We start from the raw sequence: 108885 nt of genomic DNA, 5'->3' as shown, positions 1-108885 counted from the left end.
GAAGCGCGGCCGCGCGGTGACGGGCTGGGCGGAGATCGAGGTCCGCCCCCTCGCCCCGGACGGCACGGAGGTCCACTGGCGCGAGGAGCTGCGCGTGCGCGGCCTCCCCCACGCCCTCGACCCCCTGGTCCTTGCGGCGGGCCGGCTGCTCTTCCGGCGGGCCCTCGCCCGGCTGCTGGGTCGCTGAGGCCCGGGGCTATGGTGCCGTGATCACACTGCCGGTGATCACTACGCGACCGAGGAGATCTCCGTGGCCACTCCGCCACCCCCGCAGCAGCAGGGCGCCGGCCCCTACCCGTACGGCCCGCACAACCCGTACGCCCCGCAGGTTCCGCAGGTTCCGCAGCAGGCCCCCTACGGCGCGTACGGCATGCCGCCGCAGCCGGGCGCCCACGGCTGCCGCATGTGCGGGGCGTGGCCGGTCGCTGCCGAGACCGTGTACGGCCACCAGGGCTTCATCGTGCTGATGCGGTTCCTGAGCCGGAAGGGGCCGTTCTGCCGCGACTGCGGGCTCGCCACCTACCGCCGCATGTCCTCGGACACCATGTGGCAGGGCTGGTGGGGTCCCCTGTCCGCCTTCATCACGCCCGTGACCCTGCTGATGAACCTCGGGCCGCGGGCCGCCTTCCGCCGCCTCGCTCCCCCTGCGGGCGGCTTCCGCCCGCCGCTCGACCCCGGCAGGCCGCTCTGGCGCCGGGTCCCCTTCCTGCTCGTCCTCGTGCCGATGCTGCTCGTCGTCCTCGCCTTCCCCACGCTCCTCGTGATCGGCCTCGTGGTCGGTGACGACAAGCCGGTGACGCTGACCGTGGGGCAGTGCGTACGCAACGCGGGTGACTGGAGCGACCAGGAACTGATCGTCGAGTCCTGCGGCTCCCCGTCGGCGGAGTACCGCGTCACCCGACGGCTCGAGCAGCCCGGGACGACCTGCGCGGACGGCGAGTTCTACGCCGGCCTCGAGTACGGCCCCGGCGGCTCCACGCCGACCTGTCTCGCGCCCCTGCGCTGAGACGCGGCCGGGGTGCGGGGCGCGCCCCGCACCCCGGCCGGGGCGCGGCGCCTACCGGATCGGCATGTCGGAGATCGTCCGCGCGATCACCAGCCGCTGGATCTCGCTCGTCCCCTCGAAGATCGTGTAGATCGCGCTGTCGCGGTGCATCCGCTCCACCGGGTACTCCCTGGTGAACCCGTTCCCGCCGAGGATCTGGACCGCCTGCGCGGTCACCTTCTTCGCGACCTCGCTCGCGAACAGCTTGGACATCGAACCCTCCGCCGAGGTGAACGGCCGGCCCGCGACCGCCATCCAGGACGCCCGCCACACCAGCAGCCGCGCCGCGTCGATCTGGGTCCGCATGTCGGCCAGCTGGAAGGCCACGCCCTGGTTGTCGATGATCGGCCGGCCGAACTGCGTCCGCGTCTTCGCGTAGTCCAGGGCCACCTCGTACGCCGCGCGCGCGGTGCCCACCGCCATCGCCCCGACCGCCGGCCGCGAGGCCTCGAAGGTGGCCATGGCGGCGTTCTTCACGCGCTCGCCCGCACCGCCGCTGCGCGCCCGCTCCCGCGCCCGCGCCAGCCGCTCGTCCAGCTTCTCCTTGCCGCCCAGCAGGCAGGAGCCGGGCACCCGTACGTCCTCCAGCACCACCTCGGCGGTGTGGGAGGCGCGGATGCCGTGCTTCTTGAACTTCTGCCCCTGCGACAGGCCGGGGGTGTCCGGCGGGATGATGAAGGAGGCGTGGCCCTTCGTGCCCAGCTCCGGGTCGACGACGGCGACGACGATGTGGACGTTGGCGATACCGCCGTTGGTCGCCCAGGTCTTGGTGCCGTTCAGCACCCACTCGTCCTTGGCCTGGTCGTAGACGGCCCGTGTGCGCATGGAACCCACATCGGAGCCCGCGTCCGGCTCGGAGGAGCAGAAGGCGGCGACCTTCACGTCGTCCGGGGTGCCGTACATCTGGGGGATCCAGGTGCCGATCTGCTCCTCGGTTCCGTTCGCCACGACGCCGATGGCCGCCAGCCCGGTGCCGACGATGGACAGAGCGATGCCCGCGTCACCCCAGAAGAGCTCCTCCATCGCCATCGGGATGCCGAGGCCCGTGGGGTCGAAGAACTGCTGGGCGTAGAAGTCCAGCGAGTAGATGCCCACCTTCGCGGCTTCCTGGATGACGGGCCAGGGAGTCTCTTCGCGCTCGTCCCATTCCGCGGCCGCGGGCCGGATGACGTCGGCGGCGAAGCCGTGGATCCAGTCCCGTACCTGCTTCTGGTCGTCGTTGAGCTCCATGGTGAACTCCGCCATGTCCCCTCCACCTGTCTGTTCTCGTCCCAGCGGAGGTTACTAGCGGTAACCTGCGCGATGGCGACAGTCTGTTACCGGTCAGTAAGCACTGTCAAGCACCGACGGTCCCGATGGTCGGGGCGTGCGGGGTGTTACGTTGCGTGGGCGTCACGCACATCGCACGGGCGGGGAGAGAAACACATCATGGAGACCACGCAGCAGGCAGGCGAGCCGGGAACGGCCGAGCGCCGGCGCCGGGAGCTGCTCGAAGCGGCCGACCGCGTCGTGCTCAGGGACGGCCCCAAGGCTTCCATGAACGCCATCGCGGCCGAGGCCGGCATCACCAAGCCCATCCTCTACCGCCACTTCGGCGACAAGGCGGGCCTGTACCAGGCCCTGGCCGTCCGGCACACCGACGCCCTGCTCGACTCCCTGCGGGCGGCACTCGACGCCCCGGCCGAGCGGCGCCGCCGGGTGGAGTCCACGCTCGACACCTACCTCGCCGCCATCGAGGCCCGGCCCCAGGTCTACCGCTTCCTGATGCACCCGGCGGAGGACTCCCAGAGCACCGAGCGCGGGTTCGACGTCGGCCTGCACTCGGCCCCGCTGCTGCGGCGTCTGGGCGAGGAGCTGGCCAAGGTGATCGGCGAACGCGTGGACCTTGGCCCGGACGGCGAACGGCTGGCTCGCGTCTGGGGCCACGGCATCGTCGGCATGATGCACGCCGCCGGCGACTGGTGGCTCGGCGAACGCCCCTGCGAGCGCGCGGAACTCGTCGCCGGCCTCACCGACCTCCTGTGGGGCCGCCTGGCCACGGCCGGCAACCGCGAGGACGGCCCGGGCTTCTGACGTTCCGCCCCGCCGGGGGGCACTTCCAACCCCGCTGGGGGCACTTCCAGCCCCGCCGGCGTTTGAGGCGCGGGGTCTGGGGCAGAGCCCCAGGTCCCGGCGCAGCCGGGCTCCGCGCCGCCCGCCCGCCTCAGCCCTGCAACACCCCGGCCCCCCACGGCGCCTTGCGGATCGCCCGCCGCAGGCGACGGGCCCGCAAGCCCGTCACGCGGTCCGCGTACACCGTCCCGTCGAGGTGGTCGCACTCGTGCTGCAGGCACCGCGCGAAGAACCCGGTCCCCTCGATCCGCACCGGTGTGCCGTCCGAGGTGACCCCCTCCACCACGGCACGGTCGAAGCGAGCCGTACCCGCCTCAAGGCCCGGCAGGGACAGACAGCCCTCGGGCCCGGTGAACTCGTCCCCGTCGGCGGAGACCAGGCGCGGGTTGACGATGTGGCCGACATGCCTGACGTCCTCGTCGTCGGGGCAGTCATAGACGAACACCCGCTGCGCGACACCGATCTGGTTCGCCGCGAGACCCACGCCCTCGGCCGCGTACATCGTCGCGAACATGTCCTCGATGAGCCGGTCGAGGGCCGGCCCGAACTCGGTGACCTCCGCGCAGGCCGAGTGGAGCACCGGATCGCCCAGCAGGCTCATGGGGCGGACGAGGCCGGTCGTACCGGGAATGGGGCGCTGTCGCATGGCCGTAAGCGTACGACGGGCGACTATATGAGGAGATCTGCCGCGGCGTGGGGGCGCCGCGGTCAAGGCCCCGGCCGGTACTGGATAGGCTGGGGCCGACCGACGCAAGGAGGACAAGGGACGATGGCAGGCAACACGGAGCCGCTTTCGCCGCGGGCCAAGCTGGCCGTGACGGCGGGCAAGGCCGCGGCGGCGGTGTCGCGGGCCGCGGGACGCGGAAGCGGATCGGTGATCGGCGGCAAGGTCGCACTCAAACTCGACCCCGATCTTCTCGGCGCGCTGGCGCAGCACCTCGACGTCGTCCTCGTCTCCGCGACGAACGGCAAGACCACGACGACCCGGCTGATCGCCGAGGCCCTGCGCGCCAGCGGCCCCGTCGTCTCCAACGCGCTGGGCGCGAACATGCCGGCCGGCATCACCTCCGCCCTCGCCGGCGGCTCGGACGCCAAGTACGGCGTCATCGAGGTCGACGAGAAGTACCTGGCCGGGGTGGCCCGGGACGTCACCCCCAAGGTGATCGCCCTGCTGAACCTCTCCCGCGACCAGCTGGACCGCGCCGCCGAGACCCGCATGCTCGCGGAGAAGTGGCGCGAGGGCCTCCAGGGCTCCAAGGCCGTCATCGTGGCGAACTGCGACGACCCGCTGATCGTCTGGGCCGCCTCCTCCTCGCAGAACGTGGTGTGGGTCGCGGCCGGCCAGGAGTGGAAGGACGACGCCTGGTCGTGCCCCTCCTGCGGCGGTGTGATGCAGCGCCCCGGCGACGACTGGTTCTGCGGCGAGTGCGGCTTCCGCCGCCCGACGCCGACCTGGGTGCTCTCCGGCGACCACGTCCTGGACCCGCACGGCTCGGCCTGGCCGATCCACCTCCAGCTGCCCGGCCGCGCCAACAAGGCCAACGCCGCGACCTCGGCCGCCGTGGCCGCCGTCTTCGGCGTCCCGCCGCAGGTCGCGCTGGAGCGCATGTACCAGGTGCAGGCCGTCGCCGGCCGCTACGACGTGGTGACCTTCCAGGGCCGCGAGCTGCGGCTGCTGCTCGCGAAGAACCCGGCCGGCTGGCTCGAAACGTTTTCGCTGATCGACCCGCCGCCGGCCCCGGTGGTCCTCTCGGTGAACGCGCGCGGCGCCGACGGCACCGACACGTCCTGGCTGTGGGACGTGGACTACCCGCGCCTGTCCGGCCACCCGATCTTCGTGATCGGTGACCGAAAGCTGGACCTCGCGGTCCGCCTCGAGGTCGCCGGCCTGGACTTCCGCGTGTGCGAGACCCTCGACGAGGCCGTGCAGCTCGCGCCGCCCGGGCAGATCGAGCTGATCGCCAACTACACCGCCTTCCAGGACGTGCGCCGGCGCGTCGGCAACTAGTACCCATAAGGACAAGAGCATGAGCGACAACAGCCTGCGTCTGGTGTGGGTCTACCCGGACCTGCTGAGCACGTACGGAGACCAGGGCAACGCCCTCGTGGTGGAGCGCCGGGCGCGCCAGCGCGGCCTGGACGTGCAGCGCGTGGACGTGCGCAGCGACCAGCCGATCCCCACCTCGGGCGACATCTACCTGATCGGCGGCGGCGAGGACCGGCCGCAGCGGCTGGCCGCCGAGCGCCTGCTGCGCGACGGCGGCCTCGAGCGCGCCGTCTCGAACGGGGCGATCGTCTTCTCCGTCTGTGCCGGGTACCAGATCCTCGGCAAGGAGTTCGTCAACGACCAGGGACAGCGCCAGGAGGGCCTCGGCCTGCTGGACGTGGTCACCGTGCGCGGCGAGGGCGAGCGGTGCGTCGGCGACGTCCTCGCGGACATCGACCCGCGGCTCGGCCTGCCGCAGCTGACGGGTTTCGAGAACCACCAGGGCGTCACCCACCTCGGCCCGACGGCGAAGCCGTTCGCCCGGGTGACGATGGGCCGCGGCAACGGCACCGGTGACGGCACCGAAGGCGCGTACAACGACACGGTGTTCGGGACGTACATGCACGGCCCCGTGATGGCCCGCAACCCGCAGATCGCGGACCTGCTGCTGAAGCTGGCCCTCGACGTGAACGCGCTGCCGGCCATAGACGACCGGTGGTACGAGGCGCTGCGCGCCGAGCGCATCGCGGCGGCGGCGCAGCCCGCGTAGCACCGCGCGGGCCGCTCATCGGGGCGGCCCCGGCATCATCTGTTCGGCCCGGTTTTCCCTTGGGGGAACCGGGCCGACGTCGTTTCGTACGACGAGTGCGACCAGCTTGTGGAGGATGGTTCAGTCCACCGCTCCACCGCTTGTAGGGTGGCCGTAGTTCCAACCGGACGACGTGGTCCGGTCGTCGGCCCACGTTGCAAAGGTCTTCCTGCCATGCGCATAGGTGTGCTCACTTCCGGTGGCGACTGCCCCGGCCTCAATGCCGTCATCCGCTCCGTCGTGCACCGCGCCGTCGTCGACCACGGCGACGAGGTGATCGGCTTCCACGACGGCTGGAAGGGCCTGCTGGAGGCGGACTACCGCAAGCTCGACCTCGACGCCGTCGGCGGCATCCTCGCCCGCGGCGGCACCATCCTCGGCTCCTCCCGGGTCCAGCCCGCGCACCTGCGCGACGGGGTGGAGCGCGCCCGCGGCCACGTCGCCGACCTCGGCCTCGACGCCATCATCCCGATCGGCGGCGAGGGCACCCTGAAGGCCGCGAACCTGCTCTCGCAGGCCGGGCTGCCCATCGTCGGCGTCCCGAAGACCATCGACAACGACATCGCGTCCACCGACGTCACCTTCGGCTTCGACACCGCCGTCGGCGTGGCCACCGAGGCGCTGGACCGGCTCAAGACCACCGCCGAGTCCCACCAGCGCGTGATGGTCGTCGAGGTCATGGGCCGCCACACCGGGTGGATCGCCCTGCACTCGGGCATGGCGGCCGGCGCGCACGCGATCGTCGTACCGGAGCGCCCCTTCGACATCGAGGAGCTGACGGCGATCGTCGGCGAGCGCTTCTCGGCGGGCAAGCGGTTCGCGATCGTCGTCGTCGCAGAAGGCGCCAAGCCGCGCGCCGGCTCGATGGAGTTCGAGGACGGCGGCACCGACATGTACGGCCACGAGCGGTTCGCCGGCATCGGCAACCGGCTCGCCGTGGAGCTGGAGCACCGGCTGGGCAAGGAGGCCCGGCCGGTGATCCTGGGCCACGTCCAGCGCGGCGGCACGCCGACCGCCTACGACCGGGTGCTCGCCACCCGCTTCGGCTGGCACGCCGTGGAGGCGGCGCACCGGGGCGAGTTCGGCATGCTGACGGCTCTGCGCGGCACGGACATCGAGATGGTGCCGCTCGCCGAGGCGACCTCGACCCTCAAGACGGTCCCGGCCGCGCGGTACGACGAGGCCCAGACGGTTCTGTGACCGTATGCCCCTTACGGCCGCCCCCGCGCGCACGAGCGTACGGGGGCGGCACTACTGTGGTGGGGCGCCACAGTCAAGGGAGTGAAGTGATGGACCACAGCGGGCACGGCATGGACATGAACATGGACCTGCCGCCGTTCACTCTCGGACGCGGGCTGGAGTTCTCCTTCGACGCCTTCTTCCTCTTCGGCTCCCTGATCGGGCTCGCCCTGTACGGGTGGGGCGTGCTGCGGCTGCGCCGGCGCGGGGACTCCTGGTCCGCGGGGCGGACCATCGCGTTCACCCTGGGTGTGCTGACGGTGGTCGCGGTGATGTGCACCAAGCTGAACGACTACGGCATGGTCATGTTCAGCGTGCACATGGTCCAGCACATGGTGATCAGCATGGTCACCCCGATCCTGCTGCTCCTCGGCGCCCCGGTGACGCTGGCGCTGCGCGCACTGCCGCCCGCGGCGGTGCGCGGCCACAAGGGCCCCCGCGAGCTGCTGCTGGCCCTGCTGCACAGCCGCTACATGCGCGTGGTGACGCATCCGGCCTTCACGATCCCGATGTTCATCGCGAGCCTCTACGCCCTCTACTTCACCCCGCTCTTCGACTTCCTCATGGAGAGCCGGACCGGGCACATCGCGATGATGGTGCACTTCCTCGCCGTCGGCCTGATCTTCTTCTGGCCGATCATGGGCATCGACCCGGGCCCGCACCGCCCCGGCTACGTGATGCGGATGCTGGAGCTCTTCGCGGGCATGCCCTTCCACGCCTTCTTCGGCATCGCCCTGATGATGGCGAGCGAACCGATGATCAAGACGTACGCGAACCCGCCGGCCTCCCTGGACATCGACCCGCTGCTCGACCAGCAGTGGGGCGGCGGCATCGCCTGGGCCTTCAGCGAGGTCCCCTCGGTGCTGGTGCTGATCGCGCTGGTCTACCAGTGGTACCACTCCGAGCAGCGGGCGGCGAAGCGCTCCGACCGGGCCGCGGACCGCAACGGCGACCAGGAGCTGGAGGCGTACAACGCCTATCTCGCCTCACTGCAAGCGCGTGGCCAGTAGCGCGGGACCGCCTTCGCGCGCGACCATGAGGCATGACCGGATCCGTTAAGGCGATGGCTGTCATGACCTTCGCCGCTCTGGTGGCCGTCGCCGCGTACTCCGTGGCCCTCGGCAGCAATGGCTGGCTGTGGTTCGGCTGGGTGGTGCTGGGGCTGCTGACCGCCGGGATGGCCGCCTCCCGCGGCGCCTGAGCAGCACGCCCTCCCGATCGGGACGCGATCAAGGCCGTCCCCGAGCTGCCGCGACGGCACTGACTGTCCGTACGATGGCCGTGACAACGGGACAGCGACGGGAGCGGCCTGGTGTTCTACCACTTGCTCAAGCACGTCTTGCTCGGTCCGCTGCTGCGGCTGGTGTTCCGGCCGCGGATCGAGGGCCTGGAGAACATCCCGGCGGAGGGCGCCGCGATCGTCGCGGGCAACCACCTGTCGTTCTCCGACCACTTCCTGATGCCCGCGATCCTGAAGCGGCGGATCACCTTCCTCGCGAAGGCCGAGTACTTCACCGGCCCGGGGGTCAAGGGGCGGCTCACCGCGGCCTTCTTCCGCAGCGCCGGTCAGATCCCGGTGGACCGCTCCGGGAAGGAAGCCGGACAGGCGGCGCTGCGGGAGGGGCTGGGGGTGCTGGCCAAGGACGAGCTGCTGGGCATCTACCCGGAGGGCACCCGCTCGCACGACGGGCGGCTCTACAAGGGCAAGGTCGGGGTGGCCGCCATGGCGCTGGGCGCCGGTGTGCCGGTGATCCCCTGCGCGATGCTCGGCACCTTCGAGATCCAGCCGCCGGGGCAGAAGATCCCGAAGATCCGGCGGGTGACGATCCGCTTCGGCGAGCCGATGGACTTCTCGCGGTACGCGGGCATGGAGGGCGAGCGGGCCGTGCTGAGGGCCGTCACCGACGAGATCATGTACGCGATCCTCAACCTGTCCGGCCAGGAGTACGTCGACCGGTACGCCGCCGAGGTCAAGGCGGAGGAGGAGGAAGCGCGGAAGAAGGCCCGGCGCACAACGCGCTGAGCCTTCTCCCGTGCCGTGCTGTACTTCTGCACTTCTGTACTGCTGTGCTCCGTACTGCTTCATGCCGCCGCGGGACCTAGCGAACGGCGGGCAGTTCCTCCAGGGCCGGGAGGGCGGACGCCGGGGACTCGGCCAGCGCCTTCGCGGCGGCCGCGGCCGGCGGGACCGGGGTGGCGTGAGGACCGCACGTCACGTCCTTGGCGTCGACCTTGCCGGTGAGCAGGTAGGTGTCGACCCGGGTGTTGATGCAGGGGTTCACCAGGCTGGTGACACCGTGCGAGCCGGCGTTCTGCTCGGTGATCAGACGCGAACCGGCCAGCCGCTTGTGCAGGGAGACCCCGCCCTCGTACGGCGTGGCGGCGTCCCGCTCGGACTGCACGATCAGCACCGGCGGCAGACCGCGCTTGGCGCCGACCTCGATCGGGGTGCTCTGCTTGGACTTCCAGGTCGCGCAGGGCAGGTTCATCCAGGCGTTGGACCAGGTCAGGAACGGGTACTTCTCGTGCAGCTTGCTGTTGTCCCGGTCCCACTTGGCCCAGCTGGTCGGCCACTTGGCGTCGGCGCACTCGACGGCGGTGTAGACGGCGTTGCTGTTCTCGGACGCCGCGTTGCCCTTGGTGTCCGTCATGTCCGGGGCGATCGCGTCGACCAGCGCCTGCGTGTCACCGGCGAGGTACGCGGCCCAGGTCTGGGCGACGGGCACCCAGGAGGAGTCGTAGTACGGGGCGCCCTGGAAGAAGCCGATGAGCTCGGCCGGGCCGACGACCCCGCCGATCGGGTTGGCCTTGGCGGTGGCGCGCAGCTCCTGGTACTTGGCCTCGACCTTGGCGCGGGTGTCGCCGATGTGGAAGACCGCGTCGTTCTTGGCGACCCAGTCCTGCCAGTCGTTCCAGCGCATCTGGAAGGCGACGTCCTGACCGAGGTTGGCCTCGTACCAGATGTTGTCCCGGTCCGGGTCGACCACGCTGTCGACGATCATGCGGCGCACGTGGGTCGGGAAGAGGGTCGCGTAGACCCCGCCGAGGTAGGTGCCGTAGGAGACGCCGAGGTAGTTCAGCTTCTTCTCGCCGAGGGCGGCCCGGATCACGTCGAGGTCGCGCGCGGTGTTCGGCGTGGTCATGTGCGGCAGCATCTCGCCGCTGCGCTCCTTGCAGCCGTCCGCGTACTCGGCGGCGAGCTTGCGCTGGGCGAGCTTGTCGGCCTCGCTGGAGGGGACCGGGTCGGCCTTGGGCGCCTTGACGAACTCCTGCGGGTCGATGCAGGAGATGGGCGCGGAGTGGCCGACACCGCGCGGGTCGAAGCCCACAAAGTCGTACGCCTTGGAGGCGTTGACCCACAGCGGGTTCTTGGTGGTCACCCGGCGCGGGAAGCGCATGCCGGAACCGCCGGGGCCGCCGGGGTTGTAGACGAGCGCGCCCTGGCGCTCCTCCGGGGTGCCCGTGCTGCCGATCCGGTCGACGGCGAGGTCGATGGTCTTGCCGAAGGGCTTGGTGTAGTCGAGCGGAACCTTCACCCAGCCGCACTGAATGGGCTTTTCGAAGCCCCAGTCCGCGGGACAGTCCTTCCACTCGATTCCGGTGCGGGCGGCGCGGGCGGCGGCGATCTGGACGCCGACCGCCTCCGCGGACCCGTTGTCACGGCCGGCCGAGGCCGCCGAGGCGGACGGAGCGAGCATCAGGCCCGCCGCCAGCGTGCCGGTGATCAGTGTGGCGGCGCTCCCCAGCGCCGCGTTGCGTATCACGTGGTTGTTCCCCCTGCGTCAGGTGCCGCCGTCGGCGGCCGGTTGCGGTCGGTTTCGGTCGTCCGCGTGCAGGGGGATCCTTGCGCCTGAGCAGGACCCGGCAACAGACCGGGATCGAGTTCTTTGCCAACCCGATAACCGGAGAGGCGTGTACCGCTGAGCGGTGTCTGATTCGTCCCTAACTACGCCTGCTGCGGCGGCGCGTAGGTACGGGCGGCTCCGTCCAGGAGTTCGCGCAGCCGCAGGGCGTCCGGGGCCAGGGCCGTGACGAGCACCGCCGGCCCCGCCAGCGGGGTCACCGCCGCGAACTCCCCCAGCACCGCGGCGGCGGGCGGGGCCTGCTCGAAGGCGGGGTCCACGACCAGCAGTTGGCCCAGGGCCCGGTGGCCCGCGAGTCCGGCCGGGCCGTCCCAGCCGCCGGGCGCGCCGGGTCCGCAGGTGAGCTCCTGGTCCAGCAGCGGGCGGCCGCCGCGGGTGGCGGTGAGCCGGCTGCACAGCAGGCCGGCGGCCTCCCCACTGCGGCCCAGCACCTGTTCCTCGCGGAGCAGCAGCCGTGCGGTGGGCGCCAGTCGGACCTGCGTGCGCACGCGCAGGTCGCTGCCGCGCACGGAGACCAGCGGCTCCGGCAGCCACCGCACCGAGGCCCCGTCCTGCAGGGTCAGGTGTACGTCGTAGCGCGCGGGTTCGCCGGAGCGTCCGGGCAGCGCCAGGGTGGCCGCCGCCGAGGCGAGGGACAGGTGGGCCCCGGGCCCGGCGGTGGCCTCGACGGTCAGGTGGTCACCGCCCAGCGGGGCGGTCATCGCGCCGACCAGCATGACCGCGGCCTCGGCCCCCGAGCCCCGGGTGCGGCGCAGCGCGAGCGGCCCCTCGCCGGCCAGCAGGGGCAGGGAGGTGCCGCCCCGCCCGTCGGCGGCCGCGTGGATGCGGGCGGTGGCCCGCAGGCCCGCCGCCGGCGGGAGCGCGGGAGGCGCGCTGGTCACCGTACGGTCCATGCGGCGATCCGCTCGCGCACCCAGGCGGCCACCGGCGCCACCCCTTCGGGACCGCGCAGCGACTGGAAGGCGACGGGCAGTTCGCCGCGCTGCTCGGCGGCGTCGCGGGCCATCCGGTCCAGGTCGGAGCCGACGTGGGGGGCGAGGTCGGTCTTGTTGACGACGAGCAGGTCGGCGGTGGTGACGCCGGGGCCGCCCTTGCGCGGGATGTCGTCCCCGCCGGCCACGTCGATGACGAAGATCTGGGCGTCGACCAGGCCCCGGGAGAAGGTGGCGGTCAGGTTGTCGCCGCCGGACTCCACGAGGATCAGGTCGAGCGGGCCGACCGTCTCCTCCAGCTCCTCCACGGCCTCCAGGTTGGCGGAGATGTCGTCGCGGATGGCGGTGTGGGGGCAGGCTCCGGTCTCGACGGCGGTGATCCGCTCGGGCGGCAGCACGGCTTCACGGAGGAGGAACTCGGCGTCCTCCCGGGTGTAGATGTCGTTGGTGACGACCGCCATGGACAGTTCGGTGCGCAGGGCGCGGCACAGCGCGGCGACGGTGGCGGTCTTGCCGGAGCCGACGGGCCCGCCGAGGCCGATGCGCAGGGCGCGCCGGGTGCCGTCGCCGCGGAGCGGGGCGGCCCCGTGGGTGTGGCGAGGGGGGTAGGTCGCGCCGTGGTCGAGATGCATGGGGTTCTCCTTGGGGGTGGTTCTCGAAAGGCCGGTCGGGGCGCTCAGGAGGCGAAGAGGCGTACCGGCCAGTCGGCATGGGCCTCGGCCGCGATCTCCAGCAGGGGCGAGGAGGCGGCGGGCAGGCAGTCCGTGCCGTCGGAGCGGGCCCGGTCGGCGGCCCCGGCCGCCCGGGCCGCCACGGCGTCGAGCTCGGGGGCGAGGCGGGCCAGGACCCCGCTCGCCTCGAAGGGGTCCAGGCCGAGCAGCCGCACGGTGGCGGTCGCCGGGCCGCTGATGCTCTCGTACGCCGCCACGTGCGCGGCGTCGAGCGGCCCGAGCCCGGCCGCCCGGGCGGTGAGGCCGAGCACGACGGGCTGGTGGGCGCCCCGCGGGAACGCGGCGGCCAGTGCCTCCAGTTCGGCGTCGGGCCAGGTGGCCCGGGCGGCGCGCAGCAGCTGCCGGCCGAGCCGCCGGGCGGCCGCGCGCAGGGCGGGCGAGGGGGTGCGGGCGTCGGCGGCGGCGTCGAGCTCCGCCGGGTCGAGGCCGAGGGCGCCGGCCGCGGCCAGAGCGGCGGCGGTGAGTCCGGCGGTGTGCAGCCGGCCCCGGCAGAAATCCTCCAGGGTGGCGGCGTCGTGGATCCGGCCGGCCTTGCAGGCGGCTTCGGCCCCGCCGGAGTGCGCGTGGCCTCCGGCGGGGAACCGGCCGTCCGCGAGGACGAGCAGGGCGGCGAGGCTCATCGGAGCGTGTCCATCAGAAGAGGAAGTATCTCTGGGCCATGGGCAGTTCGGCGGCGGGCGCGGGCTCGACGGCCTCTCCGTCGATGGTGACGGTGAAGGTGTCGGCGTCGACCTCGACCCGCGGCATGGCGTCGTTGTTGCGCATGTCCGCCTTGCCCACCTTCCGGGTGCTTTCGATGGCGGTGAACTGCTTGCCGAGCCCGAGGCGCTCGGGCAGTCCGTCGTCGAGGGCGGCCTGTGCGGTGAAGTTGAGGGAGTTCAGGGCGGGTGCGCGCCCGTGACTGCCGAACATGGGGCGGGGCAGGACCGGCTGCGGGGTGGGGATGGAGGCGTTGGCGTCGCCCATCTGCGCGTAGGCGATCTGGCCGCCCTTGATGACCAGCTCGGGCTTGACCCCGAAGAAGGCGGGGTTCCACAGCACCAGGTCGGCGAGTTTGCCGGTCTCGACGGAGCCGATCTCGCGGGCGAGCCCCTGGGCCACGGCGGGGTTGATCGTGTACTTGGCGACGTAGCGGCGGGCGCGGTGGTTGTCGGCGGGTCCGTCACCGGGCAGGAAGCCGCGCCGCTTCTTCATGACGTGGGCGGTCTGCCAGGTGCGCAGGACGACCTCCCCGACGCGCCCCATGGCCTGGGAGTCGGAGGAGATGATCGAGATGGCCCCGAGGTCGTGCAGGATGTCCTCGGCGGCGATCGTCGAGGGCCGGATCCGGGATTCGGCGAAGGCGAGGTCCTCGGGGACGGCCGGGTTGAGGTGGTGGCACACCATCAGCATGTCGAGGTGTTCCTCGACGGTGTTGACCGTGTGCGGCCGGGTGGGGTTGGTGGAGCTGGGCAGGATGTTGGGCTCCGAGACCACGGTGATGATGTCGGGCGCGTGTCCGCCGCCCGCACCCTCGGTGTGGTACGAGTGGATCGTCCGTCCGGCGATCGCGGCGAGGGTGTCGCCGACGAATCCGGCCTCGTTGAGGGTGTCCGTGTGGATGGCGACCTGGGCTCCCGTCTCGTCACAGACGCTCAGGCAGGCGTCGATGACGGCGGGGGTGGAGCCCCAGTCCTCATGGATCTTGAACCCGAGGGCGCCGCCCCGCAGTTGGGAGTGCATGGCCTCGCGGGACATGGTGTTGCCCTTGCCGAGGAGGCCGATGTTGACCGGGTAGGCCTCCAGCGCCGCGAACATCCGGGCCAGGTGCCAGGGTCCGGGGGTGACGGTGGTGGCCTTGCTGCCCTCGGCCGGTCCGGTGCCGCCGCCGACGAGGGTGGTGATCCCGGAGGCGAGCGCCTCTTCGATGACGGTCGGGGAGATGAAGTGCACGTGGGCGTCGATGGCCCCGGCGGTGACGATCTTCCCGTTGCCCGCGATGATCTCGGTCTCGGGGCCGATGACGAGGGCCGGGTCGACGCCGTCCATGGTGTCGGGGTTGCCGGCTTTGCCGAGGCCGCAGATGCGGCCGTCGCGGATGCCGAGGTCGGCCTTGACGATGCCCCAGTGGTCGAGGACGACGACCCCGGTGATCACGGTGTCGGGGGCGCCTTCGGCGCGGGTGGTGCGGGCCTGCCCCATGGACTCGCGGATCACCTTGCCGCCGCCGAAGACGGCCTCGTCGCCGGCCCGGCCGGGGCCGCCGCTGAGGTCCTGTTCGATCTCGACGAAGAGGTCGGTGTCGGCCAGCCGGATCCGGTCGCCGCGGGTCGGCCCGAAGAGGTCGGCGTACACCCGGCGGGAGATCTCAGCCATCGAGCGGCCCTCCGGTCTCCCCGCGCAGTCCCGGTACGGTGCGCAGTCCGGCCAGCGGTACGAGCTCCACGGCGACCGGGATGCCCGGCTCGAAGCGCACGGCGGTGCCGGCCGCGATGTTGAGCCGCTGCCCGCGGGCCGCGGAACGGTCGAAGTCGAGGCCGGGGTTGGCCTCGGCGAAGTGGTAGTGGGAGCCGACCTGGACGGGCCGGTCGGCGGCGTTGAGCACGGTGATGCGGGTGACGGGGCGGCCCTCGTTGAGGAGCACCGGGCCGTCCCCGAAGGCGATTTCGCCGGGGATCATGCGGACGGCTCCTCTTTCAGACGATCGGGTCGTGGACGGTGACGAGCTTGGTGCCGTCCGGGAAGGTCGCCTCGACCTGGACGTCGTGGATCATCTCGGGGATCCCCTCCATGACCTCCTCGCGCCGCAGCACGGTGCGACCGGAGGCCATCAGCTCGGCCACGGTCCGTCCGTCGCGGGCCCCTTCGAGGATGTGACACGTGATGAGTGCGATCGCCTCGGGGTGGTTGAGGAGCACCCCGCGGGCCTTCCTCTTCTCGGCCACGTCCGCGGCCACGTGGATGAGCAGTCTTTCCTGCTCGTGCGGTGTCAGTTGCACACGTATCACCAAATTTCCGGGACAAGATCAACATCGCGCCGGGGCGACCCTATCGGCCGTCAACACTTTGTTGACCTGGGCTTATCCGAGCCAAGCGTCTCTTGCCCAACGCAGAGAAAGGCTTTCCGTCCCGACCACCGCCGCTTTACCGGATGATGGGCGATCATTGGCGGACGAGCGCGGTGCCACGCTAGACGCTGCGTTTTTCCGCCGAGTTAACCCACGTTTCGGGGAGGTTCCCGGTTCAACTCCGGGGAACCGGGACCCCGGTTCCGTATACGGCCCCGCGCGGCGTTCCGCCCGCGGACCCCACGAGGAGACCCATGTTCGTCAACCCCGTCCGGCACATCACCTTCGACGCCCTGGACCCCTGGCAGGTTGCGCGGTTCTGGTCGGAGGTGACCGGCTACCGGATTCACCCGGACGACGTGGAGGGCGACGAGGCGATCCTGCTCGAGTCGGGACAGCCCGGTGTGCCCGGCCTGCTCTTCGTCCAGGTGCCGGACGCCAAGTCCGTCAAGAACCGCGTCCACCTGGACATCCAGCCGCCCACCGGCACCCGCGACGAGACCGTCGAGCGCCTGGTCGGGCTCGGCGCGAAGATCGTGGACGACCGCCGCGCGCAGGACGGCGTCCTTGGGTGGGTCGTGCTCGCCGACCCCGAGGGCAACGAGCTGTGCATCGAGCGCAGCGCCGGGGAGCGCGCCGCCTCCTGACCCCGGCCCCGGCTGCTCAGCAGCCGGTGGGCGCCTTCGCCTCCGCCGCGACCGGCCAGGGCAGGGCGATCCAGACCGTTTTGCCGCCGTCCTCGGTGGGGCTGACCGACAGCCGACCGCCCGCCTCAGCGGTGAGCCAGCGGATGATGACCATCCCCCGGCCGTTGTCCTGCTGGACGGCGGCCGGCAGCCGCTTGGGCCAGCGCGGGTGGCTGTCGGTGACTCCGACGCGCAGCCACTCCTCGCGCTCGAGCCGGACGTCCACGGTGAAGGTCGGCGACTGGCCGAAAGTATGCTGTACGGCGTTGGTGGCGAGCTCCGAGACGATCAGCCGGACGCTGTCGGCGGTCTCGGCACCCGCTCCGTGATCGGGGAGTCCCCATTCGCCCAGCACCTCCGCGACGTAGCGGCGGGCGGCGGCGACCGACGCCGGATCGCTCGGCAGAGTGACGGATGCTTCCTGGTGATCTGCCATGGCGACGGTCCCTTTCCCACCGGGGCCAAGCCGCCCCGGATCTGTGCTGGACGCCAGAGTGCCACCCATCGTGCCGCCGCATCCGCCGTTCCCCCAAGATATGCATATATCTGTCGCTCGATGCGGTGAACTCTGCTACGGAAGAGCGTATTTGGACGGCAGACTGGTGCGAGCTGTGCCGGTGGAAGGAGGCGGGTGTGCAGCACGGTCCCGCGGTGCGCCGGCGCAAGCTCGGCGAGGAACTGCGTGCCCTGCGCGACCGGTCCGGACTCACCAGCGGTGAGGCGGCCCGGATCGTGGGATGGCACCAGTCGAAAATCAGCCGCATCGAGACGGGGCGCAGCGGGGTCAAACCGGAGGACATCCGCCTGCTGCTCGATGTCTACGGGCAGATCGTGAGCCCCGAGCAGCGCGCCCTGCTGGAGGCGCTGTCGGCCTCGGCCGCGGGCCCCGGCCCGGGCGGCGACACCGGGCGGGGCCGCCAGTGGTGGCACGACTACCGGGGGCTGCTGCCCCAGGAGTACCGGGACTTCATCAGCCTGGAGGCCGGGGCGAGGGCCGCGCGGACCGTGGAACTGTCCGTGGTTCCGGGGCTGTTGCAGACCGCCGAGTACGCCCGGGCCGTGACCCGGGCAGCGCTGGGCGGGCTGCCCGAACCGAAGGTGGACGCGCTGGTCGACGTACGGCTGGCCCGGCAGTCGGTGCTGCGGGCCGATCCGCCGCTGGAGCTGAGCGCCGTACTGGACGAGGCGGTGCTGCGCCGGCAGATCGGCGGTCCCGGGGTGATGGCGCAACAGCTGCGGCACCTGGTGGAGGTGGCGAGGCTGCCGCAAGTGCGGCTACAGGTACTGCCGTTCAGCGTGGGCGGTCATCTCGGCCTCACCGGACCGTTCGTCATTTTCTCATTTCCGGACATCGCCGATCTGGATGTGGTGGTACTCGACCATTTGACGAGTAGCCTCTATCTGGAGCGGAAGGAAGACCTAGAGGCCTACAGCGCCGCGTTCCGCACCATTCAGGAACACGCCCTCCCGCCCCAGGACTCGTCGGATCTCATCAGCGCACTCGCTGACGACGCGTAAGGAGGCACCCCCCGTGTCCGCAACCCCCTCATCGGTCTTATCGATCAGCGGACTTCTGAACAGCGCGCGGTGGCGGCGGAGCAGCCGCAGTACCGGAATGAACAACTGCGTGGAAGCGGCCGTCCTCGGCGGCGGCCTGCTGGCCGTCCGGGACTCCAAGCGGACGGACGGCCCGGCCGTGCTCTTCACCGGGCCGGCCTGGCAGGGCTTCCTCGCTTCCGTACGGGCGGACGTGCTCCGGTAGCCCCGGTGGCTCCGCCTACCGGTCCGTGGCTCCGGCCGGCGCGGTCCGCAGGATCGTCGCCACGGCCCGGGTGATCTCCTCCCCCGTGAGATCCCCCCGGGCGGTCAGCCGCAGCCGGGAAATGCCGTCCGGCACCGACGGCGGCCGGAAGCACCCCACGGACAGTCCTGCCTCGCGGCAGTCGGCGGCCCAGCGCAGTGCCGCCGAGGCCGACGGGGCCCGTACCGACACCACGGCCGCGTCCGGCCGGGCCGCGGTCAGGCCGGACGCGGTGAGCCGCCCGTACAGCTGGGCGGCCACCTCACGGGCGCGGCCCGCGCGCTCCGGTTCCCGCCGGAGCAGGCGCAGGCTCGCCAGCGCCGCGCCCGCGGCGGCCGGGGCCAGGCCGGTGTCGAAGATGAACGTGCGCGCGGTGTTGACCAGGTGGCGGATGACCTTGGCCGGACCGAGCACCGCCCCGCCCTGGCTGCCCAGGGACTTCGAGAGGGTCAGGGTGGCGACGACGCCGGGCGCGCCCGACAGCCCCGCGGCGTGCAGTGCGCCGCGGCCGCCCTCCCCCAGCACGCCCAGGCCGTGCGCGTCGTCCACGACCAGGGCCGCGCCCTCGTCCCGGCAGGCGGCGGCGTATCCGGCGAGCGGGGCGGCGTCCCCGTCGACGGAGAACACGGAGTCGCTGACCAGCAGCGCCCGTCCCCCGTGCGCGGCGAGCGTCTTGCGGGCGGCGTCCGGATCGGAGTGCGGGACGATGGCGGTCTCGGCGCGCGAGAGGCGGCAGCCGTCGACGATCGAGGCGTGGTTGCCGGCGTCGGAGACGACCAGGGTCCCCCGGTCGCTGAGCGCGGTGACGGCGGCCAGGTTGGCCGCGTATCCGGAGGACAGGACCAGCGCGGCCTCGAATCCGCAGAAGTCGGCGAGCTCTCGTTCGAGCTCCGCGTGCAGTTCGGTCGTGCCCGTCACCAGACGGGATCCGGTGGCTCCGGCCCCCCACCGTTCGGCCGCCTCCCGCGCTCCGCGGACGGTCTCGGGGTGCCGGGACAGACCGAGGTAGTCGTTGCTCGCGAGGTCCAGGAGCGGCGACTCGGCCGGCCTCGGGCGCAGGGTGCGGACGAGCCCGGCCCGTTCACGGGCGCTCTCCGCGTCGTCGATCCAGGAGAAGACGTCCGGGGCACCGCAAGGGGGCTCGGAAGCGGGCTCGGGAGCGGGCTGGGGCATCGGCACGTCCTCGTGATTTGTCGGCAGTCCACAGACCGGCCCGACCCTAGCCGCCGGGCGTCGGCTCGACCCTAGCCGCCGGGCCTCGACTGTCAGGTGTGGCGATACACACACTCGCAACCGGCCATGTTGTGCGATCTCTCCTTGGCCGGGAGCGGTGGTGTGGTCCAGGATCGGCGTCATGGACCTGCTGAACACCCTGGTGGACAAGGGGCTGCGGCGCGAGCTGCCGACCCGCGAAGAGGCGCTCGCCGTACTGGCGACTTCCGACGACGAACTGCTCGACGTGGTGGCCGCGGCCGGCAAGGTGCGCCGCCAGTGGTTCGGGCGTCGGGTCAAGCTGAACTACCTGGTCAACCTGAAGTCGGGCCTGTGCCCCGAGGACTGCTCCTACTGCTCCCAGCGTCTCGGTTCGAAGGCCGAGATCCTGAAGTACACGTGGCTGAAGCCCGAGGAGGCCTCCGAGGCCGCCGCGGCCGGTGTCGCGGGCGGCGCGAAGCGGGTGTGCCTGGTCGCGAGCGGCCGTGGGCCGACGGACCGGGACGTGGACCGCGTCGGCAAGACGATCGCGGCGATCAAGGAGCAGAACGAGGGCGTCGAGGTCTGTGCGTGCCTCGGCCTGCTCTCGGACGGCCAGGCGGAGCGGCTGCGCGAAGCGGGCGCCGACGCGTACAACCACAACCTCAACACCTCCGAGGCGACGTACGGGCAGATCACCCAGACCCACACCTACGCGGACCGGGTCGACACGGTGCAGAAGGCGCACGCGGCCGGCCTGTCCGCCTGCTCCGGTCTGATCGCGGGCATGGGCGAGAGCGACGAGGACCTGGTCGACGTGGTCTACGCGCTGCGTGAGCTGGACTCGGACTCGGTGCCGGTCAACTTCCTGATCCCGTTCGAGGGGACCCCGCTCGCCAAGGAGTGGAACCTCACCCCGCAGCGCTGCCTGCGGATCCTCGCGATGGTCCGCTTCGTCTGCCCCGACGTGGAGGTCCGGATCGCGGGCGGCCGCGAGGTGCACCTGCGCTCGATGCAGCCGCTCGCGCTGCACGTGGCGAACTCGATCTTCCTGGGCGACTACCTCACCAGTGAGGGCCAGGCCGGGCAGGCCGACCTCGACATGATCGCGGACGCCGGTTTCGAGGTGGAGGGTGCCGGTACGACGACGCTCCCGGCCCACCGCGCCGACGTGGCGGAGGCGGCCACGGCGGGCGGGTGCGGTTCGCACGGTGGCGGTGCGTCGCTGTGCGGTTCGGCGGGGGCGGGGGGCAACGCCGGGGAAGCCGGGTGCGGTTCGGCCTGCGGTGGTTGCTCCGGGCACGCGGAGGCGGCGCCCGTAGCGGCACAGCAGGCGGAGCCCGGGGAGGTGCGCTCCGATCTGGTGGCGGTCCGCCGGCGCGGCGCGGGGACGGATCTCGCCCCCAATGCCTGACCCGCTTCAGCCGGCGCCGGCCGGCGCGGAACTCCTCGCGCTGGACCGGCAGCACGTCTGGCACCCGTACGGTCCGATGCCCGGGCGGCAGGAGCCGCTGGTCATCGCCTCGGCCTCGGGGGTGCGGCTGCGGCTCGCCGATCCGTCCGGGCAGGGGCAGGGCCACGAGGAGCTGGTCGACGGCATGTCCTCCTGGTGGTCGGCGATCCACGGCTACAACCACCCGGTGCTGAACGAGGCGGCGACCGCGCAGCTGGGCCGTATGTCGCACGTGATGTTCGGCGGGCTCACCCATGAGCCCGCCGTCCGGCTGGCGGCCCGTCTGGTGGAGATCACCCCGCCGGGGCTGGAGCACGTCTTCCTGTCCGATTCGGGCTCGGTCTCGGTCGAGGTCGCGGTCAAGATGTGCCTCCAGTACTGGCGTTCGCTCGGCCGGACGGGCAAGACCCGCCTGCTCACCTGGCGCGGCGGCTACCACGGGGACACCTGGCAGCCGATGGCCGTCTGCGACCCCGAGGGCGGCATGCACGAGCTGTGGCAGGGTCACCTGCCGCGGCAGGTCTTCGCGGACGTGCCGCCCGGCGGTTTCGACGCCGCCGTGGACCCGGCGTACGTCGACCACCTGCGGTCCCTGATCGCCGCGCACGCGGACGAGCTGGCCGCGGTCATCGTGGAACCGGTGGTCCAGGGGGCGGGCGGCATGCGCTTCCACAGCCCCGGCTACCTCCGGGTGCTGCGCGACCTGTGCGACGAGTACGGCGTCCTCCTCGTCCTCGACGAGATCGCGACGGGATTCGGGCGTACGGGCGCGCTCTTCGCGGCGGACCACGCGGGGATCACCCCCGACGTGATGTGCCTGGGCAAATCGCTGACCGGCGGCTACCTCACGCTGGCGGCGACGCTGTGCACGCGGCGGGTGGCCGACGGGATCTCGCAGGGCGAGGTTCCGGTGCTCGCGCACGGCCCGACCTTCATGGGCAACCCGCTCGCGACGGCCGTCGCCCTCGCCTCGGTCGACCTCCTCCTGAGCCAGGACTGGCCCACCGAGGTCAAGCGCATCGAGGCCGGCCTGCGCGAAGGCCTGGCGGCCGCGGCGCAGTTGCCCGGCGTACGGGACGTGCGCGTCCTCGGCGCGATCGGCGTGGTGCAGCTGGACCACGACGTCGACATGGCGGCGGCCACCCGGGCGGCCGTGCGGGAGGGCGTCTGGCTGCGCCCGTTCCGCGATCTGATCTACACGATGCCCCCGTTCGTCACCGGCGACGACGATGTGGCCCGTATCTGCCGCGCGGTGGTCGCGGCAGCGCAGGAAGGCTGAGAGACGGACATGTCCGTAATAGTGGTGTCCGGGACGGGCACGGAGATCGGCAAGACGGTGGTCACGTCGGCGATCGCGGCCGCGGCGATGGCGGCCGGCCGCTCGGTGGCCGTGCTCAAGCCCGCCCAGACGGGGGTCGGCCCGGACGAGGCGGGGGACGCCGCCGAGGTGGCCCGCCTGGCCGGTTCCGCCGTCACGGCGGTGGAACTGGCCCGCTACCCGGAGCCGTTGGCCCCGGACACGGCGGCCCGCCGGGCGGGGCTGGCGACCGTCTCCCCGGCAGCCGTCGCGGAAGCGGCGGACCGGCTCGCCCTCTCCCACGACCTGGTCCTGGTGGAGGGCGCGGGCGGGCTGCTCGTCCGCTTCGACGAGGCCGGCCACACCCTGGCGGACGCGGCCCGGCTGCTCGGGGCCCCGGTGCTGGTCGTCGTCCCGGCGGGCCTCGGCACCCTGAACTCCGCGGCCCTGACGGCGGAGGCCCTACGCGCCCGTGACCTCACGCCGCTGGGTCTGGTGGTCGGCAGCTGGCCGTCCGCCCCGGACCTGGCCTCCCGCTGCAACCTGGCGGACCTTCCCGAGGTCTCCGGCGCCCCCCTCCTGGGCGCCGTCCCCGAGTCCGCGGGCACCCTGCCCCCGCCCGTGTTCCGCACCACGGCCCCCACCTGGCTCTCCCCGGCCCTCGACGGCACCTGGTCGGCCACCGGGTTCCTGACCGCCTGGCCGGCCGGACCGCTCAGCCCCGCCGGCGCCTGAGCCGGGGAGACCGTCGGTTCCCCCGTGTCGGGGAGGTGCCGGGGGGTGCCGGGGCGTGTCGGGGATTCGGTGTGCGGTGTATCGCGGGCGTATCGAAAACCGCATACGCGGCCGCAACGGCCCGGCGTCTCTTATGGGGGCATGAACCACAACGCCCCCCGGGCCGCACCGCCCCGCCGTACGCGCAGGACCGTTCTGCTCGGCCTGGCGGTCCTCGGGACGGCGAGCGCCGCGTACGCCGTGCGCAGACCCCTCATGATGTCCGCTCCCACGTGCATGGCCGGGCGGTGGCACGGCTGCTTCGACACGTTCAACGGGGTGGTGCTCATGACGTTGGCCGCGCTGCCGTTGGCGGTGCTGGTGGTGTGGCTCCTGGCGCGCCTGCGGCGTGCCGCCGGGGTCACATCGGCGTGGCGGATGTCGCTGGCCGAGGTGGGCATGGTCCACGGGACGGTGCCGTTCCTGTGGCTGACCATGATGCCGGGCGCCGCAGCGGGCGCCGTCCCCGGCCGGCTGAGCCTGGTGCCGCTGCGGGACCTGGTGACGATGGGGCCGCTCGGGGTCGCGGGCAACCTGCTGGTCTTCGCGGCGCTGGGGTTCTTCGCCCCGATGCGGTTCGCCGCGTTGGCATCCCTGCCGCGGATCCTGGCGCTCGGGGCGGGCTGCTCGGTCCTGGTCGAAACCGCCCAGTACGTCCTGCGGCTGGACCGGGTGTCGTCGGTGGACGACGTCCTGGTCAACGCCGCCGGCGCCCTGCTGGCCGGGCTGGCCTCGCGCCGCTGGTGGCGCGCTGCGGCGCATGCGCCGGCGGAGCGGCCCCGCCCCGCGCCCGTGCCGACTGCTTAGGCTTCGGACATGCGCGTACTGATCGTGGAGGACGAGCCCTACCTGGCGGAAGCCGTCCGTGACGGTCTGCGGCTGGAGGCGATCGCCGCCGACATCGCCGGCGACGGGGACTGCGCCCTGGAGCTGCTCAGCGTCCACTCCTACGACCTCGCGGTCCTCGACCGCGACATCCCGGGCCCCTCCGGCGACGAGGTCGCCCGGCGCATCGTCGCCTCCGGCAGCGGCATCCCGATCCTCATGCTCACCGCTGCCGACCGGATCGACGACAAGGCGTCCGGGTTCGGCCTCGGTGCCGACGACTACCTCACCAAACCGTTCGAGCTGCGGGAGCTCGTCCTGCGGCTGAGGGCGCTCGACCGCAGGCGCGCGTACGCCCGGCCCCCGGTCCGCGAGATCGCGGGCGTGCGCCTCGACCCCTTCCGCCGGGAGGTGTTCCGCGACGGACGCTACGTCGCGCTCACCCGTAAACAGTTCGCCGTGCTGGAGGTCCTCGTCGCCGCGGAGGGCGGGGTCGTCAGCGCCGAGGAGCTGCTGGAACGGGCCTGGGACGAGAACGCCGATCCCCTCACCAACGCCGTCCGCATCACCGTCTCGGCCCTGCGCAAGCGGCTCGGCGAACCATGGATCATCGCCACGGTGCCGGGTGTCGGCTACCGCATCGACACCGGCCCCGGCAGCGCGTGCGATGCATAGGCGCCCGGGGCTCAGCGCCCGGCTGAAGCTCGCCCTCAGCTACGCCGGGTTCCTCGCCGTCGCCGGCGCCCTCCTGCTGGCCGTGGTGTGGGTGTTCCTGCTGCGCTACGTGCCGGACAACTCCCAGGGGCTTCTCGGGATCTCGCCCAACCGCTACCTCCTCGTGCATACCTTCGCCCCGGCCGCGGCCGTGGCGATGGCCTTCCTGCTGGTGTTCGGCCTCGTCGGGGGATGGGTCCTCGCCGGCCGGATGCTCGCACCGCTCACGCAGATCACGGCCGCGGCGCGGACGGCAGGGAGCGGATCACTGTCCCACCGGATCGGCATGGAGGGCCGCCAGGACGAATTCCGTGAACTCGCCGACGCCTTCGACACCATGCTCGAACAACTCGAGTCGCACGTCGCCGAGCAGCAGCGGTTCGCCGCGAACGCCTCCCACGAACTGCGCACCCCGCTGGCCATCTCGCAGACGCTGCTCGACGTCGCCCGCAGGGACCCCACGCGGGACCGGGGTGAGCTCATCGAACGCCTGCAGGCCGTCAACACGCGCGCGATCGGCCTCACCGAGGCCCTTCTGCTGCTCAGCCGCAGCGACCGCGGGACCTTCACGCGCGGGAGCGTGGACCTGTCCCTCGTCGCCGAAGAGGCCGCCGAAACCCTGCTCCCCCTCGCCGAACAGCGCGGGATCACCCTCGACGTCACCGGCGGAACGGCCCCGACCAGCGGCTCCGCGGAACTCCTGCTGCGCATGGTGACGAACCTCGTCCAGAACGCCGTCGTCCACAACCTCCCCGCCGGGGGCACCGTGACGGTGCGGACCGCAGCGCGGCACGACGCGAGCGTGCTGCGGGTCGAGAACACGGGCCCTCCGGTGCCGGCGGAGCTGGTACCGACCCTCACCGAACCCTTCCGGCGCGCAACGGAGCGCGTACGCACCGACGAGCACGCCGGAGTCGGCCTCGGCCTGGCCCTCGTGCACAGCATCGTCCGCGCCCACGGCGGGACCCTCGAACTCGTCCCCCGCGCCGCCGGCGGCCTCGTCGTCACGGTGAGGCTTCCCGAGGCGGACGGATCCGGCCCCGACGGCGGTTGAGGCGCGGGGTCCGGGCGGAGCGCCGGGAAGCCGGGCGCGGCCGGGGCGCGCAGGCGCAGCCGCACCGCAGACGGTCCGTCAGGCGTGAGGCGCAGCCGACCGGGCACGCTGGAAGGTACCGGTACCCGCCCCCGCCCCGGAGGTCCGCCATGCCGCGCCGCCCCCGCGATCCCGTCCATCACCCCCTGTTCGCCCGGTTCTACGCCCGCGCCGGCGCAATCGCCGAGACCCGCGCCGGCTTCGGCGCCCTGCGCACCGAGCTCCTCCACGGAGTGTCCGGCCGGGTCATCGAGATCGGCGCCGGCAACGGCCTCAACTTCGCCCACTACCCCCGCGCCGTCTCCGAGGTCGTCGCCGTCGAACCGGAACGCACCCTGCGCCGCCGCGCGGCCTCCGCCGCGCTCCGCGCCGAGGTCCCCGTCGACATCGTGCCCGGCGCCGCCGAAGCCCTCCCGGTCAAGAGCGAGGCCTTCGACGCCGCCGTCGTCTCGCTGGTGCTGTGCACCGTACGGGACCTGCCCCGCTCCCTCGCCGAGCTGCACCGCGTGCTCCGCCCCGACGCCGAGCTCCGCTTCTTCGAGCACGGCCTCGCCCCCGGCCCGGGGATGGCCGCCGTCCAGCACGCCCTGGACCGGACCGTGTGGCCCCGTCTCTTCGGCGGCTGTCACACGGCCCGCGACCCGCTCGCCTCGATCGAGGCCGCCGGTTTCCGGATCGTCTCGCACCGCAGCTTCCGGGTGCCCGAGCGCGGACCGGTCCTCCCGACCTCGTACTGCGTCATGGGCGCGGCCCGCCGCATGGACTGAGCCGCTGCTCGGGCGGCTACGCGAACGGCTTCACCCACCGCCGCCAGTGGTCCTCGCGCCGGTACCCGGCGGCGGCCCAGGCCCGGTGCGCCCGCTCGTTGTCCTCCAGCACCATCGCGTCGCCGCGCCGGCCGCCCGCCGCCAGGAACCGCCGTTCGGCCGCCTCGAGCAGCGCGCCGGCGATGCCCCGGCGGCGCCGGGAGGGCAGCACGGCCAGCCGGTACAGGGAGCAGCGCCAGCCGTCGTAGCCGGCGATCACGGAGCCGACCAGGATCCCGTCCTCCTCGGCGAGGATCAGCGCCTCGGGATCGCGTGTGACGAGCCGGGTCACGCCGTCCACGTCGTCCGTGATCGACGTTCCTTCGGCGGCTTCCTTCCAGAAGGCGAGGACGGTCTCCGCGTCGGCCGGCACCGCCGTCCGGAGCTGGAGCCGGCCCTCGGGCCGGTGTGCGGACGGAAGGCGGGGCTCGGACTGGTTCATGATCGGAGCCAAGCACGTCCGGCCCCGGGGCCGCCACCGACTTCCGTCCTGCGAGACCGGCCGAAAGAACGACCCGCCCGCTTTGCCCGTCCTTTACCATGGAGCCCAAGTTCCTCTCGAGCGAAAGGTGTGTGAGCGTCCGCCCATGGGCGAGCCTCCCGGTCCACGACATCCCCGTACGCGACATCGCGCGATACCCCTCCTCCTGGCTGATCATGGGACGGAGGTGATCGACCGATGACCGAAGTGCTCCTGCTGATCGTGGCGCTGCTGCTCTGCCTTGCCTGCGGAGTCTTCGTCGCGGCCGAGTTCTCGCTGACCACCATCGAGCGCAGCGAGCTCGAGGAAGCCGCCGCGCGCGGCGAGCGCGGGGCCGACAGCGCGCTGGCCGCCGTCCGCACCCTGACGTTCCAGCTGTCCGGCGCCCAGCTCGGCATCACCGTGACCGGCCTGGTCATCGGCATGATCGCCAAGCCCTCGATCGCCGCCCTGCTCCAGGGCCCGTTCCGGGCCATGGGGCTGTCGGCGGGCGCGGCCTCCTCCACCGCCCTGGTCCTGGCCACCGTCCTGTCGACCGTCGTCCTGATGGTCATCGGCGAGCTGGTGCCCAAGAACTGGGCGATCTCCTCCCCGCTGGCCATCGCCAAGCGCGTCGCGACCTGGCAGCGGGTGTTCAGCCGGGCCTTCAGGCCCCTGATCAGCCACCTCAACACCACCGCGAACCACATGGTGCGCCGCTTCGGCATGGAGCCGGCCGAGGAGCTGGCCTCCGCCCGCACCCCGCAGGAGCTGGTCGCGCTGGCGCGGCACTCCGCGAAGGCGGGCGCCCTGGAGAAGGACACCGCCGAGCTGTTCGTGCGGACCCTGAACCTGGCCGACCTGACCGCGGAGAACGTGATGACCCCGCGCGTCCAGGTCACCGCCCTCGACGTGCAGACCACCGCCGAGGACGTGGCGAACGCGACGCTGGCCACCGGCCTGTCCCGCTTCCCGGTGTACCGGGGCAGCCTCGACACCGTCGTCGGCACCGTCCACATCAAGGACGTGCTGGCGCTGCCCGCCGAGGAGCGCCGCCGCCACCCGGTGTCGCAGCTGCTGCGCGAGCCCCTCCTCGTACCGGAGTCGCTGACCGTGGACCGGCTGCTGGACCGGCTGTCCGGGAAGCAGACGATGGCCGTGGTCATCGACGAGTACGGCGGCACGGCCGGGGTGGCCACGCTGGAGGACATCGTCGAGGAGGTCGTCGGCGAGGTCCGCGACGAGCACGACCCGCACGAGACCCCGGACCTGGCCCCGGCCGGACGGGACGCCTCCGGGCGCCTGCTCTACGCCGCCGACGGCGCCGCGCGCACCGACCAGCTCCGGCGGATCGGACTGCGCGTGCCGGAGGGCCCGTACGAGACGCTGGCCGGTCTGATAGCGACCGAGCTGGGCCGCATCCCGGCCGTCGGCGACAGCCTGGAGCTGGACGGCTGGCGGCTCGACGTCGTCGACGCGGGTGGGCGGCGGGCCGCCCGGGTACTGCTGCACATGCCGGCCGAGCCGGCCGGCGACCAGGACGGGGAGGCGCGCCGATGACGGCCGTCCAGCTGCTGATCGGCCTGGCGACCCTGGTCGTCAACGCCTTCTTCGTCGGCGCGGAGTTCGCGCTGATCTCGGTCCGGCGCAGCCAGATCGAGCCGTACGCCGAGCAGGACGACCGGCGGGGCCGCGCCGTCCTGTGGGGCCTGGAGCACGTGTCGGCGTTGATGGCGGCGGCGCAGCTCGGCATCACGCTGTGCACCCTGGTGCTGGGTGTCGTCGCCGAGCCGGCCATCGCGCACCTGCTGGCCCCGCTGTTCGATCTCGTCGGGGTGCCGGAGGGCCTGACCCACGCCATCTCCTTCGTGGTGGCCCTGGCGCTGGCGACGTACCTGCACATGCTCTTCGGCGAGATGGTCCCGAAGAACGTGGCACTGTCCGAGCCGGTGCGCACGGCGCTGCTGCTCGGGCCGCCGCTGGTGGCCCTGACACGGGCGCTTCGGCCGGTGATCTTCGCGATCAACGCCTTCGCCAACGCGCTGCTGCGGCTGCTGCGGGTGGACGCGAAGGACGAGGTCGCGGCGACCTTCTCCGACGACGAGCTGGCGCGGATGGTCAAGGACTCCAGCAACGCGGGGCTCCTGGACGACCGGGCGAGCGAACGCCTCCACGACGCCCTGGAACTGGGGCGGCGGCCGGTCACCGATGTGGTGCTGTCGGCGGAACGGGTGGTTTCGGCGCAGCAGGGCATCACGCCCACCGGACTGGAGCGGCTGGCGGCCCGGTCCGGGTACTCCCGGTTCCCGGTGATCGACGCGCAGCGCAGGATCCTCGGCTACCTGCACGTCAAGGACGCCTTGGACGCGGAGGCACGGGATGAGCCCTTCCCCGTTTCCGATCTGCGGCCGATCGCGCAGGTGCGCGCCGAGACCCCGCTGGACGACGTGCTGACCGCGATGCGGCGCAGCCGTACGCATCTGGCGGCGGTGCTCGGGGCGGACGGTGCCATGACGGGGCTGGTGACGATGGAGGACGTGTTGCGCCAGCTGTTCGGACGCCCCGCCTCCGCCTGACCCCGGCCGCCGATGCGGTCCCCGGCCCTGCGGGGTCGGGGTACCGCGCGGTAACATCGCTCCGCCATGGAGATGAATGCGTCTTACACCAGTTTCGTCGCGGTCGGCGACTCCTTCACCGAGGGCATGTCCGACCTGCTTCCGGACGGCTCCTACCGGGGCTGGGCCGACGTGCTGGCCGCCCGGCTCGCGGCGCGGCAGCCGGGCTTCCGCTACGCCAACCTCGCGGTCCGCGGCAAGCTCATCGGGCAGATCGCCGAGGACCAGGTGCCGGTGGCCGCGGCCATGGGCGCCGATGTGGTGACCCTCGTCGGCGGGCTGAACGACACGCTCCGCCCCAAGGTGGACATGGGCCGCGTCCGGGCGCATCTGGAGTCGGCCGTGGAACTCCTCGCCCCCTCCTGCAAGCAGCTCGTCCTGATGCGTTCGCCGGGGCGCAACGGGCCCGTGATGGAGCGCTTCCGGCCCCGGATGGAAGAGCTCTTCACCCTCATCGGGGAGCTCGCGGCACGGCACGGCGCGCTGGTCGTGGACCTGTACGGGGCCCCGGCACTCGGGGATCCGCGGATGTGGGACGTGGACCGGCTGCACCTGACGGCCGAGGGCCACCGGCGGGTGGCCGAGGCCGTCTGGCAGACGCTGGGCCTGCCCGCCGAGCAGGACTGGCGCGCGGAACTGCCCGCCGCGGCGCCGCCGGGCTGGGCCGTCCGCCGGGCCCAGGACCTCAGCTTCGCCCGGCAGCACCTGATCCCGTGGGTCGGCCGCCGCCTCACGGGCCGCTCCTCCGGGGACGGCCGCCCGGCCAAGCGCCCGGAGCTGCTGCCCTACGAGGGCTCGTACCTCTCGTAGCAAGGCACAATCGGCAGTGGTGCCCCTACCTGCGTAAACGCACAGCGGATGCCCAAGTAGAATCCCTCCACGTGACTGCCAAGCCCCGCATCCCCAATGTCCTGGCCGGCCGCTACGCCTCCGCGGAGCTCGCCGTCCTGTGGTCCCCCGAGTACAAGGTGACGCTGGAGCGGCGGCTGTGGCTCGCCGTGCTGCGCGCCCAGAAGGACCTCGGCATCGAGGTCCCCGACGCGGCCCTCGCCGATTACGAGCGCGTCCTGGAGACGGTCGACCTGGCCTCCATCGCCGAGCGCGAGAAGGTCACCCGGCACGACGTGAAGGCCCGCATCGAGGAGTTCAACGCCCTCGCCGGTCACGAGCACGTCCACAAGGGCATGACCTCCCGCGACCTCACCGAGAACGTCGAGCAGCTCCAGATCCGGCTGTCGCTGGAGCTGGCACGGGACCGCACGGTCGCCGTCCTCGCGCGCCTCGGCAAGCTGGCCGGCGAGCACGCCGAGCTGGTCATGGCCGGCCGCTCCCACAACGTGGCCGCGCAGGCCACCACCCTGGGCAAGCGCTTCGCCACCGCCGCCGACGAGCTGCTGGTCGCCTACGACCGCCTGGAGAACCTCCTCGAGCGCTACCCGCTGCGCGGCATCAAGGGCCCGGTCGGCACCGCCCAGGACATGCTCGACCTGCTCGGCGGCGACGCCGCGAAGCTGGCCGACCTGGAGCAGCGGATCGCCGCCCACCTCGGTTTCGCCCAGGCCTTCACCTCGGTCGGCCAGGTCTACCCGCGCTCGCTCGACTACGACGTGGTCACCGCCCTGGTGCAGCTGGCCGCGGCCCCGTCCTCGATCGCGAAGACGATCCGCCTGATGGCGGGCCACGAGCTGGTCACCGAGGGCTTCAAGCCCGGCCAGGTCGGCTCCTCGGCGATGCCGCACAAGATGAACACCCGCTCCTGCGAGCGTGTGAACGGCCTGATGGTCATCCTGCGCGGCTACGCCTCGATGACCGGCGAGCTGGCCGGCGACCAGTGGAACGAGGGCGACGTGTCCTGTTCCGTGGTCCGCCGCGTGGCCCTGCCGGACGCGTTCTTCGCCTTCGACGGCCTGCTGGAGACCTTCCTGACGGTCCTCGACGAGTTCGGCGCCTTCCCGGCGGTCGTGGCCCGCGAGCTGGACCGCTACCTGCCGTTCCTCGCGACCACCAAGGTCCTGATGGGCGCGGTGCGGGCCGGGGTCGGCCGCGAGGCCGCCCACGAGGTCATCAAGGAGCACGCGGTGGCCTCCGCGCTCGCCATGCGCGAGCAGGGCGCCGAGCGCAACGAGCTGCTGGACAAGCTGGCCGCCGACGAGCGGATGCCGCTGGACCGTGCCCAGCTCGACGCCCTGATGGCCGACAAGCTGTCCTTCACGGGCGCCGCGGGCGACCAGGTCGCGGCGGTGGTCTCGCGCGTCGAGGCGATCGCCAAGCAGCACCCGGAGGCCGCCGGGTACGCGCCGGGGTCGATCCTCTGACCCCCGAGGAGCTGAACGCCGCCCGCGACCGCGTCGTCCCCGACGTGGTCGCGGGCGGTCTGCGTGTGCTCTTCTGCGGAATCAATCCGGGTCTCCTGTCCGCCGCGACGGGTCACCACTTCGCCCGCCCCGGCAATCGTTTCTGGCCGGTCCTGCACCTGTCGGGCTTCACTCCGCGCCGGCTGGCCCCCTCGGAGCAGGAGGAGCTGCTGACCTACCGGCTCGGCATCACCAACGTCGTGGCCCGGGCCACGGCCCGCGCCGACGAGCTGAGCGCCGAGGAGTTCCGCGAGGGCGGCCGCATCCTGACGGCCAAGGTGGAACGGCTCCGCCCCCAGTGGCTGGCGGTCGTCGGCGTCACCGCCTACCGCACGGCCTTCGGGGAACGACGGGCGCAGATCGGCCCCCAGGAGCGGACGATCGGCTCCACCCGCATCTGGGCCCTGCCCAACCCCAGTGGCCTCAACGCCCATTGGACCGCCGAGTCCATGGCCCAGGAGTACGCCAGGCTCCGCGCCGCAGCCGAGTCCTAGAAGTGTCGTCGAAGTAGCGCCAGGCGGGACTTTGACGACACGACCCACTCCGGCTCTTTCGCTGTCCGAAGTGCGTCGCACGGTGCACCTGCCCACACTGGGAAGGTGAGACGTACACCCGCGGTCTTGCTCTGCCTCGCCGGCCTGATGGCCTCAGCCCTTCCGGCCGGAACCGCCGCGGTTGCGGCCCCGGCCGCCGCGGCGCCGGAGTCATGCGTCAGCTCGCCCGGCCCCGCCCGGGGCGACGCCGGCAAGATCCTCGCCATCGCCCGGAAGTCACAGCGTGACTTCGACCTGAACTCGGTGATCCTGCGGGTCTCCTCCGGCGACAAGCAGGTGCTCACCACGGCTCTGGGGCAGTCCATGACGGGAGTCCCGGCCGAGCCGTCCATGCACTTCCGTTCGGGTTCCGTGGGCATCGTCTACATGGCGACCGTCCTGCTCCAGCTCGTCGACGAGGGCAAGGTCTCCCTCGACGACCCGGTGTCCCGCTGGCTCCCGGACCTGCCGCACGGCTCGGAGATCACGCTGCGGATGCTGGGCAGTTCCACGTCAGGGCTGCACGACTACGTCACGGACCCCCAGTTCCTGGCCGATCTCAAGGCCGCGCCGTTCCGCGCGTGGACCTCGGCCGAGGCGGTCGGCATCGCCACGGGCAAGCCCCTGCTGTACAAACCGGGCACCAACTGGAGCTACTCGCACGCCAACTTCCAGCTCCTCGGCGCCGCCCTGGAGAAGATCACCGGCACCCCGCTCGACCGGCTCCTGACGGAGCGCGTCATGAAGCCGCTCGGGCTGACCCAGACCAGCAACCAGAACACCCCGCAGATCCCGGATCCGGTCCTGCACGCCTTCACCTCCGAACGCGGCACCTACGAGGAGTCGACCTTCTGGAACCCCTCGTGGACCACGGCGCCCGGCGCGGTCCTCGTCCAGAACATCTGCGATCTGGACCGCTCGGCCCGTGCGATCGGCACCGGTGAACTGGTGTCGGCGAAGTCCTTCCGGACCCAGCTGGATCCCGGGACCGTCGGCCTGGGCCGCGCGACGCCCGACTGCCCGGCCGACGTCTGCCCGACCAACACGACCGGCCGCCACTTCGGCTTCGGTGTCATCGTCGTCAACGGCTGGATCCTGTCGAACCCGTCCTTCTCCGGCTATGCGGCCATCCAGGCCTACCTGCCGCCGGAAAAGCTCTCCATCTCGGTCTCCGTCACGAAGGGCCCCAAGAGCCCCGAAGGCAACTCCGCCCAGGTCATCGCCGAACGCATCGCCGCCCTCCTGGCCCCCGCACACTCGCTCAAGATGCGCTGACCCGAAGCCGGCCCCCGCCTACGGCGGATCGATCACCGTGACCGCTGCCACCAGGAGGTAGGGATCACCTCTTCGCCCCTGGGCCACACAGGCGACCAGCCAGTGGTCACCGGCCCGCCACAGGTGGACGTGATCGCTGGTGCTGCTCAGTTCGTCCCACGGCGCCGGTATCTCCTCCCCCGCGAACCCCCGGTCCCTGAGCGATACCAGGGCAAAAACCTGGGCCTCTCCCCACCGGTCGGTCAGCGCCTGGGTCAGCGCCCCGTATTCGGCGTTGATCTGGTCGATCGCCTCGATGCGCCCCGAACCGTCGTCCTCCCAGAAGTCCGCGGTCCGGGCGACCTGGATCACGTGGTAACCCGGGCCGCTGCTCTGCCCGTTGGACCAGACCGGCTCGGCCGGGAACTCCCGCGCCCGGAGCCGATCGATCGTGTCGAGATGCTCTGCCGTGGTCATGACGTCAGTATTCCGACCCCCACTGACAACTGACCTGCCGTCACGCGTGCCGGCGCCGCACCGCCGCCCAGCCGGCGACCAGCGCCGCGAGCGACCACAGGGCGGCCGCGCTCATGGCAGGCCTCCGTTCGAGGTCGTTGGAAACGTGGTCAAGGACGGGCGGGAGTCAGGCGGCGGAGGCGGAGAACTGGCCGCGGCCGGCCGTGAGGTCGAGGTGGGCCTCCTCCAGCGAGGCCCGCTCGTCGGACAGCTCGGACAGCGGGACTCCCCGCCGGGTGGCGAGCGCTCCGGCCGCCTCGGCCCGTATGCCGACCACGGTCCACCGGGTCGCGCTTCGGCCGATGGGGGGCCCGTTCTCGCCGCCGTGACCAGGGCGCAGTACGATCCGGCTGACAGGCTCGCCGGCTGGGAGGACACACGTTGGGGCAGCTGACCGGCGGGGATCCCTCTCTGCTCCGGCGGATCAACTCCGCCGTGGTGCTCCGGGCACTGCGCGCGGCCGAAGCACCGACCCTCACCGACCTGACACGGGTGACCGGGCTCTCCCGGCCCACGGTCGAGGGGGTCGTGGAGGGGCTGATCGGCACGGGGCTCGTCGTCGAGGCCGAGGCGGAGGAGGGCGCGCGCCGGCAGGGTCGGCCGGCTCGGAGGTTCCGCTTCCGGGCCGAGGCGGGGCACCTGCTGGGCATCGAGATCGGCTCGCACCGGATCGCCGTCCTGCTGTCCGGGCTGGACGGGCGGGTCATCGGCGCCGGGACCAAGGACGTCGCCGAGTCGGCCTCCGCCGACGAGCGGCTGGAGCGGGTACGGGCGGCGGTCGCGGATCTGCTGCGCCGGGCCGGTGTGCCCCGGGACTCACTGCGCGCTGTGGGCGTCGGCAGCCCCGGGATCGTGGAGGCGGACGGGACGGTCCGCCTCGGTACGGCACTGCCCGGCTGGACCGGTCTGCCCCTCGGGGAACGGCTGCGGCGCTCGTTCCGCTGCCCGGTACGAGTCGAGAACGACGCCAACGCTGCGGCGGTCGCCGAGCACTGGAAGGGGGCCGCGCGGGACACCGACGACATCGTGTTCGTGATGGCGGGCCTCAGCCCGGGCGCGGGGTCCCTGATCGGCGGCCGCCTGCACCGCGGCTTCGGCGGCGCGGCCGGCGAGATCGGCGCGCTGCACCTGCTGGGGCGGGATGTCACCCCCGAGAAGTTGCTGTCGACGACCGGTGAACCGCTGCATCCGCTGGACGAACCCGCCGTCGCCGAGGTCTTCGCGAAGGCCAAACGGGGCGACGAGCGGGCGGTGGCCGCCGTGGAGCGGTTCCTGCAGCGGCTGGTGCACGACGTGGCCGCGCTGGTGCTGGCGATGGATCCGGAGCTGGTCGTCGTCGGCGGCTGGGCGGCCGGGCTCGACGGCGTGCTGGACCCCCTCCGCCGGGAGCTGGAGCGTTACTGCCTGCGCCCCCCGCGGGTGGCCCTGTCCCTGCTCGGCGAAGCCGCGGTGGCCACCGGCGCGCTGCGACTCGCGATGGACCACGTGGAGGAGGAACTCTTCGCGGTGGAGAAAACGGTCACGACCCGCCGCCGCTGACCGACGCCTCCCAGCAGGAGCCGTGCACTGCCCCGCCCGGCCGACGGCCCCGGGTGCGGCGATGCCCGACGGCGGCGCCGGCGGGCATCGGGAGAGGTCGGGAGGGGGTCGGGAGGGCGTCAGGAAGCCACGCGCGGTTCGTGGGTGATCTGGACGTCGCCCGAGTCGCCGAAGGTCAGGCGGCAGGTGTCGGCGCGGTAGGTGGCCACCGACACGGCGGCCGTGCCCGCGGCGGTGAAGTACCGGGTGGTGACGAGGAGGACCGGGGCGCCGGGCAGCCGGTCGAGTTCCTTGGCGTCGTCGGCGCGGGCCGAGCCGAGTTCCACCGAGCGGTCCTGGCCCTCGAGGACCAGCCGCTGGAGCTCGCGCAGGACGGCCCGGGCGCGGGCGGGGCCGGCCGGGGCCTCGATGGTGCTGAGCCCGGGCACGGAGGCGGCCGGTACGTAGAGCAGTTCGGCGGCGACGGCCTGGCCCTGGGCGACCCGGGTCCGGCGCACCGTGTGGACGGGCTGGTCGGCGGCGAAGGTGCCGGCGCCGCCCGTACCGAGGAGCGCGCGCACCGCGGCCGGCGGCAGGGTCTCGGCCGCGTCCACCGGCTCCCAGCCGTCGACGCCCTCGGCGGGCCAGCCGTGCTGCGTGCTGCCGACGGCGACACCCACCCGCGGCGGGGCGACGGTGGTGCCGACTCCGCGGCGGCGCTGGAGCCGCCCCTCGAGCTCCAACTGCTCCAGCGCCTGGCGCAGGGTCGCGCGGGCGACTCCGAAACGGGCCGCGAGCTCACGCTCGTTGGGCAGGACCTCACCGACGGCGAAGTCCTGGTCGAGCGCTTCGCTGAGGACGGTCTTGAGGTGCCAGTACTTCGGCTCCGGCACCGTTTCGAGCTGCGTGGTCCCCACCCTGACTCCTCCTGCCGTCGCCGCACCGGCCGCGCCGGCTGCACTCGCCGCACTGGCCGCAGTCGCCGTACTCGCCGCGTCTTCCAGCGGCAGTTCCGCGCCTTTGTTTATTAAAGGTTCCTGCACTATCCCTGCGACGATAGGACGGCCCACCCCCTTGGTCAAGACCAATGCTCGGCCCTTTGTCGGGCAGATCGGGCATACGTATCAAGGCGTTCACGGGATGTTCTCGTATGTCCCGAAGGCTTGTAGTCAAGGTCTACCGGACGGTAATCATGGCGGTGGCATTACTGACAGCCTGTCTCACACCGTCCACCGACGAGGAGCAGCATGACCGCCACCGTCTCCTTCCCGATCGATTCGCCGCTGGGCCCGCGCACCACCACCGTCGCCTACGAGCGCAAGGGCGCCGGCGAACCGCTTCTCCTGCTGCACGGCATCGGCCACCACCTCCAGGCCTGGGAGCCGGTGACCGACATCCTGGCCGCCGAGCACGACGTGATCGCGGTCGACCTCCCCGGTTTCGGCGCCTCCGAGCCGCTGCCCGAAGGGGTTCCGTACGGCCTGGGCACCGTCGCCCCCGCGCTCGGCGCGCTCTGCACGGCGCTCGGCGTCGAGCGCCCCCACGTCGCGGGCAATTCCCTCGGCGGCCTGCTCGCGCTCGAAATGGGCCGCGGCGGCCTGGTCCGGTCGGTCACCGCCCTCTCCCCCGCCGGGTTCTGGACCGAGGCCGAACGCCGCTACGCCTTCGCCACCCTCCTCGCGATGCGCGCCGGCGCCAAGGCGCTGCCCCGCCCCGCCGTGGACCGGCTCTCGCGCACCGCCGTCGGCCGTACGGCGCTCACCGGCACCATCTACGCACGTCCCGCCCGCCGTTCACCCGCAGCCGTCGTCGCCGAGACCCTCGCGCTGCGCGATGCCACCGGCTTCGAGCAGACCCTGGCCGCGGGCGGCTCCGTACGGTTCACCGACGACGTGCCCGGCCTGCCCGTCACGATCGCCTGGGGCACCCGCGACCGGCTGCTGCTGCGCCGCCAGGGCGTGCGCGCCAAGCACACCCTCCCCGGCGCCCGGCTGGTCCGGCTTCCGGGCTGCGGACACGTGCCGATGAACGACGATCCGGCGCTCGTCGCCCGGGTGATCCTGGACACGGCCCGCAGCGCCGCAACGCACCGCGCCGCCTGAGCTGCTGACGGCTGTTCATCCGGGGTTCGCGTGGCGGACGCGGCCGGGCCGGTGTGCGGCGGCACGCTGGTCCGGCCCCTGCCCGCCGGCCCCTGGAGACCCACCGATGGCATCGAACCCGCACACCCGACGGACCCTGATCGGCGGTTCCCTCGCCCTGTCGTCCGCGCTGCTCGCCGCTCCGGCGTTCGCGGCCCCCGCCTTCGCCCGCTCCGGCCGGCCGTGCGCACCCTGGGGCGTCCAGTCCGGCGAGATCAGCGCCCATGCGGCCACGGTCTGGACCCGCTCCGACCGCCCCGCGCGGATGTACGTCGAGACCTCCCCGAGCGAGGGGTTCCGCTACGCCGTACGCCGCCACCGCGGCCCGCTGCTCGGGCCGGCCACCGACTTCACCGGCACCACGGTCCTGCGCGACCTCCCGCCCGGACAGCAGATCCACTACCGGGTCGTCCTGGCCGACCCCGACGACCCGCGGCGCACGGGCGAGCCGGTCCGCGGCAGCTTCCGCACCACGCCCGTCTCCCGCCGCCGCGACGTGCGCTTCCTGTGGTCGGGCGACCTGGCGGGCCAGGGCTGGGGCATCAACCCGGACCTCGGCGGCTACCGCGTCTTCGACGAAATGCGGCTGCGCGACCCCGACTTCTTCCTCTTCAGCGGGGACACCGTCTACGCCGACGGCCCGATCCAGGCCTCCGTGCCCCTGCGCGACGGCAGTCTGTGGCGCAACGTCACCACCGAGGAGAAGTCGAAGGTCGCCGAGACCCTCGCCGAGTTCCGCGGGAACTTCCGCTACAACCTGCTCGATCGCAACCTGCGCGACTTCAACGCCCAGGTCCCGGTCCTGGCGCAGTGGGATGACCACGAGGTGCGCAACAACTGGTACCCGGGCCGGCTGATCGACGACCCCCGCTACACCGTCAGGGACGTCGACACGCTCGCCCGCCGCGCCCGTCAGGCCTTCGGCGAGTACTTCCCCGTCACCGACCTGCGCGGCGGCCGCACCGAGGGCCGGATGTACCGCGTGATGCGCTACGGTCCGCTGCTCGACGTCTTCGTGCTCGACATGCGCACGTACCGCGACGCCAACTCCCCCGGCACCCGGACCGAGGACCCCATCGGCATCCTCGGCCCCGAGCAGCTGGCGTGGCTGAAGCGCGAGCTCTCCCGCTCCCGCGCGACCTGGAAGGTGATCGCCGCGGACATGCCGCTGGGCATCGTCGTCCCCGACGGGGCGGTGAACTTCGAGGCCGTGGCCCAGGGCGACCCCGGCGCCCCGCTGGGCCGCGAGCTGCAGATCGCCGACCTCCTGCGCCACATCAAGCACCAGCGCATCACTGGCACCCTCTGGCTCACCGCCGACGTCCACTACACGGCCGCGAACCACTACGCGCCCGAGCGGGCGGCCTTCGGCGACTTCGCGCCGTTCTGGGAGTTCGTCTCCGGCCCGATCGGGGCGGGCGGCTTCCCGGCCGGGCGGCTCGACGCCACCTTCGGCCCGCAGACCGTCCACGTCCGGTCGGCGCCGGTCGCCAACATGTCGCCCTCGGAGAACCCCCCGTACTACGGCGAGGTCGACATCGACGGCGACAGCGGAGAGCTCACCGTCCGGCTGCGGCGCCAGGGAGGCGGCGTCCTCTTCACCCGGACCCTGCAACCCGGTCGGGTGGGCCAGTAGCCGCGGTACCTGCGGCGACCTGCGGATCCGCCCGCGCCTGCAGGGGAAACAGGCCGGAAAACCGGGTGAAATCGGCCAGATGGATACTTAACCCATCGGTCACAGACCGTTCGTGATCACGCAACACCCCTGCGCCACAGTGGTGTGCATGACTGACCGTATTCATGCCTCAGCCCAGCGTCCTCCGCGTCCCCACCGCCACCACTGGCGCCGCGACCTCGTCGAACTCGCCGCGCTCTTCTGCGCCGTCGCGGTCGCCGACGGCATCGCCAATCTCGTCGTGCACGGCCCGAAGGGCCCCGTCCTGCTGGTGGCCTCGGCCGTCGCGCTCCTGGTCACCGCCGCCTTCCACACCTGGTGGGCACGGCGGCACAGTCATGCTCCGCCGCCCGAGGGCACACCGCCCCCGACCACCACCGCCCCCACCACGACCACCCTGTGGCGGATGCGCACGACCGTCCGTGACGAGCCCGGCTCGCTGGCCGCGCTCTGCACCGCCCTCGCCCGGAGCCGGGTCGACATCCTCACCCTCCAGACCCACCCGCTCCCCGAGGGCGGCACGGTCGACGAGTTCCTGCTCCGCGCTCCGCAGGACCTGCCCTGCGCCGACCTCACCCGCGCCATCGCCGGGGCGGGCGGCCACAGCACCTGGATCGAGCGCGCCGACGCCCACGACCTGGTCGACACCCCGACGCGCGTCCTGGGCCTGGCGACCCGCACCGCGCTGGACGCCGCCGAACTCCCCCTCGCCCTGCGCCAGCTGCTCGGCCGCTGCACCATCCACTCCCTCCCGGCGACCACCCTCTCGGGCCGTCCCAACGCCGGAGCCGACGCCCCCGTCGAAGGGGTCCTGGAGTCCACCGTGATGCGCCTGCGCGACCCTTCGGGCGGCGCGATCACCGTCGAGCGGCCGTACCTCCCCTTCACCCCCACCGAGTTCGCGCGCGCCCGCGCCCTGGTCGAGCTCGACGCCCGGCTCGGCCCGCGCGTCCCGCGCAGCCAGGACGTGCTGACCCTGCCCGAGGGCAACGAGATCACCGTGCGCCGCGCCGACGGCTCCGACCAGGCCGCCGCCCGCGCGATGCACGACCGCTGCTCCGAGCGCACCCTGGGGCTGCGCTACCACGGCCCGGTCTCCGACGCCGACCGCTACCTCGGCCACCTGCTGAGCCCCCGCTTCGGCCGCACCCTCGCCGCCACCACCGCCTCCGGCAAGCTCGTCGCCCTCGGCCACCTGCTGTGGGACGGCGACGAGACCGAGGTCGCGCTGCTGATCGAGGACGACTGGCAGCGCCGCGGCATCGGCTCCGAACTGCTGCGCCGGCTGGTGTCGATGGCCGTCGAGGCCGGCTGCGACAGCGTGTACGCCGTCACCCAGGCCTCCAACACCGGCATGGTCGCCGCCATGCGCGGCCTGGGCCTCCCCCTCGACTACCAGATCGAGGAGGGCACCCTGGTGATCACGGCCCGCCTGGACGCCACCCCGGTCAGGTCCCGGCTGCCCTACGAGCTGCCCACCGGGCTCCCGTACGAGGGCCGGCACGGGAGCCCGTACGAGATCCCGTACGACCTCTCCCACGACCGGCAGGCGCCCCCGCGGGGCCGCCACTGAGCACCAGTCCCGCCTCGAACGCCGCCGATCCGCGGGCCCTTTCGCCCGCACCGCCCGCGGATCGGCGGCGCCCGGGGGCGCACCACCGCAGGACCGCTCGCCGCGCGTCAGCAGGTTGACGCTCCATGGTGATGACGCGACCCGGTCCCGCATACGAAGATGGCCGCATGTCAGAGATCCTCCACAACGGCAGCACCTCCCGGCTGCCCCGCCAGGTGGCCGACGCGTACGTCGACAACCTCATCGCCCTCGACCCGATCACGGGCACCTACCTGGGTGTCGCCGCGAGTTCCGGGAAGCTCCCCGACTTCTCACCGGCCGGCCGCGCGGCCCTCGCCGAGCTGTCCCGCACCACCCTCGCCCGCCTCGACGCAGCCGAGCGGCTGCCCGGCGCCGACAGCGACACCGAGCGCCGCTGCGCCCGTCTGCTCCGCGAACGCCTCACCGCCGAACTCGCGGTCCACGAGGCCGACGAGGACCTGTGCGCGGTCAGCAACATCCACAGCCCCGCCCACTCCGTCCGCGAGGTCTTCACCCTCACCCCCGCCGAAACCGACGAGGACTGGGCGGCGATCGCCGAGCGGCTGCGCGCCGTACCGGCCGCCTTCGAGGGTTACCGCGAGAGCCTCGCCCTCGGCCTGGAGCGCGGGCTGTACGGGGGCCCGCGCGCCACCGCCACCATGATCGGCCAGCTCACCACCTGGGCCGGTGAGGACGGCGACGAGCCCGCCTTCTTCCAGGACTTCGCCTCCGGCGGCCCCGACGCCCTGCGCGCCGAGCTGGACGAGGCGGCCGCGGGTGCCACCGCCGCCGTCACAGCGCTGCGCGACTGGATGAGCGCGGTGTACGCCCCGGCCGTCGAGGGCAAGCCGGACACCGTGGGCCGCGAGCGGTACGCCCGCTGGTCGCGCTACTTCAACGGGACGGACCTGGACCTGGACGAGGCGTACGCCTACGGCTGGTCGGAATACCACCGGCTGCTCGCCGAGATGAAGACCGAGGCGGACAAGATCCTCCCGGGCGCGGGACCGTGGGAGGCGCTGCGGTACCTGGACGACCACGGCACCCACATCGAGGGCGTGGACGAGGTGCAGGCCTGGCTGCAGGGCCTGATGGACGAGGCGATCGACAACCTCGACGGCACCCACTTCGAACTCGCCGAGCGGGTCCGGAAGGTGGAGTCGCGCATCGCCCCGCCGGGCGGGGCCGCGGCCCCCTACTACACCTCCCCCTCGGAGGACTTCTCCCGTCCGGGCCGCACCTGGCTGCCCACCATGGGCCAGACCCGCTTCCCCGTGTACGACCTGGTCTCCACCTGGTACCACGAGGGCGTCCCGGGACACCACCTCCAGCTCGCGCAGTGGACGCACGTGGCGGACCGGCTCTCGCGCTACCAGGCCACCGTCGGCATCGTCAGCGCCAACGCCGAGGGCTGGGCGCTGTACGCGGAACGGCTGATGGACGAACTGGGCTACCTCAAGGACGCGGAGCAGCGCCTGGGGTACCTGGACTGCCAGATGATGCGCGCGGCGCGGGTCATCGTGGACATCGGCATGCACCTGGGGCTGGAGATCCCGGCGGACTCGCCCTTCCACCCGGGCGAGACCTGGACCCCGGACCTCGCGCAGGAGTTCTTCGGCCTGCACAGCGGCCGGCCCGAGGACTTCGTGGTCAGCGAGCTGACCCGCTACCTGTCGATGCCGGGCCAGGCGATCGGGTACAAGCTGGGCGAACGCGCCTGGCTGCTGGGCCGGGACAACGCGCGGGCCGCGCACGGCGACGCCTTCGACCTGAAGGCCTGGCACATGGCGGCCCTGTCGCAGGGTTCGCTGGGGCTGGACGACCTGGTGGACGAGCTGTCGAAGCTCTGAGGCCCCCGCGGCGGCCGCACCTCACATGACGTACGGACGGGCCGCCCGCTTCCCCGGGGGGAGCGGGCGGCCCGTCCGTATGCCGCGTCCGTGGCTCAGCAGCCGCAGTCGTCCGAGTCGGTCGGCGCGGTCAGCGGGTCGGCCTCGGCGCGCTGCTGGTTGCCCTGCCAGGTCTCGACCTCGAAGCCCTCGCGGATCCAGTACTCGATGCCGCCGAGCATCTCCTTGACCTGGAAGCCCAGTTCGGCCAGGGCGAGGGCGGAGCGGGTGCCGCCGTTGCAGCCGGGGCCCCAGCAGTAGGTCACCACCGGGACGTTCTTGTCGAGGAGCCGCTCGGCCTGCTCGGGGATGAGGGCCGTGGGCAGGTGGATGGCACCGGGCACGTGGGCCTGGTCCCAGGACGGCGTGGAGCGGGAGTCGACCAGCTGGAAGCCGAGCTCGGCGCCCTGCTCGCGGTGGGCCTTGAAGGCACTGGCGACGTCCGACACGTCCGCGTGGAAGGCGAGGCTCGCCGCGAAGTAGGCGGCGGCCGCGGCCGGGGAGGCCGGCGGGACCCGCAGCACGGGGTTGGCGGTCGCGGGGGCGGTGGCGGTGGCGGTGTTCTGCGTCGTCGTCATGGCTCAAAATCTACGAACTGTTGATCACTCCGTGAAGTGATTTTCCCCGGCCTTTGTCTTGTTCACCCGGGGAATCCCCTGCTAGACCTGCGCCATGACCGGTTATTCCCCCGACGCCACCGACTGGCGGATCCTGGCGGCCCTCCAGCAGGACGGCCGCGCCAGCTTCACCGAACTCGCCCGCACCGTCTCCATGTCCGCGAGCGCCGTCACCGAGCGGGTGCGCCGGCTGGAGGAGGCCGGCGTCATCACCGGCTACACGGCCGTGGTCGACCACGAGAAGCTGGGCAAGACCATCCTGGCGCTGGTGCGACTGCGCTATCCGCACGGCAACTACAAGCCGTTCCACGACTTCCTGGACGCCACCTCCGAGATCCTGGAGGCCCATCACGTCACGGGCGACGACTGCTTCGTCCTCAAGGTGGCCGCCCGGTCGATGGCCCACCTGGAGGAGGTCACGGGCCGGATCGCCGGACTGGGTCCGGTGACCACCAGCATCGTCTACTCCTCCCCGCTCTCGCGGCGCCCGCTCAGTCCCTGAGCGCCGGCGTGCGGTGGCGCACCACCGAGCCGCCGCGCTGCTTGACGATCTCCAGCTGGGCCTGCACCCGGCTCCGCAGGTCGGCGACGTGGCTGACGATGCCGACGCTGCGGTCCCGCTCGCGCAGCGAGTCCAGTACGTCGAGCACCTCGTCCAGCGCCTGGTCGTCGAGGCTGCCGAAGCCCTCGTCGATGAAGAGGGTGTCCAGCCGCATGCCGCCCGCCTCGTCGGTGACCACGTCGGCGAGGCCCAGGGCGAGCGCGAGCGAGGCGAAGAAGGTCTCGCCGCCGGACAGGGTGGCGGTGTCCCGCTCGCTGCCGGTCCAGGCGTCGACGACGTGCAGCCCGAGCCCGGAGCGGCCCCGTCCACTCGCCCGTGCGTCGGAGTGGACCAGGGTGTAGCGGCCGCCGGACATGCGCAGCAGCCGTACGGTCGCGGCGGCGGCGACCTGCTCCAGGCGGGCTGCCAGCACGTAGGCCTCCAGCCGCATCTTGCGCTCGTTGTCGGCGGAGGTGCCCGCGGTCAGACCGGCCAGTCGGGCCACCCGTTCGTAGGCCTCGCGCAGCGGACCGAGTGCGCGCAGTTCCTGCTCGGCCTGCCGGGAGAGCCCGTCGAGCTCCTTGCACCGGACCCGGGCCGCGTCGACTGCCGATCCAGCCGTACGAAGCTTCGCCGCGGCCCGGGCTGCGCAGGCGTCGGCCTCCTCCGGCGCGGCCGGAGGCAGGGCTGCCGCCGCGGCGGTGTCGGTTTCGCCGAGGCGGTCCGCCAGCATGGCCTCCTCCGCCTGCCAGGCGTCCATGCGGCGTTGGAGCGCGGTGCGTTCGTACTCGGGGAGCACCGCGTCGGCCGCGGCCTCGACGGTGTCGAAACCGGCCTTGAAGGCGGCGTCGGCGAGCTGGTCGTCGGCCTCCTTCAGCCGGGCGGCGGTGGCCTCGGCCCGGCGCAGCGCGGCGGCGGCCGCGGTCACCATCCGGACCCGGTCCTCCAGGGTGCGGGCGCGGGCCGCGACGGTGGGCGCGCCGTCCCGTACCAGGGTGAGCTCGGCCTCCAGCGAGGCCTGCTCCCGGTCCAGGGCCTCGCGGCGGGAGACCCGGGCCGCGGCGCGCTCGGCGGCGGCGAGCCGGTCGGCGCTGCGCGCGGCGTGCTCCCGCTCGGCGCGGGCGAGGTGCTCGCGGGCGGCGTGCAGCCCGGCGGCCGCGGCATGGGCGGCGGCGTGCCGGGCGCTCAGGTCCGAGGTCAGCGCGAGGAGTTCGGCCGTGGTGGCGTCCCCGGCGGCGGAGGCGGCTTCGGTGCGGGCCTCCTCGACGGCGGCGAGCCGGCGCTCGACGGCGGCGCGGGCCGCCTCGGCCTGCTCGAAGAGGGCGTGCGCGGCGTCCTCGGCCGCCCGGTCCACATGTCCGGGCGCGGGCCGGGCCGGAGCGGGGTGCTCCGCCGAGCCGCAGACGGCGCAGGCCTCCCCGGCGACCAGCGCTTCGGCGAGCTCGGCGGCGATTCCACGCAGCCGGGCCTCCTTGAGCTCCAGCCAGCGCTCCCGGGCGGCGGCCGACTCCTCGCGCACGGAGAGCAGTTCGCCGGCGGTCCGCTCGGCGGTGGCGGCCAGCTCGTCCCGCCGCCGGGCGGCGTTCAGGTGCATCCGGGCGGGTTCCAGTCTGCCCGCGAGCTGCTCGGCCAGGGTCGCGGCCTGCTGTGCGGCGTCCACGCGCTCCGTCAGGGCGGCCCGGGTGGCCTCCCAGCGCTCCAGCCAGTCGGCGGATTCCCGGTACTGCTCCTCGGCGGCGCGGGCCTCGCGCTCCAGGTCGGCCCGCTCACGGCCGATCTCGGCGCTGCGCTGCTCGGAGCGGTGGGCGGCGCCCAGTGCTCCGAGGTCCTCGCGCAGCCGCTGCTCGACGGTGGCCAGCTGTTCGGCGCCCGCCTCCCGCAGCGGTGGCGGCAGCTCCGCCCGGGCGGCCGACTCCGCGTGCGCGGCGGCCAGGTGCGCGGCCGAGGCCGCCCCGCGCAGCTCCAGGGCCGGTGCCACGAGGGCGCCCCGCCGGGCCCGGTCCAGCAGTTCGCGGACCCGTTCGCGTTCGGGGGCGGCTTCGGCGAGCACGGCGGCCCGGCGGGCGGTCTCCGCGTGGCGGCGCTGGAGGCGGTCGAGCTCCCGCGCGTCCTCGGCGGCCCGCCGGGCCGCGGCGTACCGGCTCTCGACGGCGGCGAGCGCGTACTCGGCGACCGTCAGCCGCTCACGGGCGCTGCACCGGGCGACGGCCGCCCAGGCCCGGACGGCTTCGGCGAGCCCGGGGTCGCCGGGCTGGTGCCGGGGCAGCGGCCAGGCCCGCAGGTCGGCGCTGTCCCCGGCGGCCTGGGCGAGCCGCTGGGCGGTGTGGAGCACCTTCTCGTCACCGGCGCGCACCTTGGCCTCGGCGGCCCGGCGGCGTTCGGCGAGCAGGGCCTCGACGGCGGCGAAGCGGCGGGTGTCGAAGAGCCGCCCGAGCAGCCGGCCGCGCGCCGCTTCGTCGGCCCGCAGGAAGCGCGCGAACTCACCCTGGGGCAGCAGCACCACCTGGCAGAACTGCTCGCGGCTCATGCCGAGCAGCTGCTCGATCTCCTCGCCGATCTCCTGGTGGGAGCGGCTGAGCGCCTGCCAGCCGTCGGGGGTGTGCTCGCGCAGCCGGCTCTGCGCCTTGTCCTTGGTCGTCCCGGTGCCGCGCTTCTTGGGCCGGTCCTGTTCGGGGCGCCGGGTGATCTCCAGGCGGCGGCCGCCCACGGTGAGTTCGAGGGTGACCTCGGTGGGGGTGTCGGCGGCCGCGTGGTCGCTGCGCAGGCTCGTGCCGGGGGCCTGGCGGGGGCCCGGCACCGAGCCGTAGAGGGCGTAGCAGACGGCGTCCAGGACCGAGGTCTTCCCCGCGCCGGTGGGCCCGTGCAGGAGGAAGATCCCGGCGGCGGACAGGGCGTCGAAGTCGATCTCCTGGGGCTCGGCGAAGGGCCCGAAGGCCGTGACCTCGAGCCGGTGCAGCCTCATCGGTGGGTCTCCTGCCGGCTGTCCTCGGCCCGTACGGCGTCGAAGGCGCCCTGCAGCACGGCCCGCTCGGCCTCGTCGGCGTGGCCGCCGCCGCGTACGTGGGCGACGAAGTCCTCGGCGATCTCCTGGTCGCTGCGGCCCTTGAGCCGCTGCGCGTAGGAGGCGCCGGGCCCCTCCGTGCGGCCCTCGGGGTCGAAGGCGAGGCTGAGGGTGTGCGGGAAGCGTGCGGCGAGCCGGGCCATGGGGTCCTCGGGGCGTACGGGGTCGGTGAGGGTGGCCTCGACCCAGGCGTCCTCGTGCACCGCGTACGCCGGGTCCTCCAGCAGGTGCTCCAGCGGCCCGCGCAGCCGTGCGAGGGCCCGCGGGACGGGGGTGTCGATCCGCTCGGCGCTGACGAGCTCCCCTTCGGCGCCCAGTTCGATCAGCCACATGGTCTTGCGGTGGTGGACTTCCGAGAAGGAGTAGGCGAGCGGGGAACCGGAGTAGCGGACGCGTTCGTTGATCGTCTGGCAGCCGTGGAGGTGGCCGAGGGCGGCGTAGTCCACCCCGTCGAAGACGGAGGCGGGCACGGCCTCGACCCCGCCGACGGTGATGTCGCGCTCGCTGTCGCTGGCCTGCCCGCCGGTGACGAAGGCGTGCGCGAGGACGACCGAGCGGGTGCCGGGCGGGCGGGTGGCCAGGTCGGCCCGGATCCGGTCCATGGCCGCGCCCAGGACCGCCTCGTGGCTCACCTTCTCGGCTTCGAACTGCTCCTTGACCAGGGCCGGTTCCAGGTAGGGCAGCCCGTACAGCGCCACCTCGCCGTGTACGTCGGCCAGCACCACGGGGTCGGCGCAGCCGGCCGGGTCGGTCCTGAGGTGGATGCCGGCCCGGTCGATCAGCCGGGCCCCGACGCCGAGCCTGCGGGCGGAGTCGTGGTTGCCGGAGATCATCACGGTGGGAACGCCGAGCTCGGCGAGCCGGTGCAGGGCCCGGTCGTACAGCTCGACGGCGGGCAGCGGGGGCACGGCCCGGTCGTAGATGTCCCCGGCGACGAGGACGGCGTCGACCTCGTGCTCGCGGACGGTCTCGACGAGGTGGTCGACGAAGGCGGCCTGGGCCCCGAGCAGGTTCACGCGGTGGAACGCCCGGCCGAGGTGCCAGTCGGAGGTGTGCAGGAACTTCACTCGCCGGCCCCGCCCCGCATGCCGTCTCCCCCTGGTCGCCCCGCTCGATGGATTTCTGAACCCCACTACGCTAACGCGTTCCTCAGGGCGCGTACGTCTCTCCGCCGAGGGTGAGGCCGGCGCTGCCGGCGGTGGTGTCGGCGAGCCAGGCCTCGAAGGCGGGCAGATCCGCCTCGGGAAGGGCGACCTCGATCTCGACCTGCGCCCCGTAGCGCAGGTCGACCACGGTCCGGCCGGTGGAGCGCAGGTCGTTCTGGGTCTTGCCGGCCCGCTGGTGGTCCACGGTGACGGTGGCCAGCCGGTACCGGCGGCGGGTGACGGTGCCGAGCACGTCGAGGGCTTCCCCGACGACCCCGCCGTAGGCCCTGATCAGGCCGCCGGCGCCGAGCTTCACGCCACCGTAGTAGCGGGTGACGACGGCCACGGCGTAGCGGATGTCCCGGCGCATGAGCATCTGCAGCATGGGCACCCCGGCGGTCCCGCCGGGCTCGCCGTCGTCACTGGCCTTCTGGACCGAGGCGTCGGCGCCGACCACGTAGGCGAAGCAGTTGTGCGAGGCGGTGGGGTGCTCCTTGCGGACGCGCGCGACGAACTCCTGCGCCTCCTCCTCGGTCGCGGCGGGCGCCAGCGAACACAGGAAGCGCGAGCGGTTGATCTCGGACTCGTGCACGCCCTCGCGGGCCACCGTCACGTACTGGTCTGCCTTCACCGCTCCACCCTACGGGGAATCGGACATGCGTCCGTGCGGTTGAGAGGGCGGAGCAGCGGCCGGAGGGGCCGCTGGGAACGGCAGGAGGCGGCGCACGTGTACGGCGATCCGGCAACCATCCGCAAGATCCTCACCGAGCTGGGCGACACCTGGGCCGTGGTGGGGCTCTCGAACAACCAGGACCGGGCGGCCTACGGTGTGGCCCGCGTGCTCCAGCGGTTCGGAAAGCGCGTGGTGCCCGTGCACCCGAAGGCCGAGACGGTCCACGGGGAGCCGGGGTATGCGTCGCTGGCGGAGATTCCGTTCAAGGTGGACGTGGTGGACGTCTTCGTGAACAGCTCCCTGGCCGGGGCCGTGGCCGACGAGGCGGTCGCGGCGGGCGCCGGGGCCGTCTGGTTCCAGCTGGACGTCGTCGACGAGGCGGCCTTCGCGCGTACCCGTGCGGCGGGGCTGGACATGGTCATGGACCGTTGCCCGGCGATCGAGATCCCCGCTCTCGGTCTCCGCTGACGTCTCCTGATGCCAGGGGCCGTCTTCCGGATCAGGCCCGGGGCCTGTCTTCCGGATCAGGCCCCGGTCCGCCACGGCGGTGGGGCCGCGAGCTCGGCGCCACCGCCGTTTCCGTGCCCCGGCTCTCCCCGGGCGCCCGACGCGGCACCGTCGTTCAATGGACGTATGCGACGCAACAGCAAGCGCAGGGGGCTGACCGTGGCCGCAGGGCTCGCCCTGGCCGCCGGGACCGTCGCCGCCGCACCGTCGCCGAGCCCCGGCGGCGGCGGCTTCGACCTGGCGAGGGCCCTGGACACGCTGGACACGCAGGTGCAGGACGGCATGCGCCGCACCGGGGTGCCCGGCGTCTCCGTGGCCGTCGTCTACGACGACAAGGTCGTCTACCTCAAGGGCTTCGGGGTCCGCAGCACCGACGCCCCGGGCGACAAGGTCGGCCCGGACACCGTCTTCCAGCTCGCCTCGGTCTCCAAGCCGGTGGCCTCCACCGTCCTGGCCCAGGCCCTCGGCGCCGACGGCTTCGACGACCCGCTCAAGGGCGTCACCCTCAAGGACCCCTGGGTCAGCTCGCACGTCACCGCGGCCGACCTGCTCTCGCACCGCTCCGGCCTGCCCGACCACTCGGGCGACCTCCTGGAGGACCTGGGCTACGACCAGGCGTACATCCTGTCGCACCTGCGCTACGAGCCCCTCGGCCCGTTCCGCACCGGCTACGCGTACACCAACTTCGGCTTCACGGCGGCCGCCGAGGCCGTCGCGAAGGCCAAGGGCGTGCCCTGGGCCAAGCTCTCCGAGGACCTGCTGTACAAGCCCGCCGGAATGACGCACACCAGCTCCCGCTTCAGCGACTACGAGAAGGCGGCCGACCGCGCCCTGACACACGTCAAGACCGCCGACGGCACCTGGAAGCCGCGCCACGTCCGCAACGCCGACGCACAGACCGCGGCCGGCGGCGTCAGCTCCAACGCCCGGGACATGGCCCGCTGGCTGCGCCTCCAGCTGGGCGGCGGAAAGATCGACGGCCGGCAGGTCATCAACAGCGCGGGCCTGGCCGAGACCCACGTCCCGCACAGCATCAGCCAACCGCCCGCCGAACCGAACACCCAGCCCGGCTTCTACGGCCTGGGCTGGAACGTGCGCTACGACGACCACGGCCGGCTGCGCCTGGGCCACGCCGGCGGCTTCGCACTCGGCGCCAACACCAACGTCACGCTGGTACCCGCCGAGAAACTGGCCATCGTGGTGCTCACCAACGGCGCCCCCACGGGCCTCCCCGACACCGTCGCCCTCGACTTCTTCGACACCGCGGAGTTCGGCAAGCCCAGCCGGGACTGGCTGCCCGTGGTGGCCGAGGCCTACAAGGAGCAGCTCAGCGAGGGCCGCTCGAAGACGGACTTCGCCAAGCCGCCCGCGAACCCGAAGCCGGCCCGCGAGGACAGCGCGTACACCGGCACGTACACCAACCCGTTCTACGGGCGGGCCACCGTCACGGCCGGCCCGGGCGGCGGGCTGGTGCTGCACCTGGGCCCGAAGCCGATGGACTTTCCCCTCACCCACTACGACGGGGACACCTTCAGCTTCGAGACCGTCGGCGAGAACGCCATCGGCCGCACCGGAGTGACCTTCACTGGCGGCAGGATGCGGGTGGAGTACCTGGACGCCAACGGCCTCGGCACCTTCGAGAAGGGCAGCCAGGACGATTCCTCGGGGTCACCCCGCTGACCGGACGAAGAGGACGGCGGCCTCCGGTACTCCGCCGGGCCCCTGCCGTCAGTGCCGCGGATCGGCCGGGCGCACCGGCGGGATCGACACGGCCATGGTCATCTCCATCGGCCGGTCGCCCTCGTTGCGGTAGGCGTGCGGCAGGTTCGCCTCGAAGGAGACGGCTCCGCCCGCCGGGACGGCGTACGTCTCGCCGGCGACCTCCAGCGTCAGTTCCCCGGCCGTGACGTGCAGCATCTCGAAGGTTCCGGCCGGGTGCGGGTCCGAGGCCGTACCGTCGCCCGGCTCCAGCCGGTAGGTCCACATCTCGACCGGCCCGCGCCGGTCGTCCCCGAGGAGCATGCTCGCGCTGCTGCCGGCTCCGGTGGTCCACATCCGCACCCCCTGCCCCGGCTGCACCACGTGCACGGTCGGGGTGCGGTCGTGGTCGAGCAGGGTGGTGATGCTGACCCCGAGGGCGTCGGCCAGTTTGACCGTGGTGCCGACGCTGGGGTTCGTACGGGCCTGCTCGATCTGGATGATCATCCCGCGGCTGACCCCTGCCCGGGCCGCCAGCGAGTCCAGGGTGAAGCCGCGTTCGCCGCGCCAGCGCTTGAGGTTCCGGGCCAGCGCCTGCGTGAGCTGTTCGAGATCCGACACCATTCCGTCCAATATTCTGGATGACGCAGTTCACTGGAGTGAACTATCGTGCGGTACGGTGCGGGTGTATTCGATGCTGCACCCTTCCGTCCACTGCACTGCACTGTACGGCGACACTGTACTGCGACTCCGACAGCGAGGTCCTGCCCCATGACCGCCTTCTTCGCCCTGGCCACAGCCGTGCTGTGGGGCCTCGCTGATTTCGGCGGCGGGCTGCTCACGCGCCGGCTCCCGGCGCTGACGGTAGTGGTCGCCTCGCAGGTCGTCGCGGTCGCCGTGCTCGGCGCGGTCGTGCTCGGCACCGGCGCCTGGCGGGAGGCGGGGCCGCAGCTGTGGTTCGCGGTCGGCGCGGGCCTGGTGGGACCGGTCGCGATGCTCAGCTTCTACAAGGCCCTGGCCCTCGGCCCCATGGGCGTGGTCTCACCGCTGGGCTCCCTCGGGGTGGTGGTGCCCGTCGCGGCGGGGCTGATCCTGGGCGAGCGGCCGGGAGTCGGCCAGTTCGCCGGGATCGCGGTGGCCGTCGTCGGCATCGTCCTGGCCGGTGGTCCGGAACTGCGCGGGGCGCCCGTCCAGCGCCGGGCCGTCGTCCTGACCCTGGTCGCGGCCTTCGGCTTCGGCGCGGTGATGGCCCTGATCGCACAGGCGTCCACCACCGTCACCGGGCTGTTCCTCGCGCTGTTCGTACAGCGGGTCACCAATGTCGCCGTCGGCGGCGGCGCCCTGTGGGTCCAGACCCGGCGCGGCTCCGCGGCCCTCCCCGCAGGCGCGGGCCCGCGGATCCTGTGGGGGTTGCTGCCCGCGCTGGCCTTCGTCGGCCTCGCGGACGTCGCGGCCAACGGCACCTACTCCGTGGCCGCCCAGAACGGCCCGGTCACCCTGGCCGCCGTACTCTCCTCGCTCTACCCGGTGATCACCGCGCTCGCGGCCTTCGCCGTGCTCAAGGAGCGCCTGCGTCCCGTCCAGGCCGCGGGCGCCGGCCTGGCCCTGGCGGGGACGGTCCTGCTGGCGGCCGGCTGAGTCCCTCACCGAGCGCGCCGGCGCCGAAGCCACGGCCAGGGGGTCTAGGGGGTGTCTTACGGATCAGGCCGGGCTCGCGGTGTCCGGCACCGCTCCCTCATCCGGCCTGATCCGTAAGACACCCCCTAAGCCTGTTCGGGTTCCAGTTCCTCCAGCTCCGCGAGTTCCGCCAGCCCCCGCAGCTGCTCCGAGGTCATCCCGTCGGGGATCGGCACCGGCGCCGGAGTGCGCAGCGGCGGCTGCCAGCCCGTCTCCGGTTCCCAGCGCCGTACGATGCGCGCCGGCGCCCCCGCCACGACCGCGTGGTCCGGCACCTCGCCCCGTACGACGGCCCCCGCGGCCACGACGACATTGCGGCCCAGCCGTGCGCCGGGCAGGACGACCGCGCCGGTACCGAGCCAGCACCCGGGGCCGATCTCGACCGGCGCGCTGCGCGGCCACTGCTTGCCCACGGGCTGGTGCGGGTCGTCGTAGCTGTGGTTCGTGGAGGTGATGTACACGCCGGGGCCGCAGAAGGTGTCGTCCCCGATGGTGATGCGGGCGTCGGCGATGACGTGGCTGTCCCGGCCGATGACGACCCCGTTGCCGAGGACCAGCATCGGCTCCGTCCCGAGGTCGAGGTCCGGCATCATCCCGGCGGTGAGGGTGACCTGCTCGCCGATGATGCAGTAGTCGCCGAGCCGGATCCACCGCTCGCCGAAGACCGTGCCCTGCGGGAAGGCCAGCCGGGTGCCGTGCCCGATCGCGCCGAAGCGCAACCGCCCCGGCGTCCGGGCGGTGACCGCGCCGGCCTGCTGCATCCAGCGCCAGCCGGCGTGGACGGCGCGGTTCGCCAGCCGGCGGCGCAGGACCGCCAGAGCCGTCAGAGATGAGAACGTGTTCTGGTTTCTCGGCACCCGGCCACGGTAGTGCGCCCGGCGCCGCTCGTACGGACCCGGATCCTGTGATCTTCACCCCATCCGGAGCGGGGCGGGACGCGTGCCCTACCGTGCCGGTAGCGCGGCATCCGGAAACAGAGGAATGATCATGACGTCTCAGCAGGCGCCCCAGGGCCAGGCAGGCCAGGCACTCATCGCGGCCGTGGGCGGGAAGCAGCCGTCCGTCGACCCGACGGCCTTCGCGGCACCCACCTCCGTCGCGGTCGGCGACGTCACCCTGGCCGCCGGCGCGAGCATCTGGTACTCGGCGGTGCTGCGCGCCGACTGCGGTCCGATCACGCTCGGCGCGGACAGCAACGTGCAGGACAACTGCACGCTCCACGTGGATCCGGGTTTCCCGGTCTCGATCGGCGAACGCGTGTCCATCGGCCACAACGCCGTCGTGCACGGCTGCACCGTGGAGGACGACTGCCTGATCGGCATGGGCGCGACCGTACTGAACGGCGCGGTGATCGGCGCCGGGTCGCTCGTGGCCGCCCAGGCGCTGGTTCCGCAGGGCATGGTCGTCCCGCCGGGCTCGCTGGTGGCGGGCGTCCCGGCCAAGGTGCGGCGCGAGCTCACCGCGGAGGAGCGCGAGCACATCAGGATCAACGCCGCGATGTACGTGGAACTGGCCAAGCAGCACCGCGCGTCGGTGACCCCGGAGGCATAGGAGGTCTCCGGCGGCCGGTCAGGAAGTGCGCGGACCGGCCCCGTGGAGGAGGGTGTCGACGATCCTGGTCGCGAGGGCGTCGGGCCCGGCGGCGAGGTCGCGGCCGGTGGCGTTCTCGCCGTGCAGGGCCTCGCCGATGAGGGCGTAGAAGACGCGGCGCACCCACTCCAGCTCGGCATCCGGGGCGATCACCCCCTCGGCCTGGAGCCGGCCGAGCAGCTCGGTACAGCGGTGGGCGATCTCCTCGTGCGTCCGCGCGGCCCGCTCGCTCTGGGCCGCGCCCGGCCCGAGGGCGAAGCCCCAGGCCGCCTTGACCCGCAGCACGTTGGCGGTGGCGCGGTGCAGTGCGACCAGCGGTGGGGCGGTGTCGGGGTGGCCGTCCTCGATGGCCTCCGAGAGCTTCGACGCCGCTTCGGCCGCCAGGGCGTCGACCAGCGCCTGCCGGTTGGCGAACCGCCGGTGGACGGTGGTGCGGGTGACTCCGGCGGCTTCGGCGATCTGCTCCATCGACGCGCCCGGATGCTCCGCCAGGACGCGCTCCGCGGCCTCCAGGATCGCGCGGACGCTGCGCTCCGCGTCGGCCCGCAGCGGGCGGCCCGCCGTCTTGCTCATCTCATGCCTCCCACGCTCGGTTGCCCGAGACGTTACAGCGCGGCAGCGTCTTTTCCGTTAAGTGACACAAGGCTGTTGCAGATACTCGGAAATTGGATACGCTTGTGTCACAGATGACGGGACGTCGTCGGATCGATCCGCTCGTCCCGCGCTTCCCGACAGAGACAAGGAGCACCACCCTGTGCGTACCACTGCTCTGATCACCGGCGCGTCGTCCGGCCTCGGTGCGGAATTCGCCGCCCAGCTTGCGGCGCGCGGCCACGACCTCGTCCTCGTCGCCCGGTCGGCCGACCGCCTTGCCACCCTCGCCCGCCGGCTCGGCGAGGCCCACGGGGTGACCGCGCACGTCCTGGTCCAAGACCTCGCCGAGCCGGACGCCGCACGCCGCATCGGCGCCGAACTGGCCGACCGCGGCCTGACCGTGGACGTGCTGGTCAACAACGCGGGCTTCGGGACCTGCGGCCGCTTCGAGGAGATCGACGGGCAGCGCGATCACGACCAGCTGATGGTCAACGTCGTCTCGCTGGTGGATCTCACCCACGAGGTGCTGCCCGGCATGCTCGCGCGCGGCCGGGGCTCGGTGGTCAACGTGGCGTCCACCGCCGCCTTCCAGCCGACGCCGTACTTCGCCGTCTACGGCGCGTCCAAGACCTTCGTGCTCGACTTCAGCCTCGCGCTCCGCCAGGAGTACCGCCGGCGCGGCATCCGCGTGCTCGCGCTCTGTCCCGGGCCGGTGGAGACCGCGTTCTTCGACGTCATCGGGACTCGGAAGGCTGCCGTCACCGGATCGTTCACCACGCCGGAGCCGGTGGTCCGGGCCGCGCTGCGGGCCCTGGACGCCGACCGTGCCTATGTCACCCCCGGACTCTCCAACGCGGTGACGGCCCACCTGTCGCCCCGCCGCCCGCGCACCCTGGTCGCGGCGATCGCCGAGCGGATCTCGCGGGGTGTCCGCGACGCACCGAAGGACGCCCGGGACGCACAGGACTCACCCGCACGGAAGGATGCGCAGGCGGCCGCCTGACCGTCACGGGCCGGACGGCACCGTGGTCCGGTGCGCCGGGCGGCGCGGTGGACCGGTCCACCGTCGCCACGGGCCCTCGAGCGGCCGCGCTGTCGAGGCCGCTTGGTCGAGGGCGCGCCCTCAGTCGGCGACCGGAACGGGGGCCACCGGCTCAGCGGTGGCGGCTGCCGCGGCGGCCTTCTTCATCCGGCTGCGCACGACGAGCGTCACCACGAGCCCGAACAGCACGGCGAGCCCCAGCGCCAGCCAGGAGAACCGCTTCAGCCACGGCTCGGCCACGACCCCGACCGAGTAGATGACGGCCGTGGTGCCGCCCGCCCACAGGATCCCGCCGAGGACGTTCGCGATCAGGAACCGCCAGTACGGCATGTGCAGCCCGCCCGCCAGCGGCCCGGCGAAGATCCGCAGCAGGGCCACGAAGCGGCCGAAGAAGACGGCCCACATGCCCCAGCGCTCGAAGGAGCGTTCCGCCACGGCCACGTGCTCTGGCCCGAAGTGCTTGGGGAAGCGCCGCCCCAGCCGTTCCAGCAGCGGCTTGCCGCCCCTGCGTCCGATGGCGTAGCCGATCGAGTCGCCCACGATCGCCCCCGCGATCGCGCAGATCCCCAGCACCACCGGGTCGATCTCGCCGTGCTGCGACGCCAGCAGCGCCGAGCTGACGAGGATGATCTCTCCCGGCAGCGGGATGCCCAGGCTCTCCAGTCCGATGACCAGACCCACCAGGAGATAGATGCTGACCGCCGGAATCGTCTCCAGCCATTCCTGGATGTGCACCGGTACGTCCTCCCGTGTCGTCCCCGGCGCGCCCCCTGTGACACGCCGAACGGGCAGCCTATCCGCTCCTCACGACGCCCTTTCCCCTCAGTGGGAGTTCGCGCGAGGAACGGCCCGCGAACACCTCGCGATGACCGGAACCCACGACCCACGCGTGGCGCTGCGGATCCCATGAGGACAGCGCACGTGCGTCGACGGAGATGGCGACCCGCTGCGAGCGGCCCGGCGCGAGGGTGAGCCGCCGGTAGCCGGCCAGGGCGCGCACCGGCTGGTCCAGCTTCAGCTCCGGGGAGGGGCCGACGTACACCTGGGCCACCTCGGTGCCCTTGCGGCGGCCGGTGTTGCGGACGGTGAACTCCACGAGCAGGCCCCCGCGCTCCGGCCGCACCGTCAGGTCCTCGTACTGCCACGTCGTGTACGAGAGCCCGTGCCCGAAGGGGAACAGCGGGGTCACGCGCTGCGCGTCGTACCAGCGGTGGCCCGCGTGGATGCCCTCGGCGTACTCCTGCCTGCCTCCCACTCCCGGGTAGCGCAGCGGGTCCCCGCCGACCGGGGTCTCCCGCTCGTCGGCCGGGAAGGTCTGCGTGAGCCGGCCTCCCGGGTCCACGTCCCCGAAGAGGACGTCTGCGGTCGCAGCCGCGCCCTCCTGTCCCGGGTAGTACATCTGGAGCACCGCCCCGGTGCGCGCGAGCCAGGGCATCGTCGTACCGCCGGGGGTGTTGAGGACCACCGTGGTACGGGGATTGGCGGCGGCGACCGCCTCGATCAGCGCGGCCTGCCCGCCCGGCAGCGCCAGGGAGCTGCGGTCGCTGCCCTCGGTGGAGTCCTCGTAGGCGAACAGCACCACGCTGCGCGCCGCCTTGGCGGTCCGTACCGCCTCGGCGAGGTCGGCGGCCCGGGTGGCCCTGGTGATGTGCCGCAGCCGGAAGCGCTGCCCCCCGGCCCCTCCCTGGGCGTTCACGCTGAGCCGGTGGACGCCGGCCTTGAGGGTGAGCGTGCGGCGGCGCACGCTCATCCCGTCGGGCGCGGAGCCGAGCAGTCCGCCCGCGTAGTCCTCGGCCGCGCCCTCCCGGACAGGGAACAGCTCCTTGCCGTCCAGCCGTACGGCGGGCCGCACCCCGGTGTAATGGACGAGCAGGGTCCACTCGTCGTCGGTGGCGAGGCGGAACTCCCCCTCGTGGCTCCACCCGCGCCCGGCGTCCACGCTCCGGTCGTCCAGGGCGGCGGGCGGCGTCAGCAGGGCCGGCGGCAGGGGGCGGCCGTACAGGTCCTCGCCGAGGGCGTAGCGCACGGTGGAGCCGTTCCCCGCGCGCCGCCGGAGGGCGGTGAGCGGTGCCGTCGCCCCGTCGGGGACCACGTGGGCGCTGCCGCCACCGCCGACGAAGGGCACCTGGGCGGTGGGGCCGATGACCGCGATGGATCGGGCGGCGGCTCCGGTCAACGGCAGGGTGCCGTGCTCGTTGCGCAAGAGGACGGCCCCGGCGGTGGCCACCTTGCGGGCGACCCGGGCTCCGGCGGCCGGGTCGCGCGGGGGCCGCGCGGCGGGGCGGGCGGCCAGCAGCCCGAAGCGGTCCAGGGTGGTCAGGATCCGGCGTACGGCGAGGTCGACGGCGCTCTCGGGCACCGAGCCGCCGCCCACCGCCTCGCGCAGCGGGCGGCCGAAGTGGGTGCCGCCGGGCATCTCCATGTCGAGTCCCGCGCCGATGGCGGCGACGGTGCTGTGGGCGGCTTCCCAGTCGGACATCACCCAGCCGTCGAACCCCCAGCCGCCGCGCAGCACTTCGTCGAGGAGCGGCTTGCTCTCGCAGGCGTAGACCCCGTTGACCTTGTTGTACGCGCCCATCACGGCGCCCGCGCCGGCGGCCACGGCGCCCTCAAAGCCCCGTAGCTCGGTCTCGTGGAGGGTCTGTTCGGCCGCGATCGCGTCGATGGTGTCGCGGCCCCGCTCCTGGTTGTTGAGGGCGAAGTGCTTGACGGTGGCGATGAGCCCCTCGTCCTGGATCCCGCGGACCACCTCGCCGACGAGGTCGGCGGTCAGGCGCGGCTCCTCGGAGAAGGTCTCGAAGTTCCGGCCGGCGTACGGGGTGCGGATGAGGTTGGCCATGGGTGCCAGCAGGACGTCCTGGCCGAGCGCGCGGCCCTCGCGGCCGAGGACCCTGCCGTACTCGCGGGCCAGCGCCGGGTCGAAGGCGGAGGCGAGCATGACCGGCGCGGGAAGTGCGGTGGCCGGTTTCGCGACGCGCACGCCGGCGGGCCCGTCGGCGAGGCGCAGTGCGGGGATGCCCAGGCGCGGGACGCCGGGAAGGTAGCCGGCCTGGCCGAGGGGGGCCGGGTCGGGGGCGCCGTGGAGCAGGGCGGTCTTCTCGTCGAGGGTGAGCCGCTCCAGCAGGGCGTCGATCTTCGCGGCGCCGCCGGGGCCGGCGGCGGGGGCGCCGGGTGCTCCGTTGCGCAGCCCCGCGCCGGGCGGTACGGAGGCCACGCAGCCGCCCGCGCCCAGCACCGCGCCCACCGCGCCGGCCGCTCCGATCAGCCGCATCGCGGAACGTCTGGACACGGCCTCGCTCATGGGCGCTCCCTGCGGCGTGGTTCGGCGGGAGCGGCCCGCGCCGGACCGCTCCCGCGCCCCACTGTGCGCCGGGCGGCCGCGGGGCCCCGCCGGGACGCGCCACCGGCGGCGCCAGGTTCAGCCCTGCGGCGGCTGCGGCACGCCGTCGGGCTCCCGCCGGGGCTCGTCCTGGATCCGGACCCGCGCCTCGGTACGGTGCCCGCGCGCGATGTAGTCCCGTACGACGGCCTCGACCGCGTCCTGCGGCGAGCCGACCCCGGCGAGCACCATCACCTCCACCACGAGCTCGGCGTCGAGGCTGATGTTGACCTTGGCCATGGAAACCCCTCCGTCATCGTCCGAGGGACTCTAGCGGGGCGGCTCCGCGGTGGCGCGGTGTCGTGCGTAAGCGGCCGCCCCGGCCGGCGAGCGCGCCCACGGTCCACTCAACATGCGGATGGGGGACGTGCAACGCGGGGACTGGGCACCTGCAACCCACCTTGCGCATAAGCAGTTACGGCCCATGACTTCCTGTGTACGCTCTGCGGTTTCGAGCATCGCTCCAAGAGCAGGAGTCACGTGTACCCGCCACCGCACGCCTACCCGCCCCTGCCCACGCCCGCACGGCGCTGGTGGCACCATCCGGCCCTCGTCATCACCGCCCTGGTCCTCATACCTCCGCTCGGCATCGCCCTGGCCTGGACGGGCCGCTGGAGCAAGGGCAAGAAGATCGTCGCGACGGTTCTCGCCGGCCTGTGGTTCCTCACCCCCTTCCTCGGCGACCCGCCGAAGAAGACCGGCACCGAGGCGAAGCCGCAGGCGGCCGCCGCCGCACCGAGCTCCAGCCCGAGCCCGGGCCCGAGCCCGTCCGGACCTCCCGGCTTCGTCGGCCAGAACCTCAGGGCGGCGAAGAGCGGAGCCTCCTCCGCCGGCTACGACTCGATCTCGCACGACGCTTCGGACGGCAACGCCGGCCAGGCGGACGAGGACAACTGGAAGGTGTGCTTCCAGGCCCCGGCGGCCAAGCAGACCGGCAAGCTGCCGACGCTCGACTTCGCGGTCGTCCGCAACGAGGTCCCGTGCCCGGCCAAGAACGGCGACCCGATCCCGTACCCGAAGATGCCGAAGGTCGTCGGCCTGACGTTCGCGAGAGCATCCGGGACGCTCAAGCCGATCGGCCTGCGGAAGGTCGAGCCGCAGAGCGCGTACACCGACGTCAGCCTCCCGGCAGCCGTGGACGACTGGACCGTCTGCTTCCAGGAGCCCGCGGAGGGCACGGAGGTCCGGGACCCGAAGACCACGACCGCGTACGTGAAGCTCACCGCCCCCGGTACCCCCTGCCCGGTGCAGCAGAACACCGAGCTGCACCCGAAGCCCACCCCGACCCCCGATGACGACGACTCCGGCACCTCGTCCACCGGCGGCTCCGCCTCCGGGTCCGGGGGGTCGAGCACGGACGGCGGGAGCACGGGCGGCGGAGGGGCGGGCACCGTCACTCCCGGCGCCTTCTGTTCGCCGGCCGGAGCAATCGGCACCGGTAAGAACGGCAGCGCGTACACCTGCAAGGGCCCCACTCCGAACCGCTGGCGCCGCTGACCTGCCCGGTACTCAACGGCGAAGCCCCCGGCCCGATCGGGCGGGGGCGGAAGCGGCGGTGTCCGCCCGGCGGACGGCGAGGGGCGGCCTGCCGGCCATCCGGGGGCGAGGCACACCGGCAGACGCGCGCCGTATGTGGAGGAGCGTGACCGGACGGGTCCCGGGGGACCCGTCCCACGCTCCCCCCGCCGACAGGCCTTAGGAGTTCGGCCGCAGGGTCCAGACGACGGTCATCTCGCCGGTGACGGCCTCGTCCTCGCGCTGGATGGCGATGGTGACGGGGAACTCGGGGCGGCCGCCCGCGTCGAGTTCCGCGACGACCTCCGCCGCCGGGCGGCCGAGGGTGGCGGTGGCGGTGACGACGCCCTTGGCGAGCTTCTTGTAGCCGATCTCGGCCTTCACGGCGAGGGGAACGGCGCGCGAGAGCTGCTCGCCGAAGGCGGCCAGGACGATCGCGCCGCTCGCCGACTCGGCGAGGGTGAACATGGCGCCGGCGTGGGGGCCGCCGACATGGTTGTGGTAGTCGGGCTGGTCCGGGAGCCGGACGACCGCGCGCTCGGGCGTGGTCTCCAGGAACTGGAGGTTCAGGGTCCGGGCCATCGGCACCGTCGCGGCGAGCAGTTCGCCCACGTTCATCTGATCTGCGCTCATGGAACGGAATGTTACCCGCGAGTAGATGTGCTTGACCAGAGCCGGGGACGGGGGCGGCCGTGGCTCCCACACTGCGCGCCCACTATCGTTACCGGCCATGTGGCCAGGACAGCAGCAGCCGCCCGGGGGAGAACAGCACCCCCAGGACGCGCAACAGAACCCGTACCAGCAGCAGCCGGGGCAGCCGAACCCGTACCAGCAGCAGCCCGGTTACGGGTATCCGCAGCAGGGCTACCAGACGCCCCCGCCGGTCCAGCCCTGGGGCCAGCCCCAGCAGGCTCCCGCCCCTGCCCCGCAGGGCGGCGGCAGCCCCTACTCCACGAAGACCGTGGCCATCGTCGCGGCCTCCGCGGTCGTGGTGGCGGCCGCGGCGACCGGCGCCTTCGTCCTGACCCGGGACGACAAGAACACGCAGGCCAACGACAAGCCGCCCGCCACCTCCTCCTCGGCTCCGGTCTCCTCCGAACCCGCACCGGCCGGGAGCAGCCCGAACCCGCGCGCGGGCGGCGACGTGAAGCCCGTGATCCCGGGCTGGAAGGTCGTGGTGAACCCGAAGTACGACACCGCCTTCGACGTTCCGCCGGAGTGGAACGTCCTGGGCGCCACCATGGCCATCGGGTTCGAGGACGAGGTGAAGAACGACGGCTCCGCGGTCACCATGATGTCCGGGCCGGCCTACCTCAAGGAAGACTGGTGCAAGGTCGACTCCGACAAGGACGGCAGGGAGGAGACGACCTCCCTGGCCGGTACCGGCACCAAGGGCGGCCAGGGCGCCAAGGACACCGCCGAGGCCGTGCGCAACGAGGCCGGGAACTGGGCGTTCGCCGGCTACGCGCAGAAGGCGCCGAAGGGCACCACCAAGGTGTCGGATCCGAAGGAGTACACCACCTCCTCCGGCCTGAAGGGCCACACGGCGACGGCCAGCGTGACGGGCCTGCCGAAGGAGAACAAGTGCGCCACGGACGGTCAGTCCATCGCCTTCAGCTTCAAGAACGCCAAGGGTGACTTCGTCAGCTGGGTGCTCTACGGCGCCGCGGGCGTCCCCGACGCGGTCAGCAAGGAGACGCAGGAGAAGATCCTCAGCTCCGTCCGCCTGACGTCGAGCTGATTTTCTGCCCCCTCCGCCCCGGCCCGACAATCCGTTTGGATTCTCGGACCGGGGCGGAGATAGTCCCTGGGTGAGCTCACCCTCCCCCGCCTCGCCCCGCACGCCCGCACGCCGCCGCCGGCCCGCCTGGGCCGGCCGCAACTACACCCTGCTGACGGGTGCCGCGGTCGTCACCAACCTCGGCAGCCACGGAGCGCTCATCGCGGCCGCCTTCGCGGTCATGGAGGCGGGCGGTTCCGGCGGCGACGTCGGCCTGGTGGCGGCCGCCCGTACGCTGCCGCTCGTCCTCTTCCTCCTCATCGGCGGCGCCCTCGCCGACCGGCTGCCGCGCCACCGCGTGATGGTCGCGGCCAACGCCCTGAACTGCCTCTCCCAGGCCGCCTTCGCCGTGCTCGTCCTGGCCGGGGACCCACAGCTGTGGCAAATGATGCTGCTGACCGCCCTGTGCGGCACCGGTACGGCCTTCTTCAACCCGGCGGCCGAGGGCATGCTGCTGTCCACCGTTTCCGGCGAGCACGCCAACCGCGCCTTCGCGCTGTTCAGGATGGCGATGAACGGGGCCGGCATCGGCGGCGCGGCCCTCGGCGGCGCGATGATCGCCGCGATCGGCCCGGGCTGGGTACTGGCCGTGGACGCGGCCGCCTTCGCGATCGCGGGGGCGCTACGGGCCTTCCTCGACGTCGGCCACGTCCCCGACCGGGCGCCCGGCGGCGGCCTCCTGGCCGACCTGCGCGAAGGCTGGGTGGAGGTCCGCACCCGCCCCTGGCTGTGGAGCATCGTGCTCCAGTTCTCCGTCGTCGTGGCCGTCGTCGGCGCCGCGGAGGCGGTCTACGGTCCGCTGGTCGCCCGGGACCGCCTCGGCGGTCCCGCGCCCTGGGGCCTTGCCCTGGCCTGCTTCGGCGTCGGCACCATCGCCGGGGCGGTCCTGATGATGGCCTGGAAACCGCGCCGGCTGCTGCTGGTCGGCACCCTGTGCGTGTTCCCGCTGGCGCTGCCCTCGGCGGGGCTGGCGGTTCCGCTGCCCGTGTGGGGGCTGTGTCTGGTGATGTTCGTCAGCGGCGGCGCCATCGAGGTGTTCGGCGTGAACTGGATGACGACGATGCACCAGGAGATCCCGGAGGAGAAGTTCTCCCGGGTCTCGGCCTACGACTGGTTCGGCTCGGTGTCCATGCTCCCCCTGGCCACGGCCGTGGCCGGCCCGGCCGAAGCGGCCTTCGGCCGCACCGAGGCCCTGTGGGGCTGCGCGGCCCTGGTCGTCCTGGCCACGGCTGCGGTCCTCCTGATCCCGGACGTCCGCCACCTGACCCGGCGGGCCAAGGAGTCCGGGCCGCGCCCGGCCCCCTGGGGCTCCGCCCCAGACCCCGCGCCTCAAACGCCGGCGAGGCTGGATGCGCCCGCCTGAGCCCGCAAGCGCGGGCACAAAACCGGGGCTCCGCCCCGCACCCCGCGCCTCAGACCGCTGGATTGCCCGCAGGGCCATCTCAGCCCCGCCGGCGTTTGAGGCGCGGGGTCTGGGGCGGAGCCCCAGGACACGGCGCCGCGCCCGCCCCCTCACCCCAGGCTGAACGCCCCCTCCGGCGGCACCGGAGAAGCCACCGCATCCGCATCGACCACAGGCCGCGCCCCCCGCACGAACCTCGCCAGCGCATCCCCGTCCTCCACCCGCGCCGGAAAGGCGTCACCCGCGCACCTCCGAGCCAGCGCAGCCACCGGCAGCGCCCCGTCCGAAGCCAGCAGCACCGCATTGCCGAACCGTCGCCCCCGCAACACCCCGGGCTCCGCGATCAGCGCGAGTTCCCCGAACACGGCCCCGAAGTTGGCCAGTTGCGCCCGCAGGAAGTCGAACGGCGCCCCGTCGGCCAGGTTCGCCGCATACAGCCCGCCGGGCCTCAGCACCCGCGCCGCCTCCCGCGCGTACTCCACCGACGTCAGCTGCGCCGGCACCCGCGATCCGCCGAACACATCGGCCACGACCACGTCCGCGCTGCCCGTCGGCGCCGCCTCCAGCCAGGCCCGCGCATCGGCGGCGTGCACCGTGACCCCGGCCCCCTCCGGCAGCGGCAGGCACTCCGCGACCAGCTCCACCAGCCCCGCGTCGAACTCCACGACCGTCTGCCGGGACCCCGGGCGGGTCGCCGACGCGTACCGCGGCAGCGTCAGCGCGCCCCCGCCCAGGTGCAGGACGTCCAGCGGAAGCCCCGGCTCCGCCGCGCAGTCCAGGACGTGCGCGAGGCGGCGCACGTACTCGAACTCCAGGTGCTCGGGATCGTCGAGGTCCACGTACGACTGCGGCGCCCCGTCCACGGTCAGCAGCCAGGCCCGCTCCCGGTCCACGTCCGGCATCAGTTTGGCGGTGCCCTGGTCCACGTCCCGGATCACGGGAATCTGTTCGTCGCTCACCCCGCCATTGTCAGGCCCGCCGAGCCGGTGGGACCGCTCAGGCCGACCAGACCGCAGCCGCCTCCGCGGCGTGCTCCGCCGCCTGCGCGAGCCCGGCACGCGCCGCCGGGTCCCGCCGCGCCGGGTCCAGGACATTGCGTCCGAAGGCCTTGCGGGCCTGCGCGGAGGGGGTGATCAGCAGCACCTTCGCGCCCGCCTCCCGCAGCCGCGCCGCCTGGGCGGCGGGCGAGGGGAGCAGTCCGGACCCGAGTGAGATCGGCGCCAGGATCACCACCCGCGCGTAGCCGGCGGCGAGGTCCGCGTTGGTCGCCGAGCGGACCCCGCCGTCGATGAACCGGCGTCCGCCGACCGTCACCGGCGGCCACACCCCCGGAACCGCGCAGCTCGCCGAGACCGCGTCGAGCAGCCCGGCGCCGCTCTCCCGGTCGAAGTCGGCCGGCTCACCGCTGACCGCGTCGACGGCGGTGACGACGAACCTGCGCTCGGGCCACTCGGCGGAAACGAGCCGGGCCTCGAGCACCTTGCGCCGTTCCGCCTCCTCGCCCGTGTCCGCGGCCAGCGCGAGCGCCCCCACCCGCCTGCGGTAGGCGAGGGCGTCCCGCGACCGCACCATCGCGACGGCGTACCGGGCGACGAGCCCGGCGCCGAGCCGGGCGGGGCGCTCCCCGGCGGGGTCGCCGAGCTGGCGCTCGTACAGCTCCTGCGGGGTGAGCAGACCCGAGGTGAGCTGGGCGCCGACCACGGAGCCGGCGGAGGTGCCGACGACGAGGTCGGCGGTGGTGAGGTCCACGCCGGCGCGGGCGAGCCCGTACAGCATCCCGGCCTCCCAGCCCACGCCGGTGAGTCCTCCGCCGCCGAGCACCAGTGCCGTGTCGCCGCCCATCTCCGCCCGCCCCTCTTCACGCTCCGCTGGTGACGGCAGTCTGCCGCAGCGGTTCTGCCGTCACCAGGGCGGGGCCGGGATCAGCCCGCCGGCCGCCCGACCTGGTCCGGTCAGGCCGGTACGGCCGTCACCGTCCCCGCGCCGACGGTCCGCCCGCCCTCGCGGATGGCGAAGCCGAGCCCCGACTCCAGCGGCACGTCCCGCCCGAGCTCGACGGTCATCGTGACCGTCTCCCCCGGCCGGGCCACGCCGGCCTCCCCCAGGTCCACGTCCCCCACCACGTCGGCGGTGCGGATGTAGAACTGCGGCCGGTACCCCGACGCCACCGGTGTCGTCCGCCCTCCCTCGCGCGCCGACAGGACGTACACCTGCGCGGTGAAGCGCCGCTTGGGCGTCACACTGCCGGGAGCGGCCACCACGTGCCCGCGGCGCACCCCCTCGCGCGGCACGCCGCGCAGCAGCAGCGCGACGTTGTCCCCGGCCTCGGCGGACTCCATCGGCTTCCCGAAGGTCTCCAGTCCGGTGACGACCGTCTCGACGGCCCCGCCGTCGCCGAGCACGCTCACCCGGTCGCCGAGCCGTACGCTGCCGCGCTCGACGGCGCCGGTCACGACGGTCCCGCGCCCGGTGATGGTCAGCACGTTCTCCACTGGCAGCAGGAACGGCGCGTCGGTGTAGCGCACCGGCATCGGCACGTACGTGTCCACGGCGTCGAGCAGCGCCTCGATGGCCCCGGTCCACCGCGGGTCGCCCTCCAGCGCCCCGAGCCCGGAGACCCGTACCACCGGCGCTGCGTCGCCGCCGTAGCCGTGCGCGGTGAGCAGCTCGCGGACCTCCAGCTCGACCAGGTCGGTCAGCTCCGGGTCCCCGGCGTCGGCCTTGTTCAGGGCGACGACGATGTGGTCGACGCCGACCTGCCGGGCGAGGAGCACGTGCTCGGCGGTTTGCGGCATGACCCCGTCGAGCGCGGAGACGACGAGGATCGCCCCGTCGAGCTGCGCGGCTCCGGTGACCATGTTCTTGATGTAGTCGGCGTGGCCGGGCATGTCGACGTGGGCGTAGTGGCGGGTGTCCGTCTCGTACTCGACGTGCGTGAGGTTGATGGTGATCCCGCGCCGCGCCTCCTCGGGCGCCCGGTCGATCCGGTCGAAGGGCACGAAGGAGGCGCCCCCGCGCTCGGCGAGGACCTTGGTGATGGCGGCGGTGAGGGTGGTCTTGCCGTGGTCGACGTGACCCATGGTGCCGATGTTGAGGTGCGGCTTGGTGCGCACGAAAGCCGTCTTGGCCATGATGTTCTTCCCGTTGCTGGAAGCCGGAACGGGACCCCTGAACCGAACCGACCCTCCCCCTGCGGGGTCCGCCGGACGATCCGGGAAGGGTCAGCTTCGTGCGCCGTCGAATGCGGCGAAGGCGAATGCCTCGAAGGAGAGGACGGCAGCCTTCGGCGCGTCCGCGACTGCGGACGGCGCTGCGGGGAAGGCGTACCGGAACATGCCGCTGATCCTGCCGGAGCGGTCCCGGTCCGTCGAATGAATTTCCGCGCATCCGCGCCGCTGGAGCACGCGAAGCCCCGTGCCGTCAGAGGTTCTTGAGGGCCTCGCGCACGGACAGCGGGGAGAGGCAGCCGCGTTCGGCCTCGACGAAGGCGCGCACCGCACCCGGGTCCGTCTTGGCGTACTCGCGCAGGGACCAGCCGATCGCCTTGCGCAGGAAGAAGTCGGGATGCCCGGCCCGGCGGCGGCAGTACGCGAAGAGCCGGCCGGTGTCGGTGGCGTCCTTGTAGCGGAGCTGGTGCAGGAGGGCGGTGCGGGCGAGCCAGATGTCCTCGTCCTCGATCCACTCGTCCATCACGGACGCCAGTGCCGGGTCGGCGGCGACCAGCGGGCCCACCGTGTGCGCGGCCAGCAGGTCGACGGTGTCCCACCAGGGCACGGTGACGATCAGGTGGCGCACCACGGGCAGGAATCCGGAGGAGCAGCGCCGGACGTGGCGGCGCAGGTAGTCCACGGCGAAGTACCGGTACTCGCGCTCCGGGAGCCGCCAGCAGCGCAGCGCGAGCGCCGCGCAGTCGGACTCCGCCGGCGCGGGGGTGCCCGCGGTCACCACCTTGGACAGTTCCCGGCGCAGCGGGGTGGGGATGCCGAGGAAGGGGGCGACGTCCTTCATGTACGCGGTCATGGCCCGGGCCCGTACGGGGTCGGCGGCTGCCGCGTACGTGCCGGTCAGCCGCTCCACCAGGGTGTCCGCGAGAGCGCTGGCGGGAACCTCCGGGGGGCGTCGGGCGTTCGACAGCATGAGGCCCAGATTACGGCGGGCTGCCGCATACGTCGGTTAGTCTCCCGGGATGTCCCTCCTCCTGGCGCCGTGGACCCGGCTGACGCTGCTCGTCGTGCTGCTCGTGGGAGCCGGCGTGTGCGTGCTGCTGTACGAGCCGCAGCGCATCCTGTCGGAGGGCCGGCCCCCGGGTCTGCCGTTCGGCGCGGCGGTCCTGCTCTTCGCCGCCGGGTACGGCGTGTGCGCTGCGGCCTTCGTTCCGCGCCCGCTGCTCAATCTGGCCGCGGGAGCCGTCTTCGGCATACAGTCCGGCCTGGTCGCCGCGGTCGGGGGCACCGTGCTCGGCGCCGCGATCGCCTTCGGTCTGGGGCGCGTCATGGGCCAGCAGGCCTTGCGCCCCTACCTGCGCGGCCGCTGGCTCCAGGCGGCCGACGGCCAGCTCAGCCGGCACGGCTTCCGCTCGATGCTCGCCGTCCGGCTGTTTCCGGGGATGCCGTTCGTGGTGGCCAACTACTGCGCCTCCGTGTCCCGCTGCGGCTGGATCCCCTTCCTCTCGGCGACGGCGCTCGGCGTTGTCCCGAACACCGCGGCGTACGTGATCGCGGGGGCCAACGCCTCCTCCCCCGGATCGCCCGCCTTCCTCGTCTCGTTCGGCTTCATCGTCGTCTCCGTCGCGGCCGCCGGAGCGGTCGCCTGGCGCAAGCGGCACCGGCTGGCGCCGCCCCCGATCCACGAGGCGGCGTACGAACAGGCCCCCCAGCACCCCCCAGTGGTCACCGGCGCTCCACACGGGCCCTAGCATCGGACCCGAACTGCCCGACGATCACAAGGACGAGCGCACCCCGACATGAGCTGGTTCGAATCCCTAATCCTCGGTCTCGTCCAGGGGCTTACGGAGTTCCTCCCGATCTCCTCCAGCGCCCACTTGCGGCTGACCGCGGCGTTCGCCGGCTGGCAGGATCCCGGAGCGGCCTTCACCGCCATCACCCAGATCGGCACCGAGGCCGCCGTGCTGATCTACTTCCGCAAGGACATCGCGCGGATCGTCTCCACCTGGTTCCGCTCGCTGTTCAGCAAGGCGCTGCGCTCCGACCAGGACGCCAAGATGGGCTGGCTGGTGATCGTCGGCTCGATTCCGATCGGTGTCCTCGGCCTCGCCTTCAAGGACCAGATCGAGGGCCCCTTCCGCGACCTGCGGCTGACCGCCACCACCCTCGTCGTGATGGGCATCGTGCTGGGCATCGCCGACCGGCTGGCCGCACGCGACGAGGAGGGCGGCCGGCACCGCGCCATCCGCGTGCGCAAGACGCTCAGCGAGCTGGGCGTGAAGGACGGCCTGATCTTCGGTGTCTGCCAGGCGATGGCCCTGATCCCGGGTGTCTCCCGCTCGGGCGCGACGATCTCCGGCGGCCTGCTGCTCGGCTTCACGCGTGAGGCGGCGGCCCGCTACTCGTTCCTGCTCGCCATCCCGGCCGTGCTGGCCTCGGGCGCGTTCGAGATCAAGGACGTGGTGGAGAGCCCGGGCCACATCTCCTGGGGTCCGACGATCTTCGCGACCGTCATCGCCTTCTTCGTGGGATACGTCGTCATCGCGTGGTTCATGAAGTTCATCTCCAGCAAGAGCTTCATGCCCTTCGTGATCTACCGGATCGCGCTCGGCATCGCCCTGTTCGTGCTGGTCGGGATGGGCGTGCTGAGCCCGCACGCCGGCGAGTCGGGCGGATAGCCACAGCTCGCCGTCACCGCTTCGCGTGAACCGGAGGCCGCTCGGGAACGTTCCCGGGCGGCCTTCGCGTCGTTGTGCCTGAAGAGACCTGAAGGCGAGAAGCAGGGGGTGTCCCATGCGTCGAGTGGTTCTGGAGCGTTTTCCGGCCGGAAGTCCCCGGGGAAGCTGGCCCGCCGAGGAGTACGCCGCGCAGCGCTTGCGCGAGGGCGTGCCGGCCGAGGTGGTGATGGACTTGGACAGTGACGCGTTCCTCGTCGTCGTGCGGCAGCGGGAGGTGCATTCCGGTCACTGACCGGCCACGGGAAGATCCGGTCGGCGCACGCCCCTTGGCCTCGTGCCGCCGCAGCCCCACACTGTCCCGATGACGCAGCGTGTGGACCTGGCGACGGTGATGGACCGGCTGGCGATCGACGAGGTGGTCACGGGGTACGCGGTGGCCGTCGACGACGGCGACTGGGCGGCGTACCGCGCCCTGTTCACGGCGGCCGGGCGGGCCGACTACCGCTCGGCGGGCGGGATCGAGGGCCCGGTCGGGGAGGTCTCCGCGTGGCTCGCGGAGACCATGAAGCTGTTCCCGGTGCGTCAGCACCTCGTGGTCAACCGGCTGATCCGGCTGGAGGACCGGGGCGGTTCGCCCGGCGACAGCGCCGAGGTCCGGGCCGACTTCCTCAATCCGATGAGGCTGGCGGGGACGGAGTTCGACGGGACGGTCACCGCGCCCAACTTCGTCGCGGCCGGGCGCTACGTCTTCGCGCTGGCCCGCACCGGCGACGGCTGGCGGCTCACCCGTGTCACCGTGCACGAGAAGTGGCGGCACATGACCCCCTAGGAGTGTCCGTAAGGGGCGGCCACCGCGCGCGCTCGCCCGGCCGGGCCCGGTAGGCCCGGCACTGCCACACTGGAAGCGGAGGCGTGCCATGGTCTCGTCCCGGACCGGACGGTCCCCGCGGTGGCGTGCGCCGGCCGCGGTCGCCGCCGGCGCCCTGCCCGCGCTCGCCTTCCCCGCCCCCGCGCTCTGGTGGTTCGCGTACGCCGCCCTCGTGCCGTGGATGCTGCTGCTGAGGTCGGCCCCGGCCGGGCGCCGGGCGGCTCTGGAGGGCTGGCTCGGCGGCGCGGGCTTCATCGTGGCCGTCCACCACTGGCTGCTGCCCAGCCTCCACGTCTTCCTGCTGCCCCTGGCAGCGCTGCTGGGTCTGCTGTGGGTCCCCTGGGCGCTGCTGGTACGCGCACTGCTCGGCGGGCTCCCGTCCGGCCGCCGGGCGGGAGCGGCGCTGGTCCTCGTACCGGCGGGCTGGCTGCTGTCGGAGCTGGCCCGGTCCTGGCAGGGGCTGGGCGGCCCGTGGGGGCTGCTGGGGGCCAGCCAGTGGCAGGTCCCGCCGGCGCTGCGGCTGGCTTCGGTGGGCGGGGTGTGGCTGGTGAGCCTGCTGGTGGTGGCGGTGAACTGCGCCCTGGTGCTGCTGGTCGCGGTACCCGGGGCGCGGGTCCCGGCGCTGGCCGGGGTGACGGGCTGCGCGGTGCTGACGGGGGTGGTGTGGCTGTGGGTGCCGCGCCCCGAGGTGTCGGGCGCGCTGCGCGTGGCCGTCGTACAGCCGGGCGTGGTGGTGGAGGGCAGCGACGGGACCTCCGGCCCCGAACGGCGGTTCGCGACCGGGGAGCGGCTGACGCGGACGCTGGCGGGGCAGCGGGTAGATCTGGTGGTGTGGGGCGAGAGCAGTGTCGGCGAGGACCTGGCGGCCCGGCCGGACCTGGCGCGCCGGCTGGCCTCGCTGTCCGCGGAGGTCGGCGCTCCGCTGCTGGTGAACGTGGACGCGCGGCGGGCGGACGGCCCGGGGATCCGCAAGAGCGCCGTGCTCGTGGGCGCCGACGGGCCTACCGGGCCCCGGTACGACAAGATGCGGCTGGTCCCCTTCGGCGAGTACATACCGGCGCGGTCCCTGCTGGGCTGGGCCACCTCCGTCGGCAAGGCGGCCGGTGAGGACCGCGTGCCCGGCACCTCCCCGGTGGTCATGGACCTGCCTGCCCGGCCCGACGGCAGGCCCGGGATCCGGCTCGGGCCCCTGGTCTGCTTCGAGTCGGCGTTCCCCGACATGAGCCGGCACCTGACCCGCGACGGCGCCGGCCTGCTCGTCGCCCAGTCGGCGACCTCCACCTTCCAGGACAGCTGGGCCCCGGCGCAGCACGCGTCGCTGGCGGCGCTGCGCGCGGCCGAGGACGGCCGCCCGGTGGTGCACGCCACCCTCACCGGCATCAGCGTGGTGCACGGGCCGTCCGGGGAGCGGATCGGGGCCGCCCTGCCGACCTCGGCGAGCACGGCGGCGGTGTACGAGGTCCCGCTCTCCACCGGCACGACCCTCTACGTCCGGTACGGCGACTGGCCGGTGACCGCGGCCCTCGCGGCGCTGGCGGCCGCCTGCGCCGCCCTGGGCGTCCATACGCTCAGGAGGCCTGCTCCAGAGCCGAGTGCACCACCCGCTCGCACAGCTCGTGGGTGAGCAGCGCGTCCCGCGCGCTGAGCGTCTTGCCCGCCACGACGGCCTCCAGGAAGTGGTCCACGACCTGCTCGATGCCGCGCTGGCGGGCGACCGGCACCCAGTCCCCGCGGCGCCGCACGGTCGGCTGGCCCTTGTGGTCGATGACCTCGGCGAGGTTGACGACCTGCCGCTTGGTGTCCTGCCCGGACACCTCGAGGATCTCCTCGGTGGAGCCGGACAGCCGGTTCATGATGCCGAGAGCGGTGAAACCGGCCCCGGACAGCTGGAGCACGACCTGGTGCATCAGCCCGTCGCGCACCACGGCCCGGACGTCGACGTGATCGGCCTCGCCGGGCAGCAGGAAGCGCAGGGTGTCGACGACGTGGATGAAGTCGTCCAGGACCAGGGTGCGGGGGTCCTCGGGCAGCCCGACGCGGTTCTTCTGCATGATGATGAGGTCGCGGGGGTGATCGGCGCACTGCACGTAGCCGGGCGCGTGGCGCCGGTTGAAGCCGACGGCGAGGGAGACGCCGTGCTCCTCGGCCAGCTCCACCAGCCGCAGGGAGTCGGCGAATTCGTAGGCGAGCGGCTTGTCCACGTAGGTCGGCACGCCGGCCTCCAGCAGCCGCGTGACGATCTCGGGGTGGACGGCGGTCGGGGCGTGCACGAAGGCCGCGTCCAGGCCCTGGTCGAGGAGCGCGTCGAGACCGGTGTGCAGGCGCGCCGCCGGGATGTGGTGGAAGGCTCCGACCCGCTCCAGCGTGGCGGGCGTGCGCGTCTGCAGGTGGAGCTCGACTCCCGGGCGGGTGGTGAGGACGGGCAGGTACGCCTTCTGCGCGATGTCGCCGAGTCCGATGCAACCGACCTTCACCGGGGGGCCTCCTGGTTCGTTCCTTGTGGGATGCCCGCAGCTTAATCCCTGGTGACCCGGGCCCGGTTCGCCGAGGATGGCCCCATGACCACCACCTCCGGATCACATCGCCCCGAGCCCTCCACGACCGCCGCCGAACGCGACATGCTCGACGGCTGGCTCGACTACCACCGCGCCACCCTCCTCTGGAAGTGCGAGGGGCTTCAGGAGGAGCAGCTGCGCCGCACGCCGCTCGCGCCCTCCGAACTGAGCCTGCTGGGCCTCGTACGGCACATGGCCGAGGTGGAGCGGTACTGGTTCCGGGAGATCATGCTCGGCGAGGACCTCCCGGAGCTGTACTCCACGCGCGAGGACGTGGACGGCGACTTCCACTTCACCGACGGGGACACCTGGGCGCAGGCCGAGCAGGTGTGGCAGACCGAGGTCGGGCTGGCCAGGCAGGCCGCCGCGGGCCGCTCGCTGGACCTGGTGTCGAAGGCCGAGAGCCACCACCGCGGCGAGGTCTTCAGCCTGCGCTGGGTCTACACGCACATGATCGAGGAGTACGCGCGCCACAACGGCCACGCGGACCTCCTGCGCGAGCACCTCGACGGTGCCACCGGCGAATAGGGGGTGGCGCGTCACCCGTGCGGGGTGAATATGGGCCCAGGGTTTTCACAACGCGGTCCTCGCCCAGCAGAGTTGCGCGAGTGCATCCAACCCGAACCACGACAACGCTGCTGCTCGGAGTCGCCTGCGCCGTCTCGGCCGTCTCCGGCTGTGTGAATGTGAGCCCCGGCCCCGTGCAGCCGGCGGCGACCCCCGCCTCGGGGGTACCGCCGCACCACGAGCCGCGCGGCGGGCCGGGAGCCGCCCCGGTCGTCGTACGGGCGCCCGCGCTGGAGGCGCTGGAGTCGGTCCCGGACGGGCTCCCGCAGCCCAGGGCCGCCGCCTCCGCCTCCGCTCCGGCGGGCGCGTCCGCGCAGCCGGCCTCCCCGCGACCGTCCGGTGGGCCCCTGGAGGCGGCGCCGCCGGTTCCGGACATCCCCGAGCCCCGGAAGCCCGCGAAGGAGGCCTCCGGCCGTCCTGGCGGCCGCCAGGACCACACGCGGTCCGACGGGAAGGCCGGGCGCGAGCTGATGAAGGAGCTGCCGGTGCGGCCGGCCGATGTGTGCGCGCTGGGCCGACGGCACGGGCGATGGGACCCGGACAGCCCGGAGGCCCGCATCTGCGCGGGCGTCCAGGGGAGCTGACCGGCTCACGGGGACTGCTCCGGGAACGGCCGGGGCCCCCCGCCCGGTTCCACGGCCAGGCGCCGCTCCAGCCGGGCGATGGCGGCCCGTACGCCGTTCCCGTAGCCGTCGTCGGGCAGTGCGCCGGTGGCGGCGCGGGCCCGGGCCAGGTGGATCCGGGCCGCCTCCGGCCGCCGGAGTTTGGCGTAGTCGGCGGCCAGGCTCAGGTGCAGGGACGGGTAGAACGCCAGCATGGCGGGCCCCTGGCCGTCCTCCAGGCCTTCGGCGGCGGTCAGCGCCCTCAGGTCCCAGGCCAGTTCGTCGGCGGGGTCGTCCTGGGCATCGGCCATGTAGTGGGCCAGGGTGCACCGGTGCAGGGGGTCGCCGTCCTCGCCGATCTCGGACCAGATCGCGCCGAGCCGGTTGCGGGCCTCCTCGCGGTCCCCGGCGTGCAGCAGGATGACCGCCTGGCCGATCCTCGTCATGACGGCGTCCTCCGACGCCTCCTGCTGCTCCGTCACGGCGGCCTCCGGCTTTCTCCTGCCAGACCTGCTCCGGTCTGATCGTCAAGAAGCTAGCCGGAGGCACCGGCATTGCCGCCGAGGCGCGGGGCTTCGTCAGCCGAGGTCCGGGATCCGCCAGTCGATCGGCTCATGGCCCTGCGCGGCGATGGCCTCGTTGATCTGCGTGAAGGGCCGGGAGCCGAAGAACTTCTTGGCCGAGAGCGGCGAGGGGTGGGCGCCCTTGACGATCACGTGCCGCTCCTCGTCGATGAGCGGGATCTTCTTCTGGGCGTAGGCCCCCCAGAGCACGAAGACGGCCGGGTCGGAGCGCTCGGACACGGCGCGGATCACGGCGTCGGTGAACTTCTCCCAGCCCTTGCCCTTGTGCGAGTTGGGCTCGGCCTCGCGGACGGTGAGCACCGCGTTGAGCAACAGGACGCCCTGGCGCGCCCACGGCATCAGATATCCGTTGTCCGGTACCGGCAGGCCCAGCTCCTCCTTCATCTCCTTGTAGATGTTTCGCAGGGAGGGAGGGGTCTTGACCCCGGGCCGCACGGAGAAGCACAGGCCGTGGCCCTGACCGGCGCCGTGGTAGGGGTCCTGGCCGAGGACCAGCACCTTCACCTGGTCGAACGGCGTGGCCTCCAGGGCCGCGAAGACCTGGTCGTGGGGCGGGTAGACCGGCCCGTTCGCCCGCTCCTTCTCGACGAACTCGGCGAGTTCCCTGAAGTAGGGCTGGTCCAGCTCCCCGCCGAGGACGGGGAGCCAGGACTCGGGCAGCATCTGGGTCACGGCGAAAACCTCCGGTACAAGTTCGCAAGTTCGTTGACTGATCACGAACCTACCGGTGCCCACTGACAACGCCGCGGGCGCGGGCCCCGCTCGACGGCCGAGCGGGCCCCGCTCGACGGCTACCAGCTGGTCTTGCGGTACAGCTCCCACATCTGGAAGACGGTCTGCGGGTCCAGCGCCCGCTCGGCGCCGGCGATGTCCTCGCCCGCGGCGACGTACAGCTTGCCCTGCCACAGCGGCAGCAGCCGGACGTCCTCGGCGAAGATCTGCTGCGCCTGCTCGAACTCGTGGACACCGGCCGAGCGGTCGCCCTCGCGGCGGGACTTGGGCAGCAGCTCGTTCAGGATCTGGGCGGGCTCGTAGGGGGTGCCGACCGCGTTCTCCTTGCCGACGAACGGCGCGATGAAGTTGTCCGGGTCCGGGAAGTCGGGGAACCAGCCGCGGCCGAAGACCGGGTACTCCTGGCCCTTGTAGCCCTCCTGGAAGGTCTTCCAGGGCTGGCTGCGCAGGGTGACCTTGAAGAGCAGGCTCTCGTCCAGCTGCCGCTTGAGCTCGGTGAACTCCTCGGCGGTGGAGGATCCGTACCGGTCGGTGGTGTACCAGAAGGTCAGCTCGACCGGCTGGTTGATGCCGGCGTCCCGCAGGATCTTCTTGGCCTTGTTGACGTCCGCGGCCCCGTACTTGTCGTAGAAGGGCGTCTTGTGGCCGACGACCCCCTTCGGAACCATCGAGTACAGCGGCTCGGCGGTGCCCTGGTAGACCTTGGAGACGAGCGCGCCGCGGTCGACGAGCTGCGCGATGGCCTGGCGCACCGGGAGCTTGGCGACCATCGGGTCCTTGGGGTTGAAGACCAGGTAGCGGATCTCGGCGCCGACGTTCTCGACGACCTGGACGCCGAGCGTGTGCGCCTCGGGGTTCTGCAGGTCCCGGATCTCCGCGGCCGACAGGCCTCGGTAGGTGGCGTCGATCTCCTTCGCCTTGAGCGCGGAGACCATCTTCTGCGAGTCGGTGAAGTAGCGGATGGTGACCGAGTCGTTGCGGCGGTTGGCGAAGCCGCTGTAGCTCTCGTTGCCGCCCAGGACGGCCTCGGAGCCCTCCTTGTACGAGTCGAGCACGTACGGGCCGGAGCCGGTGACCTTGCCGTCCTGGCGCAGCTTGTCGGCCGGGTACTCCTTGGGCGCGACCAGCGAGGCGGCGGGCGAGCCGAGGACGAACGGGAAGGTGGCGTCCGAGGTGTTCAGGTGGAAGACGACCGTCAGCGGGTCCGGCGTCTCGATCCTCTCCAGGCTGTTGAAGAGGTCCTTCGGGCCGACCTTGGAGCCGATGGTCCTGATCCGGTCGAGGGAGTGCTTGACCGCCTTGGAGTCGAGCGCCTCGCCGTTGGAGAACTTCAGGCCCTTGCGCAGGGTGCACCGGTACGCCTGGCTTCCCGAGTCCGTGAACTCGCAGCTCTGGGCGGCGTCCGGCTGGGGCTTGCTGGAGCCCGAGGGGAAGGCGAGCAGCGTCTGGTAGACGTTCCGGTACAGCTCCCAGGAGCCGTCCCATGCCGCGGCGGGATCGAGGGTGCTCGGGGCGCTCGTCGTGCCGACGACGATCGGCTTCGCGTCGTCGGCGCTGTCGTCCGAAAGCAGGCCGCAACCGGCGAGCAGGGATATGGACGCAAGGGCCGCAGTGATCTGCAGGCATCTGGTCCGGTTGAACACGTGCACGCTCCTCGATCAGCCAGGGGTGCGGCAGACCCTACCGCAGTGCCCCACGAATCCAAGGGGGAGGTTTCGTGGGGCACTTGACCGGTTTCGCGCACATTCGGTATGCATTTGCCACCCCTACGGAGGCAAATGCGTCCGATTATCGGTCAGTGCACTCCGGCATTGAGGAACATTCCTCCATCAAGCACCAGGGTCTGCCCGGTGACCCATTCCGCTTGTGTGGATGTGAGGAACGCCGCTGCCCCTCCGACGTCCTCCGGGAGCCCGAGCCGGCCGAGCGGATAGGCGGCCGCGGCCTCCTGCTCGCGGCCCTCGTAGAGCGCCTGCGCGAACTTCGTCTTGACCACCGCGGGGGCGATCGCGTTGACCCGGACCGCGGGGGCCATCTCGTGGGCGAGCTGGAGGGTGAGGTTGACCATGGCGGCCTTGCTCATCCCGTACGCGCCGATGAAGGGCGAGGCGGAGACGCCGGCGATCGAGGCGATGTTCACGATCGCCCCGCCGTTCTCCTTCTGCCAGGCGTGCCAGGTGCGCTGGGCGAAGCCGAGCGCCGAGATCACATTGGTCTCGAAGACCTTGCGCGCGACCCCGAGGTCCAGGTCGGCGAGCGGGCCGAAGACCGGATTGGTGCCGGCGTTGTTGATCAGGAAGTCGACGCGGCCGAAGGCCTCCATGGTCCGCTCGACGGCGACGGCCTGGTGCTCCTCGTCGTGCGCCTTGCCGGCGACCCCGATCACCCGGTCCGCGCCCAGCCGCTCGACGGCCTCCTTGAGGGCCTCCTCGTTGCGCCCGGTGATGCAGAGCCGGTCGCCGCGCGCGACCAGCGCCTCGGCGATGCCGTAGCCGATGCCCCGGCTCGCACCGGTGATCAGTGCGACCTTGCCGCTGTCGGTGCTGCGTTCTGTGCTGCGTTCTGTGCTGTCCGTCATGGCCCTGCGCCTGCCTCTCGTGGACTCGTCAGTTGAGCGGGCCGCCGGCCACGTACATGACCTGGCCGGAGACGAAGCCTGCGGCCTCGCCGGTGAAGAAGGCGATGGCGTTGGCGATGTCCTCGGGCCGGCCCACCCGCTGGACGGGGATCTGGGTGGCGGCGGCCGCCTGGAAGTCCTCGAAGCCCATGCCGACGCGGGCGGCGGTCTGGGCGGTCATCTCGGTGACGATGAAGCCGGGGGCGACGGCGTTGGCGGTGACGCCGAACTTGCCGAGCTCGATGGCCAGGGTCTTGGTGAAGCCCTGGAGGCCGGCCTTGGCGGCGGAGTAGTTGACCTGGCCGCGGTTGCCGAGGGCGGAGCTGCTGGAGAGGTTCACGATGCGGCCGAACTTGGCCTCGACCATGTACTTCTGACAGGCCTTCGACATCAGGAAGGCACCGCGCAGGTGCACGTTCATGACCGTGTCCCAGTCGGTCTCGCTCATCTTGAAGAGGAGGTTGTCGCGCAGTACGCCCGCGTTGTTGACCAGGATGGTCGGAGCGCCGAGCTCGCTCGCCACGCGTGCGACGGCCGCCTCCACCTGCGCGCCGTCGGAGACGTCGCAGCCGACCGCCAGGGCCTTGCCGCCGGCCGCGGTGATCGCCTCCACGGTGTCCTTGCAGGCGGCCTCGTCGAGGTCGAGTACGGCGACGGCCCGGCCCTCGGCGGCCAGGCGCACGGCGGTGGCCGCGCCGATGCCCCGGGCCGCCCCGGTCACGATCGCGACGCGCTGCTCGGTGGTGGACATGCTGGATCTCCTCGCCCTTGAGAGGCGGCCGCCCGGAGGTGAGCAACCGCTTAGTAGCTTCAGCTGAGGAGACGCTAGGATCCCTGGCACCCGGTGTCAACGCCCGCCGGATCCAGGCCCTCCGGCGTGTGGCGCACGGGGAGCGCCGTCAGTGGACGAGCAGGTCCAGCAGCCGCTCCACCTCCGCCGCGGGATCGGCCGTCAGACCGGTGTGCACCGGCCCCGGCTGCACCACCGTGCTCCGCGGAGCGATCAGCCACCGGAACCGCCGCCCCGCGTCGTCCCCGGAGGCCTGACCGGCGGACTCGCCGCCCGCGCACACGCCCTCCACCGCGCGCAGGGCCGCCCGCACCCCGGCCACGTCGGCCCCGGGATCCAGTGCGAGCAGCTTCGCCTCGTCCAGATGGGTGCGCGCCGCCACGTACCCGTGGGCCCGGCAGTAGACGATCACGCCGGCGTTGAAACACTCGCCGCGCTCCATCCGGGGCACCACACGCACCAGCGCGTACTCGAACACGTCCCGCTTGGTCACTCGCCGTCGCTCTTCTTCTTGGTCTTGTGGGGCCATTCCGTCAGGTGGTCCGTGAGCCAGCCCGGCGGCTTCTGCGGGGCCTTCACCTCGGCCTCCAGCGAGATCCTCTCGTGGATCGTGGCCGCGCGCGGCAGCAGCGCCTCCACGTAGGCGCGCCGCAGCGCGTCCGTGGAGTCGAAGCCGGGCTCGTCCACCAGCCACTCGTCGGGCACGTCGGCCGCGACCTCGGTGAGCAACTCCTCGGTGACCAGCGGCGCGAGCGCGGCCGCCGCGGCCGCGATGTCCGGCCCGGCGGGCGCCAGGACGTGGTCGGAGGCGTTGTAGGGCTTGGCCGCCGCGGCCTCGGCGGTGGGCCAGTTGTGGTGCCAGATCATGGTGGCGCCGTGGTCGATGAGCCAGACGTCCCCGTGCCAGACCAGCATGTTCGGATTGCGCCAGGACCGGTCGACGTTGTTGATCAGGGCGTCGAACCAGACCACGCGCCCCGCCTCGACCGGGTCCACCTGGTAGGCGAGCGGGTCGAAGCCGATCGAGCCGGGCAGGTAGTCCATGCCCAGGTTCAGCCCGCCGCTGGCCTTGAGCAGCTCCTGCACCTCCTGGTCGGGCTCGCCGAGCCCGATGACGGGGTCGAGCTGCATCTGCACCAGCCGTGGGACCCGTAGTCCCAGCCGCTGGGCCAGGCGGCCGCAGATGACTTCGGCGACGAGGGTTTTGCGGCCCTGGCCGGCTCCGGTGAACTTCATGACGTAGGTACCGAGGTCGTCGGCCTCGACGATTCCCGGGAGCGAGCCGCCCTCACGCAGGGGCGTGACGTAGCGGGTCGCGATCACTTCGGACAGCATCCGCCCAGGTTACGGGGGTCAGGGCGCCGGAGCCCACTGCTTTAGGAGGGCTTCGGCCGTGGTGACGGCCGCGACCAGCGAGAGCGAGTTGCGGATCACCTCGGCGGTGCAGGAGGCGGGCACCCCGGCGATGGCGTCGGCCGGAACCACGACCCGGTAGCCGAGGTTCACCGCGTCGAAGACTGTGTTCGGGATGGCGATGTTGGAGGAGACCCCGGTGACGACGAGGGTGCGGACGCCGAGGTTGCGCAGCAGGGCGTCCAGATCGGTGCCGGCCATCGGGGAGAGCCCGTGCAGCCGGCGGACGACGAGGTCCCGCTCGGCGACGGTGATGGGGGCCGCGACCTCCACGGCCCTGCTCCCGGTCAGCTGGCGCACGGGCAGCCTTCCGGCGGCCCGGAACAGCCGCGCGTTGCTGTTCGCCCCGAGCCCGTCGGGCCGCCGCTCGGCGACCGCGTGCAGCACCTGCACGCCGGCCCCGCGCGCGGCGTCCACCAGCGCCGCCACCCGGCCCAGCATCCCGGAGTCCCGGGCCTCCTTCGCGAGCTCGGGCAGGGCGCTCTCCTCGCCGACGACGCCGTTCTGGCACTCGACGGTGAGCAGCGCGGTGGTGGCGGGATCGAGATCCTGCATGGCTCCCCCTGGCGTGACGACCGAAGAGCCCGCATGATTCCTGACACACAGTCAGATGTGAAGGGGTGCGGGACGGATGACCGAAGCACGGACGGGAAGCGGACAACGCCGGGGCCGCCGGATCATGATGACCGACGCGGAGGTGGACGCCTTCCTGCGCGAGCAGCGGACCTGCCGGGTGGCCACGGTCTCCCCCGACGGCCGCCCGCACGTGGGGGCCCTGTGGTTCGCCTGGGACGGCACGTCCCTGTGGCTGTACTCGATCACGCGCAGCCGGCGCTGGTCGGACCTGCGCGAGGACCCCCGGATCTCGGTGGTCGTCGACTCCGGCGAGTCCTACGACGAACTGCGGGGCGTCGAGCTGTCGGGCAGCGCCGTCTTCGTCGGCGAGGCCCCGCGCACCGGTGAGCCCTGCCCGGAACTCGCCGAAGCGGAGCGGATCTTCCCGGTCAAGAACTTCGGCATGGCGCAGATGCCCCACGACGGGCGGCACGCCTGGATCCGCCTCACCCCCGACTCGATCGTCTCGTGGGACTTCCGCAAGCTCTAGAGAAACCGCCTACGGGGTGTGCCGGACCTGCGCCGCCTGCTGCAGCGACTCGACGGCGGCCCGGACCGAGGGCCGGCGGTCGGCGTCGGCGCGCCAGACCGCGTACACGTGGCGGCGTACGGTGTCGTCGACCGGCAGCAGCCGGACCCCCGACGGCACCGGGCCGCGGCCCAGCTTCGGCGCCACGCACACCCCGAGCCCGGCCTCCACGAAGGCCAGCTGGGTGTGGTGCTCCTCGGCGATGTGGGTGATGCGCGGCTCGATGCCGGTACCGCGCAGGGTGTAGACGAGCCACTCGTGGCAGAACTGGCCCTCGTTCCAGGAGATCCAGTCGTCGTCGGCGAACTCGGCGAGGGAGACCTCGCCGTCCCGGCCGGCCAGCCGGTGCCCGGCCGGGACCGCGATGTCGACCGAGTCGTCGAGCAGGTGCGTGCGGGTGAGCTCGACGGGCACCGGCATCCGCTTGTTGTGCCAGTCGATGGCCAGCGCCAGATCGAGGTCCCCGCGCACCACCGCGGCCATGGACTCCTCGGGCTCCTGCTCGCGCACCCGCACGCGCAGCTCCGGATGCCCCTCGCGCAGTGCGGACAGGGCCCGGGGCAGCAGCCCGCGCATGGCGGTCGGGAAGGCGCCGATGCGCAGCTCGCCGACCGCGCAGCCGCGCTGCGCCTCCACGTCGGCCTGGGCGAGCTCCACCTGGGAGATGATCCGGGCCGCGTGGTCGGCGAGCAGCCGCCCGGCGTCGGTGAGCCGGACCCCGCGCCCGTTCCTGGTGAGCAGCGGCTGGCCGACCTCCCGCTCCAGCTTGGCCATCTGCTGGGACACTGCGGAGGTGGTGACGTGGAGTCCGTCGGCCGCGCCGCTGACCGAGCCGTGCCGGGCGAGGGCATCGAGGGTGCGGAGGCGCTCCAGGTTCAACATGTAAGCGATGCTACGCCGTCACGCCCAAAAATTCTCGCTTGTCCTACGAAGTTGATACACGCACAGTAAGGGGCATGAGCGCACCGGCCACCCCACGCCCCACCCTCTCGACCCCCGCCCCGCCCGCCCCGAAGGCCGGCCGCCGCAGCGTCCTCCTGGACTGGCGGGTCCGTTTCGCGATCCTTTCGGTCATCTGGGGCTTCAGCTTCCTGCTGATCAAGGTGGGCACGGAGGCGTACGCACCCTTCCAGGTGGCCCTGGGCCGGGTCCTGTTCGGCGCTCTGGCCCTCCTGGCCGTCCTGCTGGTCCGCCGGGAGCCGCTGCCGCGGGGCCCGCGCACCTGGGGTCACCTCGCCGTCGCGGCGTTCCTGCTCAACACCGCCCCGTTCTCGCTCTTCGCGTACGCGGAGCTGAGCATCCCCTCCAGCCTGGCCGGCATCTGCAACGCCACGTCCCCGCTGTGGGGCATGGCGCTCTCCCTGGTGGCGCTCTCCGAAGACCGCCCCACCCGCCGCCGCTTCGCGGGCCTGGGCCTGGGCTTCCTGGGCGTCCTCACGGTCCTCGGCGCCTGGCAGGGCTTCTCGGGGGTCGACGCCAAGGGCACCGCCTTCGCCCTGCTGGCCTCGCTCTGCTACCCCATCGGCTGGATCTACGTCCGCCGCACGCTGGCCGGCACCCCGGGCTCGCCGGTGGCCCTGACCGGCGGCCAGCTGATGGTCTCCACGCTCCAGCTCACACTGGTCAGCGCCCTGTTCACGTCCACTCCGACCGCTTTCCCCCTCTGGCCGACCCTGTCGGTGGTCGCCCTGGGCGCCCTGGGTACGGGCCTGGCCCTCCAGATGCAGTACGGCCTGGTCACGGAGGTCGGCCCGACCACCGCCCAGATGGTCACGTACTTCATCCCGGTCATCGCCACCACGGCCGGCGTCCTGGTCCTCGGCGAACAGCTCCACTGGAACACCCCGGTCGGCGCCGCGATCGTGCTGACCGGCGCCGCCCTCACCCAGACCCGCCCCGGGACCCGCCGACGCACGTGACGCCTGCTACGGTCCGGACGATCATCACAACGCCCGGGGGCAACACATGAGCATCGGCGTCTTCCTGTTGGCCTTCGGCCTGTCGGCCACGGTCCTGGGCGGTTCGGTCGCACTGAACGTCCGGGGCGCGGCCGCCTCGCTGGAGCGGCGGGCCGCGGCCAACGCGGAGCTGCGCCGGCACGCCCGAGGAATCCTCGACCCGGCACAGCGGGTCGCCTCGGCCGGTGTCTACCGCTTCCTCGGCACGGCCGTCGCTCTGGCCGGCTCCCTCCTCGCCCTGGTCGGCCTGGTGGAGACCTTCGCCTGACTCCGCCGACGGGCCGGGCCCCGCCCGCACCCGAAGCGCGGGTCCCGGAGCCAGAGCCCCGGGACGCCACGGGGCGGGGGCCTTCGTCAGACGTAGCGCGCGCCCGCCGGCCCGGGCCGCACCGCCGCGGCAACGGCATCGGCCAGCCCGGCCACCTCTTCCACCCCCAGCCCGGAGACGGTCAGCCGTACGCCCGGCGGGGACTCGACGCGGAAGCGGGCGCCCGCCGTCACCGCCCACCCCGCGGTCAGCAGCCTCGTCACCACACCCGTCTCGTCGTCCACGGGCACCCACACGTTCAGCCCGCTGCAACCGTGGGCCCGGACGCCCCGCTCCCGCAGGGCCGCGACCAGGCCGTCGCGCCGCTCCCCGTACGAGCGGGCCACCGCGGCCGTGTCCACCGCCCCCGAGGTCCACAACTCCACCACCGCGTACTGGAGCAGCCGGCTCACCCATCCCGGGCCGAGCCGCTGTCGTCCGCGGACCCGGTCCAGTGTCACCGGGTCGCCGGTGAGGACCGCCAGCCGCAGGTCCGGACCGTACGCCTTGGCCGCGGAGCGGATCAGTGCCCAGTGCCGGGTCGCTCCCCCCAGGGGGTACAGGGGGAGGTCCACGATCCCGTGCCCGTGGTCGTCGTCGATGACCAGGACCCCGGGACGGTCCGCCAGCAGCGCCCGGAGCTCCGCCGCCCTCGGCGCACTCACCGCCGCCCCCGTGGGGTTCTGCGCCCGGGCGGTGACCAGCAGCGCGCGTGCCCCGGCCGCCAGGGCCTGCGCCACCGCCCCGGGCAGCGGACCGTCGTCGTCCACCGCGACCGGCAGGATCCGCAGCCCGAGCGCCGACACCAGGTCCAGCACACTGCTCCACCCCGGGTCCTCGACCGCGACGGCGTCCCCGGGCTTCAGGTGGGCCGCCAGGACCCGTTCGATGGCGTCCAGCGCGCCCGAGGTCACCGCGATCGGCCCGTCCGGCACCCCGTCGGCGTCGAGGCCGGCCCGCGCCGACCGCGCCAGCTCCGGTGCGACCGGGTCCTCCCCGTAGAGCGTCGGCGCCTGCGCGTACCGCCGGGCGGCCGCGGCCAGCGCACCGTCGAGCGAAGGCAGCAGCGCCACGTCGGGATTGCCCGCCGTGATGTCCCGCACGCCTGCGGGCACGGCCGTGCGCAGCGCGTCGCGCGGGGCGCTCGCCGGGCGGGCCCGCACCCGGCTGCCGCGCCGCCCGTCGGTCTCGATGACCCCGCGCTCGCGCAGCGTGCGGTACGCGGCCGCCACGGTGTTGGGATTCACCCCCAGCTCACCGGCGAGCTCCCGCATCGGCGGCAGCAGCGCTCCGGGGGCGAGCGCTCCCGATCCCACGCCCTCTTCGACGCTCGCCGCGATCTCGGATGCGCGGCGCCCTGTGATTGAATAGTCTCCTAGCACAAAGACCAGTATGCACTAGTGCAATGGAGTTCGCAGCATGACCGTCACGCCTGTCAACGACGCGTACGCGCCCACCGACCGCACGGTCCCCACGCGCTCCCCCAAGCGGGCCCGCTACGACCGCGAGACGGTGCACTCGATACTCGACCAGGCCTACGTCTGCCACCTCGGCTTCGTCCGCGACGGCGCGCCGGTGGTGCTGCCCACGCTCTTCGGCCGGGTCGGCGAATCCCTCTACATCCACGGCTCCACCGGCTCCCGCCCGCTCCTCGCGGCGGGCAAGGCCGACCCGGGCCTGCCGGTGTGCGTGACCGTGACGCACGTCGACGGCCTGGTGCTGGCCCGCTCCGCGTTCCACCACTCGCTGAACTACCGCTCGGTGGTCGTCCACGGCACCGCCTACCAGGTGACCGACGAGGAGGAGTGCCGGATGGCGCTCGACGCCCTCGTCGACCACGTCGTCCCGGGCCGCTCGGCGGACTCCCGGCCCGCCAACGCCAAGGAACTCGCGGCCACCGCGGTGATCCGCCTCGACCTGACGGAGGTGTCCGCCAAGATCCGTACGGGCGGGCCGAACGACGACGCCGAGGACCTGGGCCTGCCCCACTGGGCGGGCGTGGTCCCGGTCGCGCAGGCGTACGGAACCCCCCAGGCCGCGGCGGACCTGGCCCCCGGCATCGCCACCCCGGGCTACCTCGCGGCGCTCTGAGGACGCCGCCGAGAAGGCCGCTCCACGGCGGCGGCCGGGCCGGCCGGATCACCCGCCGGCCGGTCCGCCGCCGCATCCGCCGGCCGGCTCGCCTCCGCCGTGATCAGCGCCCCCACCGCCGTCAGCAGCAGTACGGTGCCCAGCATCACGGCGCCGGTCAGCCGCTCGCCGAGCAGCAGGACGGCGATCGCCGCCGCGCTCACCGGCTCGATCAGCATGATCACCGACACGGTCGCGGACCGCACCGCGGCGGCCCCGGTGAAGTAGAGCGCGTACGCCAGCGCCGTCGGCACGGTCGCGACGTACACCAGCAGCCAGATCACCCGCCCGATCTCGGCGGTGTGCGGCAGCAGTCCCTCCGCGGCACCGAGCGGCAGCAGGCACACCGCGCCCACCCCGGCCGACCAGGCGGTGGTGACGAGAGGGTCCCCGCCCGCCCCGCGCCGCCCGAGCAGGCGGGCCCGCAGCGTCATCGCCGCGTACCCGGCGGCCGACAGCAGCGCCCAGCAGACACCGAGCGGGCGCACCTCGCCGCCCCCGCTGCCCAGGACCAGTACGCCCAGCCCGGCCAGCGCCCCCACGACGGCGGCCAGGCCCCCGCGCCCGAGCCGCTCGCCCATCCAGTACCGCGCTCCGAGCGCGATGAGCACGGGCCCGGCTCCGAGGGTGACCACGGTGCCGACGGCGAGGCCGGTCTCGCGTACGGCGGCGAAGTAGGCGGCCTGGAAGAGCGTGAACATGAGCCCGGTCGCGATCAGGGAGCCCACCGAAGGCCGTACCCGGGGGAGACCGCGGCGCGGCCGGCGCAGGGCGAGCACCCCGAGCAACACCACGAGTCCGCCCGCGCACCGCCAGAAGGACAGGGCGAGCGGGCCGAGGTCACTGGCGAGGAAGAGGAGGGAGGCGGCCGCCCCGGCGGTGCCCCAGGCGGCTCCGGCGACGACGAGGTACAGCAGACTGCGCCCGGCAGCGGGCGAAAGGTTCGACACGTGAAGTCTCCGCGCATGCGTGAAGGATGAAAGAGGAAGGTCATCGCTTCGCGGGCAGCGCGCACCCGCCCGGGAACTCCCCGGGCCGGGTGGGTTTCACACGGGGCCGCCCGCGCTAGGCGGCGGGAGGCGGAAGCACGGTCGACGGCATGGCCGCCACCCTATGCGGTGGCGGTTTCGCGGTCCAGCACGGCCGGATCGGCCGCGGCCGGCGGGGTCGGCCGGGAGGACTGCGCGATGAAGGCGCCGCCCAGCACCAGCCCGCCGCCCACGATCTGCCAGGTCGAGAGGTGCTCGCCGAGCAGGATCCAGGCGAACACGGTGGCGACGACCGCCTCCAGGCAGGCCACCACGCCCGCGACCTGGGGTGACAGCTTGCGCACCGAGACCACACCGGTCAGGTAGGCGAAGACGGTCGCGATCAGCACCACCCAGCCGAGCAGCACGAGCGCGGGCACCATCGTCCCGCCGACGGAGGCCTGGCCTTCCAGCACCTGCCAGTCGATCTCCCAGGGCCGGGCGATCACCGTCATCACCAGGGCGCCGATGATCATGCCGTACGCGATCACCCCGAGCGGGTCCGGTACGTCGTCCCCGTCGGCGCCCTGGTCGGCGAAGACGAAGTAGAAGGCCTGGCAGCAGGCGGCGGCGAGTCCGAACAGCACGCCGAGCAGGTCCAGGCTCAGCCCGGCCCAGATCTCGACCACGCAGGCCAGGCCGACGACGGCCACGGCGGCGCCGGCCGCGGCGCCCCGGGTCACGGGCTTGCGCTGCACGAAGCGGATCCAGCCCAGCAGCAGCGCCGGCCCGAGGTACTCCAGCAGGAGGGCCACGCCGACGGGGATCCGGGACAGGGAGGCGAAGTAGAAGGCCTGCACGCCCGCGACGGCGACGAGCCCGAAGCCCGCGAGCAGGGCGGGCTTGCGCCGCACGAGATCGCGGTGGCGCCAGGCCAGCGGGGACAGCACGAGCGCTGCCCCGGCCACCCTGAGCCAGACCATGTGGAGCGGGTCCAGACCCGCCTCGATCAGCGGCTTCGCCGCCACTCCGGAACCACCGAACGCGAACGCCGAGACCAGGGCGAGGCCCAGCCCGGCGTTTTTCCCTGTCGCTTGCATCGGGCCATCATGGCAGGGCCGGTCAGCACCGTCACCGGCATGACACCTGTTGAGACGCACCCGACACCCCGGGGCGCCGTCCCGCGATATCTGACTGGTCGTCAGTATTGAATGTTCCGCCCGCCGGGGCTACGTTCCGCCGCACGTACCCGACGAGAAGGGGTGGTCGCATGGCCGAAGTCACCGCGGAATCACGCATCGAGGCGCCCGCCGCGAAGGTCTGGTCCCAGCTGACCGACTGGGACGCGTACGGCCAGTGGAGCATGACCCACACCAACTTCCCGCAGGGCGGCCCGCAGAGCCTCGCGGTCGGCTCCACCTTCGCCGAGAACATGAAGATGATGGGCTTCCCCGCCGAGGTCGTCTGGACGGTCTCCGAGCTGGAGGACGAGCGCCTCTTCGCCATCACCGGCAAGGGCCCGATGGGCGTGGCCGTGCTGACCCGGTACACCCTGACCCCGGACGGCGGGGCCACCACCGTCCGCATCGACGGCGAGTTCACGGGTGCCGCCGTCTCCCTCATGGCGGGCAAGCTGAAGGACTCGGCCACCGCCGCGCTGAACGAATCCCTCCGCAAGCTGGCCGGCCTGGTCACCTGAGCCCCGGCGGCCGGCCCACACCCCTGCGCACGACAGCGCCCCGCGGAACGTCCGCGGGGCGCTGTCGCATGCTCGCCGGGTGCACTCAGTGCTCGTCGGCCAGGATCAGGTAGAGCTTCTTGCGGGCGTCGTTGATGACGGCGAGGGCCTTCTCCCGCTGCTCGGGCGAGCCGGTCTTGAACACCTGCCCGAAGGCCTCCATCAGGCCGACACCGGCCGTCCGGACCTCGTGCATCGCCTCGAAGTCGAAGCCGCGCCCCGCGTCGGCCCAGGGGGCGTCCGGACCCGATTCGGCCTCGGCACGGCCCGTGTCGGTGAGCGTGAACAGCTTCTTGCCGCCCTCGCTCGCGCTGACGATCAGGCCCTCGTCCTCCAGCAGCTGGAGGGTCGGGTAGACGGAGCCGGGGCTCGGCTTCCAGGCCCCGCCGCTGCGCTCGCCGATCTCCTGGATCATCTCGTAGCCGTGCATCGGCCGGTCGGCGAGCAGCGCCAGGATCGAGGCGCGCACGTCACCCCGCCGGGCCCGGCCGCGCGGTCCGCCGCGCCCGCCGCGCCCACCGAAGGGCCCGCCGCCGAAAGGCGGCCCGAACGGCCCGAAGGCGGCGCGCAGCCCCCTGAACTCCTCCCGACGATCGGGCCCGCAGTGGCCGTGGCCTCGTCCGTGCTCATGCCCGTCGCCGTGTCCGTGCTGTCCGTGTGAACGCATGACCGCGCTCCTTTCGTCACTTCGTCGTCGCTTCATCGGTTCTCCGATGTCTCCACTATCGAAGACCGCTCGCGATGTGTCAACGATATATCGGAACACGTCGCCGACAGTCGCCTGACGAAGCAAGGCCAGTCATCCCGGATTGGCCTTTGTCAGTGATCAAGGAACCGCCCTAACGTCGGGCCATGCGCATCCGAATCGTCGACGCCTTCACCGACCGTCCCTTCCAGGGGAACCCCGCTGCCGTCCTGCTCCTGGACGACGCGTTCCCGCCGGACGCGTGGCTCCAGCAGGTCGCCACCGAGATGAACCTCTCCGAGACCGCCTTCGCGCACCCCCTGCCGCCGGGCGGGGACGCGGACTGGGCGCTGCGCTGGTTCACCCCGGCCGCCGAGGTGGACATGTGCGGCCACGCCACGCTCGCCACCGCGCACGTACTGGCCACCAGCGGGCGGGCCACGGGGCTCATCCGGTTCGCCGCCCGCTGCGGCGTCCTCACCGCCGAGGCCGCCGGGGACGGCACGATCACCATGGACTTCCCGACGTCGTCCCTCACCCCGGTCGCGGCGCCGGCCTCGGTGGACCACGCGCTCGGCGGCGCGCCCATCCTCTCCGTGCACGACACCGCCCCGCACATCGGCGACCTCCTCGTCGAGCTCGCCGACGAGAAGACCGTCCGCGAGCTGGAGCCGGACCACGCCGCCCTGCGCGCCTTCGCCAGGCGCGGGGTGATCGTCACCGCGCCCGCCGAGGACCCCTCCCGCGGGTACGACTTCGTCTCCCGCGGCTTCTTCCCCGCCTTCGGGATCGACGAGGACCCGGTCACCGGCAGCGCGCACACCGCCCTCGCCCCCTTCTGGGCGGGCCGCCTGGGGCGCACGGAACTGACCGGTCTCCAGGGCGGAGCCCGCCAGGGCCTGGTACGGGTTTCCCTGGCCGGCGAGCGGACGCTCCTGACCGGTCACGCGGTCACCGTCCTCGACGGGGAGCTGCTCAGCACCCCCTGACCGGGCCGGTCAGGGCGTCGGCAGCCAGCCCACCTTGCCCGCGAGCAGGGCGTACCCGCCGAAGGCCACGATGTCGAGCAGCGCGTGCGCGACGACGAGCGGTCCCACGCGGCCCCAGCGGCGGTAGGCCAGCACGAAGACGACGCCCATCACCACGTTGCCGATGAAGCCGCCGATGCCCTGGTAGAGGTGGTACGAGCCGCGCAGCACGGAGCTTGCGAGCAGCGCGGCCATCGGCGACCAGCCCAGCCCGTCCAGCCGTCGCAGCAGGTAGGCCAGCACGATGACCTCCTCCACGACGGAGTTCTGCACGGCGGAGAGGATCAGTACGGGGAACTTCCACCACACGTCGGGCAGCGCCTCCGGCACCACCGTGAGGTTGAAGCCGGTGGCCCGGGCACCCAGGTAGAAGAGCAGCCCGGCGCTCCCGATCCCGGCCGCCACGAGGGCCCCGCGCCCGAGATCGCCCGCGGGCCGGGTCCGGTCGAAGCCCAGCACCCGCAGCCCGGGCGCGCCCTCGCGGGTCAGCAGGTGCGCCACCAGCAGGACGGGGACCAGCGCGGTGCCGATGCCGAACAGCTGCCAGGCCAGGTCGAGCCAGGGCCGGCCGGGGGCGTAGGAGCCGTTGAGCGTGGCGGCCTGGTCCTTGAGCCCGCCCGGCTTGGTGAGCGAGCCGATGAAGCTGATCAGCGCCGAGACCCCGCTCGCGCCCAGCGACAGCGCCAGCACGAGCACCGTCTCGGCGCGCAGGACCGCCCTTCCGGGACGCCGCCCGTCCTCGCCCAGCTCCACGACCACCGGCTCCGGCTCCGCGCGCACGCCCGACTCCCGTCCCGCCATCCCGCTGCGCCCCGGCGCGGCGACCTTCCGATTCCGACCTCCCCATACTGCCTCCTCGGCGGGCCGGGGGGATCACCGTGGCGGGTCGGCGGACCGGCAGCGGATCAGGTCCCGCGCTGGGCCGGGATCACCACCTCCTCCGCCAGGCCGACGGGCCAGGTGTGCACGGGGTCGCCCTTGTGCATCAGCTCGCTGTAGCGCCGGGTGGTCGCGGCCAGCGCCTCGTCCCGCGCCAGGCCGGACGCCAGGGCCCGGTGGTAGGTGTCCACCTGCCAGGTCGCCCCGTTCACCCGCCGCCGGCAGCGCTCCTCGATGATCCCGAGGTAGCGGTCCCGGTCCGCGGGCTCGATGCCCCAGGCGTCCAGGCCGGCCGCCGCCATCGGCAACAGCTCGTCCAGCACCAGCCGTACGGCGGGCACACCGGCCAGTCCCCCTCCCCCGCCGCGGCCCCGGCGCGGCCACCGCAGCCGCGCGTCGATCCCGTACCGGCAGGCCGCGTCGAAGTTGGCCTCCGCCTCGGCGAAGGGCAGCCGCGTCCACACCGGGCGCGGCTCATCGGCCAGGGTGCGTACGAGCCCGTAGTAGAAGGCGGCATTGGCGACGACATCGGCGACCGTGGGCCCGGCCGGCAGCACCCGGTTCTCCACCCGCAGGTGCGGCACCCCGTCGGCGACCCCGTACACCGGCCGGTTCCAGCGGTAGACGGTGCCGTTGTGCAGCACCAGCTCCTGGAGCCCCGGCACCCCGCCCTCCGCGAGCACCCGCAGCGGCTCCTCCTCGTCGCAGATCGGCAGCAGGGAGGGGAAGTAGCGCACGTTCTCCGCGAAGAGCTCGTACGCCGAGTCCACCCAGCGCTCCCCGAACCAGGTGCGCGGGCGCACGCCCTGGGCCTGGAGCTCGGGCGGCCGGGTGTCCGTGGCCTGCGTGAACAGCGGCGGCCGCGACTCCCGCCACAGCTCGCGCCCGAACAGGAAGGGCGAATTGGCGCCGACGGCGATCTGCACGGCCGTCACCGCCTGCGCCGCGTTCCACACGTCCGCGAACCGCGCCGGCGTCACCTGGAGATGGAGTTGAACGGACGTGCAGGCGGCCTCCGGCACGATCGACCCGGAGGTCCACACGAGCCGCTCGACGCCCTCGATGTCGAGGGTGAAGTCCTCCCCGCGCATCATCAGGATCTGCTCGTTGAGCAGCGAGTAGCGGTCGACGGCCGAGAGGTTGGCGGTGACCAGGTCCTCGCGGGAGATCGTGGGAAGAATGCCGATCATCACCACGCCGGCGTCGATCTCGGCGGCCTGCCGGTGGGCGTAGCCGAGCCCCGCGCTCAGTTCCTCGGCGAGCTGGTCGAAAACGCGGCCGCCGAGCCGGTGGGGAAGGACGTTAACCTCCAGGTTGAACATTCCGAGTTCCGTCTGGAAATCGGGACTCGCAATGCGCTCCAGCACCTGCGCATTCACCATTCTCGGCAAACCGTCGGCCCCCGCGAGATTCAGCTCGATCTCCAGTCCCATCATGTTCTTCGGACGATCGAACCTCTTCTCCGCCAGAAGCCGCTCCAGTCCCTCCAGACACTCGTGGAGCTTCCTTCGATACCGCTGCCGATCGGACAGGTCGAATCCGCCCGCCACGACCTTCTCCCCCATCGAAGCGTCCCTCCTCGAGTGGCCTGGCGTGGGACACCCAGGCGCGCGTTACGGTCGATGATGCCCCGGCAGCGTGATCCATAACGCCGACGGGGGCGCGAGTGGCGAGGAGCGCGCGCCGGTTTGGCCGAAGGGGGCTTCGGCACATTCACCTGGCAACTTCCCGGGCGCACATTCCCCGTCGACTTTGCCCCCTCCGAATAACCGATGCTTTCCAGCCGAGCCCCCGTCCGGTAACCTCCGAGGTCAGCGCGACATGTTCGCGCGCATCCGGCATGAATGCCATGTCAGCGGGACCGGTAAGCGCCTTGTCGGCAATAGGCGGGACAGCTAGCCGAAACACTGCGTGAACACATGTCGTATAAACTCCGCAAACGAGGCAGAGAGTTGGCGCGCGGCCATTGCCCCTCAGCCCCCCTCTGGCCCCAGAATGCGACAGCCCCGTCCGCACCTGCCCCCGTTCCACCGGTCTCCCAAGTGAGAGGCGACCCACCATGCCGCTGCATGTCCCTCCGGCTCCCGCGCCCGCCCTGCGCAGCGTCCTCGCGGCACTCGGTTCCCCCACCGCCGTCCATGAGGCGCACACTCCGGCCCTGCGCACGCTCCAGGGGCCGATGACCGCCGAACTCCCGCTCCCCGTACACGTCCTCGACCGGCTGAACGTGTCGGGCCTGGCGGCCGGCGGCCGGCCGCCCCGTACGCGGCTCACGGGCTGGCGGTTCCTGATCCGCAGCGGCGACCGCTACGTCGCGGCCGCCGACACCCGCATGACACCGGACGGCTGGGCCTTCTCCCACTTCTTCGAGGGCCCGTACGTCGCCGCCACCGAGCGCGCCCTGCGCCAGGCGGAATCGCTCACCACGAGCTACCAGCCCCGCCTGCTGTCCGTACCGGAGTTGTACATGCTGACCCTGTGGCTGCACGGGGCGGTCGGCGCCGACGCCTCCGCCGGCCTGCCCGCCGGCGAGGACCTGCTGGTGCCCCTGGCCCCGGCCCCGCCCGGGATCGCCGCGTACCGGCCGCATCCCGTCTCCGAACTGCTGCCCGTACTGACCCACAGACTCACTCCCGCGACGGCTCCGGTCCCGCCCTCACTGGCCGCTCCGGCCGCCTGACCTGCCCGGTGGCCCGAGTTGCCCATTCGGCCTAGCCCGCTCGGGCCACGGGTGAACCATCCGAAATGACAGGGGAGTTGGCCTGAACCGCCCGCACGGGTGATGCGTCATCAATCTGTGAGGACAGCCGGCGGGAAATGCCTGCGAAGCGGCTGTCGTGGGGGAAGACTGATGACAAGCTCCCCGCGGGTGCGGGGATGACCCAGGGGGACGGCCATGAACCAGGTATCGAGCCGTAGCACGCAGACCACACCGCAGCGAAAGAACGCATCCATGTGCCAGCACCAGCCAGCCTGCCCGTCAGCCGACTCCGCCGACCGGGAGGCCGCGCACCCCGTGGCCAACCACCCGGAACAGGGCTGGAGCCTGCTGTGCAATGGCGTCCTGCTCTTCGAGGACACCGGTGAGCTGCTGCCCGACGGCCAGATCATCGCACCGCACCGCCCGCTCGCGGCGGCCTAGCCCACGGAGGCGCACCACGACGAAGGGGCCGGTCCGGGAAGGATCCCGGACCGGCCCCTTGATCATGCCGTCACACCGGACGGCTCACCGATCAGTTGTCGTACTCGTCCAGCGGCGGGCAGGAGCACACCAGGTTGCGGTCGCCGAACGCACCGTCGATGCGGCGCACCGGCGGCCAGTACTTCTCGGAGGCCGTGACCCCGCCCGGGAAGACGGCCTCGTCACGGGTGTAGGGGTGGTTCCACTCGCCGCCCAGCGCCGCCGCCGTGTGCGGGGCGCCGGCCAGCGGGTTGTCGTCCACCGGCCACTCGCCGGCCGCGACCCGGTCGATCTCGCCGCGGATGGCGATCATCGCGTCGCAGAACCGGTCGATCTCGGCGAGGTCCTCGGACTCCGTCGGCTCGATCATCAGGGTGCCTGCGACCGGGAAGGACATGGTCGGAGCGTGGAAGCCGTAGTCGATCAGGCGCTTGGCGATGTCGTCCACGCTCACGCCCGTCGCCTTCGACAGCGGGCGCAGGTCGATGATGCACTCGTGCGCGACCAGGTTGCCCGGGCCCGTGTAGAGCACCGGGTAGTGCGGCTCCAGGCGCTTGGCGATGTAGTTCGCGCCGAGCACCGCGACCTGGGTGGCGCGCTTGAGGCCCTCGCCACCCATGAGACGCACGTACGACCAGGAGATCGGCAGGATGCCCGCCGAACCCCACGGCGCCGCCGAGATCGGGCCGACGCCCGTCTCCGGACCGGCCGTCGGCTGGAGCGGGTGGTTCGGGAGGTACGGGGCGAGGTGCGCCCGGACACCGACCGGGCCGACGCCCGGACCGCCGCCGCCGTGCGGGATGCAGAAGGTCTTGTGCAGGTTCAGGTGCGAGACGTCGCCGCCGAAGTGACCCGGCTTGGCCAGGCCCACCAGGGCGTTGAGGTTGGCGCCGTCCACGTAGACCTGGCCGCCGGCGTCGTGCACCTGGGCGCAGATGTCGGCGACGTGCTCCTCGAACACACCGTGCGTGGAGGGGTAGGTGATCATCAGCACGGCGAGCTCGTCGCGGTACTGCTCGATCTTGGCGCGGAGGTCGGCCGCGTCCACCTCGCCGTCGTCGGCGGTCTTGACCACGACCACCTTCATGCCGGCCATCACGGCGCTGGCGGCGTTGGTGCCGTGCGCGGAGGACGGGATCAGGCAGACGGTGCGCTGCTCGTCGCCGTTGGCGCGGTGGTAGGCGCGGACGGCCAGCAGGCCCGCGAGCTCACCCTGCGAACCGGCGTTCGGCTGGATGGAGACCTTGTCGTAGCCGGTGACCTCGCAGAGACGTTCCTCCAGCTCGTTGATGAGCGTGAGGTACCCCTCGGCCTGCTCGACCGGGGCGAACGGGTGCAGCTGGCCGAACTCGGGCCAGGTCACCGGCTCCATCTCGGTGGTCGCGTTGAGCTTCATGGTGCAGGAGCCCAGCGGGATCATGCCGCGGTCCAGCGCGTAGTCCTTGTCCGAGAGCTTGCGCAGGTAGCGCAGCATGGCGGTCTCGGAGCGGTGCTGGTGGAAGACCGGGTGGGTCAGGTACGCGTCCGAGCGCAGCAGGCCCTCGGGAAGGGTGTCCGCCGTGGTCTCGTCGAGCGCCTCGATGTCGGCGCTCACGCCGAAGGCGGTCCAGACGGCCTCGATGTCGGCGCGCAGGGTGGTCTCGTCGCAGGAGACCGAGACGTGGTCGGCGTCGGCCTGGTACAGGTTGACCCCGCCCTCGCGGGCTGCGGCGACGACCTCCGCCGCACGGCCCGGCACACGGGCCGTGATCGTGTCGAAGTACGCGCCGTGGACGATCTCCACGCCGCCGGCCCGGAGACCCGCGGCGAGCAGGGCCGCGTAGCGGTGGGTCCGGCGGGCGATCGTCCGCAGGCCGTCCGGGCCGTGGTAGACGGCGTACATGGCGGCCATGACGGCCAGCAGCACCTGCGCGGTGCAGATGTTGCTGGTGGCCTTCTCGCGGCGGATGTGCTGCTCACGGGTCTGCAGCGCCAGGCGGTACGCCTTGTTGCCGTCCGCGTCCACGGAGACGCCGACGAGGCGGCCCGGCAGCGAGCGGGCGTGCTTGGCCTGGACGGCCATGTAGCCGGCGTGCGGTCCGCCGAAGCCCATCGGAACGCCGAAGCGCTGCGTGGTGCCCACCGCGATGTCCGCGCCCAGCTCGCCCGGGGAGGTCAGCAGGGTCAGGGCGAGCAGGTCGGCCGAGACGGTGACGATGGCACCGAGCCCGTGCGCCTGGTCGATCAGCGGCTTGATGTCCCGCACGGCACCGGAGGCACCCGGGTACTGGATCAGGACGCCGAAGACACCGCGCTCGGCGATCTCGGCCGGGATGCCCTCGCTCAGGTCGGCGACGACGACCTCGACACCGGTCGGCTCGGCGCGGGTCTCGATCACGGCGATGGTCTGCGGCAGCGCGTCGGCGTCGATCAGGAAGACACCGTCCTTGACCTTGCCCACGCGGCGGGCGAGGGACATGGCCTCGGCGGCCGCGGTGCCCTCGTCGAGCAGCGAGGCACCGGAGGTCGGCAGTCCGGTGAGGTCGGCGACGACGGTCTGGAAGTTCAGCAGCGCTTCGAGGCGGCCCTGCGAGATCTCGGGCTGGTAGGGCGTGTACGCCGTGTACCAGGCCGGGTTCTCCATGACGTTGCGGAGGATCACCGGCGGGGTGAAGGTCCCGTAGTAGCCGAGACCGATCATCGAGGAGAGGACCTGGTTGCGGTCGGCGAGCGAGCGCAGCTCGGCCAGCACCTCGGCCTCGGTGCGCGCCTCGGGCAGGTTCAGCGCTTCGGCGGTCTTGATGACGTCCGGCACCGCCGCGGCGGTCAGCTCGTCCAGCGAGCCGTAACCCACCTGGGCGAGCATCTTGGCCTGCGCTTCGGCATCCGGGCCGATGTGGCGCTGCTCGAAGGGGATGCCTCGCTCCAGCTGGGAGAGCGGAATGCGGTTGGCGGTCATGACGGAGGCCTCCTGGTCGTATGACCTGCGAGGGGCACCACGGCGCGGGCACCCGGACGGCCTCCCCCTCTGTCATCTCAACCTGAGAGTTTCACCGGGCCCCACGGGGAACACCCGTGCGGTCCGGCTTTCACCGTCGGTGAGGAGGGGAACCGGCACTGCGCCCGGTACCCGCCCCTGCTTTCCAGAGTGGCCTCGTCCGTGCGGTACGTATGCCTGAGAGATTCCGGGGAGGATTTGCTCCTTCGGCGCCTCCGTCACGCTCACTCGGAGGACTCTCCCGCACAGGGTCGACAGCCATCACCCAGCCTACCAGCGAGGATCTGGACGCTCCCCGAGTGGCCTGCTTTCCCGATATGCACTTCTGTAGTGCTTACGGAGGAGTTGCGACCATTTGGAGGGACCGTGCAGACCGACATCGATCCGCGCAGCCTGATCGGCCGCAAGGCGTTCGACCGCAACGGCACCAAGATCGGCACCGTCGACGAGGTCTACCTCGACGATGCCACGGGCGTCCCGGAATGGGCCGCCGTCCGCACGGGCCTGTTCAGCCGGGACGCCTTCGTGCCGCTGGAGCCCAGCGAGCTCGTGGGCGACACCCTCCGGGTGCCCTTCGACCGCTCCTTGATCAAGGACGCCCCGGACTTCGGCGTCGGCCGCCACCTCTCCCCCGAACAGGAGCTCCAGCTCTACCACCACTACGGCCTCGACGTGACCCTCCCGACGGACTTCCAGCGCGACTTCGGCCACCTGGCGGGCGACGACACGACCTGACGGCACCACCTAGGGAAGGTCCGGCTTCGCGTCCCCCACCAGCGGCAGCGGATCGGACGGCTCGAGGTCGGGGTCCTCCACCCGGAAGGTCCGCACCCGGCCGGGCGGCGATCCGGGCTCCTCGAACCGTACGGTCACCCGCCCGACCCCGCTGCCCTGCACCCACCCGGGGCCGTACACCGCATGCCGTACGTCGCTCCCGGCCGGCCAGCGCCGCTCGGGCGCCGGCTCGGACGCGCCGGGCCCCCCTGGGCGGCTCTCCGGCCCCGCGGCCTGCCCCGGTGCCGCCGGCGCGCCCCCGCCTGGGCCGGCGGTGCCCCCGCCCGGCTCCGGGCCCTGGGCCCCTTCGCCTTCCCGTTCCCCGTCCTCCACGGCTGCCGTCCCGGTGCCCGGCGTCTCCGCGGCCAGCGCCTGCGCGAACAGGTCCTCCTGGGTGTAGTCCGCCAGCCCGGTCACCCCCACCCCCAGCAGCCGCACCCCGCCCGTGGTGTCCACGCCCTCCAGCAGCCGCGCGGCGGCCTCCCGCACCACCGCCGGATCGTCCGTGGGCCCCCGCAGGGTCTCCGACCTCGTCAAGGTGGAGAAGTCGTACCGCCGCACCTTGAGCACGATGGTGCGCCCCGAATGCCCGGACCCCCTCAGCCGCTGCACGCACCTGTCGGCGAGCCGCTGCACCTCACCCCGGATCCGCACCCGGTCGTGCAGGTCCACGTCGAAGGTGTCCTCCACCGACACCGACTTCGCGTCCCGCTCCGCGACCACCGGCCGGTCGTCCAGCCCCAGCGCCATCCGGTACAGGCCCACACCGTGCGAGCGCCCCAGCATCCGGACCAGCTCGTCCTCGCCGGCCTCCGCCAGTTCCCCCACCGTGGTGATCCCGGCGCGGCGCAGGTGCTCGCCGGTGGCCGGCCCCACGCCGGGCAGGGTGCGCACCGACATGGGTGCGAGGAGCTCCCGCTCGGTGCCCGGTTCGATCAGCAGCAGCCCGGCCGGCTTGGCCTCCTCCGACGCCACCTTGGCCAGCATCTTCGACCCGGCCAGTCCCACCGACCCGCTGAGCCCCGTGGCCGCCCGGATGTCCGCCCGCAGCCGCTCCCCGGTCGCCCGGGCCGTCTTCGAGTCGAAGGCCGTCCCGCCGGCCTCCAGGTCCACGAAGGCCTCGTCGAGGCTGAGCGGCTCCACGAGCGGCGACAGCTCCCGCAGGAGGGCCATCACCACGTCGCTGACCTCGCGGTAGAGGGTGAAGCGCGGAATCAGATACGCGCCGTTCGGGCAGAGCCGCCGTGCCTGCGCCATCGGCATCGCCGAATGCACGCCGAAGCGCCTGGCCTCGTAGGAGGCGGTGGCGACGACCCCCCGCGGCCCGAGACCGCCGACGATGACCGCCTTCCCGCGCAGGCTGGGCTTCGACGCCTGCTCGACGGAGGCGTAGAAGGCATCCATGTCCAGATGCAGGATGGTCGGCGCGGCTCTCACACCCCGATGCTGCCCTACGCCACTGACAACGCGGTGATCTTTGGCCCTCGGACGGCCCGCCCGGCTCTGACGGCCCGGCTAGGACGCCCCGGGTCCCACGGCCCCCCGGGTCAGACGGCCCGGTTGCGCCGTGCGGCCAGCTCGTCGGCCGGGTTGTGCCCGACCAGGGTTTCGCCGGTGTCCACGCGCTCCCCGTGCAGCTGCGAGAGCGCGCTCTCGACGTCGCGCCAGACCACGCCCACGGCGATGCCGAAGACGCCCTGGCCGCCCTGCAGGAGGCTCACGACCTGGTCCGGCGAGGTGCACTCGTACACAGTGGCGCCGTCACTCATCAGCGTCATCCGCTCGAGGTCCGAGAACCCGCGGTCGCGCAGGTGCTGCACGGCGGTACGGATGTTCTGGAGCGCCACCCCGGTGTCCAGGAAGCGCTTGACGATCTTGAGGACCACGACGTCGCGGAAGCTGTACAGCCGCTGCGTGCCCGAACCGTAGGCCGGACGCACGCTCGGCTCCACCAGCCCGGTACGCGCCCAGTAGTCGAGCTGCCGGTACGTGATGCCGGCCGCGGCACACGCCGTCGGCCCGCGGTAGCCGATCTGCTCGGGCGCCGGGTCGCCGCCCACCGGTCCGACCGGCGTCGACTCCGGCTGACGGCGCGCGGACCCGGCCGCGCTGCCGTGCAGCGGGTACGGTCCACCGTCACTCCGTACGGGGATGCCCCCGGTCGTACCGTCGCCCGTGATCCTCACGCCGACCCTCCGTCCTTGACCTGCCACCTTGAAGGTAGGCAGTCACCAGGGGTGCGTCAACGATCGCCACACTCGGCACGCCGAGTGATAATCACCCTGAGAGTGGTTTCCCGTATCCGTCTGCGGGGAAAGGCTACTTGAATGGCCTGAAACTTCCCCGTGGGCGACACGAGCGACGCGGCCGGCGCCTACTGTTGCGGGCCGGTCCCGAAGTCCTCGGGCGAGATCTGGTCGAGGAACTCGCGGAACTTCTCCACTTCGTCCTCCTGCTCGTCGGGAATGGCAATCCCGGCGTCGTCGAGCACGCCGTCACTGCCGTAGATCGGGGTCCCCGTGCGCAGGGCCAGCGCTATGGCGTCGGAAGGCCGCGCGCTCACCTCGACCCCGCTGGCGAAGACGAGCTCCGCGTAGAAGACGCCCTCCCGCAGATCCGTGATCCGGACCTCGGTGAGCTCCTCTCCGATCGCCTCCAGCACGTCCTTGAACAGGTCGTGCGTCAGCGGCCGGGCAGGGGCCATCCCCTGCTGCGCGAAGGCAATGGCAGTAGCCTCCCCTGGACCGATCCAGATGGGGAGGTACCGGTCGCCTCCCACTTCACGCAGGAGCACGATCGGTTGGTTGGAGGGCATTTCCACCCGGACACCCACAACGTCGAGCTCATTCACACAGTAACCCTAGGACCTGCTCGGCCGGTTTGGGTAGTCGGGGCCCCCTCCATCACGGTAGGCGCACCCCGAGGGCCGTCTGCACGAGCGCTTCGTGCAGCCTTACGGACAGCCCCGCGAGCTCTTTCATGGTCGCCTCGGCATGGGCCCTGGTCTGCGGGTTGCGGTGCCGCCTCAGCGGCGCCACGACCTGCTCCACCAGGCCCGCCTCCCGGTCCGCGGCGGCCTTCATCGCCCGCAGGTGGCGCGGCTCCAGCCCGAACCGCCCCAGATCGGCCACCAGCCGGGCCACGGTGACCGCCTCGGCGTCGAATCCGCCGCCCGGAGCCTCGGCGAGCAGCCCGTACGACTCCCACTCGACCAGCTGGACCTCGTCCACCCCGGCGGCCGCGAGCAGCTCGGCCCGGCCCACGCGGGCCACGGTGGGCCGCTCCCGGCCCACCTCGCCGTAGACGGCCGCGGGGCTCGCGGGATCGATGGAATCCCCGTGCGCGGTGGGCGCCGGGATACGGATCTGCTCCCCGCGCGCGAGGGCGTCGAGCTGCTCGCGGATGACCTTCAGCGGGAGGTAGTGATCACGCTGGAGCCGCAGGATGCAGGCCAGCCGCTCCACGTCCTCGGTGCTGAACTTGCGGTATCCGGAGGGTGTGCGCCGGGGCTCGACGAGCCCCTCCGCCTCAAGGAAACGGATCTTCGAGATCGTGACTTCGGGGAACTCGTCACGCAGCGTGGTGAGCACCGTGCCGATGCTCACCAGCCGCCCGGCCGAGCCGCCGGTGCCGTTGTTCGGGGCACCGCCGGTGGGGGTACGCAGCATGGGACCTTCCCTCTCGGGGTCCCCCGGACTCGAGTCCGGGGGAGGGTCAGACGCCCCGCAGGCTCGCGTAGAAGACCAGCCGGTATTTGCCGATCTGCACCTCGTCGCCGTTGTGCAGGGCGACGGAGTCGATCGGTTCACGGTTCACATACGTGCCGTTGAGGCTGCCGACGTCGGAGACGGTGAAGCCGCCCTCCTGGCTCCTGCGGAATTCGACATGGCGCCGGGAGACGGTGACGTCGTCCAGGAAGATGTCGCTCTGCGGGTGCCGGCCCGCCGTGGTCAGCTCTCCGTCCAGCAGGAAGCGGCTACCGGAGTTGGGGCCGCGCCGCACGATGAGCAGGGCGGAACCCGGGGGCAGCGCCTCCACCGCGGCCTGGGCCTCGGGGGACAGCGAGGACGACACGTGCTGTTGTCCCGACACCTCGGCCTCGTAGGCCTCCAGGCCCGAGATCGAGATGGTGGACGTGGTCTCCGAGGCACGCTCCGGCGTCAGACCCGCCCGCAGCGGCGCCCCGCAGTTGGAGCAGAACCGGCTGGCCGCATCGCTGCGGTGTCCGCACCTGCTGCAAACCTGCTCGGCCGACATGGACGGCTCCTCGCGCCGCGGCTGCCCCGCGGAGGCATTGGTGGCATACGGGTCGGGAGCAAACCCTCCACCCGTAGTTGAGGTTGATGGTTCACCGAAACCTATGCGTCCGGTACCGGCAGGGTCAACAGACGACGCGCCGTACGCGCCCGAATGGTCACCCCCGCCCGCCACCTCGTCGCGGAAGAGCGGCCGGTCGCCCTGCCCCTCCACGTCACCGTGACCGGCGCGGTGACGTGCCGCACCGCTTTCCTCACGGTTCTTCTTGCCGAACAACTTCTCAAACAACTTCACGGGCGATTCCCCTTGACCGAAACAGACCCGCCCGTGGGGCAGGACGAACTCCGAATGCACACACCTGCCGACCCGGACATTCTCACAACGTCCGTAACCACCAGACAGTTTCCACCACGCACCGCGACTTCGGTGCGCCGACCCCCCGCAGGCATCCGCCCGCGTGAGCCGGTCCACTCTCCGCTCCGCGTCCTCACGATGACGACCGAGCGTAGTCAGGCTGCTTCGCAGCCCGCAAGGCATCCACAACGATCTTCGCCGACCGTGTGACGGCGACCGTGGCCTGTTCCTTCTCCAGCGTCTGGACGACACCGCCGGGGATGTTGAGCGCCGGCTCCAGATCCTGCGCCTTGCCGATCACCCTGAACTCGTAAGGCTGTGTGATCTTCTTACCGTCGATCCCGACCCCGTCACCCTCGTCCGAGAAGTACGAGCCCGCCACGATGCGCACGCCGTTGATCTGGATCGCCTCGGCCCCGGCCGCCCGCAGCTCCTGAAGCGTGTCCAGCAGCTGGTCGGACCGCACCTGGCCCTTGGGATCGGTGATCTTCAGCGTGATGCCCGGGCCCTGCGCTGCCACCGTACCGGCCAGGATGCCGAGTTGGCGCTCCTTCTCCACGGTCTGCCTGCGGGCCTCCTCGGCCTGGTTGGAGCTGCTCTCCAGCTCCTTGCGCTGGTCCTCCAGCCGCTGCTTCTCGTCCTCCAGGCGCTTGGTCCGCCCGTCGAGCTCGTCGAGGATCCGTACGAGGTCCTCCTGACGGGCCCCGCGCAGGGCGCTGGAGTCGCTGTTCGACCGGACCTGGATGGCCAGCCCCAGGCCCAGGACGAACAGCAGCACCGCGACGATCAGTTGGGCCCGGCTCACCCGCGGCGGCCACAACCCGGCCGCGAGCCGCTGCCGGCCGGTCTGCTCGGGCGGCTCCGGCACGCCGGCCGGCGGTGCGGCGGGCCCGGCCGGACCGGGCGGGACCGGCGGGACCGGCGGAACGGGCGCCCCGGCGCCTTCCGGCCCCTCGGAACGCTCAGGACGCTCGGGCGGGGTGTCGCTCGTACTCATCGGCCTCACGCCCGGAACACGTGCCGGCGGATGGCCGCGGCGTTGGAGAAGATGCGGATGCCGAGGACCACGACCACGCCCGTGGACAGCTGCGAGCCCACGCCCAGCTTGTCACCGAGGAACACGATCAGCGCGGCCACGACCACGTTCGACAGGAACGACACCACGAAGACCTTGTCCACGAAGATGCCGTCCAGCATCGCGCGCAGACCGCCGAACACCGCGTCCAGCGCCGCGACCACGGCGATCGGCAGATAAGGCTCCACCACGGCCGGCACTTCGGGCCGGACCAGAAGTCCGACCACCACTCCGGCCACGAGGCCCAGTACCGCGATCACGATGCACCCTTCTGCTGCTCTGCTGCTGTAGCTGTACGTACGGTCAGACTCGACGCGGCCGGCAGCCGCACCTCGTCCGCGGCGGACAGGGTGTAGCGGATGCCGTAGCTCTCCTGGAGAACGTGCAGGTACTGGCCGTCCGCCGAGTCCTGGAAGGCGGTACCGAGCCGCTTCTTGTCCCCCACCGCCAGCACCTCGTACGGCGGCACCAGCGGCCTGTTGTCGACCAGTATCGCGTCACCCGCGGCCCGGATCGCCGACAGCGCCGTCAGCCGCTGCCCGTTGATGGAGACGGCTTCCGCCCCGGACTGCCACAGCCCGTTGACGATCTTCTGCATGTCGCGGTCGCGGAGCCGGCCGGTGTCCGAGAAGCCGGCGCTCTCACGCGGACCGCCACCGTCCCCCGAGGAGGCGCCCTTCGCGTCGTCCACGACCAGCTTGATCCCGGGACCGCGGACCTCCGTGGCACCGGCCAGCAGTGCCACGAGATCGGCCTGGCCCCCGCCGGGCTGCTTGAGCGCGGCCCGCTGCCGGTCGGCGACGTTCGTCCGCAGGCGCTCGATGTCCCGCTCCAGACCCTTCGCCCGCTCGTCGGCCCGCTCCACGCGGTCGATCAGTTCCTGGCGCTCCTTGGCCAGCACCGGCGCGGCCACCCGCGCCTCGGCGGCGCCGAGCGTGACGACCATGGCGGCGAGCACGAGACCGGCGGCGAGGGCCAGTTTGGCCTTGAGGGTGCGGGGCAGTCCCGCCGTGCCCTCAGCCTCACGCCGGGCCGCGGCCTGCGCGTAGCCCTCGTCGAGACCGTGGTCCATCACGTGCGTCAGCAGCGACATGGAGGCGTCCGGGCGCGCGGGCGCGGGGGGCGCCGAACTGCGGTCGTGGGGCGGCTGCGACATGCCGCACATCGTCGCATGTCGGCGCCGCACACACCGAATGCACCCGTCCGGCCGGCCGGGCCCCGGGGCTTCCGGGTGCCCGGCCGGCCGGACTCGGGTCCTGCGTTGCTCAGCTGCCGGCCGTCAGTGCCCGGCGCCGTCCACCACGGCCGCCCACTCGTCGAGCAGGGCCTGCGCCGAGGTGTCGTCGGGCCCTTCGGCCCACAGGTGGGTGACCGCCTCCGCCGGGTCGGGCAGGACCAGCGCCCAGCGTCCGTCGGCCTCCACGACCCGCACCCCGTCGGTGGTGTCCACCGTCCGGTCGCCGGCCGCCTCGACGACCCGCCGCATCACGAGCCCCTTCACCGCCCACGGTGTCGGCACGTCCCGCTTGAGCACGTGGGCCCGCGGAATGCGGGCGTCGATCTGGCTCAGCGTGAGCTGGGTCCGCGCCACGAGCCCGAGCAGCTGCACGAAGGCCGCCGACCCGTCGAAGACGCTGCTGAACTCGGGAACGATGAACCCGCCCCGGCCGTCTCCACCGAAGATGGTGTTCTCCGCCCGGCCCACCCGCGTCAGGTCGTCGGGCGAGGTCGTCGTCCACTCCACCTGCGTGCCGTGATAGGCCGCCACCTGCTCGGCGACCCGCGTCGTGGTCACCGGAAGCGCGACCTTGCCGCTCCGCTTCTCCGCGGCCACCAGGTCGAGCAGCACCAGCAGCGCCCGGTCGTCCTCGATGATCCGCCCGCGCTCGTCGACCAGGGAGATCCGCTCCCCCACCGGGTCGAAGCGCACGCCGAAGGCCGCCCGGGCCGAGGCCACGATTTCCCCGAGCCGCACCAGCCCGGCCCGCCGGGACTCGATGCTCTCCGTCGGCCGGGACTCGTCGAGCCCGGGATTGATCGTCAGCGCGTCCACGCCGAGCCGGCCGAGCAGGCTCGGGAGCACCAGACCGGCGCTGCCGTTGGAGGCGTCCACGACGACCTTGAGCCCCGCGTCGCCGATCCCGGTGGTATCCACGCGCCGCAGCAGCGAGCCCGTGTAGGAGTCGAAGACGCTGGAGGGGAACTGCAGGTCGCCGATCTCGCCGGGGAAGGCGCGCCGGTACTCCTGACGTGCGTACACACGGTCCAGCTTGCGCTGCCCCGCCTGCGAGAGGTCCGCGCCCCGCTCGTCCAGGAACATGATGTCCACCGAGTCGGGCACCCCGGGCGAGGTCCGCAGCATGATGCCGCCGGCGCTGCCCCGCGCGGTCTGCTGCCGCGCCACGGGCAGCGGGACGTTCTCCAGGTCCCGTACGTCGATCGCGCTGGCCTGGAGCGCGGAGATCACGGCCCGCTTCAGGGCTCTGGCGCCTCGCGAGTGGTCGCGGGCCGTGGTGACGATCGCCCCCTTCTTCAGGGTCGTCGCATAGGCGCCGGCGAGCCGTACCACCAGCTCCGGGGTGATCTCCACGTTGAGGATTCCGGTGACGCCGCGGGCTCCGAACAGATGGGCCTGTCCGCGGGACTCCCAGATCACCGAGGTGTTGACGAAGGCGCCGGCCTCGATGGTCTTGAAGGGGTAGACCCGTACGTTCCCCTGGACGATCGATTCCTCACCGACGAGGCATTCGTCGCCGATGACGGCGCCGTCCTCGATCCGCGCGGCCCGCATGATGTCGGTGTTCTTCCCGATGACGCAGCCGCGGAGGTTGCTGTGGGGCCCGATGTACACGTTGTCGTGGACGACGGCCCTGTGCAGGAAGGCGCCGCTCTTGACGACGACGTTCGACCCGACGACGGTGTGCTCGCGGATCTCCGCCCCCGCCTCGACCTTGGCGTAGTCCCCGATGTAGAGGGGGCCTCGGAGCTCGGCGTCCGGGCTGACCTCGGCTCCTTCGGCGATCCAGACGCCGGGGGAGATCTCGAAGCCGTCCATGTCGACCTCTACCTTGCCCTCGAGCACGTCGGCCTGGGCCTTGACGTAGCTCTCGTGCGTGCCGACGTCCTCCCAGTAGCCCTCGGCGACGTAGCCGTAGATCGGCCGGCCTTCCTTCATCAGCTGCGGGAAGACGTCTCCGGACCAGTCCACCGACACGTCGGCGTCGACGTAGTCGAAGATTTCCGGCTCCATGACGTAGATGCCGGTGTTGATGGTGTCCGAGAAGACCTGGCCCCAGGTCGGCTTCTCCAGGAACCGCTCGACCTTTCCTTCCTCGTCCACGATCGTGATGCCGAATTCCAGCGGGTTCGGCACCCGGGTCAGGCAAACCGTGACCAGGCCGCCCTTCTCCTTGTGGAAACGGATCAGATCGGTGAGGTCGAAGTCGGTGAGGGCATCGCCGGAGATGACGAGGAACGTGTCGTCCTTCAAGGCCTCCTCGGCATTCTTCACGCTGCCGGCGGTGCCGAGTGGCTTCTCCTCATTGGCATAGGTGAGCTCCATTCCGAGCTCTTCGCCATCTCCGAAGTAGTTCTTGACGAGCGACGCCAGGAACTGCACGGTGACCACGGTCTCATTGAGCCCATGCCGCTTGAGCAGCCTGAGCACGTGCTCCATGATCGGCCGGTTGGCCACCGGCAGGAGCGGCTTGGGCATGCTCGAGGTCATGGGGCGAAGGCGTGTGCCCTCGCCACCGGCCATCACGACGGCCTTCATGTCGGAAGAGTCCTCCTTGAGAGACGACGGTCGGGCCGACCTCACCCGCGTCTCCGGCGGTGACTCCGCAAGCCTTCCGCGTCATCCGGCGCCCGGCGGGCTCAATCGGCCGTGGCGTCCGCCTTCACCAGACGGCGGACTTGGACCACGTAAAGGATTCCTGCCCACCAATAGAGGGTTGTACCCCATCCGGCGAACGCCCATCCGAAAACTGAGCCCATCCAGGCCAACCAACCCGTGCCGTCACTGAGCAGCAGCAAGGGGAACGCGTACATCAGGTTGAAGGTGGCGGCCTTGCCGAGGAAGTTGACCTGCGGCGGCGGATAGCCGTGACGGCGCAGGATCCACACCATGACCAGCAACATCAGTTCACGCGCCAGCAGCGCCCCGGTGAGCCACAGGGGCAGAATCTCGCGATAGGTGAGGCCGAAGAGCGTCGAGAGGATGTACAGCCGGTCCGCCGCGGGATCCAGCAGCCGGCCGAGGTTGCTGATCTGATTCCAGCGGCGTGCGAGTTTCCCGTCGAGGTAGTCGCTGACCCCGCTGAGCATGAGGACGGCCAGGGCCCACCCGTCGTGCTCCGCCAGGATCAGCCACAGGAACACGGGCACGCCGACGAGGCGAGCCATGCTCAGGATGTTGGGAATGGTGAAAATTCGGTCAGTCTGAACCCGAGTCTCCTGGACCTCCACCCGGGGGCCTCCACTGTGACTGTAGAAAAGTAGAACGATGCCCCATGACCCTACAGGAGACCGCGTGGGTGCCCGGAACGCAGAAAAGCCCCGCACCGAACCCCGAAGGATTTGGTGCGGGGCCTCCCGCAATGATTGTTCGGCGGCGTCCTACTCTCCCACAGGGTCCCCCCTGCAGTACCATCGGCGCTGAAAGGCTTAGCTTCCGGGTTCGGAATG

At 72.5% G+C, this 108885-nt stretch carries 112 protein-coding genes, 1 rRNA gene and 1 riboswitch (1 of these 114 only partly in view); of the genes, 55 read left to right on the top strand and 58 right to left on the bottom strand.

The features are described from left to right. Together ACIP5M_RS14770 and ACIP5M_RS14765 are read left to right on the top strand one after the other, a co-directional pair. A protein-coding gene (locus tag ACIP5M_RS14770) for an SRPBCC family protein (RefSeq protein WP_401196582.1) crosses the window boundary here: on the top strand, window positions 1-187 show its 3' end. Its footprint begins 251 nt before the window's first position; only the last 187 of its 438 coding nucleotides appear in the window; the start codon falls outside the window, past its left edge; its stop codon occupies window positions 185-187. Between the two features lie 63 nt (window positions 188-250). Beyond that, window positions 251-1006: a hypothetical protein gene (locus tag ACIP5M_RS14765; protein ID WP_401196580.1), complete on the top strand. Its 756-nt coding sequence runs from the start codon at window positions 251-253 to the stop codon at window positions 1004-1006. Window positions 1007-1057: 51 nt separating this feature from the next. On the opposite strand, the gene ACIP5M_RS14760 is transcribed toward ACIP5M_RS14765, so the two are convergent. Next, window positions 1058-2290, bottom strand: coding sequence for an acyl-CoA dehydrogenase family protein (locus ACIP5M_RS14760; RefSeq protein WP_401196578.1), 1233 nt, complete (start codon window positions 2288-2290; stop codon window positions 1058-1060). Window positions 2291-2473: 183 nt separating this feature from the next. Between ACIP5M_RS14760 and ACIP5M_RS14755 the strand changes: the two genes are divergently transcribed. Then, window positions 2474-3118, top strand: coding sequence for a TetR family transcriptional regulator (locus ACIP5M_RS14755; protein ID WP_401196577.1), 645 nt, complete (start codon window positions 2474-2476; stop codon window positions 3116-3118). Window positions 3119-3248: 130 nt separating this feature from the next. Here the strand turns inward: ACIP5M_RS14755 and def are convergent, their stop codons facing one another. Further along, the gene (def, locus tag ACIP5M_RS14750; RefSeq protein WP_401196576.1) at window positions 3249-3803 is read right to left on the bottom strand and encodes a peptide deformylase; all 555 of its coding nucleotides are present in this window, start codon (window positions 3801-3803) and stop codon (window positions 3249-3251) included. 123 nt (window positions 3804-3926) lie between these two features. Between def and ACIP5M_RS14745 the strand changes: the two genes are divergently transcribed. The 6 genes from ACIP5M_RS14745 to ACIP5M_RS14720 all read left to right on the top strand — a co-directional run bounded on the left by ACIP5M_RS14745 (window position 3927) and on the right by ACIP5M_RS14720 (window position 9214). Beyond that, window positions 3927-5165 carry a MurT ligase domain-containing protein gene (locus tag ACIP5M_RS14745; RefSeq protein ID WP_401196574.1) on the top strand — a complete coding sequence of 413 codons (1239 nt, stop codon included), beginning with the start codon at window positions 3927-3929 and terminating at the stop codon, window positions 5163-5165. Window positions 5166-5184: 19 nt separating this feature from the next. Beyond that, window positions 5185-5913 carry a type 1 glutamine amidotransferase gene (locus ACIP5M_RS14740; protein ID WP_401196571.1) on the top strand — a complete coding sequence of 243 codons (729 nt, stop codon included), beginning with the start codon at window positions 5185-5187 and terminating at the stop codon, window positions 5911-5913. 213 nt (window positions 5914-6126) lie between these two features. Further along, window positions 6127-7152, top strand: a complete 1026-nt coding sequence (locus ACIP5M_RS14735; RefSeq protein WP_401196569.1) for a 6-phosphofructokinase — start codon at window positions 6127-6129, stop codon at window positions 7150-7152. Window positions 7153-7241: 89 nt separating this feature from the next. Continuing rightward, window positions 7242-8201 carry a cytochrome c oxidase assembly protein gene (locus ACIP5M_RS14730; protein WP_401196566.1) on the top strand — a complete coding sequence of 320 codons (960 nt, stop codon included), beginning with the start codon at window positions 7242-7244 and terminating at the stop codon, window positions 8199-8201. Window positions 8202-8233: 32 nt separating this feature from the next. Next, entirely contained in the window at window positions 8234-8392 is a 159-nt protein-coding gene (locus ACIP5M_RS14725; RefSeq protein ID WP_215142228.1) for a hypothetical protein, read from the top strand. A 111-nt stretch (window positions 8393-8503) separates the two neighbouring features. Continuing rightward, the gene (locus tag ACIP5M_RS14720; protein WP_401196563.1) at window positions 8504-9214 is read left to right on the top strand and encodes a lysophospholipid acyltransferase family protein; all 711 of its coding nucleotides are present in this window, start codon (window positions 8504-8506) and stop codon (window positions 9212-9214) included. A gap of 76 nt (window positions 9215-9290) precedes the next feature. Here the strand turns inward: ACIP5M_RS14720 and ACIP5M_RS14715 are convergent, their stop codons facing one another. The 7 genes from ACIP5M_RS14715 to ACIP5M_RS14685 all read right to left on the bottom strand — a co-directional run bounded on the left by ACIP5M_RS14715 (window position 9291) and on the right by ACIP5M_RS14685 (window position 15695). Beyond that, the gene (locus tag ACIP5M_RS14715) at window positions 9291-10889 is read right to left on the bottom strand and encodes an alpha/beta hydrolase (RefSeq protein WP_401197191.1); all 1599 of its coding nucleotides are present in this window, start codon (window positions 10887-10889) and stop codon (window positions 9291-9293) included. Window positions 10890-11137: 248 nt separating this feature from the next. After that, window positions 11138-11947: an urease accessory protein UreD gene (locus tag ACIP5M_RS14710; protein ID WP_401196561.1), complete on the bottom strand. Its 810-nt coding sequence runs from the start codon at window positions 11945-11947 to the stop codon at window positions 11138-11140. Then, window positions 11932-12618 (bottom strand): urease accessory protein UreG, encoded by a 687-nt coding sequence (gene ureG, locus ACIP5M_RS14705; protein ID WP_401196558.1) that lies wholly within the window; start codon window positions 12616-12618, stop codon window positions 11932-11934. The genes ACIP5M_RS14710 and ureG overlap by 16 nt, the downstream gene beginning before the upstream one ends. A 44-nt stretch (window positions 12619-12662) precedes the next feature. Beyond that, a complete protein-coding gene (locus ACIP5M_RS14700) occupies window positions 12663-13337 on the bottom strand; it encodes an urease accessory protein UreF (protein ID WP_401196556.1) in 675 nt (224 codons plus the stop codon). A gap of 13 nt (window positions 13338-13350) precedes the next feature. Continuing rightward, window positions 13351-15072 (bottom strand): urease subunit alpha, encoded by a 1722-nt coding sequence (locus ACIP5M_RS14695; RefSeq protein WP_401196555.1) that lies wholly within the window; start codon window positions 15070-15072, stop codon window positions 13351-13353. After that, entirely contained in the window at window positions 15065-15376 is a 312-nt protein-coding gene (locus ACIP5M_RS14690) for an urease subunit beta (RefSeq protein WP_401196552.1), read from the bottom strand. Before ACIP5M_RS14690 ends, ACIP5M_RS14695 begins: the two co-directional genes overlap by 8 nt. Window positions 15377-15392: 16 nt before the next feature. Further along, a complete protein-coding gene (locus tag ACIP5M_RS14685) occupies window positions 15393-15695 on the bottom strand; it encodes an urease subunit gamma (RefSeq protein WP_401196549.1) in 303 nt (100 codons plus the stop codon). A 323-nt stretch (window positions 15696-16018) separates the two neighbouring features. Between ACIP5M_RS14685 and ACIP5M_RS14680 the strand changes: the two genes are divergently transcribed. Then, a complete protein-coding gene (locus ACIP5M_RS14680; protein ID WP_401196546.1) occupies window positions 16019-16411 on the top strand; it encodes a VOC family protein in 393 nt (130 codons plus the stop codon). A gap of 16 nt (window positions 16412-16427) precedes the next feature. On the opposite strand, the gene ACIP5M_RS14675 is transcribed toward ACIP5M_RS14680, so the two are convergent. Further along, window positions 16428-16886 (bottom strand): ATP-binding protein, encoded by a 459-nt coding sequence (locus ACIP5M_RS14675; protein ID WP_401196544.1) that lies wholly within the window; start codon window positions 16884-16886, stop codon window positions 16428-16430. A 197-nt stretch (window positions 16887-17083) separates the two neighbouring features. Between ACIP5M_RS14675 and ACIP5M_RS14670 the strand changes: the two genes are divergently transcribed. Both ACIP5M_RS14670 and ACIP5M_RS14665 read left to right on the top strand, forming a co-directional pair. Continuing rightward, window positions 17084-17968 carry a helix-turn-helix domain-containing protein gene (locus ACIP5M_RS14670; RefSeq protein ID WP_401196541.1) on the top strand — a complete coding sequence of 295 codons (885 nt, stop codon included), beginning with the start codon at window positions 17084-17086 and terminating at the stop codon, window positions 17966-17968. A gap of 13 nt (window positions 17969-17981) precedes the next feature. After that, a complete protein-coding gene (locus ACIP5M_RS14665; RefSeq protein ID WP_401196538.1) occupies window positions 17982-18212 on the top strand; it encodes a DUF397 domain-containing protein in 231 nt (76 codons plus the stop codon). 15 nt (window positions 18213-18227) lie between these two features. Here the strand turns inward: ACIP5M_RS14665 and ACIP5M_RS14660 are convergent, their stop codons facing one another. Next, window positions 18228-19424: an 8-amino-7-oxononanoate synthase gene (locus ACIP5M_RS14660; RefSeq protein WP_401196537.1), complete on the bottom strand. Its 1197-nt coding sequence runs from the start codon at window positions 19422-19424 to the stop codon at window positions 18228-18230. Between the two features lie 181 nt (window positions 19425-19605). On the opposite strand from ACIP5M_RS14660, the gene bioB reads away from it, so the two are divergent. From bioB to ACIP5M_RS14625, 7 genes are all read left to right on the top strand, one after another. Further along, window positions 19606-20856 carry a biotin synthase BioB gene (gene bioB / locus ACIP5M_RS14655; protein ID WP_401196535.1) on the top strand — a complete coding sequence of 417 codons (1251 nt, stop codon included), beginning with the start codon at window positions 19606-19608 and terminating at the stop codon, window positions 20854-20856. Further along, window positions 20849-22174, top strand: coding sequence for an adenosylmethionine--8-amino-7-oxononanoate transaminase (locus ACIP5M_RS14650; protein ID WP_401196532.1), 1326 nt, complete (start codon window positions 20849-20851; stop codon window positions 22172-22174). Before bioB ends, ACIP5M_RS14650 begins: the two co-directional genes overlap by 8 nt. A 9-nt stretch (window positions 22175-22183) precedes the next feature. Continuing rightward, on the top strand, window positions 22184-22927 hold the full coding sequence (gene bioD / locus ACIP5M_RS14645; RefSeq protein WP_401196530.1) for a dethiobiotin synthase: 744 nt from the start codon (window positions 22184-22186) through the stop codon (window positions 22925-22927). Between the two features lie 141 nt (window positions 22928-23068). Next, window positions 23069-23773, top strand: a complete 705-nt coding sequence (locus tag ACIP5M_RS14640) for a VanZ family protein (RefSeq protein WP_401196527.1) — start codon at window positions 23069-23071, stop codon at window positions 23771-23773. Window positions 23774-23782: 9 nt separating this feature from the next. Next, a complete protein-coding gene (locus tag ACIP5M_RS14635; RefSeq protein WP_401196525.1) occupies window positions 23783-24466 on the top strand; it encodes a response regulator transcription factor in 684 nt (227 codons plus the stop codon). Next, window positions 24459-25559: a sensor histidine kinase gene (locus ACIP5M_RS14630; protein ID WP_401196523.1), complete on the top strand. Its 1101-nt coding sequence runs from the start codon at window positions 24459-24461 to the stop codon at window positions 25557-25559. Before ACIP5M_RS14635 ends, ACIP5M_RS14630 begins: the two co-directional genes overlap by 8 nt. A gap of 149 nt (window positions 25560-25708) precedes the next feature. Next, entirely contained in the window at window positions 25709-26365 is a 657-nt protein-coding gene (locus tag ACIP5M_RS14625) for a class I SAM-dependent methyltransferase (protein ID WP_401196520.1), read from the top strand. 16 nt (window positions 26366-26381) lie between these two features. Here ACIP5M_RS14625 and ACIP5M_RS14620 read toward each other — a convergent pair whose 3' ends face one another. Beyond that, entirely contained in the window at window positions 26382-26846 is a 465-nt protein-coding gene (locus ACIP5M_RS14620; protein ID WP_401196518.1) for a GNAT family N-acetyltransferase, read from the bottom strand. 237 nt (window positions 26847-27083) lie between these two features. Between ACIP5M_RS14620 and ACIP5M_RS14615 the strand changes: the two genes are divergently transcribed. The 6 genes from ACIP5M_RS14615 (at window position 27084) to ACIP5M_RS14590 (ending at window position 33641) form a co-directional block, all read left to right on the top strand. Then, window positions 27084-28424 carry a hemolysin family protein gene (locus ACIP5M_RS14615; protein ID WP_401196517.1) on the top strand — a complete coding sequence of 447 codons (1341 nt, stop codon included), beginning with the start codon at window positions 27084-27086 and terminating at the stop codon, window positions 28422-28424. Beyond that, window positions 28421-29440, top strand: a complete 1020-nt coding sequence (locus tag ACIP5M_RS14610) for a hemolysin family protein (protein ID WP_401196514.1) — start codon at window positions 28421-28423, stop codon at window positions 29438-29440. Before ACIP5M_RS14615 ends, ACIP5M_RS14610 begins: the two co-directional genes overlap by 4 nt. A 66-nt stretch (window positions 29441-29506) precedes the next feature. After that, window positions 29507-30289: an SGNH/GDSL hydrolase family protein gene (locus ACIP5M_RS14605; protein ID WP_401196511.1), complete on the top strand. Its 783-nt coding sequence runs from the start codon at window positions 29507-29509 to the stop codon at window positions 30287-30289. A gap of 71 nt (window positions 30290-30360) precedes the next feature. Then, a complete protein-coding gene (purB, locus tag ACIP5M_RS14600) occupies window positions 30361-31794 on the top strand; it encodes an adenylosuccinate lyase (RefSeq protein WP_401196508.1) in 1434 nt (477 codons plus the stop codon). Beyond that, complete coding sequence (mug, locus tag ACIP5M_RS14595; RefSeq protein WP_401197189.1) at window positions 31791-32327, top strand: G/U mismatch-specific DNA glycosylase; 537 nt, start codon at window positions 31791-31793, stop codon at window positions 32325-32327. The genes purB and mug overlap by 4 nt, the downstream gene beginning before the upstream one ends. 105 nt (window positions 32328-32432) lie before the next feature. After that, the gene (locus ACIP5M_RS14590; protein ID WP_401196505.1) at window positions 32433-33641 is read left to right on the top strand and encodes a serine hydrolase domain-containing protein; all 1209 of its coding nucleotides are present in this window, start codon (window positions 32433-32435) and stop codon (window positions 33639-33641) included. 18 nt (window positions 33642-33659) lie between these two features. On the opposite strand, the gene ACIP5M_RS14585 is transcribed toward ACIP5M_RS14590, so the two are convergent. Both ACIP5M_RS14585 and ACIP5M_RS14580 read right to left on the bottom strand, forming a co-directional pair. After that, a complete protein-coding gene (locus tag ACIP5M_RS14585) occupies window positions 33660-34097 on the bottom strand; it encodes a hypothetical protein (protein ID WP_401196502.1) in 438 nt (145 codons plus the stop codon). A gap of 166 nt (window positions 34098-34263) precedes the next feature. After that, entirely contained in the window at window positions 34264-34413 is a 150-nt protein-coding gene (locus tag ACIP5M_RS14580) for a hypothetical protein (RefSeq protein ID WP_401196500.1), read from the bottom strand. 104 nt (window positions 34414-34517) lie between these two features. On the opposite strand from ACIP5M_RS14580, the gene ACIP5M_RS14575 reads away from it, so the two are divergent. After that, window positions 34518-35675, top strand: a complete 1158-nt coding sequence (locus ACIP5M_RS14575; RefSeq protein ID WP_401196497.1) for an ROK family transcriptional regulator — start codon at window positions 34518-34520, stop codon at window positions 35673-35675. Window positions 35676-35794: 119 nt separating this feature from the next. Here ACIP5M_RS14575 and ACIP5M_RS14570 read toward each other — a convergent pair whose 3' ends face one another. Next, a complete protein-coding gene (locus ACIP5M_RS14570) occupies window positions 35795-36571 on the bottom strand; it encodes a GntR family transcriptional regulator (RefSeq protein ID WP_401196494.1) in 777 nt (258 codons plus the stop codon). Between the two features lie 330 nt (window positions 36572-36901). On the opposite strand from ACIP5M_RS14570, the gene ACIP5M_RS14565 reads away from it, so the two are divergent. From ACIP5M_RS14565 to ACIP5M_RS14550, 4 genes are all read left to right on the top strand, one after another. Then, window positions 36902-37756 (top strand): alpha/beta fold hydrolase, encoded by an 855-nt coding sequence (locus ACIP5M_RS14565; protein WP_401196492.1) that lies wholly within the window; start codon window positions 36902-36904, stop codon window positions 37754-37756. A gap of 106 nt (window positions 37757-37862) precedes the next feature. After that, window positions 37863-39431 (top strand): alkaline phosphatase D family protein, encoded by a 1569-nt coding sequence (locus ACIP5M_RS14560; protein ID WP_401196489.1) that lies wholly within the window; start codon window positions 37863-37865, stop codon window positions 39429-39431. Window positions 39432-39579: 148 nt separating this feature from the next. Next, window positions 39580-41043, top strand: a complete 1464-nt coding sequence (locus tag ACIP5M_RS14555) for a GNAT family N-acetyltransferase (protein WP_401196486.1) — start codon at window positions 39580-39582, stop codon at window positions 41041-41043. A gap of 167 nt (window positions 41044-41210) precedes the next feature. Continuing rightward, the gene (locus ACIP5M_RS14550) at window positions 41211-42914 is read left to right on the top strand and encodes a DUF885 domain-containing protein (RefSeq protein ID WP_401196485.1); all 1704 of its coding nucleotides are present in this window, start codon (window positions 41211-41213) and stop codon (window positions 42912-42914) included. A gap of 95 nt (window positions 42915-43009) precedes the next feature. On the opposite strand, the gene ACIP5M_RS14545 is transcribed toward ACIP5M_RS14550, so the two are convergent. Continuing rightward, window positions 43010-43531, bottom strand: a complete 522-nt coding sequence (locus ACIP5M_RS14545; protein ID WP_401196482.1) for a rhodanese-like domain-containing protein — start codon at window positions 43529-43531, stop codon at window positions 43010-43012. 94 nt (window positions 43532-43625) lie between these two features. On the opposite strand from ACIP5M_RS14545, the gene ACIP5M_RS14540 reads away from it, so the two are divergent. Next, window positions 43626-44072, top strand: coding sequence for an Lrp/AsnC family transcriptional regulator (locus tag ACIP5M_RS14540; RefSeq protein ID WP_401196480.1), 447 nt, complete (start codon window positions 43626-43628; stop codon window positions 44070-44072). On the opposite strand, the gene ACIP5M_RS14535 is transcribed toward ACIP5M_RS14540, so the two are convergent. From ACIP5M_RS14535 to ACIP5M_RS14525, 3 genes are all read right to left on the bottom strand, one after another. Further along, window positions 44062-47073, bottom strand: coding sequence for an AAA family ATPase (locus tag ACIP5M_RS14535; protein WP_401196478.1), 3012 nt, complete (start codon window positions 47071-47073; stop codon window positions 44062-44064). The two genes, ACIP5M_RS14540 and ACIP5M_RS14535, sit on opposite strands and share 11 nt — an antisense overlap. After that, the gene (locus tag ACIP5M_RS14530) at window positions 47070-48239 is read right to left on the bottom strand and encodes an exonuclease SbcCD subunit D (protein ID WP_401196476.1); all 1170 of its coding nucleotides are present in this window, start codon (window positions 48237-48239) and stop codon (window positions 47070-47072) included. Before ACIP5M_RS14530 ends, ACIP5M_RS14535 begins: the two co-directional genes overlap by 4 nt. Before the next feature lie 82 nt (window positions 48240-48321). After that, complete coding sequence (locus ACIP5M_RS14525) at window positions 48322-48948, bottom strand: YigZ family protein (protein WP_401196474.1); 627 nt, start codon at window positions 48946-48948, stop codon at window positions 48322-48324. Window positions 48949-49044: 96 nt separating this feature from the next. On the opposite strand from ACIP5M_RS14525, the gene ACIP5M_RS14520 reads away from it, so the two are divergent. Together ACIP5M_RS14520 and ACIP5M_RS14515 are read left to right on the top strand one after the other, a co-directional pair. Then, window positions 49045-49458: a CoA-binding protein gene (locus ACIP5M_RS14520; protein WP_401196471.1), complete on the top strand. Its 414-nt coding sequence runs from the start codon at window positions 49045-49047 to the stop codon at window positions 49456-49458. A 165-nt stretch (window positions 49459-49623) separates the two neighbouring features. Continuing rightward, the gene (locus ACIP5M_RS14515) at window positions 49624-51177 is read left to right on the top strand and encodes a serine hydrolase (RefSeq protein WP_401196470.1); all 1554 of its coding nucleotides are present in this window, start codon (window positions 49624-49626) and stop codon (window positions 51175-51177) included. A 48-nt stretch (window positions 51178-51225) separates the two neighbouring features. On the opposite strand, the gene ACIP5M_RS14510 is transcribed toward ACIP5M_RS14515, so the two are convergent. Further along, window positions 51226-51816 carry a helix-turn-helix domain-containing protein gene (locus ACIP5M_RS14510; RefSeq protein ID WP_401197186.1) on the bottom strand — a complete coding sequence of 197 codons (591 nt, stop codon included), beginning with the start codon at window positions 51814-51816 and terminating at the stop codon, window positions 51226-51228. Window positions 51817-51966: 150 nt separating this feature from the next. Here ACIP5M_RS14510 and ACIP5M_RS14505 point away from each other — a divergent pair, with 150 nt between their 5' ends. Next, on the top strand, window positions 51967-52833 hold the full coding sequence (locus tag ACIP5M_RS14505; RefSeq protein WP_401196468.1) for an EamA family transporter: 867 nt from the start codon (window positions 51967-51969) through the stop codon (window positions 52831-52833). A 125-nt stretch (window positions 52834-52958) separates the two neighbouring features. On the opposite strand, the gene ACIP5M_RS14500 is transcribed toward ACIP5M_RS14505, so the two are convergent. After that, window positions 52959-53729 (bottom strand): acyltransferase, encoded by a 771-nt coding sequence (locus ACIP5M_RS14500; RefSeq protein ID WP_401196467.1) that lies wholly within the window; start codon window positions 53727-53729, stop codon window positions 52959-52961. A gap of 130 nt (window positions 53730-53859) precedes the next feature. On the opposite strand from ACIP5M_RS14500, the gene ACIP5M_RS14495 reads away from it, so the two are divergent. Beyond that, the gene (locus ACIP5M_RS14495; protein WP_401196465.1) at window positions 53860-54423 is read left to right on the top strand and encodes a gamma carbonic anhydrase family protein; all 564 of its coding nucleotides are present in this window, start codon (window positions 53860-53862) and stop codon (window positions 54421-54423) included. Window positions 54424-54441: 18 nt separating this feature from the next. Here the strand turns inward: ACIP5M_RS14495 and ACIP5M_RS14490 are convergent, their stop codons facing one another. Further along, on the bottom strand, window positions 54442-55035 hold the full coding sequence (locus ACIP5M_RS14490; RefSeq protein ID WP_401196464.1) for a TetR/AcrR family transcriptional regulator: 594 nt from the start codon (window positions 55033-55035) through the stop codon (window positions 54442-54444). 181 nt (window positions 55036-55216) lie between these two features. On the opposite strand from ACIP5M_RS14490, the gene ACIP5M_RS14485 reads away from it, so the two are divergent. Beyond that, window positions 55217-56059, top strand: coding sequence for an SDR family NAD(P)-dependent oxidoreductase (locus tag ACIP5M_RS14485; protein WP_401196461.1), 843 nt, complete (start codon window positions 55217-55219; stop codon window positions 56057-56059). A 120-nt stretch (window positions 56060-56179) separates the two neighbouring features. On the opposite strand, the gene ACIP5M_RS14480 is transcribed toward ACIP5M_RS14485, so the two are convergent. The 3 genes from ACIP5M_RS14480 to ACIP5M_RS14470 form a co-directional block, all read right to left on the bottom strand. Next, window positions 56180-56833 carry a DedA family protein gene (locus ACIP5M_RS14480; protein ID WP_401196458.1) on the bottom strand — a complete coding sequence of 218 codons (654 nt, stop codon included), beginning with the start codon at window positions 56831-56833 and terminating at the stop codon, window positions 56180-56182. 58 nt (window positions 56834-56891) lie between these two features. Continuing rightward, window positions 56892-59399 (bottom strand): beta-glucosidase, encoded by a 2508-nt coding sequence (locus ACIP5M_RS14475; protein ID WP_401196456.1) that lies wholly within the window; start codon window positions 59397-59399, stop codon window positions 56892-56894. 117 nt (window positions 59400-59516) lie between these two features. Beyond that, complete coding sequence (locus ACIP5M_RS14470) at window positions 59517-59717, bottom strand: type II toxin-antitoxin system VapB family antitoxin (RefSeq protein WP_401196453.1); 201 nt, start codon at window positions 59715-59717, stop codon at window positions 59517-59519. A 240-nt stretch (window positions 59718-59957) separates the two neighbouring features. Here ACIP5M_RS14470 and ACIP5M_RS14465 point away from each other — a divergent pair, with 240 nt between their 5' ends. Then, the gene (locus ACIP5M_RS14465) at window positions 59958-60974 is read left to right on the top strand and encodes a PASTA domain-containing protein (RefSeq protein ID WP_401196451.1); all 1017 of its coding nucleotides are present in this window, start codon (window positions 59958-59960) and stop codon (window positions 60972-60974) included. A 198-nt stretch (window positions 60975-61172) separates the two neighbouring features. Here ACIP5M_RS14465 and ACIP5M_RS14460 read toward each other — a convergent pair whose 3' ends face one another. Next, window positions 61173-61625 carry a DUF4442 domain-containing protein gene (locus ACIP5M_RS14460; protein WP_401196449.1) on the bottom strand — a complete coding sequence of 151 codons (453 nt, stop codon included), beginning with the start codon at window positions 61623-61625 and terminating at the stop codon, window positions 61173-61175. A gap of 97 nt (window positions 61626-61722) precedes the next feature. Between ACIP5M_RS14460 and ACIP5M_RS14455 the strand changes: the two genes are divergently transcribed. Beyond that, on the top strand, window positions 61723-62733 hold the full coding sequence (locus ACIP5M_RS14455; protein ID WP_401196448.1) for a hypothetical protein: 1011 nt from the start codon (window positions 61723-61725) through the stop codon (window positions 62731-62733). A 70-nt stretch (window positions 62734-62803) separates the two neighbouring features. Then, window positions 62804-64135: an MFS transporter gene (locus ACIP5M_RS14450; protein WP_401196446.1), complete on the top strand. Its 1332-nt coding sequence runs from the start codon at window positions 62804-62806 to the stop codon at window positions 64133-64135. Between the two features lie 149 nt (window positions 64136-64284). Here ACIP5M_RS14450 and ACIP5M_RS14445 read toward each other — a convergent pair whose 3' ends face one another. From ACIP5M_RS14445 to ACIP5M_RS14430, 4 genes are all read right to left on the bottom strand, one after another. Next, on the bottom strand, window positions 64285-65076 hold the full coding sequence (locus ACIP5M_RS14445) for a spermidine synthase (protein ID WP_401197183.1): 792 nt from the start codon (window positions 65074-65076) through the stop codon (window positions 64285-64287). A 94-nt stretch (window positions 65077-65170) separates the two neighbouring features. Continuing rightward, complete coding sequence (locus ACIP5M_RS14440; protein ID WP_401196444.1) at window positions 65171-66016, bottom strand: patatin-like phospholipase family protein; 846 nt, start codon at window positions 66014-66016, stop codon at window positions 65171-65173. A gap of 110 nt (window positions 66017-66126) precedes the next feature. Then, window positions 66127-67305, bottom strand: a complete 1179-nt coding sequence (gene tuf / locus ACIP5M_RS14435; RefSeq protein WP_401196442.1) for an elongation factor Tu — start codon at window positions 67303-67305, stop codon at window positions 66127-66129. A 289-nt stretch (window positions 67306-67594) separates the two neighbouring features. Beyond that, window positions 67595-68311 carry a DNA alkylation repair protein gene (locus ACIP5M_RS14430; RefSeq protein ID WP_401196440.1) on the bottom strand — a complete coding sequence of 239 codons (717 nt, stop codon included), beginning with the start codon at window positions 68309-68311 and terminating at the stop codon, window positions 67595-67597. A gap of 49 nt (window positions 68312-68360) precedes the next feature. Here ACIP5M_RS14430 and ACIP5M_RS14425 point away from each other — a divergent pair, with 49 nt between their 5' ends. From ACIP5M_RS14425 to lnt, 5 genes are all read left to right on the top strand, one after another. After that, complete coding sequence (locus tag ACIP5M_RS14425; RefSeq protein ID WP_401196438.1) at window positions 68361-69089, top strand: TVP38/TMEM64 family protein; 729 nt, start codon at window positions 68361-68363, stop codon at window positions 69087-69089. 48 nt (window positions 69090-69137) lie between these two features. Further along, a complete protein-coding gene (locus ACIP5M_RS14420; protein ID WP_401196436.1) occupies window positions 69138-70016 on the top strand; it encodes an undecaprenyl-diphosphate phosphatase in 879 nt (292 codons plus the stop codon). A gap of 115 nt (window positions 70017-70131) precedes the next feature. After that, window positions 70132-70308: a hypothetical protein gene (locus ACIP5M_RS14415; RefSeq protein ID WP_385183284.1), complete on the top strand. Its 177-nt coding sequence runs from the start codon at window positions 70132-70134 to the stop codon at window positions 70306-70308. 69 nt (window positions 70309-70377) lie between these two features. Continuing rightward, complete coding sequence (locus ACIP5M_RS14410) at window positions 70378-70845, top strand: nuclear transport factor 2 family protein (protein ID WP_401196434.1); 468 nt, start codon at window positions 70378-70380, stop codon at window positions 70843-70845. Window positions 70846-70933: 88 nt separating this feature from the next. Beyond that, window positions 70934-72508, top strand: a complete 1575-nt coding sequence (gene lnt, locus ACIP5M_RS14405; protein ID WP_401196432.1) for an apolipoprotein N-acyltransferase — start codon at window positions 70934-70936, stop codon at window positions 72506-72508. Here the strand turns inward: lnt and ACIP5M_RS14400 are convergent. Further along, window positions 72453-73358: a Gfo/Idh/MocA family protein gene (locus ACIP5M_RS14400; protein ID WP_401196429.1), complete on the bottom strand. Its 906-nt coding sequence runs from the start codon at window positions 73356-73358 to the stop codon at window positions 72453-72455. The two genes, lnt and ACIP5M_RS14400, sit on opposite strands and share 56 nt — an antisense overlap. An 84-nt stretch (window positions 73359-73442) precedes the next feature. On the opposite strand from ACIP5M_RS14400, the gene ACIP5M_RS14395 reads away from it, so the two are divergent. Together ACIP5M_RS14395 and ACIP5M_RS14390 are read left to right on the top strand one after the other, a co-directional pair. Beyond that, complete coding sequence (locus ACIP5M_RS14395; protein ID WP_401196427.1) at window positions 73443-73967, top strand: DinB family protein; 525 nt, start codon at window positions 73443-73445, stop codon at window positions 73965-73967. Window positions 73968-74047: 80 nt separating this feature from the next. After that, entirely contained in the window at window positions 74048-74590 is a 543-nt protein-coding gene (locus tag ACIP5M_RS14390; RefSeq protein WP_401196424.1) for a hypothetical protein, read from the top strand. Window positions 74591-74595: 5 nt separating this feature from the next. Here the strand turns inward: ACIP5M_RS14390 and ACIP5M_RS14385 are convergent, their stop codons facing one another. From ACIP5M_RS14385 to ACIP5M_RS14350, 8 genes are all read right to left on the bottom strand, one after another. Beyond that, window positions 74596-75090: a hypothetical protein gene (locus tag ACIP5M_RS14385; RefSeq protein ID WP_401196422.1), complete on the bottom strand. Its 495-nt coding sequence runs from the start codon at window positions 75088-75090 to the stop codon at window positions 74596-74598. A gap of 96 nt (window positions 75091-75186) precedes the next feature. Continuing rightward, window positions 75187-75855 carry a uracil-DNA glycosylase gene (locus ACIP5M_RS14380; protein WP_401197180.1) on the bottom strand — a complete coding sequence of 223 codons (669 nt, stop codon included), beginning with the start codon at window positions 75853-75855 and terminating at the stop codon, window positions 75187-75189. A gap of 128 nt (window positions 75856-75983) precedes the next feature. Continuing rightward, complete coding sequence (locus ACIP5M_RS14375; protein WP_401196420.1) at window positions 75984-77567, bottom strand: ABC transporter substrate-binding protein; 1584 nt, start codon at window positions 77565-77567, stop codon at window positions 75984-75986. 152 nt (window positions 77568-77719) lie between these two features. Further along, complete coding sequence (locus tag ACIP5M_RS14370) at window positions 77720-78502, bottom strand: SDR family oxidoreductase (protein ID WP_401196417.1); 783 nt, start codon at window positions 78500-78502, stop codon at window positions 77720-77722. A 28-nt stretch (window positions 78503-78530) separates the two neighbouring features. Further along, window positions 78531-79292, bottom strand: coding sequence for a 3-oxoacyl-ACP reductase FabG (fabG, locus tag ACIP5M_RS14365; RefSeq protein WP_401196415.1), 762 nt, complete (start codon window positions 79290-79292; stop codon window positions 78531-78533). A gap of 148 nt (window positions 79293-79440) precedes the next feature. Next, entirely contained in the window at window positions 79441-79824 is a 384-nt protein-coding gene (locus tag ACIP5M_RS14360) for a DUF3037 domain-containing protein (protein ID WP_401196413.1), read from the bottom strand. Further along, a complete protein-coding gene (locus ACIP5M_RS14355) occupies window positions 79821-80666 on the bottom strand; it encodes a HipA family kinase (RefSeq protein WP_401196412.1) in 846 nt (281 codons plus the stop codon). The genes ACIP5M_RS14360 and ACIP5M_RS14355 overlap by 4 nt, the downstream gene beginning before the upstream one ends. Window positions 80667-80684: 18 nt before the next feature. Beyond that, a complete protein-coding gene (locus ACIP5M_RS14350) occupies window positions 80685-81299 on the bottom strand; it encodes a cysteine hydrolase (protein ID WP_401196411.1) in 615 nt (204 codons plus the stop codon). Window positions 81300-81375: 76 nt separating this feature from the next. Between ACIP5M_RS14350 and ACIP5M_RS14345 the strand changes: the two genes are divergently transcribed. Then, window positions 81376-81849, top strand: coding sequence for a pyridoxamine 5'-phosphate oxidase family protein (locus ACIP5M_RS14345; protein WP_401196408.1), 474 nt, complete (start codon window positions 81376-81378; stop codon window positions 81847-81849). A gap of 9 nt (window positions 81850-81858) precedes the next feature. Here the strand turns inward: ACIP5M_RS14345 and ACIP5M_RS14340 are convergent, their stop codons facing one another. Further along, window positions 81859-82770 (bottom strand): LysR substrate-binding domain-containing protein, encoded by a 912-nt coding sequence (locus ACIP5M_RS14340; RefSeq protein WP_401196406.1) that lies wholly within the window; start codon window positions 82768-82770, stop codon window positions 81859-81861. 74 nt (window positions 82771-82844) lie between these two features. Here ACIP5M_RS14340 and ACIP5M_RS14335 point away from each other — a divergent pair, with 74 nt between their 5' ends. Both ACIP5M_RS14335 and ACIP5M_RS14330 read left to right on the top strand, forming a co-directional pair. Then, window positions 82845-83807, top strand: a complete 963-nt coding sequence (locus ACIP5M_RS14335; RefSeq protein ID WP_401196404.1) for a DMT family transporter — start codon at window positions 82845-82847, stop codon at window positions 83805-83807. 46 nt (window positions 83808-83853) lie between these two features. Continuing rightward, window positions 83854-84114, top strand: coding sequence for a hypothetical protein (locus ACIP5M_RS14330; protein WP_401196402.1), 261 nt, complete (start codon window positions 83854-83856; stop codon window positions 84112-84114). Window positions 84115-84200: 86 nt separating this feature from the next. On the opposite strand, the gene ACIP5M_RS14325 is transcribed toward ACIP5M_RS14330, so the two are convergent. Then, window positions 84201-85535 (bottom strand): aminotransferase class I/II-fold pyridoxal phosphate-dependent enzyme, encoded by a 1335-nt coding sequence (locus tag ACIP5M_RS14325; RefSeq protein WP_401196399.1) that lies wholly within the window; start codon window positions 85533-85535, stop codon window positions 84201-84203. 37 nt (window positions 85536-85572) lie between these two features. On the opposite strand from ACIP5M_RS14325, the gene ACIP5M_RS14320 reads away from it, so the two are divergent. Next, window positions 85573-86244 carry a pyridoxamine 5'-phosphate oxidase family protein gene (locus ACIP5M_RS14320; protein ID WP_401196397.1) on the top strand — a complete coding sequence of 224 codons (672 nt, stop codon included), beginning with the start codon at window positions 85573-85575 and terminating at the stop codon, window positions 86242-86244. On the opposite strand, the gene ACIP5M_RS14315 is transcribed toward ACIP5M_RS14320, so the two are convergent. Together ACIP5M_RS14315 and ACIP5M_RS14310 are read right to left on the bottom strand one after the other, a co-directional pair. Then, window positions 86226-87233, bottom strand: coding sequence for a DMT family transporter (locus ACIP5M_RS14315; RefSeq protein ID WP_401196395.1), 1008 nt, complete (start codon window positions 87231-87233; stop codon window positions 86226-86228). The genes ACIP5M_RS14320 and ACIP5M_RS14315 overlap by 19 nt on opposite strands. Window positions 87234-87394: 161 nt before the next feature. Further along, a complete protein-coding gene (locus tag ACIP5M_RS14310; RefSeq protein WP_401196392.1) occupies window positions 87395-88351 on the bottom strand; it encodes an EamA family transporter in 957 nt (318 codons plus the stop codon). Between the two features lie 170 nt (window positions 88352-88521). Here ACIP5M_RS14310 and ACIP5M_RS14305 point away from each other — a divergent pair, with 170 nt between their 5' ends. Then, the gene (locus ACIP5M_RS14305; RefSeq protein WP_401196389.1) at window positions 88522-88950 is read left to right on the top strand and encodes an SRPBCC family protein; all 429 of its coding nucleotides are present in this window, start codon (window positions 88522-88524) and stop codon (window positions 88948-88950) included. 85 nt (window positions 88951-89035) lie between these two features. Here the strand turns inward: ACIP5M_RS14305 and ACIP5M_RS14300 are convergent, their stop codons facing one another. Continuing rightward, window positions 89036-89656: a PadR family transcriptional regulator gene (locus ACIP5M_RS14300; protein ID WP_401196387.1), complete on the bottom strand. Its 621-nt coding sequence runs from the start codon at window positions 89654-89656 to the stop codon at window positions 89036-89038. Between the two features lie 185 nt (window positions 89657-89841). Between ACIP5M_RS14300 and ACIP5M_RS14295 the strand changes: the two genes are divergently transcribed. Then, a complete protein-coding gene (locus ACIP5M_RS14295) occupies window positions 89842-90663 on the top strand; it encodes a PhzF family phenazine biosynthesis protein (RefSeq protein ID WP_401196384.1) in 822 nt (273 codons plus the stop codon). Between the two features lie 9 nt (window positions 90664-90672). Here the strand turns inward: ACIP5M_RS14295 and ACIP5M_RS14290 are convergent, their stop codons facing one another. Both ACIP5M_RS14290 and ACIP5M_RS14285 read right to left on the bottom strand, forming a co-directional pair. Next, the gene (locus tag ACIP5M_RS14290; protein ID WP_401196383.1) at window positions 90673-91482 is read right to left on the bottom strand and encodes a CPBP family intramembrane glutamic endopeptidase; all 810 of its coding nucleotides are present in this window, start codon (window positions 91480-91482) and stop codon (window positions 90673-90675) included. A 125-nt stretch (window positions 91483-91607) separates the two neighbouring features. Next, window positions 91608-93146 (bottom strand): glutamate-cysteine ligase family protein, encoded by a 1539-nt coding sequence (locus tag ACIP5M_RS14285; RefSeq protein ID WP_401196380.1) that lies wholly within the window; start codon window positions 93144-93146, stop codon window positions 91608-91610. A gap of 494 nt (window positions 93147-93640) precedes the next feature. Here ACIP5M_RS14285 and ACIP5M_RS14280 point away from each other — a divergent pair, with 494 nt between their 5' ends. Next, entirely contained in the window at window positions 93641-94261 is a 621-nt protein-coding gene (locus ACIP5M_RS14280) for a hypothetical protein (protein WP_401196379.1), read from the top strand. A 273-nt stretch (window positions 94262-94534) separates the two neighbouring features. Beyond that, window positions 94535-94723, top strand: a complete 189-nt coding sequence (locus tag ACIP5M_RS14275) for a DUF5999 family protein (protein WP_285440842.1) — start codon at window positions 94535-94537, stop codon at window positions 94721-94723. A gap of 91 nt (window positions 94724-94814) precedes the next feature. Here ACIP5M_RS14275 and gcvP read toward each other — a convergent pair whose 3' ends face one another. Then, window positions 94815-97700 carry an aminomethyl-transferring glycine dehydrogenase gene (gene gcvP, locus ACIP5M_RS14270; protein ID WP_401196376.1) on the bottom strand — a complete coding sequence of 962 codons (2886 nt, stop codon included), beginning with the start codon at window positions 97698-97700 and terminating at the stop codon, window positions 94815-94817. A gap of 194 nt (window positions 97701-97894) precedes the next feature. After that, window positions 97895-97993, bottom strand: a riboswitch (glycine riboswitch). Window positions 97994-98105: 112 nt separating this feature from the next. On the opposite strand from gcvP, the gene ACIP5M_RS14265 reads away from it, so the two are divergent. Next, the gene (locus ACIP5M_RS14265) at window positions 98106-98474 is read left to right on the top strand and encodes a PRC-barrel domain-containing protein (protein ID WP_401196374.1); all 369 of its coding nucleotides are present in this window, start codon (window positions 98106-98108) and stop codon (window positions 98472-98474) included. Window positions 98475-98483: 9 nt separating this feature from the next. On the opposite strand, the gene ACIP5M_RS14260 is transcribed toward ACIP5M_RS14265, so the two are convergent. The 11 genes from ACIP5M_RS14260 to rrf form a co-directional block, all read right to left on the bottom strand. Beyond that, window positions 98484-99950: a DNA polymerase IV gene (locus tag ACIP5M_RS14260; protein WP_401196372.1), complete on the bottom strand. Its 1467-nt coding sequence runs from the start codon at window positions 99948-99950 to the stop codon at window positions 98484-98486. Window positions 99951-100060: 110 nt separating this feature from the next. After that, window positions 100061-100699, bottom strand: coding sequence for a MerR family transcriptional regulator (locus ACIP5M_RS14255; RefSeq protein ID WP_401196369.1), 639 nt, complete (start codon window positions 100697-100699; stop codon window positions 100061-100063). Between the two features lie 188 nt (window positions 100700-100887). After that, on the bottom strand, window positions 100888-101364 hold the full coding sequence (locus tag ACIP5M_RS14250; protein ID WP_382643066.1) for a bifunctional nuclease family protein: 477 nt from the start codon (window positions 101362-101364) through the stop codon (window positions 100888-100890). Between the two features lie 52 nt (window positions 101365-101416). After that, entirely contained in the window at window positions 101417-102181 is a 765-nt protein-coding gene (locus tag ACIP5M_RS14245) for a MerR family transcriptional regulator (RefSeq protein ID WP_401196366.1), read from the bottom strand. Between the two features lie 46 nt (window positions 102182-102227). Continuing rightward, window positions 102228-103172, bottom strand: coding sequence for an FHA domain-containing protein (locus ACIP5M_RS14240; protein ID WP_401197178.1), 945 nt, complete (start codon window positions 103170-103172; stop codon window positions 102228-102230). 85 nt (window positions 103173-103257) lie between these two features. After that, window positions 103258-104121: a DUF881 domain-containing protein gene (locus ACIP5M_RS14235; protein WP_401196363.1), complete on the bottom strand. Its 864-nt coding sequence runs from the start codon at window positions 104119-104121 to the stop codon at window positions 103258-103260. 5 nt (window positions 104122-104126) lie between these two features. Then, the gene (locus ACIP5M_RS14230; protein WP_030158423.1) at window positions 104127-104459 is read right to left on the bottom strand and encodes a small basic family protein; all 333 of its coding nucleotides are present in this window, start codon (window positions 104457-104459) and stop codon (window positions 104127-104129) included. Continuing rightward, complete coding sequence (locus tag ACIP5M_RS14225; RefSeq protein ID WP_401197175.1) at window positions 104456-105364, bottom strand: DUF881 domain-containing protein; 909 nt, start codon at window positions 105362-105364, stop codon at window positions 104456-104458. The genes ACIP5M_RS14230 and ACIP5M_RS14225 overlap by 4 nt, the downstream gene beginning before the upstream one ends. A 114-nt stretch (window positions 105365-105478) precedes the next feature. Continuing rightward, window positions 105479-107974: a sugar phosphate nucleotidyltransferase gene (locus ACIP5M_RS14220; protein ID WP_401196360.1), complete on the bottom strand. Its 2496-nt coding sequence runs from the start codon at window positions 107972-107974 to the stop codon at window positions 105479-105481. Window positions 107975-108075: 101 nt separating this feature from the next. Beyond that, complete coding sequence (locus tag ACIP5M_RS14215; RefSeq protein WP_401196357.1) at window positions 108076-108666, bottom strand: CDP-alcohol phosphatidyltransferase family protein; 591 nt, start codon at window positions 108664-108666, stop codon at window positions 108076-108078. A 137-nt stretch (window positions 108667-108803) separates the two neighbouring features. Then, window positions 108804-108885, bottom strand: a 5S ribosomal RNA gene (gene rrf / locus ACIP5M_RS14210); the annotation flags it as partial.

Source organism: Streptomyces sp. NPDC088762 (assembly GCF_044750905.1).
Lineage (GTDB): Bacteria > Actinomycetota > Actinomycetes > Streptomycetales > Streptomycetaceae > Streptomyces.
The sequence above is the reverse complement of the archived record's forward strand: the minus strand, read 5'-3'. Positions and strand labels throughout refer to the sequence as shown.

What these genes read in the sequence shown, in the direction of transcription:
- ACIP5M_RS14760 (WP_401196578.1), bottom strand. Translation starts at nt 2,290, where the DNA reads ATGGCGGAGTTCACCATGGAGCTCAACGACGACCAGAAGCAGGTACGG.
- ACIP5M_RS14755 (WP_401196577.1), top strand. Translation starts at nt 2,474, where the DNA reads ATGGAGACCACGCAGCAGGCAGGCGAGCCGGGAACGGCCGAGCGCCGG.
- def (WP_401196576.1), bottom strand. Translation starts at nt 3,803, where the DNA reads ATGCGACAGCGCCCCATTCCCGGTACGACCGGCCTCGTCCGCCCCATG.
- ACIP5M_RS14745 (WP_401196574.1), top strand. Translation starts at nt 3,927, where the DNA reads ATGGCAGGCAACACGGAGCCGCTTTCGCCGCGGGCCAAGCTGGCCGTG.
- ACIP5M_RS14740 (WP_401196571.1), top strand. Translation starts at nt 5,185, where the DNA reads ATGAGCGACAACAGCCTGCGTCTGGTGTGGGTCTACCCGGACCTGCTG.
- ACIP5M_RS14735 (WP_401196569.1), top strand. Translation starts at nt 6,127, where the DNA reads ATGCGCATAGGTGTGCTCACTTCCGGTGGCGACTGCCCCGGCCTCAAT.
- ACIP5M_RS14730 (WP_401196566.1), top strand. Translation starts at nt 7,242, where the DNA reads ATGGACCACAGCGGGCACGGCATGGACATGAACATGGACCTGCCGCCG.
- ACIP5M_RS14725 (WP_215142228.1), top strand. Translation starts at nt 8,234, where the DNA reads ATGACCGGATCCGTTAAGGCGATGGCTGTCATGACCTTCGCCGCTCTG.
- ACIP5M_RS14715 (WP_401197191.1), bottom strand. Translation starts at nt 10,889, where the DNA reads ATGCTCGCTCCGTCCGCCTCGGCGGCCTCGGCCGGCCGTGACAACGGG.
- ACIP5M_RS14710 (WP_401196561.1), bottom strand. Translation starts at nt 11,947, where the DNA reads ATGGACCGTACGGTGACCAGCGCGCCTCCCGCGCTCCCGCCGGCGGCG.
- ureG (WP_401196558.1), bottom strand. Translation starts at nt 12,618, where the DNA reads ATGCATCTCGACCACGGCGCGACCTACCCCCCTCGCCACACCCACGGG.
- ACIP5M_RS14700 (WP_401196556.1), bottom strand. Translation starts at nt 13,337, where the DNA reads ATGAGCCTCGCCGCCCTGCTCGTCCTCGCGGACGGCCGGTTCCCCGCC.
- ACIP5M_RS14695 (WP_401196555.1), bottom strand. Translation starts at nt 15,072, where the DNA reads ATGGCTGAGATCTCCCGCCGGGTGTACGCCGACCTCTTCGGGCCGACC.
- ACIP5M_RS14690 (WP_401196552.1), bottom strand. Translation starts at nt 15,376, where the DNA reads ATGATCCCCGGCGAAATCGCCTTCGGGGACGGCCCGGTGCTCCTCAAC.
- ACIP5M_RS14680 (WP_401196546.1), top strand. Translation starts at nt 16,019, where the DNA reads ATGTTCGTCAACCCCGTCCGGCACATCACCTTCGACGCCCTGGACCCC.
- ACIP5M_RS14675 (WP_401196544.1), bottom strand. Translation starts at nt 16,886, where the DNA reads ATGGCAGATCACCAGGAAGCATCCGTCACTCTGCCGAGCGATCCGGCG.
- ACIP5M_RS14660 (WP_401196537.1), bottom strand. Translation starts at nt 19,424, where the DNA reads ATGCCCCAGCCCGCTCCCGAGCCCGCTTCCGAGCCCCCTTGCGGTGCC.
- bioB (WP_401196535.1), top strand. Translation starts at nt 19,606, where the DNA reads ATGGACCTGCTGAACACCCTGGTGGACAAGGGGCTGCGGCGCGAGCTG.
- ACIP5M_RS14650 (WP_401196532.1), top strand. Translation starts at nt 20,849, where the DNA reads ATGCCTGACCCGCTTCAGCCGGCGCCGGCCGGCGCGGAACTCCTCGCG.
- bioD (WP_401196530.1), top strand. Translation starts at nt 22,184, where the DNA reads ATGTCCGTAATAGTGGTGTCCGGGACGGGCACGGAGATCGGCAAGACG.
- ACIP5M_RS14640 (WP_401196527.1), top strand. Translation starts at nt 23,069, where the DNA reads ATGAACCACAACGCCCCCCGGGCCGCACCGCCCCGCCGTACGCGCAGG.
- ACIP5M_RS14635 (WP_401196525.1), top strand. Translation starts at nt 23,783, where the DNA reads ATGCGCGTACTGATCGTGGAGGACGAGCCCTACCTGGCGGAAGCCGTC.
- ACIP5M_RS14630 (WP_401196523.1), top strand. Translation starts at nt 24,459, where the DNA reads ATGCATAGGCGCCCGGGGCTCAGCGCCCGGCTGAAGCTCGCCCTCAGC.
- ACIP5M_RS14625 (WP_401196520.1), top strand. Translation starts at nt 25,709, where the DNA reads ATGCCGCGCCGCCCCCGCGATCCCGTCCATCACCCCCTGTTCGCCCGG.
- ACIP5M_RS14620 (WP_401196518.1), bottom strand. Translation starts at nt 26,846, where the DNA reads ATGAACCAGTCCGAGCCCCGCCTTCCGTCCGCACACCGGCCCGAGGGC.
- ACIP5M_RS14615 (WP_401196517.1), top strand. Translation starts at nt 27,084, where the DNA reads ATGACCGAAGTGCTCCTGCTGATCGTGGCGCTGCTGCTCTGCCTTGCC.
- ACIP5M_RS14610 (WP_401196514.1), top strand. Translation starts at nt 28,421, where the DNA reads ATGACGGCCGTCCAGCTGCTGATCGGCCTGGCGACCCTGGTCGTCAAC.
- ACIP5M_RS14605 (WP_401196511.1), top strand. Translation starts at nt 29,507, where the DNA reads ATGGAGATGAATGCGTCTTACACCAGTTTCGTCGCGGTCGGCGACTCC.
- ACIP5M_RS14585 (WP_401196502.1), bottom strand. Translation starts at nt 34,097, where the DNA reads ATGACCACGGCAGAGCATCTCGACACGATCGATCGGCTCCGGGCGCGG.
- ACIP5M_RS14565 (WP_401196492.1), top strand. Translation starts at nt 36,902, where the DNA reads ATGACCGCCACCGTCTCCTTCCCGATCGATTCGCCGCTGGGCCCGCGC.
- ACIP5M_RS14560 (WP_401196489.1), top strand. Translation starts at nt 37,863, where the DNA reads ATGGCATCGAACCCGCACACCCGACGGACCCTGATCGGCGGTTCCCTC.
- ACIP5M_RS14555 (WP_401196486.1), top strand. Translation starts at nt 39,580, where the DNA reads ATGACTGACCGTATTCATGCCTCAGCCCAGCGTCCTCCGCGTCCCCAC.
- ACIP5M_RS14550 (WP_401196485.1), top strand. Translation starts at nt 41,211, where the DNA reads ATGTCAGAGATCCTCCACAACGGCAGCACCTCCCGGCTGCCCCGCCAG.
- ACIP5M_RS14545 (WP_401196482.1), bottom strand. Translation starts at nt 43,531, where the DNA reads ATGACGACGACGCAGAACACCGCCACCGCCACCGCCCCCGCGACCGCC.
- ACIP5M_RS14540 (WP_401196480.1), top strand. Translation starts at nt 43,626, where the DNA reads ATGACCGGTTATTCCCCCGACGCCACCGACTGGCGGATCCTGGCGGCC.
- ACIP5M_RS14535 (WP_401196478.1), bottom strand. Translation starts at nt 47,073, where the DNA reads ATGAGGCTGCACCGGCTCGAGGTCACGGCCTTCGGGCCCTTCGCCGAG.
- ACIP5M_RS14515 (WP_401196470.1), top strand. Translation starts at nt 49,624, where the DNA reads ATGCGACGCAACAGCAAGCGCAGGGGGCTGACCGTGGCCGCAGGGCTC.
- ACIP5M_RS14505 (WP_401196468.1), top strand. Translation starts at nt 51,967, where the DNA reads ATGACCGCCTTCTTCGCCCTGGCCACAGCCGTGCTGTGGGGCCTCGCT.
- ACIP5M_RS14495 (WP_401196465.1), top strand. Translation starts at nt 53,860, where the DNA reads ATGACGTCTCAGCAGGCGCCCCAGGGCCAGGCAGGCCAGGCACTCATC.
- ACIP5M_RS14490 (WP_401196464.1), bottom strand. Translation starts at nt 55,035, where the DNA reads ATGAGCAAGACGGCGGGCCGCCCGCTGCGGGCCGACGCGGAGCGCAGC.
- ACIP5M_RS14475 (WP_401196456.1), bottom strand. Translation starts at nt 59,399, where the DNA reads ATGAGCGAGGCCGTGTCCAGACGTTCCGCGATGCGGCTGATCGGAGCG.
- ACIP5M_RS14470 (WP_401196453.1), bottom strand. Translation starts at nt 59,717, where the DNA reads ATGGCCAAGGTCAACATCAGCCTCGACGCCGAGCTCGTGGTGGAGGTG.
- ACIP5M_RS14460 (WP_401196449.1), bottom strand. Translation starts at nt 61,625, where the DNA reads ATGAGCGCAGATCAGATGAACGTGGGCGAACTGCTCGCCGCGACGGTG.
- ACIP5M_RS14455 (WP_401196448.1), top strand. Translation starts at nt 61,723, where the DNA reads ATGTGGCCAGGACAGCAGCAGCCGCCCGGGGGAGAACAGCACCCCCAG.
- ACIP5M_RS14445 (WP_401197183.1), bottom strand. Translation starts at nt 65,076, where the DNA reads ATGCCGGACGTGGACCGGGAGCGGGCCTGGCTGCTGACCGTGGACGGG.
- ACIP5M_RS14440 (WP_401196444.1), bottom strand. Translation starts at nt 66,016, where the DNA reads ATGGGCGGCGACACGGCACTGGTGCTCGGCGGCGGAGGACTCACCGGC.
- tuf (WP_401196442.1), bottom strand. Translation starts at nt 67,305, where the DNA reads ATGGCCAAGACGGCTTTCGTGCGCACCAAGCCGCACCTCAACATCGGC.
- ACIP5M_RS14430 (WP_401196440.1), bottom strand. Translation starts at nt 68,311, where the DNA reads ATGCTGTCGAACGCCCGACGCCCCCCGGAGGTTCCCGCCAGCGCTCTC.
- ACIP5M_RS14425 (WP_401196438.1), top strand. Translation starts at nt 68,361, where the DNA reads ATGTCCCTCCTCCTGGCGCCGTGGACCCGGCTGACGCTGCTCGTCGTG.
- ACIP5M_RS14420 (WP_401196436.1), top strand. Translation starts at nt 69,138, where the DNA reads ATGAGCTGGTTCGAATCCCTAATCCTCGGTCTCGTCCAGGGGCTTACG.
- ACIP5M_RS14415 (WP_385183284.1), top strand. Translation starts at nt 70,132, where the DNA reads ATGCGTCGAGTGGTTCTGGAGCGTTTTCCGGCCGGAAGTCCCCGGGGA.
- ACIP5M_RS14410 (WP_401196434.1), top strand. Translation starts at nt 70,378, where the DNA reads ATGACGCAGCGTGTGGACCTGGCGACGGTGATGGACCGGCTGGCGATC.
- lnt (WP_401196432.1), top strand. Translation starts at nt 70,934, where the DNA reads ATGGTCTCGTCCCGGACCGGACGGTCCCCGCGGTGGCGTGCGCCGGCC.
- ACIP5M_RS14395 (WP_401196427.1), top strand. Translation starts at nt 73,443, where the DNA reads ATGACCACCACCTCCGGATCACATCGCCCCGAGCCCTCCACGACCGCC.
- ACIP5M_RS14380 (WP_401197180.1), bottom strand. Translation starts at nt 75,855, where the DNA reads ATGCTGCCCGAGTCCTGGCTCCCCGTCCTCGGCGGGGAGCTGGACCAG.
- ACIP5M_RS14370 (WP_401196417.1), bottom strand. Translation starts at nt 78,502, where the DNA reads ATGACGGACAGCACAGAACGCAGCACAGAACGCAGCACCGACAGCGGC.
- fabG (WP_401196415.1), bottom strand. Translation starts at nt 79,292, where the DNA reads ATGTCCACCACCGAGCAGCGCGTCGCGATCGTGACCGGGGCGGCCCGG.
- ACIP5M_RS14355 (WP_401196412.1), bottom strand. Translation starts at nt 80,666, where the DNA reads ATGCTGTCCGAAGTGATCGCGACCCGCTACGTCACGCCCCTGCGTGAG.
- ACIP5M_RS14350 (WP_401196411.1), bottom strand. Translation starts at nt 81,299, where the DNA reads ATGCAGGATCTCGATCCCGCCACCACCGCGCTGCTCACCGTCGAGTGC.
- ACIP5M_RS14345 (WP_401196408.1), top strand. Translation starts at nt 81,376, where the DNA reads ATGACCGAAGCACGGACGGGAAGCGGACAACGCCGGGGCCGCCGGATC.
- ACIP5M_RS14340 (WP_401196406.1), bottom strand. Translation starts at nt 82,770, where the DNA reads ATGTTGAACCTGGAGCGCCTCCGCACCCTCGATGCCCTCGCCCGGCAC.
- ACIP5M_RS14335 (WP_401196404.1), top strand. Translation starts at nt 82,845, where the DNA reads ATGAGCGCACCGGCCACCCCACGCCCCACCCTCTCGACCCCCGCCCCG.
- ACIP5M_RS14330 (WP_401196402.1), top strand. Translation starts at nt 83,854, where the DNA reads ATGAGCATCGGCGTCTTCCTGTTGGCCTTCGGCCTGTCGGCCACGGTC.
- ACIP5M_RS14320 (WP_401196397.1), top strand. Translation starts at nt 85,573, where the DNA reads ATGACCGTCACGCCTGTCAACGACGCGTACGCGCCCACCGACCGCACG.
- ACIP5M_RS14310 (WP_401196392.1), bottom strand. Translation starts at nt 88,351, where the DNA reads ATGCAAGCGACAGGGAAAAACGCCGGGCTGGGCCTCGCCCTGGTCTCG.
- ACIP5M_RS14305 (WP_401196389.1), top strand. Translation starts at nt 88,522, where the DNA reads ATGGCCGAAGTCACCGCGGAATCACGCATCGAGGCGCCCGCCGCGAAG.
- ACIP5M_RS14300 (WP_401196387.1), bottom strand. Translation starts at nt 89,656, where the DNA reads ATGCGTTCACACGGACAGCACGGACACGGCGACGGGCATGAGCACGGA.
- ACIP5M_RS14295 (WP_401196384.1), top strand. Translation starts at nt 89,842, where the DNA reads ATGCGCATCCGAATCGTCGACGCCTTCACCGACCGTCCCTTCCAGGGG.
- ACIP5M_RS14285 (WP_401196380.1), bottom strand. Translation starts at nt 93,146, where the DNA reads ATGGGGGAGAAGGTCGTGGCGGGCGGATTCGACCTGTCCGATCGGCAG.
- ACIP5M_RS14280 (WP_401196379.1), top strand. Translation starts at nt 93,641, where the DNA reads ATGCCGCTGCATGTCCCTCCGGCTCCCGCGCCCGCCCTGCGCAGCGTC.
- ACIP5M_RS14275 (WP_285440842.1), top strand. Translation starts at nt 94,535, where the DNA reads ATGTGCCAGCACCAGCCAGCCTGCCCGTCAGCCGACTCCGCCGACCGG.
- gcvP (WP_401196376.1), bottom strand. Translation starts at nt 97,700, where the DNA reads ATGACCGCCAACCGCATTCCGCTCTCCCAGCTGGAGCGAGGCATCCCC.
- ACIP5M_RS14245 (WP_401196366.1), bottom strand. Translation starts at nt 102,181, where the DNA reads ATGCTGCGTACCCCCACCGGCGGTGCCCCGAACAACGGCACCGGCGGC.
- ACIP5M_RS14235 (WP_401196363.1), bottom strand. Translation starts at nt 104,121, where the DNA reads ATGAGTACGAGCGACACCCCGCCCGAGCGTCCTGAGCGTTCCGAGGGG.
- ACIP5M_RS14225 (WP_401197175.1), bottom strand. Translation starts at nt 105,364, where the DNA reads ATGTGCGGCATGTCGCAGCCGCCCCACGACCGCAGTTCGGCGCCCCCC.
- ACIP5M_RS14220 (WP_401196360.1), bottom strand. Translation starts at nt 107,974, where the DNA reads ATGAAGGCCGTCGTGATGGCCGGTGGCGAGGGCACACGCCTTCGCCCC.